Raw genomic sequence first — 112044 nt, forward strand, 5'->3', positions numbered from 1 at the left:
GAGGCCGCCGAGAAGGACCACGCGCGCATCCGGATGACGCTCACCGAGGACCAGCACAACGGCTTCGGCCTGGCCCACGGCGGCGCCGTCTTCGCGTTCGCGGACACGTGCTTCGCGCTGACGTGCAACGACCCCGCCTCGGACGGCTCCACCCTCACCGTGGCCTCCGGCGTGGACGTCAACTTCCTCGCGGCCACCCGCGCCGGCCAGACCCTCGTCGCGGAGGGCCGTCTGGTCGCCGCCGCGGGCCGCTCGGCCGTCTACGACATCACCGTCACCACCGACGACGGCACCCCGGTGGCCGCCTTCCGCGGCCGCTCCCGCACCATCCCCGCCCCCGGACGCTGACCGACGGGCGCACCCGCCGGTGCGCCGCCGTCGTCGACCGCCGCCCGACCCCGCATCCCCAGGAGGACGCCATGCTTGAGGCCTCGATCCCCAACCCGTACACGCCGGCACCCCTGCCCGCCCCCGCAGACCGCGGGGCCCCGGACCCCGAGGAGACGATGAGCCGGGACCAGATCGAGGCGCTCCAGTTCGAGCGTCTCCGCTGGACCCTGCACCACGCCTACGAGAACGTGCCCGCGTACCGGGAGCACTTCGACGCGCACGGCGTCCACCCCTCGGACTTCACGGAGCTCGGGGACCTCGCCAAGTTCCCGTACACGGACAAGGAGTTCCTGCGGAAGAGCTACCCGTTCGGCGCGTTCGCCGCCACGGGCCCCGAGCTGCGCCGCATCCACGCCTCCTCCGGCACCACCGGCCAGCCCACCGTGGTCGGCTACACCGACGACGACCTGGCCACGTGGGCCACCCTGGTCGCCCGCTGCTTCCGCGCCGGCGGCATCCGCCCCGGTGACCGTGTGCACAACGCGTACGGCTATGGCCTGTTCACCGGCGGCCTGGGCGCCCACTACGGCGCCGAGCGCATCGGGGCGGCCGTGATCCCGATGTCCGGCGGGCAGACGGAGAAGCAGGTGCAGCTGATCACCGACTTCCAGCCGCGCGCCATCCTCTCCACGCCCACCTACCTGCTGACCATCGCGGACGGCTTCAAGAAGCTCGGCCTGGACCCCCGCGAGTCCTCCCTCGAGGTCGCGATCCTCGGCGCCGAGCCGTGGACCGAGGAGATGCGCCGCGAGATCGAGCAGACCTTCGACCTCGACGCCCTGGACATCTACGGCCTCTCCGAGGTCATGGGCCCGGGCGTGGCCGGCGAGTCCGCGGCCACCAAGGACGGCTCCCACATCTGGGAGGACCACTTCCGCCCCGAGATCATCGACCCGCTCACGGACGAGGTCCTCGAGACCGGCCGCCACGGCGAGCTCGTCTTCACCTCGCTCACCAAGCAGGCGCTGCCGATCATCCGGTACCGCACCCACGACCTCACCCGCCTGCTGCCGGGCACCACGCACCCGGGTCACCGCCGCATGGGCCGCATCACCGGCCGCTCGGACGACATGATCATCCTGCGCGGCGTGAACCTGTTCCCGTCGCAGATTGAGGAGCTGGCCCTCAAGGAGTCGGCCCTGTCGCCGCACTTCACCCTCGAGATCACGCGGCCGGACCGCATGGACCAGATGGCCGTGAACATCGAGCGCCGCGATCATGCGTCCCTCGAGGAGGCCCAGGCCTGTGCCGCGCACCTGCGCATGGAGATCAAGACGAAGATCGGCTCCTCGTGCGTGATCAACGTGGTGGAGCCGGAGTCCCTGGCCCGCTCCTCCGGCAAGCTCAAGCGGATCTACGACCTGCGCGACCAGGCCTGATCCCGTCCCCGCGGCCGATGCCGACGCCGGCGTGCCCGGTAGAGTGGACCGGTGCGCCGTCGTCGTCGGCGTCCGCCCGCCTCCGAAGGAGCCCCGTGCCCCAGAGCAGCCCCACCCCGCGCCGCGGCCGGCCCGGCTATGACCGGCAGACGCTGCTGGCCGAGTGCGTCGAGCTCTTCAACCGGCACGGCTACGAGGCGACGTCCATGGGCATGCTCGCCACCCACCTGGGCATCTCCAAGTCCGCGATCTACCACCACGTGGAGTCCAAGGAGGCGATCCTCGACCACGCGGTGACGGAGGCGCTCGACGCCCTCGAGGCGTGCCTGGACGATGTGGTGGCCAGCGGGGCCGACGCCGGCGCGCAGGTCGAGGCGGCCATCCGCGGCACGCTCGGGGTGCTGGCGGAGAAGCAGCCCGAGGTGACCCTGCTGCTGCGCCTGCGCGGGAACTCGGCGGTCGAGCTGGCCGCCGTCGAGCGCCGCCGCGAGATCACCCGGCGCCTGGGCGACCTGCTCGAGGCCGCCCAGGCTGCGGGTGCGGTGCGCTCCGATGTGAGCCCGCGCAACCTCGCCCGCCTGGCGCTCGGCATGATCAACTCGATCGTCGACTGGTACCGGCCGGATCGCGGCGCCCCCGGCCAGCAGGGGCCGGGCCAGATGATCGACGCCGTCACGGGCGTGGTGCTCGGGGGTCTGCGGGGCTGAGGGCCCTCCGTCCTCAGCCCTCGCCGTCGAGCGCGGCGAGCACGTCGGCCACGATCGAGGCCGCCCGGTCCTCGGCGTCCGCGGGGACCCCGCCGTCCGCGTCGGCCTGGGCCACGGCCACGATGCGGGCACCGTCCTGCACGGCCGTGAGGTGCGAGTAGACGGACCCCCCGGGGGCCGGGAGCGCCGTGTAGGCGGTGCCGCCCTCGTGCTCGGTCCGCGTCACGCTCTCCACGCCGAGCCCGGCCAGGTCCACCCCGGTGCAGGCCTGCCCCGCCGCTCGGGCGTCCTCCAGGGCGGCGCGGGCGGCCTCCTCCGTGGGGTACACGGTGACGCGCACGCCGAGCGGAGTGACCTCGGCGTCGGGGGACGCCGTGAAGGAGGGCGGCGGCGTCGAGGTGGGCCCGCCGCCGGTGGTGGCGGCCGTCTCCGGCTGGGCCGTGAGCCCCAGGTCAGCGGCCCCGGCCTCGGCGTCCCGCTCCAGGTCGGAGCGGGTGGCGTCCAGGCAGGCCTGCTGGTCCGCGCTGCGGGTGGGCGCCGGGCTCGCGCCGGCGTCGACCGCCTGCTCCAGGCCGGCGGCCCGCTGACGCAGCTCCGTCTGCCGCTCCAGCGGCGAGGCGGCGCTCAGCCCCACCTCGGACCCCGGCCCCGCGGCCCGCTGCACGGCGGCCTGCACCGCCAGGGTCCGCTGCCCGTCCAGCGCGGGGGGCATCTCGAGGGACAGGCTGCCCGAGGCGGAGGCGGAGGCGGAGGCGCCGCCCGAGCTCGCCGTGGAGGCGCTGGCCGCGGGTGACGTGGGGGCCGTGGAGCTGCTGGCCGCGGGCGACGTGGACGCGGACGAGGCCGCCGTCGTCGTGGACGACGCCGACGAGGGGGCGGGGGAGGAGGGCTCTGTGCCGCCGCCCGCGCACCCGGCGAGGGCGAGCGCGCCCACGGCGAGGACGCCGAGCAGGGGGAGTCGGGAGGTCGTCATGGCTCGACTCTACGTGCGCTGTGACGGATGACACAAGGAAGCGGTGGGGGCATGCGTCGGGGCCGCCCGATGCGTGGTGCGCATCGGACGGCCCCTGATCCGTCAGCCGAGGAGGTCAGCCGAGCGGGGTGTCCTTGTCGCCCAGGTTCCAGTCCTCCACCGGGCCGAGGTTCTCCCCGTCCGGCCCGTAGCGGTAGAAGCCCTGGCCGTCGGCCACACCGCTGTGGCCCTCGGCGATGCTCTTCTCGAGCAGCTCGGCGAAGCCGCGCTGCCAGTCGACGCCCGTGTTGCGGGAGACGTTGGCGGCCACGTGGAAGCCCACGATGTCGTAGGTCTGGAACGGGCCGCGCTCGTTGCCGGTGGCCACGCGCCAGGTGCGGTCGATGTCCGCCGGGTTGCCCACTCCGTGCATGTACAGCTTGGAGCCGGCCTGCAGCCACGGGATGAGCAGGGAGTTGAGGAAGTAGCCCGGGATCTCCTTGCGCACGTGCACGGGGACCATGCCGGTCTCCTCGGCGAACTGCAGGGCTCCCGCGACGGCCTCCGGCGAGGTCGCGGCGGTGCCCATGACCTCGGCGGTGTTCTGCGCCCAGATGCGGTTGGCGTAGTGCAGGGCCAGGAAGCGCTCCGGATGGCCGCTGGCGTCGGCGAAGTCCGAGGGCAGCAGGGAGGAGGTGTTCGTGGCGAACAGGGTCGTGGCGGGGGCGAGCTCGCCCACCTGAGCCCACACCGTGCGCTTGAGCTCCAGGTTCTCCGGGACGGCCTCGACCACGATGTCCGCATCCGCCAGGGCCTCGCCGAGGTCCGAGGTCGGCGTGATGCGGGCGATGGCCTCGTCGAAGCGCTGCGGGTCGTAGCCCTCCCCGAGGTCTGCTTCGTAGCCCTGGCGGATCCACGCCCAGCGGCGCTCGATCCCCCCGAGGGCGGCGGGGACGGCGTCGTAGGCCATCACCCTCTTGCCGTGGTACGCCGCCTGCATGATGATCTGCGAACCCAGCACGCCGGTGCCCAGCACGGCGACCTGCTCGAAACGGGTGAACTCGGACATGTGTGTCGACCTTCTTCTCTCGCGGTCCGAATGGGACGTACAGGTGAACGCCCCGGGCACGCTCCTTGTTCCCGGGGACGACGATGGGCTGCCCGGCGCGCAGCGGGCGCACGGGACGGCCCGTCGGGGCGGGGAGGCTCAGCCCTGGGAGGCCTCGGACGGGGCCATCGGCCAGGTCTTGGCCACGAGCGTCAGCACGTCGTACTGGGCGCAGAGCTCGTCCTTCTGGTTGTGGATCCGGCAGTCCCAGGCCACCTCGCCGTACTCGTCGCTCACGCGCGGGGTGATGCGCTTGGCGGTCAGGGTCACGCGGATGGCGTCGTCGTAGGACACCGGCGTGATGAAGCGCAGGTTCTCCAGGCCGTAGTTGGCCAGCACCGGGCCCGGATCCGGGGCCACGAACAGCCCCGCGGCCCACGAGACCAGCAGGTAGCCGTGGGCCACCCGGCGCGGGAAGAACGGGTTGGCCATGGCGGCCTCCTCGTCCGTGTGGGCGTAGAACCTGTCCCCGGTCTCCTCCGCGAAGGCGGTGATGTCCTCCAGGGTGACGGTGCGCAGGCCGGAGGCGAACTGGTCGCCCACCGTCAGCTCGGCCAGGGACTTGTAGAACGGGTGGCGGTCACGGCCGGTCTCCACGTCCTCACGCGTCACCGTGTGGGCCGCGGCGCCCTGATGCCACACGCCGGTGATGGCCGTGAGCATGTCCGGGGAGCCCTGGATCGCCGTGCGCTGCATGTAGTGCTTCACGGCGCGGACCCCGCCGAGCTCCTCGCCGCCGCCGGCGCGGCCGGGGCCGCCGTGGACCAGCACCGGCACGGGGGCGCCGTGGCCCGTGGTGGTCGTGGCGGTCTGGCGGTTCAGGACGTGCAGGCGGCCGTGGTGGGCGCCGATCCCGGCGGCGAACGCGCGCGCGGTCTCACCGTCGTTCGTGGCGACCGTGGCCACGAGCGATCCCGAGCCCAGGGCGGCCAGGGCCATGGCGTCGGCCACGTCCGTGTAGCCGATCACCGAGGTGACCGGACCGAACGCCTCGACGCTGTGCACCTCGGGGGTGCGCGCGTCCTCGAAGGTGAGCACCGTGGGGGCGAAGAACGCGCCGGACTCGGCGTCGGCGTCGCCGGTCGAGCCCTCGGGGCCGCCGAGGCGGACCCGACCGCCGGCGTCGACCAGACGCTGCACCGCGCCGCGGACCTCGCCCTGCTGCTCCTTCGAGGCCAGGGCGCCCATGGTGGTGCCCTCGACGCGCGGGTCGCCCAGGACGACCTTCGCGGCCAGGCGCTCGGTGAGGGCGGCGGTCACGGCCTCGACCCGGTCCTGCGGGACGATCACCCGGCGGATGGCCGTGCACTTCTGGCCGGCCTTGACCGTCATCTCCTGGAAGACGACCTTCACGAACGCCTCGAACTCGGGGGACTCCGGGTCCGCGTCCGGGCCGAGGATGGCGGCGTTGAGGGAGTCGGTCTCCGCGGTGAAGCGGACCCCGCCCTCCTGCACGTTCGGGTGCTTCTTCAGCGTGGCCGCGGTGGCGGCGGAGCCGGTGAACGCGACGTGGTCGCGGTAGTCCAGGTGGTCCAGCAGGTCGCGGGCGGAGCCGGAGATCAGCTGGATCGAGCCCTCGGGCAGCACGCCGGACTCGAGCATCAGCTCGACGCACTTCTGCGTGACGTAGCCGGTAGGGGTGGCCGGCTTGACCACGGTGGGCACGCCGGCGACGAAGGCCGGGGCGAACTTCTCCAACATGCCCCACACGGGGAAGTTGAAGGCGTTGATCTGCACGGCCACGCCCGGGATGCGCTGGTAGATGTGCTCGCCGATGAAGGAGCCGTCGCGGGAGAGGGGCTCCACGTCGCCGTCGATGATCACGGTGGAGTTCGGCAGCTCGCGGCGGCCCTTGCCGGAGAACGTGAAGAGGGTGCCGATGCCGCCGTCGACGTCGAAGGCGTGGTCGCGCTGCGTGGCGCCGGTGGCGAAGGAGACGTCGTAGAGCTCCTGGACGCGGGAGTTCAGGTAGAGCGCGAGCTCCTTGAGCTTGAGGGCGCGCTCGTGGATGGTCAGCTCGCCCAGGGTCTGCTGGCCGACGGTGCGGGCGTGCTCGATGGCGGCGGCCGTGTCGAGGCCGTCGGTGGAGACGCCGGTCAGGCGCGCCCCGGTGTTCGCGTCCGTCACGTCGGTGACCGTGGACGGGTGCGACGGTGTCCACCAGCTGCCGGCGACGTAGCTGGGGAGGATCTCCGGGAGGGAGGGGGCGGTGACGGTCACGGGGGCTCCTGGTGTCGGGGACGCGGACGAGTCCCGACCGATCGGTCGGTTATTGGTCCTCACCCTAGCCGAGACGTGCATCACGCGGGAGGGGGAGCCGGGCGGGTGACGCCGTCGTCGTGGGGAGGGGTGGGGTGGGGTCTGGCGGCGACCCGTGGCGTCGAGGCCCGCAGACACGCCGCTATGGCCAGGACATAGCGGCGTGTCTGCGGGCCTCGGCGGGGCGTCGTCCACAGATCCCGGCGGACGACGACGGCGGCGCGGCCGGATCGGGCACGCTCGGCGCATGCCCCGCTCGCCCGCGCCCCTGCCTCCGATGCGCTGCGGACTGGACGGCCTCCTCCGCGCTCCGACCGTGTTCTCGACCCCGGCCGCGCGCGAGGCGGGCGTGAGCGCGGCCCGGCTGGGGCGCGGGGACGTGGTCTCCCTCGGCTGGGGGCTCTGGGGCCGTCGCGGCGTCGACCCGGACCCCATGGACCATGTGCGGGCACTGCAGGATCTGCACCCCGAGGGCGTGTTCAGCCACGTGACAGCCGCTCGGGTGCTCGGCCTGTGGCTGACCGGGCCGCTCGCCGCCGACCGGTCCGTGCACATCGCGACTCCGCGCGGCCACGGCACCGCGTCGAGCCGGGCCGGGATCTGTTCACACCGCCTCCGCGTCGACGCACCGGTGCGGATCGTGGACGGGGTGCGTGTGACCGCACCGGGGTGGATCTTCGTGGACCTCGCCGCGCAGGCCGGGCCGCTCGAGCATCTCGTCGCGCTCGGGGACAGCATGGTGCGGACCGCCCCGATGGAGGCCCGCCGCCGCCGGCTGCCTCCCGGGGTGACGAACGTGGCCGAGCTGCGCGCCGCCGTCGAGGAACGCGGGCGGGTGCGCGGGATCCGTGCGGCCCGGGAGGCGCTGGAGCTCGTGCGCCCCGGGGCCGACTCGCCGCAGGAGAGCCGGCTGCGCGCGCGGCTCGTCCTGGACGGCGTCCCCGAGCCCGCGGTGAACCCGTGCGTCCGCCTCGCCACGGGACAGCGGCTTCGCGTGGATCTGGTGTGGGCGGACGCCAAGGTGGCCGTCGAGTACGACGGCGATCAGCACCGCACGGATCGCCGGCAGTGGCGTGAGGACCGCGAGCGGGACGCGGCCCTGCGCGCGGAGGGGTGGGAGGTGATCCGGGTGACCGCCGACGTGTTCCGGCCGGGGCACTGGGAGCTCTTCGTACGGCAGCTGCGGGGCCTGGTGGCCGCGCGGACGCGGCCGGGCCGAGTGCCGCCGTCGTGGATCTGACCCCGCCCAGGCCCGCAGACGCGCCGCTACGTCCTGGCCGTAGCGGCGTGTCTGCGGGCTTCGGCGAGAGGGGCGGAGCCCTCGGGCCGGCGTCGACCCCCTGCCCCTCGTCTCCGGACCGGCGTAGAATCGAGCACCGGTCCCCTCGGACCCGCCCCACCCCCCCTCATCCGGAGAGTTCTGCCGCATGCTGCGCACCATGTTCCACGCCAAGATCCACCGGGCCACCGTGACCCAGGCGGACCTGCACTACGTGGGCTCCGTGACCGTGGACCAGGACCTGCTGGACGCCGCGGACATCCTCCCCGGCGAGCTCGTGTCCATCGTGGACGTCACCAACGGCGCGCGACTGGAGACCTACACCATCGCGGGCGAGCGGGGCTCCGGCGTGATCGGCATCAACGGCGCCGCCGCCCACCTGGTGCATCCGGGGGACATCGTCATCCTCATCGCCTACGGGCAGATGGGCGACGACGAGGCGCGCACCTTCCAGCCCAAGGTCGTCCACGTGGACGCGGACAACAGGATCGTGGAGCTCGGCGCGGACCCGGCGGAGGGGCTGCTCGACGGCGTCGCCCGCCCGCCGCTGTCCCGCGAGTGGAACGAGGCCCAGGCCGAGCTCTGAGCCGGCCGGGGCGCCGGGCCGTCATGGACGAGACGTTCGAGCGGGATCAGCGGTCGGCACGGCCTTCGCCCCGAGCGCCCGACGCGCGGAGCGCATCGCGGCCGCATGGCTGAGGCCCATCGCGGCGCGGGCGCCCGGCACGCGGGCCACGGCGCGCATCCACGGCGAGGTCAGCACCACCTCCTGCTCCCACGCCACGATGCAGCGCGGCGCGTGTCCGGCCGGGGCGCCGTCGTCGTGGACGGTGACCCGTACGGTGCCCGTCAGGTCTCCGCTCAGGTGGGCGAGCAGAAGGCCGCGGGCGCGGTCGTCGATGAGACGCTCCATCGTCAGGCGCACCGGCACGAACCCGCACAGCCGGACGGCGGCGCGGTCGGGGCCCAGGTGGCGGGCGCGCGGGACGGCCGACCACCAGTGTGGGTAGCCGGCCGGGTCGGCGAGCAGGGCCAGCACGGACCGGGCGTCCGCGGGGACGGCCCAGCGGTGGGTGAAGCGGAAGGGGCGGTCGGCCGACATCAGGCCCGGCCGAAGGTCTCGGGGTCCACGGGGCGCCGGGTGCGGGGGAGCTTCGCGACGACCAGCAGGTACGACTCCGTGACGAGGTCCCGGACGAGTTGCTCGTCGAGGTCCGGGTGCGCGGCCAGGCTGAGCCAGTGCCGCTTGTCCATGTGATAGCCGGGCGTGATCGCCGCGGGCAGGGCCGCGCGCAGCTGGGCGCCGTCCTCCGGGCGGGCCTTGACGTTCACGAGGCGGCGTCCGTCGTGGTCGATGAACACCACGAACAGCTTCCCCTGCACCTTCACGACCTCGGTGTCCGGGCCGAAGGGGTGCGACGCGGCGCTGCCCGGCAGCTCGAGGGCGCGGTCGCGGGCGATGCGCAGCAGCGTGGGCTCGTCCATGCCCACCACGCTAGCCGCGCCGGCCCCGCACTTTCGAACGTGATGTCGGGGGAATGGGCGCTTTCGAACGGGAGATAGGCCCTATCTCCCGTTCGAAAGCGCCTCCCCCAGGGGCTCAGCGGTAGTCGAAGAAGCCCTTGCCGGACTTCCGGCCGAGCTCGCCGCGGGCCACCATGTCCCGCATGAGCTGCGGCGGGGCGAAGCGCTCGCCCAGCTGGGACTCGAGGTACTCCGCGATGCCCAGGCGCACGTCCAGGCCCACGATGTCGGTCAGGGCCAGTGGGCCGACCGGGAACTTGTAGCCCAGCACCATGGCGGCGTCGATGTCCTCGGGGGAGGCCACGCCCTCCTCGACCATGCGGATGGCCTCGAGCGCGATCGCCACGCCCAGGCGGGACGAGGCGAAGCCCGGGGCGTCCTTGACGACGACGGGGGTCTTGCCGAGCCCGCGGACCCACTCGGTGGACAGGGCCTGGAGCTCCGCACCGGTCTGCTCGCCGATCACGACCTCCACGAGCTTCGAGGCGGGCACCGGATTGAAGTAGTGCAGGCCGCAGAAGCGCTCGGGGCGCTGCAGGTGCGTGGCGATCTCGTCGATGGACAGGGAGGAGGTGTTGCTGGCCAGCCAGGCGTCCTCGCGCAGGTGGGCCTCGACGTCGGTGAGCGCCTCGATCTTCACCTGCATGTCCTCGAACACGGCCTCGACCACGAGGTCGCAGCGGGCGAAGTCGGCGCGGTCCACGGAGACGGTCAGGCGCTGCGCCCACTCGTCCAGGTCGCCGTCGATCTTGCCGCGCTCGAGGGAGGCTGCGAGGTCGGCCTCGATGCGTTCCTTGGCCGCCTCGGCCGACTGCGGGTCGCGTTCGACCACGACCACCTCGGACGAGCCGGAGACGAGGAACGCGTGGGCGATGCCGCCACCCATCCGGCCGCCGCCGAGGACGCCGACGACGGCGGGCACGGAGGACGGAGCGGTATCAGGGGTGTGCTGCTGATCGGTCATGTCAGTCCTCACTTCTTCTTGCGGTCCAGGAACGCCTGCATGCGCTCGAACTTGGCCTCGGACTCGAACAGGATGGCCTGCGCGATCTCGTCCACGTGGGGGTGGGCCTCGCGAGGGAGGTGGAAGACGCGCTTGGATAGACGGACCGCCAGCGGGTCCTGCTGCGCGATGCGGTCGGCGAGGGCGTCGGCGGCGTCGAGCAGGGCGTCCGGCTCGTGCAGCTCGGTGACGAGCTTGAGCTCCAGGGCCTCCTGCGCGTCCAGGATCCGCCCGGCGAGCAGCAGCTCGAGGGCCACCGGCTCACCCACCAGCTCCTTGAGCCGCCACTGGGCGCCCGCAGCGGCGGTGATCCCCAGACTCGTCTCGGGCTGGCCCATCTTCAGCGCCGGGGTGGCGATGCGGAAGTCGGCCGCGTAGGCCAGTTCCGCGCCGCCGCCGAGGGCGAAGCCGTCGATCGCCGCGATCACGGGCATGGGCAGCCGGTGGATGCGGTCGAAGACCTGCGAGTTCACGCCGCGCAGGGCGTCGTCGCGACGGCGCTCGCGCAGCTGTCCGATGTCCGCGCCGGAGGCGAAGATGCCGGAGAACGTCCCCGGCTCGCGCTTGGACTCCACCTGCGTGCCCGAGATGATCAGGATCTTCGGCTCGCGTTCGAGATGGGCGCAGAGCTCGTGGAACTCGTCGACCATGGTCTGGTCGATCGCGTTGCGCACGCCCGGACGGTCCATGCGCGCGTGGACGCGGTCCTCACGCTCCTCGACGCGCAGTGCCGTGAAGTGGCTGAAGTCGGCCATCTGCTCAGACCCTCTCGACGAGCATCGCGGAGCCCTGGCCCACGCCCACGCACATCGTGGCCAGGCCCCTGTCCGCGCCCTCGCGCTCCATCCGACCGAGCAGCGTGACCACGAGACGCGACCCCGAGGAGCCCAGCGGATGGCCCAGGGCGATCGCGCCGCCGTCGGCGTTGACGGTCTCCGGGTCCAGGCCGAGGCGCCGCATCGAGGCCAGGGACTGGGTGGCGAAGGCCTCGTTGAGCTCGACGGCGCCCAGGTCCGCCACGGACCAGCCGGAGCGCTCGAGGGCCTTCTCGGTGGCCGGGACGGGGCCCAGACCCATGATCTCGGGGGCCAGGCCCGCCGAGGTGGACTCCACGACGCGGGCCCGCGGGGTCAGGCCGTACTTCTGCGCGGCCCGCTCGGAGACGACGAGGATCGCCGAGGCGCCGTCGTTGAGGGAGGAGGAGTTGCCGGCGGTGACCACGCCGTCCTTCTTGATGATCGGACGCAGGCCGGCGAGCACCTCGGGGGTGGAGCCGGGGCGGGGGCCCTCGTCCGTGTCCACGGTGGTCTCGGCGCCCTTGCGGCCCGTGACGACGACGGGCACGATCTCGTCCGCGAAGCGGCCGGCCTCGATGGCGGCCAGCGCACGCTCGTGCGAGCGGGCGGCGAAGGCGTCGGCGTCCTCGCGGGTGATGCCGTCCACCTCGCCGACCTCCTCGGCGGTCTCCGGCATGGAGAAGGTGAACTTCTCCCCGAACTCGCCGTCCGCGAAGCGCGGGTTCACGAAGCGCCAGCCGATCGCGGTGTCGAAGGCCGCGCCGGGCTTCGCGAACGCCGTCGTCGGCTTCTCCATCACCCAGGGGGCGCGGGACATCGACTCCACGCCGCCGGCCACGACGACGTCGGCCATCCCGGAGCGCACCATCGCGGTGGCGATGCCGATCGCGGACATGCCGGACGCGCAGAGGCGGTTCACGGTGATGCCCGGGACGGTGTCCGGGAAGCCGGCCAGCAGCCAGGCCATGCGGGCGACGTTGCGGTTCTCCTCGCCGGCGCCGTTGGCGTTGCCGAGGATGACGTCGTCCACGACCGACGGGTCGATGCCGGCGTCCTCGATCACGGCCTTGATGGTCAGGGCGGCGAGGTCGTCGGGGCGGACGGAGGAGAGGGCGCCACCGTACTTGCCGACGGGCGTGCGGCGACCGCCGACGAGCAGGGCCTGGGACTGTGCGGACATGAAGACTCCTTGAGTGACCGACGACGGGGCGGGCGCGGCGAATTACCGACCGTGCGTTCAGGTTCAGTATCCCGGGCCGGTGTGACGGGGGTCAACTGCGGGGGCGGGCGTGACGGGACAGGGGCGGGCGAGCCCGCGCCAAGGCCCGCAGACGCGCCGTTTCGTCTCTGAGGTAGCGGCGTGTCTGCGGGCTTCGGCGACGGTCCGGCCGCGCACGACGACGGCGCGCCCTTCCGGAGGAGGACGCGCCGTCGTCGCGGGGTGGGGGCGGGTGAAACCCGTCAGGCGTCCCGGATCAGGCCGGCACCACCGGGTTCGAGCGGGTGGCGACGACCTGCTCGTCGTGCAGCTCGCGGTCCTGGATGCCCTTGGGGACGAACAGGACGGCGATGAGCGAGATCGCGGAGATCACGATGATGTACCAGGCCACGTTCTCCCAGCCGGTCTTCACGAGCTGGTCGGCGAGCAGCGGGGCGAAGGCGCCGCCGATGATGGTGCCGAGCGCGTAGCCGATGGAGACGCCGGAGAAGCGGACGCGGGCCGGGAACATCTCGGCGTACATCGCCGACTGCGGGCCGTAGGACGGACCCAGGCCGAGGGTCAGGACGAACAGGCCCAGCGAGAACAGCGGCAGAGACGCGGTGTTCAGCAGGCCGAACAGCGGGAAGGCCCAGACGATCAGGAACCCGTAGCCGAGGACGAAGGTCAGCTTGCGGCCGATCTTGTCCGAGACCCAGCCGCCGAGCAGGGTGAAGATGAACCAGCCGACGCCGCCGACGAGGCTCGCGATGAGCACCTCGGAGGAGGTCATGCCCAGACCCTTCGGACCGCCGTACTTCGAGAACCACGCGATGAGCAGGTAGCCGACGCCGTTGTTCGCGGCGAAGATCACGGCGGCGAGGATGACCTCCTTGGTGTGGTGCCGGAAGAGCTCGCCCAGCGGGGCGGACTCGTCCACCTTGAGCTGCTGCATCTCCTTGAAGACCGGGGACTCCTCGACGGCCTTGCGGATCAGGTAGCCGACGACGATCAGCACCACGGAGATCAGGAACGGGATGCGCCAGCCCCAGGTGAGGAACTGCTCCTCGGACATGGTGGAGCGCACGATGAACAGCACGCCGGTGGCCAGGATCATGCCCAGCGGCACGCCGATCTGCGGGGCGGAGCCGAACAGGCCGCGCTTGCCGTGGGGGGCGTGCTCCACGGACAGCAGCGCCGCGCCGCCCCACTCGCCGCCCGCGGACAGGCCCTGCAGCAGGCGCAGTGCGACGAGCAGGATCGGGGCCCACACACCGATCTGGGCGTAGGTGGGCAGCAGGCCGATGAGGGTGGTGGCCAGGCCCATGCCGATCAGCGTGAGGGACAGGACGAACTTGCGGCCGAAGCGGTCACCGAGATGGCCGGCGACGATCGCGCCAAGCGGGCGGATGAGGAAGGAGATGCCGAGGGTGGCCCACGCGGCGATCTGGGAGCCGCTCTCGCCCATCGGCTGGAAGAAGAGGGCGGCGAAGACGAGCGCGGTGGCCTGGGCGAAGATGAAGAAGTCGTACCACTCGATGGTGGTGCCGACGACGGTGCCGGCGATGACCTTGCGCTCCTCGCGGCGGTCGCGCGCGGGGACGGGCGCCGCGGGGGATGCGACGGTGTGGCTCATGGGTGCTCCTGGGATGCGGGGAAGCGGCCGGCCGTGAGACGGCGGCGGGACGGTGTGGTTCCCGACCGATCGGTCGGGAAGTGACACCCGTCACCGTATACGATCCTCTGTGACTCACGCCACGATCCGGGCTGATGACGGGAATGTGACGCGGCCGGGCCGGGTAGGGACGACGACGGCGCCGCGCCCCTCGCGCGAAGGGTGCGGCGCCGCCGCCGGTGGCGGAGTGCGGCGGCTCAGCCGCGGCCGGTGAACTCCGGCTTCCGCTTCTCCTGGAAGGCCCGGAAGCCCTCGGCGTAGTCCGCGGTGCCGCAGAGCTCGCCCTGGGCGATGTTCTCCGCGTCGAGGGACTCCCACAGGCCCACGCGGTGGTCGCGGACCTGGGCCACGAGCTCCTTCGACGCGCGGAACGCGAGGGTCGCGCCGGAGGCCACCTGGGCGACCTTCGCGCGGGTGAACTCGAGCAGCTCGTCCGCGGGCAGGGCCCGGGAGAACAGCCCGGCCTGGACGGCCTCGGCGCCCGAGAGGAGCTCGGCCGTGTAGATCAGGTCCAGGGTGCGGTGCGCGCCCAGGCGCTCGGTGAACAGCCAGTGGCCGCCCGAGTCCAGGGTGGCCCCGAGGTTCGCGAACGGCGAGCCGATCTTCGCGTCCTCGGCCACGTACACCACGTCCGTGGCGATCGCGAGGCCCAGGCCCACGCCCAGGCAGGCGCCCTGCACCGCGGCGAAGGTGGGGACCGGGATCGCGGACATGGCCCGCAGTACCGGGGTGACCCTGTCCCGCAGGTAGGCGGTGGCGTCGTCCTCGGCCGGGTCCACGGCGGAGATGTCGCGGCCCGCGCAGAAGCCGCGGCCCTCGCCGCGCAGCAGCACGGCCCGGACCTCGCCGGACTCGACGCCGGCGGCGGCCCGCTCGTAGGCGGCCTGGAGTTCGGCCAGCGCGGCCTCGTCCAGGGCGTTCATCCTCTGGGGGGCGTCCAGCACGATCTCGGCGACGCCGTGCTCGACGGTGGTCTCGATCATCGGGGGCTCCTTCGGTCTCGTGGGCGGGCGCTCAGGCGTCGAAGTCCAGCGTGATCGAGTCGGAGGTCGGGCGGGTCTGGCAAGTGAGCACGTAGCCCTTCTCCACCTCGTCCTTCTCGAGCGCGTAGTTCTCGTCCATCTCGTAGGCGCCGTCGACGACCTTGGCGCGGCAGGTGCCGCACACGCCGCCGGCGCACGCGAAGGGCACGTCCGAGCGGACGCGCAGCGCGGCGTTGAGGACGGTCTCGTGGGCGGACTTGGGGGACTCGACCTTGGCGGTGAGGCCGTCGAGGTTGAACTCGATGGTCACGTTGTCGCCCTTCGGGTCCACCTCCACCACGCGACCGGAGTGGCCCTGCGGGTTCTCCGGGCGGCCGGTGGTGAACAGCTCGAAGCGCACGGCGTCCTCGGACACGCCGCGGGCGGCGAGCGTCTCACGGGTGAGCTGCACGAGCTCGAACGGGCCGCAGAGGAACCACTCGTCGGTGCCCTCCACGTCGATCACGCGGTCCAGGAGGGTGGTGAGCTTGTCCTCGTCGATGCGGCCGGAGAGCAGCGGGGACACGCGCTGCTCGCGGGAGAGCACGTGGTGGACCGTGAACCGGGCCGGGTACTTGTCCTTGAGGTCGCCGATCTCCTCGGCGAACATCACGTCCATGGCGGAGCGGTTCGCGTAGACCAGGTCGAAGCGCGAGGTCTCGGAGGCCGCGAGCACGGCCTTGGCGATCGCCATGATCGGGGTGATGCCCGAGCCGGCCGCGAACGCCACCAGGTGCGTGTCCTTCTTCTCCGCGACCTTCTCCGCCGCCACCTTCTGGGCGTCGTTGAGGGAGGTGACGTGCGTGCGGGACGTGAACGCGCCCTGCGGGTTCATCACGTCGATCTTCTCGCCGACCTCGAGGCTCTCGTTGGCCCATGTGGAGAACGTGCCGCCGATGTCCTTCTTCACGGCCACGCGGATCTCGCCGCGCTTCGGGACGGCGCAGATCGAGTAGGACCGGCGCACCTCGGCGCCGTCGAGCTCCTTGCGCAGGGCCACGTACTGGCCCGGCACGTAGTCGTAGTCGTCGGCGAGCTCCTCGGGCACCGCGAAGGTGACCTCCACGGAGTCCTCGGTCAGACGCCGCAGCTCGGACACCTCGAGGGTGTTGAACGTGGCGCGGCGCTTGCCGGTGGTGGGGGCGTCGGTGGTCTCGGTCATCAGTGCACCTTGAAGTAGTCGAAGGGCTCGAGGCACTCCCGGCAGGTGTAGAGGGCCTTGCAGGAGGTGGAGCCGAAGCGGGTGATCTCGCGGGTGTTCAGGGAGTGGCAGCGCGGGCACTTCACGGCCATGCCGATCATGACCGGGCCGTCCGTGGTGCGCGCGACGGGCGGGGCGATGCCGTACTCGTTGAGCTTGGCCTTGCCCTCGTCCGTCATCCAGTCCGTGGTCCACGCCGGCTGGAGCACCAGGCGCACCTCGGCGTCGGGGAATCCGGCGCGCTCGAGCGCGCGGGTGACGTCCGTGGTGATGGTGTCCATGGCGGGGCAGCCGGAATAGGTGGGCGTGATGACGACGACGGCCCTCTCGCCCTCGACCCGTGCCTCCCGGAGGATCCCCAGGTCCGCGATGGACAGCACGGGGATCTCCGGGTCGTGCACGGTGGAGGCCGCATCCCAGACCCGCGCATCGGCGGGGTCGGCGGGGCGCAGCTCGCTGGCGGTGGTCACCAGGTCGCTCCCGGGTGACGGCGCGCCAGGGACTGCATCTCCGCGAGGATGTACCCGCGGTACTCGCTCATGGCGCCGGAACGGTCGCCGCCGCGGGCGGTGCCCGTCGTCGGCACGGTCAGGCCGGCCTCCTCGATGGCCGCGCGGATGCGGGTCATCGTCGGCTCCTCGAGCGAGGACGGCAGCACGGCGACGCCCTGCTCGGCGAGGGCGCGGACGACGTCGTCGTCGTGGAAGAGCTCGGCCACGTAGGGCCACAGCTCGTCCAGGCCGCGCTGCATGCGGCGCTTCGACTCCTCGGTGCCCAGACCCAGGCGCTGCAGCCACAGGGCGGCGTGGTCCTGGTGGTACAGGACCTCCTTGAGGGCCTTGTCCGCGATGGCGGCGAGCGTGGGGTCCGTGGACTCACGCAGGCGGGTGTACAGCTCGTACGAGTAGAACGAGTAGTACAGCTGGCGGGCGATCGTCTTGGCGAAGTCGCCGTTCTCAGCCTCCACGAGGCGGACGGAGCGGAACTCCTCCTCGTCGCGGAAGTACGCGAGCTCGTCCTCGGTCCTGCCCCACGCCGTGCCGGCGTAGGAGAGCAGGAAGCGGGCGTGGCCCACGAGGTCCAGGGCGATGTTGCCCAGGGCGATGTCCTCCTCGATCTCCGGGGCGCGCGAGATCCACCAGGACAGGCGCTGGCCGAGCATCAGGGCGTCGTCACCGAGGGCGAGGGCGTAGCGGGCGACGTCGTCGCTCGCCTTCTGCTCGCCGGCCGCGATCTCCTCCGCGGTGATGGCCACGCCCGCGGAGTGCCTCGTGGCGGAGTCGTTGGTCGCGAAGCTCACAGGTGCGGCACCCCCTCGGACTGCTGGTAGTAGGTGGCGTGACGGTAGGACTTGCCCTGCGGGGACTCGAAGAAGCCGCCCTTGGAGTCCGGGTCGGAGGCCGCGATGGCCTCGGCCGGGACGACCCACACGGAGGTGCCCTCGTTGCGGCGGGTGTACAGATCGCGTGCGTTGCGCAGCGCCAGGGTGGCGTCCGGGGCGTGCAGCGAGCCGGCGTGCACGTGGGAGAGGCCGCGGTTGGCGCGGACGAAGACCTCCCACAGGGGCCAGGCGTGGGAGGCGGCGGTGGTCTCGCTCATGGGTCAGGCTCCGATCAGGTGGGTCTCGGCCGGCGCGTTCTGCTCGGCCTGGCGGCGGGCGTAGGCGGCGGCAGCCTCGCGAACCCAGGCGCCGTCCTCGTGGGCCTGGATGCGGCGGGCCATGCGCTGGGTGTTCATGGGGCCGTCGCCCTTGATCACGGACATGAACTCATCCCAGTCCAGCTCGCCGAAGTCGTAGTGGCCGCGCTCCTCGTTCCACTTCAGGTCCGGGTCCGGCAGGGTGAGGCCGAGGGCCTCGGCCTGCGGGACGATCATGTCCACGAAGCGCTGGCGCAGGTCGTCGTTGGAGAAGCGCTTGACCTTCCACGCCATGGACTGGCGGGAGTTGGGGGAGTCCTCGTCCGTCGGGCCGAACATCTGCAGGGCCGGGCCGTAGAAGCGGTTCACGGCGTCCTGGGCCATCTGCTTCTGCTCCGGGGTGCCGTGCGAGAGCTCGTAGAGGATCTCCCAGCCCTGGCGCTGGTGGAACGACTCCTCCTTGCAGATGCGCACCATCGCGCGGCCGTACGGGCCGTAGGAGGCGCGGCACAGCGGCACCTGGTTGCAGATCGCGGCGCCGTCGACGAGCCAGCCGATCGCGCCCATGTCCGCCCAGGTGCGGGCCGGGTAGTTGAAGATCGAGGAGTACTTCGCGCGACCGGAGAGCAGCTGCTCGTTCAGCTCGTCCCGCGGCGTGCCGAGGGTCTCGGCGGCGGAGTAGAGGTACAGGCCGTGGCCGGCCTCGTCCTGGACCTTGGCCATGAGGATCGCCTTGCGCTTCAGGGAGGGGGCGCGGGTGATCCAGTTGGCCTCCGGCTGCATGCCGATGATCTCGGAGTGCGCGTGCTGGGAGACCTGGCGGGTCAGGGACTTGCGGTACGCCTCGGGCATCCAGTCGCGGGGCTCGATGCGCGAGTCCTCCGCGATCAGACGGTCGAAGTTCTCCTGGCCGGCCGCATCCTCGGGGGACGGGACGGAGGCCAGGTGCTGGGGGGAGCTGGTCTGCGTCATGGGGATCACCTCACGCTGAGTGCGGGCTGGTTCCGTGGTCAGGGCGCACCGGGGCGCACCGAATTACTGACCGCTCGTTCAGGATAGGCCAGGGTGTGACCTCGGTCAACACGCCGGAGCCGGCGCGACCTGGGTGCGACGCGGCCGCGGGGACGGTGCGGGAGGGTTGGCTCCTGCACAGGCGTCCCGACGGCGTCCCCCATCCCCGGATCGTCCCGCGCCGCGGTCGCGGGACCCTGGCGCTCCCTACGGTGGCCGCATGCCACCCCTCATCGGACCTCAGCAGATCGCCACGGCCCTGCGGGCCGTCGGACTCGACGACGACGCCGCCCGCCTGGTCGCGTGGGCCGACCCCGCCCGGCGCGAGCGGGAGGCCGCCGAGCAGGCCCTCGCCGACCTCGCCGTGGCCCAGACGCAGCTGCGCGCGGCGCTGGGCGGGCTGGTCAGCGCCGCCACGGACGTGCGCTCCGCGATGCACACGGCATGGCGCGGGGAGGCCGCCGGTGCCTACGGGGAGGCCGTGCGACGGGCGGCGGCCCTGGCGGCGGAGCTCGAACGGGAGGCCGGCGAGTGGCTCGCCCTGCGGGCCACCGCCGAGCGGGACGCCGAGGACGCGCGCCGGAACGCGGAGGCCCGGCAGCGGGCGGCCGAGGAGACGGCGCTGGCCGTCCTGCGCTCGCTGGCGGTGGCGGCATGACCGGCGGGCGGGGTGCTGGCCCGGGGGCGGTGGCCTTCAGCACGCACGGCGGACCGGGCTCGATCTACGCGGAGGCCGAGGAGATGCGCGTCGTGGCCGGGCGGCACGAGCACGCCGCCGAAGAGGCGGCCGGAGCCTCGTGGCAGGTCGACGCGGCCGCCTTCGGGCTGGGCCGGTCGGCCACGTGGCTCGCCTCCGCCGCCCTGCTGCAGGACCGGCTGGCGGAGGCGGTCGGCCGGGTGCGGAGCCTGTCGGAGCAGTGCGCCGAGCTGCACCGCGACCTGCTCTCCGCGGCGGCCCGCTATGAGGAGGCCGAGCGCGCCGCGGCCGGCATCATGGCCGCCGAGGACGCCTCCCTGGAGGAGCTGCCCGGCCTGCTCTGGCGGGACGGCCATGACGGCCTCACCACCCGCGAGGCGGAGCGGCTCGTGCGGGACCTCGTCCAGGCGGTGCCCGAGGCCATCGTGTCCGCCGCGCTCGCGGCCACCGGGTTCCCCCTGCTCGCGGCCCTGGCGCGGATCGACGTGAAGATGCTGACGAGGGCGCAGAAGCGCGTGCTGAAGCGGCCCGTCTCCACCGCGGCGAAGAAGGGGACGGACGCCGCGTCGGACCTCACCGAGGCGCTGCGGGTCTCCCCGGACGAGGCGTGGACCGTGGCGGCGGACGCCCTGGCCCTCGCCGGCGCGGCGCCCCGGGGCGCGGTGACCCCGCACGGGGCGCCGCAGGACCGGCCGGCGGCGCCCGCCCGGCTGGACGGCTCGGCCGCGGGGCTGGCCTCTCTCATCCCGCGTGGGGAGGGGGACGGGGACCTCACGGTCACGGAGGTGGTGCAGGAGAACGGGAGCCGCGCCTGGGTGGTGGGCCTGCCGGGCACCCGCGGCGGCCTGATCCCGGATCCCGAGTCGACCGACCCGTGGGACGCCGGCGGACTGCTGGACGCCCTCGGCTCCGAGTCCGAGGTCACGGCCCCGGCGGTGCGGGCGGCGCTCGAGGCGGCCGGCGTCCCGCACGGCGCTCCGCTCGTCCTGGCCGGCTATTCGCAGGGCGGGGTGCACGCCGTGAACCTGGCCGGCCGGGAGGACTTCACGTCCGTGTACCCCGTGGCCGGCGTCATGACGATCGCGGCGCCGTCCGGCAACGCGGTGGAGACCGGGCGGACCGCGGTGCTGGAGTTCTCCGCGGACGGGGACCTGGCCGTCGCCGCGGACGGGGCGCCCACCCCCGTCTCGGCGCGCCGGGCCGAGGTGGTCTTCCACCCGGCCGGCCACGGGTGGGACGCGCCCGGGGGCGGCTTCCGGACCGGCTCTCCGCTGGCGGTGAAGGCCGACCTGGACGCCGCCCACGACTTCGAGGGCCAGGTGGACCTGATCCGGCAGTTCGAGGCCGCCGAGCCCGCGGCCCGGGCGGAGGTCGCCGGGCTCTCCGCCGCGTTGGCCGGGCTGACCGCGGGGACCGTGGCCTCGAGTCGGGCGGTGCGCCTGCGTCGCACGCCGCCGGAGGGGGGCCACCGGCCCCCGGGATCCCGGTGAGCGCCCCGGCGGCGGGGCGCCCGCCGCCGCCTGCTCAGTTCGCGTCGAGCAGCACGCCCGCGAAGAACGCGTTCAGGCGGTCGACCTCGTCCAGGCCGAAGACGCCGGAGACGTACTGGTCCGGGCGGACCACGACGACGGCACCGTCACGGCTGATGCCGCGGGCCTCGAAGATGTCCTCGCCGTGCTGGGGCCGGCACGTGGCGAAGATGTTGTTCAGGTCGTGCAGGCCGAGGGAGCCGGTGGTCGGCCGGAAGATCGACGGCACGTCCGGGTGGGCGAACTCGGTCTGCTTCTGCTGGTACACGACCTTGATGTCGAAGCGGGCGTCCTCCGGCCCGTCCGACGGGGTGTGGCGGTTGCGGAAGGACCGCGGGTCCTCCTCGATCGCCTTCGCCCACGCCGCGACCTTCGAATCCTCGGCGCGCGGGGAGGCGGCGTCGGCGAACACGTAGACGCGCCAGCGGCCGTCCGCGCGGTGCAGGTGGCCCAGGTGCTTGACGTTGGTGTCGCACGAGCGCTCCACCAGCGCCGACTTGAAGCGCTTGCCGATGGGGTAGCCCTGCGCCAGTGCCTGACCGGTGGCGTCCGTGGTGAGGAGGGAGGGCTGGTACTCCGTCATGAAGCCGGCCGGGAACTCGGCGGTCTTCGTGTAGAACTCGGCCACCTCGTTCGGGTCGCCCAGCTCGGAGGTGGGGGTGGCCATGAGCGTCGACCACTCCTTGTCGAAGTCGATCAGGTTCTTGGCGATCTCCTTGCGCTCCTCCGCGTAGGTCGGCACGAGCTCGACCGGGGCCAGCCCGGAGAGCACCTGGCCCAGCTTCCAGCCGAGGTTCCAGCCGTCCTGCATGGACACGTTCATGCCCTGGCCGGCCTTCGCGGAGTGGGTGTGGCAGGCGTCGCCGAGCAGGAACACGTTGGGGTGGGCCACGCGCTCGCGGTTGTCGAAGCCCGAGGTGAGGCGGTGGCCCACCTCGTACACCGAATGCCAGGCGACCTCCTTCACGTCCAGCGTGTAGGGGCGCAGGATCTGCTGGGCCCGGCGGATGATCTCCTCGAGCGGGGTCTGGCGCACCCTGTGGTCGTCGTCCGCTGGGACCTCGCCGAGGTCCACGTACATGCGGAACAGGTGGCCGCCCTCGCGGGGGATCAGGAGGATCGAGCCGCTGGACGAGTGGATCGCGCACTTGGTGCGGATGTCGGGGAAGTCCGTGTCGGCCAGCGCGTCCATGACGCCCCACGCGTGGTTCGCGGCGTCGCCGGTCAGGGTGTGGCCGATCGCCTTGCGGACGCGAGAGCCCGCGCCGTCCGCGCCCACCACGTACTTGGCGCGCACCTGGCGGGTCGGGCCCGAGGCGGGGTCCTCGAGGGCGTTGCCCTCGGCGTCCACGGTGCGGCGCAGGGTCACGAGCACGGGGTGCTCGCCGTCGTTCGTGTCCTCGAGGGTCTCGAACGCCCAGCCGTAGTCCGGCCGCGCGCGGGTGGGGGAGTTCTTCATGTACTCGGCGAACCAGTCCAGGATGCGGGCCTGGTTCACGATCAGGTGCGGGAACTCGGAGACGCCCTCCGGGTCGTCCTCGGCCAGCGAGGTGCGCACGATCGTGTCCGCGTCGTCCTCGGCCGGGTTCCAGAACGCCATGGAGGTCAGGTCGAAGGCCTCGTCGATGATCTCGCTCGCGAAGCCGAAGGCCTGGAAGGTCTCCACGGAGCGGGCCTGGATGCCGTCCGCCTGGCCGATCTCGAGGCGGTGGGGGCGGCGCTCGATGATGCGGGTGTGGACGTCCGGGAACATCGCGAGCTGGGCGGCGGCGATCATGCCGGCCGGGCCGGAGCCGACGATCAGCACGTCCATCTCGTCCGGCAGCTCGGCGGGGCGGTCCAGGCCGATGCCGGCCGCCACCTGGACGCGCGGGTTCGTGGAGACGTAGCCGTGGTGGTGGAAGAGCATGGGGGTCCTTTCGCTGCGGGGGATATCGCTGCGCGGCGCGCGTGCCACCCGACGGCGTGTTCTCTCAGAGAACACGGTGTTCCCCCTGGGAACACATGTGTGCCAGACTGTACGCGGACGTGACGGGGTTCACAACCGGTGCGCGGGCCGAGCGCGCCCCGGGCGCGTCACGTCCGGCACGCGAGGCGAGGAGCACGGATGGCAGAGCACGACGGCGGCCCGGTCCGGGAGGGCGCACCCTCCCAGACGCTCTCCCGCGCGCTCACCCTGCTCGAGACCGTCGTGGAGGCGGCCGAGCCGCCCACCATCGCCGACCTCGCCGACGGCCTGGGCGTCCATCGCTCGGTCGCCTACCGCATGCTGCGCACCTTCGAGGCCCACGGCCTGCTGCGCCGCGACGGCCTCGGCCGCGTCCACGCCGCCCCCGGCCTGGCCGTCCTCGCCCGCCGGGTGGAGCAGGATCTGCGCGCGGCGGCCATGCCGCACCTGACCGCCGTCTCCACGGACCTGGGCATGACCGCGTTCCTCGTGGTGTGGGACGGGGCCCACTGCCTGACCCTGGCCACGGCCGAGCCGCCCAGCGGCAACCTCGTCACGCAGCGGCCGGGGACCCGGCACCCCCTCGGGGTCGGTGCGCCGGGGATGGCGATCGCCGTCGCCCTGACCGGACAGGAGTGGGCGCGGCTGCCCGGCGAGGCCCCGCCCGAGCGGCCCGAGCTCGACGACGTGCGGGAGCGCGGCTGGGCCGTCAGCTCCGACGAGGTCATCACCGGCGTCTCCTCGGTGGCCGTGCCGCTGCGGGTCCCGGGCCAGCTGCCCGCCGCCCTCGCCGTGGTCTACGCGACGCGGCCGGAGGACCCGGTGCGCCTCGGAGACCGGCTCGGTGAGGCGGCCCGGGCCGTCGCCGTCGCCTTCGGCGCAGACTGAACCCCGGGGCGCCGCGTCCGGGGCCCGTGCGGCGGATCACAGCGTCCGCGGCCCGCACTACCCTGGTGGCCATGACTGATGACGCACAGCAGACGCCCGCCGTGGTCGCGCCCCACAAGAAGGTCGGCATGCTGCCGCCGTACGCCGCCGGCAAGCCGCCGGTCGCCGTCCCGGGCCTGCACCCCTACAAGCTCTCCTCGAACGAGAACCCCTACGCGCCCGTGCCCGGCGTGATCGACCGGGTGCGTCAGGTCGTGACCGGCCCCGAGGGCGCGCCCAGCACCCTCTGCCGCTACCCGGACACCCTCTCCACCGGCCTGCGCCAGGCCCTGGCCGCGCACCTGGACGTCCCGGCGGACGACGTCGTGACGGGTGCCGGCTCCCTCGGCGCCCTGGCCCAGGTCGTCACCGCCTTCGCCGGCCACGGCGAGGCCGGGGAGGGCGACGAGGTGATCTTCGCGTGGCGCTCCTTCGAGGCCTACCCGATCGTGGTCCGCACCGCCGGTGCCGTGGACGTGCAGGTGCCGCTCACCGCGGACCACCGCCACGACCTGCCGGCCATGCTGGAGGCGATCACGGAGCGGACCCGCGTGATCCTGCTCTGCACCCCCAACAACCCGACCGGCCCCGTGCTCACGACCGCCGAGGTCGAGGACTTCCTGGCGCGCGTGCCCGCGCACATCCTCGTGGTCATCGACGAGGCGTACGTGGAGTTCGTCCGCGACGAGGACGCGGTCAAGGGCCTGGAGATGTACCGCAAGCACGCGAACGTCGTCGTGCTGCGCACCTTCTCGAAGGCGCACGGCCTGGCCAACCTGCGCGTGGGCTACTCGGTCTCGCAGCCGGAGATCACGAAGGCCCTGCGCACCGTGGCCACCCCGTTCGCGGTGTCCACGGTGGCCGAGGAGGCCGCGATCGCCTCGCTCGAGCACCTGGACGAGGTCCTCGAGCGCGTGCAGATCGTCGTCGACGAGCGCGAGCGCGTCGCCGCCGCCCTGGCCGAGGCCGGCTGGGACCTGCCCTCCTCGCAGGCCAACTTCGTGTGGCTGCCGCTCGGCGAGCGCACCCAGGCGTTCGCCGAGGCCGCCCAGGCCCGCGCCCTGTCCGTCCGGGCGTTCGCGGGCGAGGGCGTGCGCGTGAGCATCGGCGAGAAGGAGGCCAACGACCGCTTCCTCGAGGTCGCGCGCGACTTCCTGGCGTGAGCGGCCCGGCGTGGGCTCACGCCGGCGGCCCGATCACCCGCCACATCAGGCGGCGGTACAGCAGCGCGCACGCGGTGAGGACCAGCGCCCCGGCGAGCACCGGGGTGACCAGGTAGTGCCAGTCCGCGTTGCTCAGCATGACCGTCAGCGCGGTGGCGCCCGCGGGGGCGTGGATCACGCGGAGCCCGGCCATGACGGCCATGGCCAGGCCCATGCCGGCCGCGAGCGAGTACCAGGCCAGGGGCAGCACGGAGACCACGGCGATTCCGCATGCGGCCGAGACCACGTGCCCCACGAGCACGTTGGCGGGGTGGGAGTGCGGGCCGTGCGGCACGAGGAACACGAGCACGCAGGAGGAGCCGAAGGCGCCCACCAGCAGCGGCGCGGAGGCCAGGTCCTCGCCGAGGCTGAGGGTGGCGATGGTCAGTGCCCCCGCGATCGAGGCCGCGAGGACCACGTGCCAGGGCAGACGAGGGGCCAGCGGGCGACGCCACGGGTCCAGGAACCGCGGGCGACGCAGACCGGGCAGGCGGGTCATGCGCTCGTCTCATCTCCTCGTGACTCGGTCGCGGCCCGGGGCGGGCTCCTCCAGGGTAGGCCGCGGGCGGGGCCCGGGGCCGTCTGGGGGCCGAGGGGGAGGGACTGTGACGGCCGCTCAGCGGCGCAGCGCCACGAGGGCGTCCTCGGCGTGCCACTCGTGCCTCGGAGGAACGCCGGTTGACTTGTCCCGGGTGCGGCGGCCTATGACCGGTGACAACTCAACCGACGACGTCGGCCCGCAGGCCGCCCCGCGCCGTGAACGACCAGCGGCACGGCACGGGCGAGGCCCTCGAGCGCGGTCGGAATGCGCCGAGGAATCTCCTTGACACCCCGTCGGGGGGAATGATGATTACCCTAATCACAGGGATGTGGGAGGAATCACAGAGGGTCAGGGGATCCTCTGGGTGCCACACAGCAAGGAGGCCATCGTGGCCCTGCTCAGGAAGACTGCGGCGTGGGGAGCCGCTGCGGTCGGTGCTGTGGCGCGGGTGCAGTACGGGGCCCTGTCCGAGCCCATCAGTGGGAACTGACCGTGACGGGCAGGGGGCTGCGGACGCTCGGGCTGCTCGTCACCCGTGCCGTGCTGCTCGTGGCACTGTGCGGGCTGGCGCTGAGCCTCGTGGGCTCCCTGTCCGTCCACCATCGGCAGTACTTCGGAGCCGCGCAGTGCGGGCCGGCCGTCTGGGACGTCGGCATCGGAGGCGGCAGCGAGGTCTGGACCATGGCAGAGGCTGCCACGACCGGGCGGAACCTCACCCTCATGGCGAGCGGGGCGGACCCCGGCGTGCGCCACCTGGCCGGCCCCGCGGCCCCGTGTCTTGCGGGCGTCGACGTGCCGACCTTGGAATCTCTGCGGGCAGCGCGAGGGTTTCTGCTGCGCGAGGGCAGCATTCTGGCCGACCGGGCCGCTCGGAGCGGGGAACTGGCCGGTCGGCCGGTGGCCCTCGCCTCCGCGGCAGACTGGCGAGGTCTCCCCGCAGACGGGGTGATCCAGCCGACCCCGGCGTTCGACAACTCCGCCTCCTACGTGGGCATCCTCGTGGGCGAGCCCGGTGATCTGGAGGGATTCCTCCAGACCCTGCGAGCGTCCGGGCTGGGAGCCGAGGCGACTCCAGCGCCCTCGGCACTGAACGCGGCCATCACGTCACCGGTGCTCGGCGTGACCGTGACGCTGACCGGCCTCACTCTGATCAGCGTCACGGCGTTCTGGGTCCTGACCATGCGTTCGACGGAGCGCGCCGCACTGCGAGTCCTACGCCTGCTGGGGGTGCCCCCGCTTCGGGCCGCGGCGTCGCGCGCCAGGGTGAGCCTGGTGCCGTTCCTCGGCGCTGCGGGGATCTCGGCCGCGCTGTGGCAGGGGATGGTGCTGACCGGTGCGGTCACGGAACCGTCCCCGCTTGTCGCAAGTGGCGTCATCCTGGTCGTGCTGCTGGGCGATGCCGTGCTCGTGGCGGCGACCCATGTGGTCTCCCTCTGGATGCGAGCGCCCCGGTGAGCCTCCGGAGTCTCGGCGTGGCCTGGAGCGACGGGCTGCGCGACACGCTGAGGTTCTGGCCGTTGGTGCTGGTCGCCTTCGTCCACGCGGTCGCCTCGTGCTCGCTCTTGGGACTGTCCTTCCAGCAGGCGAGCGAGGCGCGGGAGATCGATCGGCACCTGCAACGGTGGGAGCAGCTCGGTGCGGCCTCGTTGCGGGGCTACTACCTCGCGGGGCTAGGGGATCTGGAAGGACGCGGCAACGCCCCGGGTGAACCGCAGCAGGAGCCGCCCGAGCGCGACCTCTCTGCCGGCTCCAAGGCCGCCTCCACCGACGGCGGTCGACGCACCGCCGCGCTGTTCGCCCTCCTGGCGGACCCGCACCGGACGGCGTACACGATGGACCCCTACGGGGACCGATTCGGCGATGACCTCCCCGGCGCCCTGCTGGTGACCGAGGACTTCTTCGCCGGGTCCGGTCTCGACGAGACGATGTCTCCGACGGGTCAGTCCCCGCATCGCGAGGCCGACGGCACGGCCGCTCCCTACGCGGTGCTGGGCAGCGACTCCTCGGCGAAGGATCCGTACGCGCTCACGGTCGGGGGCGTCCTGCCACCGCCGACGCGTGTGCAGTTCCAGGACGCCATGATCCCGGTGACCGGACGGCTGGCGCCGGGCGCCACCGCTCTGGATCCGATGATGGGATCGGTTCCGCTGGACGAAGCCGCCCTGGTGGTCGTCCCGACCTCGATGCTGGCGAGCCTGTACCCGCCAGACGCGCTGGAGGGCCTCCTGCTGCGCACCATCGTCCTGGGCCAGGATGCCGTCCCGGCACTGGATGCGGCAGGACGAGCCCTCGAAACGGACGCTCTGGTGGTCACCGCCGAACCCCTGACTCCGCAGTCCTCCGCGCTGCTGCAGTCCCTGAGCGCCAGCTCCCGCACGCTGCTCGTCCTGTTCGGCGCGGCGGTGCTCGGCGCCGTCGTCTCCCTGTTCGGCGTTCTCGGCGTGCTCGCCCGGGCTCTCGCCCCCACCTGGCGGATCGCCGCGATGGTGGGCGCCGCCCGCTGGCAGGCCGCGGTGCGGATCACCGTTCCCGTGCTCTTCGCGTGGGTCCTGCCGGCCGCCGTCGGTCTCACCGCGGGTGCATCCGCCCTGCCGGGGCCGCCGTCCACCGGCCCGATGTCCGCCGCGCTCATCGCCGTCATGGCGATCGGCGCGGGCGCCACCCTGTCCTCCTGGCGCGCACTCGCGGCGACCTTCGGTCGCCGCCCCCGCCGCCACCGGCCGACCACGGAGACCACATGACCCTCCTCGAAGTCCACGACGTGGACAAGACGTTCGTCTCCGGCGGGGCGGCGGTGCCCGTCCTCCGGGAGGCCTCTCTGCTGGTCCCGGCCGGTCAGATGCACGCCGTCACCGGGCCTTCCGGGTCTGGGAAATCCACCCTGTTGCGGATCCTCGCGTGCCTGGATTCCCCGGACTCGGGTCGCGTCCTGCTGGGGGGAGAACCCCTCCCGAAGCCGTGGAGCCGGGGCGGGGACCGATATCGGAACCAGCGGTGCGGCATCGTTCTGCAGGACTTCGCCCTCATGGAGCACGCCACCGCACTGGAGAACGTGATGCTGCCCCTGCGCTACGGCCCGGACCGGGTCCCGCGTAGGGAGCAGCGACGCCGCGCGGGGGAGGCCCTCGAGCGGGTGGGGCTGGGAACGCGCGCGGGTCACCGTGCCCGCACGCTGTCCGGCGGGGAGAAGCAGCGGGTGGCCGTCGCCCGCGCTCTCATCAACGAGCCGCCGCTGGTCCTGGCGGACGAACCGACAGGGGCGCTGGATCAGGAGAGGACGCGGGACGTCGTCGACCTGCTGCGCGGAGCCGTGGGGCCTGAGCGGGCCGTGGTGGTCGTGACCCATGACCCGAGGGTGGCGGCCGCCTGCGATCGGCGCTGGCACCTCGTGGACGGGGAGCTGGCCCCACAGGACTGAGGCGGCGCGCACCCTCGTCGACTTCTCGTGGCGAGCAACGTCGGTTGACTTATCCCGGGTGCGGCGGCCTGCGACCGGTGACAACTCAACCGACGACGTCGGCCCGCACCTTCACGCGCAGGTGCGGGCCGGCGTCGTCCCGGCGGGGTGCTCAGGCGGTGCGCAGCACCATGCCCGGGTGGAGCATGGTCGAGACCGTCATGCCGTTGAGGCGCTGCAGGCGCCCCATGGAGACGCCCGTGCGCTGGGCGATGAGCCACCAGCCGTCGTTCGCCTGGACCACGTACGTGGCGGGCGAGGGCGCCGGGGCGGAGGCGGTCTGGCCGGTCCGCAGCACCATCCCCGGGTGCAGCACGGTGGTCGCGGTCATGCCGTTGAGGCGCTGGAGGGTCTCCATCGTCACGCCGGTGCGGTAGGCGATGATCCACCAGCCGTCGCCCTCGCGGACCGTGTACGTGCCCGGGGCGGGGGCCGGGGTCGGGGCAGGCGCGGGCGGGGAGGCCGGCGCCGTGGCGGCCGTGATGAGCACCATCCCCGGGTGCAGGACGGTCGACGCCGTCATGCCGTTGAGCCTCTGGAGCTCCGCGGCGGACACGCCGGTTCGTCGGGCGATGATCCACCAGCCGTCGTTCGGCTGCACCGTGTAGGTGCCGGTGGTGATCGGGGTGGGCTCCGGGGCGGTCGGGTCGGCGACGGTGCGCAGCACCATGCCCGGGTGGAGCACGGTCGACTCGGTCATGCCGTTGAGCTCCTGGAGGGTGGCCGCGGGCACGCCGGTGCGGCGGGCGATGGTCCACCAGCCGTCGTTCGGCTGCACCGTGTACGTGCCGGCGGTCGACGGCTCGGTCGTCGGGGCCGGCGTCGGAGCCGGGGTGGCCGGTGCCGGCGGCTGGCCGGCCGCCGTCGCGATGGCCTCGGCGCGGTCCCGCAGGTCGTCGAAGCGGGCCATCAGGTGCTGCCCCGGGCACGCGGTCGCGGACGTGGCCCGGTGCGGGAAGATCGTGTCCACGGTGACGGGGGTGCCCGCGGCGTACTTCGTGCTGCCGCCCGAGGTCAGGGTGACCCGGCCCCGCACGTCGATGCCGTCGCGGTACAGGTAGTAGGCGGTGGCGCGGGCCATCGCGTCCACGACCTCCTCGGACGGGGCGACCACGTCGTAGTTGCCCATCGTGGAGACGCCCATCGTGCCCCGGTTGAACCCGCCCGCGTGCGTGCCCAGCGGGTTCGAGTCCAGGGCGCCGCGGCGGCCCTCGTAGATGTTGCCGAAGCGGTCCGTGATCAGGTGGTAGGGGAAGTCGCCCCAGTCGAGGGTCTTCGTGTAGTACGCGTAGATGCCGCGCATCTGCTCCACGGCCTGGGCGCGCGTGTAGTCGTTCGTGCCGGCCGTGTGGTGGATGGTCAGCGCGCGCACCTGGCCGAACTGCGGGGAGGACTCGGCCCAGGACTCGTCCGCGCCCCACTGTGCGCGGGTGATCACGTCCGGGAGGATCTTCGCGCGCGCGTCGGAGGCCGTGGCCACGGTGCGGGCCTCGGCGGGCTCCTCGCCCCCGACGACGGCGCTCGACTTCACGCCCCGGGGCAGGCCGGCCGTCTCCGCGGCCTGCTCGGCGGTCACCGCCGGGTGCGCGCTCGCGACGGTCTCGTCCGTGGCGGCCGTGCCCGGGTCGATGAGGGACAGCTCGAGGCCGGCCGGGGCCGCGCCGTCGGCGGTGGTCACGCGCAGCTGGGCGCCGTCCGCGCCGAACGCGACGAACGGGTCCGTGCCGGTGCGCGCGGGGGCGGCGTCCTCGGGCAGGACGGGCCGATCCAGGACCTGCCACGGGCCCCAGGCCCCGTCCTGACGCACGCGGATCTCCACGCGCTCGACGGCGTCGTCCGCCGCGGTGTCCCATACGGCGGCTGCCACCGTGAACGGGCGGTCCACCACGGGCTCGCCGAGCACGACGCCGGCCGGAGCCTCCTCGGCCGGGACGAGGTTCTCGCCCTCCTGCGGGACGGTCGCGACGCCGGCGCCCTCGACGGGAGCGGCCGACGCGGGGGTCGTGGCCGTGCCGGCGGTCGTGGCACGGGCGGCGTCGTCGAGTGGGCGCGCGTCGGGGGCGCCCTCCGTGGTCGCGGACGGCGGCTGCGGGAGCAGGCCGCCGACGAGGACGGAGAGCGCGGCGACCGCGACGGCGGGCGCGAGCGGGCGGGGGGACGCGGCGGAACACGGCGGGAGAATCTTCATGCGGATGCCTTCGGAAGGTGGAGTGCCCGAGGAACGACAGGCGCGGGCCGTGTCGCCTCCCCGGGTCGGTGACGTGGTGCGGGTGGGATGAGGGCCGGAGAGCCGTCGTGATCGTAGCGTGATCGGCCATTCCCGGAGCATTTTTCGGAGGCTTGTCGGGTCATTTCACGCCCCGGTGATGTCCGGTTCATCCATTCACAGGAGGAGGCGATTCCATACCGGGGCGGAGCACAGCGGAGGGGTGTCGGGTCCGCGCCGGGGGATACGGTGACGGGAGACCACCACGGGCCGCCCGGCCCGGGAACCAGAGGAGGCAGACCATGGCGGAGCCGATCCACATCGGCGCGGCGGCGGACGTCCCGGAGGGCGAGGCGATCGTCGTCCCGGCGGCGACGGCGGGGACGAGGGACGACGTCGCGGTGTTCCACACGGACGCGGGCGAGTTCCACGCGATCGACGACACGTGCACCCACGAGGACGCCTCGCTGGCCGAGGGCTGGCTCGAGGACGACCGCGTGGAGTGCCCGCTGCACGCCGCGCAGTTCTGCCTGCGCACCGGCGAGGCGCTTTGCCTGCCCGCCACCAAGGGCGTCGGCGTGCACCGCGTCGAGGAGCGCGAGGGCCAGCTCTACCTCGTCCCCGGCGCATGAACCACGACGTCGACGCCCCGGCGGGCGTGCCCGGCTCGGTCGTGGTGGTGGTGGGCGGCGGCGTCGCGGGCTTCGCCGTGGTCCGCGAGCTGCGGCGCCGCGGCTTCGCGGGCGGGATCGCCCTCGTGGACCCGCAGGGCGTGCCCTATGACCGGCCGCCCCTGAGTAAGGAGTTCCTGACCGGCGACGCGGACGCGCACCGCCTGCTGCTCGCCCCGCCGGCATGGTTCACCGAGCACGGGGTGGAGCTGGTGGAGGACGAGGCGGTCCGGGTGGTGCCGGGCGGCGTCCACCCCGACGGCGGCCCCGCACCCCACCGGGTGGAGACGGCCTCCGGGCGGGTCCTGGACGCGGACGCGGTCGTGCTCGCCACGGGCGGGCGACCGCGGGCCCTCGACGTCGCCGGCGCCGACCACCCGGACCTGATCACCCTGCGCACCCGCGCCGACGCCGAGACCCTGCGCGACCGCCTGACGTTCGGGACCGAGGTGGCGGTCGTGGGCGGCGGCTTCACGGGGGCGGAGGTCGCGGCCGCGGCGCGCCGCTCGCTCGCCGCGGTGACGCTCGTGACCGGGACGGACGCCCCGGCTCGCGCGGCGGTCGGGCCGGCGCTGGCCGCCCGCCTGCACCGGATGCACGCCGAGCACGGGGTCGCGGTCGAGGTCGGCCGGGCGGCCTGGATCGAGCACCGGGACGCCGACGGCGGCGCCGCGCTGCCGGCCGCCCACCGGCTCCACCTCCACGACGGGCGGACCGTGGACGCCGACGTCGTGGTGCTGGCCGGGGGCACCGTGCCGGACACCGCCCTCGCCGAGGACGCCGGTCTGGAGGTGGCCGACGGAGTGCTCACGGACGCGATGGGCCGCACGACCGTGCCCGGGATCCTGGCCGCGGGTGACGCCGCGCGCGCCCGGGAGTCCGCGTGGGCGCCGTCCCGGCACTGGGAGCCGGCCCTCCGTTCCGGTACGGCCGCCGCGGCGGCGATCCTGGGGGAGCAGGCGGACGCCCCGGGCGCTCCGTGGTTCTGGTCCGACCGGTACGACGCCCACGTGGAGGCCGTGGGGGACATGACGGTGCCGGCCGGCGGGCGGATCGTGGACCGCGAGGTGCGCGGCGTCGTGGTGGCGAGCTTCGCCCTGGCCGCAGATGGGACCCTGCGCGGGGCCGCCTCGATCGACGACCCCATGACCGTCAAGGCCGCCCGGCGCATCATCGACCGGGGGATCGTGGTGGACGGCGCCGCGCTCGCGGACCCTGCCGTGCCGGTGAAGTCGCTGGCGCGGGGGTGAGGGCGCCCGTTTCGTCGACGAAAGTGGCCTGGAAAGCGCCCGTTTCGTCAACGAAAGCGGTCAGGTGCCGCAGTAGGTGACGAACGGGGCCCCGTCCGCCGGACCCGGCTGCGCGTACCGCTCGAACCCGGGGCGCGGGGTGAAGGGATCCGTGACGGCCTCGAGCAGCCGGTGGACCGCGGTGAGGTCCCCGCCCTCCGCGGCCGTCAGGGCCTCGTCGAGCAGGTGGTTCCGCGGGATGTAGACGGGGTTCACCGCGCGCATCCGGGCCGGATCGGGACCCATCGCCCGCCAGTCCGCGAGCCAGACGGCGAGCCCCGCGGGGTCCGAGGCGCCGGGGACGAGTCGTGCCGCTTCGGTGCGCGCCGCGTCGTCGTCCACGGGCGCCGCCGTGTGCTCGGCCAGCCGCACCCAGAACGAGGTCCAGTCGGCCCGCGCCGCGGCCAGCCACGGGAACAGGCGGTCGGTGAGCGCGGCGACGTCGTCCTCCGCCACCGACGCCGGGAGGCCGAGCCTGTCCCGCAGTCCGCCCCGCCACGCCGCGAGATGGGCGCCGTGGAACCTGCCCAGCGCCTCCTGGGCGAGCGCGACGGCGCGGTCGGGGTCGTCGTCGAGCACGGGCACGAGGGCCTCGCCGAGCCGGGCGAGGTTCCACGCTGCGACGGGCCCCTGATTCCCGTACGCGTACCGGCCCTGGGCGTCGATGGAGGAGAAGCTCGCGGCCGGGTCGAAGGCGTCGATGAAGGCGCAGGGGCCGTAGTCGATGGTCTCGCCGGACAGGGTCATGTTGTCCGTGTTCATCACACCGTGCACGAAGCCGACGAGCATCCAGCGGGAGACGAGCTCGGCCTGCGCGGCGATCACCGCCTCGTAGAGCGCGAGCGCGGGGTGCCCGGCGTCGGCGGCGTGCGGGTGGTGGCGGGCGATGGCCTCGTCGACGATCCGGCGCAGCACGTCCGTGGGGGCCGCCCGCTCGGGGAGGGCCGCGGCGTACTGGGCCGTGCCGACGCGCAGGTGCGATGCGGCCGTCCGGGCCAGCACCGCGCCCGGCAGCACGGTTTCGCGGCGGACCGGGTGGCCCGTGGCGACGACAGCCAGCGCCCGCGTGGTCGGCACGCCGAGGGCGTGCATCGCCTCGGAGACCACGTACTCGCGGAGCATGGGGCCGAGCACGGCCTGCCCGTCGGCGTTGCCGCGCGCGAAGGGCGTGCGACCGGAGCCCTTGAGATGCAGGTCGTGGAGCCGACCGTCCGGAGCCGTGAGCTCGCCGAGGAGGAGGGCGCGCCCGTCGCCCAGGCGGGGGGAGTAGTGGCCGAACTGGTGGCCCGCGTACGCCTGCGCGACCGGCCGCGCGTCCGGGCCGGGCTGCTCGCCGGTGAGGAAGCGGACGCCGTCGTCACTGGCGAGCCATTCGGCGTCGAGGCCGAGCTCCGCCGCGAGGCCGGCGTTGAGCAGGACGAGCTGCGGCCCGTCCGTGGCCTGGGCCTGCCAGGGCAGGGCGAGCTCCGGGAAGGTGTCGGCGAAGTGCGAGCTCAGGGTGGGGGCGGACGCGGTCATGGGGCCACGCTACGTGGGGGAGGGCGGGTGTTCACGGGCCGATCAGCCGGGCGTCACCCGTCTGTGGCATGGGCGGGCCAGGCTTCGGGCGGGCGCTGTCCGGCGCTCGTCCCTGACACAGGAAGGTCGTCTCCCGTGACGCGCATGCCCCACCCGTCGTCCCCCGCTCGCCGCTCCGCCGCCCTGCTGGCCGGCGCCGCCGTCCTCGCGGGGACCGCGGTCACCGGCCCGTTCGCCACCGCCGCCCCGGTGGAGCGACCCGCCCACGCGGCAGCGGGCTGGGGCACGGCGCACGCCAGCCAGGACGACCGCCCCGTGATCATCGGCCACCGCGGCGCGGCCGGCACCGCACCGGAGAACAGCGTCACGGCGTTCCGCGAGGCCGTGCGCGCCGGGTCCGACTACTTCGAGATCGACGTCCAGCTCTCGGCCGACGGCGTCCCCTTCCTGTTCCACGACTCCACCGGCGCCCGCACCACGAACGTGGCCGAGGTCTTCCCGGGTCGCGAGGACGACCCGATCACCAGCTTCACCTGGGCCGAGCTGCAGCAGCTCGAGATCGGCTCGGCGCACTCGGACCGGTACGCGGGCGCGCGCATCCCGCGCCTCGGGGACGCCGCGCGCGTCGCCACCCGCAACACCGGCGTCTACATCGAGATCAAGTCCCCGGCCGCGTCTCCGGGCGTCGAGCAGGTGGTCGCCGACGCGCTGCGCGAGGACCCCCGCTGGGCCCGCCTGGTTGCGGCCGGCAAGGTCGAGGTCCTCGGCTTCGACGCCGACTCCAACCGCCGCTTCGCCGAGCTGGCCCCGGAGATTCCGCTGCAGCAGCTGATGGGCACCGTGCCGGAGGCCACCGGCCTGGCCGACGTCGCCGGGTACGCCGACAGCGTCGGCACCAACTACCGCACCCTGGACGCGGCCGGCGTGGCCCGCGTGCACGACGCCGGCCTGGAGCTGGGCGTCTACACCGTGAACGACGTCGAGGCCTACGACGCGATGGTGGCCCTCGGCGTCGACCGGGTCACGGGCGACTTCCCCGTGCAGATGGTCCGTCACGCCGCCGGCCGGGACGCGTTTCCGCAGAACAACGGCGTGCGCATCCTGGACTCCGTGAACGACGTCCCGGGCGTGGACCTGCAGCCGGAGACCGGGGAGCACGTGGTGCTCGTCAACGAGGGCACGCACCCGGTGGACGTCTCCGGCTACGTCCTGCGCGACGCCGCGTACAACGTCCTCACCGTGGGGGAGGGCTATGTCCTCGAGCCGGGCGAGACGCTGCGCGTGTACACCGGCCCGGGCACCGACGCCGCGGACGCCTACTACAACAACGGCACCGCCAACGTGCTCAACAACGGCGGGGAGTCGCTCGGCCTGTTCACCGCGAACGGGCGGCTGCTCGACACCTTCGGGAACTGACCCGTCCGCGGCGGGCGCGCCTCAGCCCGAGGCGGGCCCGCTCGCGTCGCGGACCTCAGTACGACGCGCGGGGCGCGCCCTCCCCGTCGCCCGCGGCGTCGCTCGGGGCGGGGCACCAGCGGTCGGCGAGGGCTTCGGCGGCGCGGGCCAGCAGGGCGACGTCGGCGCCCACGTTGACGTAGTCTGCACCGGCGGCGGCATAGGCGTCGGCCTGCGCGGGCACGAACGCGTTGACGCCCACGATCTTCCCGGCGGCCTTGACCTTCGCGATGACCTCCTCGACCGCGGCCACCACCTCCGGGTGCGACTGCTGGCCGAGCAGGCCCAGGGACGCGGAGAGGTCCGAGGGGCCGATGAAGACGCCGTCGATCCCGTCCACCGCCGCGATCTCGTCCGCGTTGCGCACGCCCGCGGCCGTCTCGATCTGCACGATCACGGAGACGTGGTCCGCCGCGCCGGGCAGGTAGCCGGGGATCCGGTTCCAGCGGCCCGATCGTGCCAGAGCGGAGCCCACGCCGCGCACCCCGCCCTCGGCAGAGCCGTCCGGGTAGTGGGCGGCGGCCACGGCGCTGCGGGCCATCGCGGCGTCGTCGACCATGGGCACCAGCAGCGTCTGGGCGCCCAGGTCCAGGAACTGCTTGATGGCCACGGTGTCCAGCGCCGGCACACGCACCAGGGTGGGCACACGGTAGCCGGCGATCGTGCGCAGCTGGGCGAGGACGTCCTGCAGGGTCAGCGGGGCATGCTCGGCGTCGATGAGCAGGTAGTCGAGGCCCGCGCCGGCGCAGATCTCCGCCGTCGTCGGGTCGCCGGAGGAGAGGAACATGCCGGCGGCGGGGCGGCCCCCACGGGCGGTGACGGCCTCGGGCGTGAAGAGGTCGCGGAACAGCGGCTGCGGGTTGTGGCGGACGGGCATGGGACGTTCCTCCGGGGTTCTCCGCGCCCTCCACCCGACGCGGGTTGAGTTGTCGCGGGTGGAGCGGGGTCGTACTGGTGATAGGTCAACCCGCGTTGCGGGCGGCGGGCGAGCGGGGCGGGGCGACGACGACGGGCGGGCGGCTCAGGCGAAGCGGCAGGTGATGGTTCCCAGCGGGCCGTAGTCGGCGTAGACGGTGTCGCCCTCGTAGACCCACATCGGGCGGGTGAAGGAGCCGGCGAGCACGATCTCACCGGCCTCGAGCGCGTCCCCGTGCTCGGCGATGCGGTTGGCCAGCCAGTGCACGCCGTTGGCCGGGTGGTTCAGCACGCCCGCGGCCACCCCGGTCTCGATGATCTCCTCGTTGCGGGAGAGGATGCCGGCGACCCACCGCAGGTCGACGTCGTGTACGCCCACGGGGCGGCCACCGATCACCAGGGAGCCCAGCGCGGCGTTGTCCGAGATGGTGTCCGTGATGGTGCGGCCGGCCATCTCGATGCGCGAGTCCAGCACCTCCAGCGCGGGCACCACGTACTCGGTGGCGCGCAGCACGTCCATCAGGTTCAGGCCGGGCCCGCGCAGCTCGTCCTTGAGCACGAACGCCAGCTCCATCTCGATGCGCGGGTGGGTGTACTTCTTCCACTCGTACACGTGGCCGGACTCGAACACCTGGTCGTCGAAGATCACGCCGTAGTCCGGCTCGTCGATCCCGGTCGCGTCCTGCATGGCCTTGGAGGTCAGGCCGATCTTGTGGCCCACCTTGCGGCGGCCCGCCTCGACCTGGCGCTCGGCCCAGATGCGCTGGACGGCGTACGAGTCCTCGATCTCCATCTGCGGGTAGCGCGCGGTCAGCCGTGGCACGGGCACGCGGTCGATGCCCGCGCGGTGCAGCTCGTCGGCGATCTTGACGTGGGTCTCGTGGTCCAGCACAGCGGTCTCCTTCACGACGACGGGCAGGGGCCTGGCCTTGATCGTATACGATTGCGCGGCTCGGCCCCCGGCCTCATCGCCATCCTGTCACCGCCGGGACACCCCTGCTCCCCACGCTTCGAGGCGGGAAATCGAGCTCAAACTGGCCCTCCCGGCTCGAATGAGGTGGATTTTCCGCCTCGAACGGCGTGGGGCGGGGGGACGCGGAGGGTGGCAGGGGGTGCGGCCGACGACGGCGGGCACCTGCGTGGGGTGCCCGCCGTCGGCGGGGTGTCCCGGAGCGGCGCCCGGCAGTGCCGGTCAGAGCTGGTTGCCGAGCTTGTACTCGCCCTGCTTCCACTCCGGCATGGACTCCTCGCCCTGCTCCTCGCGGGTATAGGAGAAGCCGTCGGCGCCGATGGTCACGGCCATCTCCGAGTCGTCGGTGCGGGAGACCAGCGGCTGCAGGTTGCCGTCGAGGTCCAGCACGCGGGAGGCGTCGGTGTACCAGGACGGCACGACCGGGGTGCCCCACCAGTCGCGGCGCTGGTTGTCGTGCACGTCCCAGGTGACCACGGGGTTGTCCGGGTCACCGGTGTAGTAGTCCTGGGTGTAGACCTCCACGCGGTGGCCGTCCGGGTCGCGCAGGTAGAGGTAGAACGCGTTGGAGACGCCGTGGCGACCCGGGCCGCGCTCGATGTGGTCGGACATGCGCAGGGCGCCGAGCTTGTCGCAGATCGCCAGGATGTTGTGCTTCTCGTGCGTGGCGAAGCACACGTGGTGCATTCGGGGGCCGTCGCCGCCGGTCATGGCGGTGTCGTGCACGGTGGGCTTGCGGCGCATCCACGCGGCGTAGACGGTGCCGTTCTCGTCCTGGATGTCCTCGGTGACGCGGAAGCCCAGGTCCTGCATGTAGCGGGCGGCGCGTGGCACATCCGGGGTCACCTGGTTGAAGTGGTCCAGGCGGACCAGGGCGCCCGGGGTGTAGAGGTCGTAGCGCCAGGCCAGGCGCTCCACGTGCTCGACGTCGTGGAAGAACTCGTAGGGGAAGCCCAGCGGGTCCTCGACGCGCACGGAGTCGCCGACGCCCTTGACGAAGCCGTCCTTCCGGCGCTCGACGCGGCAGCCCAGCTCCTCGTAGAAGGCGACCGCCTTGTCCAGGTCCTCGGGGGTGCGCACGCGGTAGGAGAACGCGGCCACGGCGGCGGTCTCGCCCTGGCGCAGCACCAGGTTGTGGTGGATGAACTCCTCCATGGAGCGCAGGTAGACGGTCTCCTCGTCCTCCTCGGTGACCACGAGGCCGAGCACGTCCACGTAGAACTCGCGGGAGGCGGCGAGGTCCGTGACCACGAGCTCCATCGAGGCGCAGCGCAGGATGTCCGGCGCCTCGGACGTCGGGGTGGGGAGGGGGTTCTCCGGGGTGATGGGCGCTTCCTTGGTGACGAAGAAGCCGGAGGAGGTCTTCTGGCGGCTCTCGAGGTTGGTCATCGGTGCTCCTTGGTGAGGGGGCGGTGCGCTGTGGCCTGGGACACGGTCACGGGCTCGATCGTATACGATCCGGACGGCTGGCGGGAAGGCCGCCGAGGAACGCGGGTTGAGTTGTCGCGGGTCCGGGGCGCCCGCACCCGCGACAACTCAACCCGCGTCGGGGCCCGCGTCGGGGGGGCCGGGGGGGCCGGGGGAGGGAGCCGGCCCGGCCCCAGCACGACGACGGCGCCCGCACCGTCGCGCAGAGGGTGCGGGCGCCGTCGTCGTCGCCGGTGGGCGCAGGGTCAGCCGTCGATCTTCGCCGCGGCCTGCTCCTGCTTGCCGAACACCGGGTTGTGGACCTCGCCGAGGTTGATGTGCACGGCCTGCTGGTCGGTGTAGAAGTCGATCGAGCGGTAGCCGCCCTCGTGGCCCAGGCCGGAGGCCTTCACCCCGCCGAACGGGGTGCGCAGGTCCCGCACGTTGTTGGAGTTCAGCCACACCATGCCGGCCTCCACGTTCTGCGCGACGTTGTGGGCGCGCTTGAGGTCGTTGGTCCAGATGTAGGCGGCCAGGCCGTACTTGGTGTTGTTGGCCAGCTGCAGGGCCTCCTCCTCCGTGTCGAACGGGGTGATGGCCACCACCGGGCCGAAGATCTCCTCCTGGAAGATCCGGGCGTCCGGGGCCACGTCCGCGAACACGGTGGGCTGCACGAAGTTGCCCTCGGGGAAGCCCTCCGGGCGGTCACCGCCGGCCACCAGGCGGGCCTCGGTCTTGCCGATCTCCACGTAGGACATGACCTTCTCGAAGTGCTCCGGGTGCACGATGGCGCCGACCTCGGTGGTCTCGTCGTCCGGCAGGCCGACCTTCACGCGGGAGGCCTGGGCGGCGTAGCGCTCCACGAACTCGTCGTAGACGGAACGCTGGACCAGGATGCGGGAGCCGGCGGTGCAGCGCTCGCCGTTCAGGGAGAACACGCCGAAGATGGTCGCGTCGATCGCCGCGTCCAGGTCCGCGTCCTCGAACACCACGGCCGGGGACTTGCCGCCGAGCTCCATGGACAGGCCCTTCAGGTGCGGGGCGGCGTTGGCGAAGATGATCTGGCCGGTGCGGGACTCGCCGGTGAAGGAGATCAGCGGCACGTCCGGGTGCTTCACGAGCGGGTCGCCCGCGTAGCCCTCCTCGCCGAAGCCGTGCACCATGTTGAACACGCCCTTCGGCAGGCCGGCCTCCTCGAAGATGTCGCCCCACAGGGAGGCCGAGAGCGGGGTGAACTCCGCCGGCTTCAGGACCACCGAGTTGCCGGTGGCGATGGCCGGGGCCAGCTTCCAGGACTCCAGCATGAACGGGGTGTTCCACGGGGTGATCAGGCCGGCGACGCCGATCGGCTTGCGGTTCACGTAGTTGATCTGGCGGCCCGGCACCTTGAAGGTGTCGTCATGCTGGGCCACGATCAGGTCCGCGAAGAAGCGGAAGTTCTCGGCGGCGCGGGCGGCCTGGCCCCTCGCTTGCTTGATCGGCAGGCCGGTGTCGAAGCACTCCATCTCGGCCAGCTGGTCGCCGCGGGTCTCCATGATGTCGGCGATCGCGTGCAGCACGCGGGAGCGTTGGCGCGGCAGGGCCTGGGACCATTCGCCGGACTCGAAGGCCCGCTTGGCGGCGGCGACGGCGCGGTCGATGTCCGCGGCCTTGCCGGAGGCGGCCGTCAGGTACGGCTCGTTGGTCACCGGGTCGAGCACCTCGAAGGTGTCGCCGTCGATCGAGTCGACGAACTCGCCGTCGATGTAGTGGCGCAGGACGTCGGGCAGGCCCTCGGGCGTGCGGGCCTCGATGCTGGTCTTCTCCGTCATGGTGTCTCTTTCGCTGAGTGCTTCGGGTGGGTCTGATGATCGGGGCCTGGAGCAGCCGGCGTCGGCGCCGGTCCGGCCGGCGGTCACGCGGACGGCTCGGCGCCGTGATCCAGGTAGGCGTGCAGGGTGTTCAGGCGGTGGGCGCGGGCGGCGGCCTCGATCTCCTCGAAGCGCGCCCCGTCCTCGATCAGGCGCAGCAGGTGCTCGTGCTCGTCCACGGAGGCCACCGCCCGACCGGGCACGTACGCGAACGTGGAGGAGCGCAGCGCGGCCAGGCGGTTCCAGCCGCGGTGCACCAGGTCGTGCACGTGCTCGTTCTGGTGATGCTCGAACAGGATCGAGTGGAAGCGGCGGTTGAGCTCGGTGAACGCCACCGGGTCCCAGGCCGTCTCCGACTCCGTCATCGCGCGCATGGTCGCGTTCACCTCGCGGGCCGCCGCGAGGTCCTCGGCGGTCACGTGCGGGGCGCACTGGGCGGTGGAGAACCCCTCCACCAGCGCCAGCGTCTCCATGGTGTGGCGGTACTCGACCGGATCGATGCCGACCACGGTCGCGCCCACGTTGCGCTCGTAGGCCACCAGCTTCTCGGACTGCAGGCGGCGGATCGCCTCCCGCACGGGCACCACGGACATGCCCAGCTCCGCGGCGATCTGGGACAGCACCAGCCGGTCGCCCGGCTCGTGGCGCTGGTCCCGGATCCCCTCGAGGATCGCCTGGTAGGCGCGGTCCGCCTTGGAGACGGGGGCGCCTGCGAGGCCGACCGTTCCGATGTCCGTGCGGCGCATGCTCAGGCGTCGCCCTCCGGGGCCGGGGCGTCCGGCAGGGTCTTGCGGTACTCGTCGAACGTGGCCTTCCACTCGGCGTTCGGCGGGAACATCCCGTCCACCGGGTAGCCGGCCTTGACCTGCTCGTACGCCCAGGCGTCCTGGAGCTCCTGCTCGTAGGCGTCGTCCACGACCTCCTGGAGCAGGGACGGCGGGATGACCACCACGCCGTCGTCGTCGCCGACGATGATGTCGCCGGGCTGCACGGTGGTGCCGCCGCAGGCGATGGTGCCGCCGACCTCCCACGGGATGTGACGGCGGCCCAGCACCGCCGGGTGCGTGGCGCCGGCGTACACCTGGAGGCCGACCTCGGCGACGGCGGCGGAGTCGCGGATGCCGCCGTCCGTGATCACGGCGTTCGCGCCGTTCACCTGGGCGCGCAGGGCCAGGACGTCCCCGAGGGTGCCGGTGCCGTGCTCGCCACGGGCCTCCATGACCACGACGTCGTCCGGCTGCACCGAGTCGATGGCCCGCTTCTGGGCGTTGAAGCCGCCGCCGAACTCCTTGAACAGGTCCTCGCGCTTGGGGATGTAGCGCAGGGTCTTGGCGTAGCCGAGGACGCGCCGACCCCGGTGGATCGGGCGCGGACCGTCGATGGTCGCGTTCTGGATGCCGCGCTTCTGCAGCTGGGCGGTGAGGGTGGCCACCGCGATGGCGTCGATCTTGGCGCGCAGCTGAGGGGTCAGCAGGGAGCGGTCCGGCTGCGGGGCACTCGCGACCCAGTGGCCGTTCTCGTCCACCGCGGACGATGACGGCGCCGCGGCCTGCGGGGCCAGGCCGGCGGCCTGGCGGGAGCCCCAGGCCTCCTCGCGCTGCACGTCGTCCACCTGCGGCTGCGCGCCGAACGGGGCCAGGGCGTGCTCCGAGTCGACGACCGTCGTCACCAGGCGGCCGGTGGTCGGGGCGCCGGGGGCGCTGGGGGCGTCCACCTCCACCTCGACGACGTCGCCCGGCTGGGCCACGGAGGATCCGGCGGGGGTGCCGGTGAGGATGACGTCGCCCTCCTCGAGCGTCATGAGCTGCGAGAGGTCGGCCACGAGCTGGCCGAACGGGAAGACGAGGCCCTCGGTGGTGTCGTCCTGGACGATCTCGCCGTTGACCCAGGTGCGCACGCGCAGGGCGGCCGGGTCCAGGCCCGCGGCGGAGATCACCGCGGGGCCGAGCGGGGTGTAGCCGTCGCCGGACTTGTTCTTGACGTTGGAGCCCTTGTCCGCGTGGCGGAGGTCGTAGAGGCCCCAGTCGTTGGCGGCGGTGATGCCGGAGACGTGGCTCCAGCCCTCCTCCGGGCTGACGCGCCGGGCGGTGCGGCCGATGATCAGCGCGATCTCGCCCTCGTAGGCGAGCAGCTCGGTGCCGGCGGGGCGCTCGATGGTGTCGCCGCTGCGGGCGATGGAGGTGCCGGCCTTGAGGAAGTAGCCGGGGGCCTGCGGGGACCGGCCCCGCTGGGCGATGCGGGACGGGTAGTTCAGGTGCAGGGCGAGCACCTTGCCCGGCCGGCTCTCCCGGACGGTGAAGTCGTGCTCGGTGACGGTGGGCGTGGGGTCCGGTGTGCTCTGCGTCATGGTCGAGATCGTATACGATCCCGTGGGCCGGGGGAAGAGGTCGCACGCCCGGCGGACGCGCCGGGCCGACGTCGTCGCGGACGCCCGCCGCGGCTCAGCGGGCCCGGGCGATCGACTCGTTCACCGCGGGGGCCAGGCGCCGCACGCCCTCCACGAGCTTCTCGGCGTCCACGAACGAGTACGCCAGGCGCAGGGTGGAGTGCGTGCCCTCGACGGGGGTGAAGGCCGCCCCCGGCACGAACACCGCGCCCGCCTCGATGCCGCGGTGCATCACCTCGAGGGTGTCCACCCCGGCCGGCAGGGTGGCCCACAGGAAGAAGCCACCCTGCGGGGTGATGAACTCGACCCCCGGGTCCCAGTGCTCCCGCACCGCGTCCACGAGCGCCCCGGCCCGCTCGCGGTACAGCCCGGTCACGTGGCGGACGTGGCCCTGCCAGTCCAGCTGCGTGACGAAGGCGGTGGAGAGCATCTGCGCGTACGTGGACGCGTGGATGTAGGCGGACTCCGCGCACAGGTAGAACTCGCGCTGGAGCGCGGCCGGCACGAGCGCCCAGCCGATGCGCACGCCCGGGGAGAAGATCTTGGACATCGTGCCGAGGTGGACCACGTTGTCCCGGTGGTCGGCGGCGATCGGGGCGACGGGCTCGCCGTCGAACGCGATCTGCCCGTACGGGTTGTCCTCCACGATGAGCACGCCGTGCTTCTCGCAGATCGCGCCCACCTCGGCGCGGCGGCCCGGGGGCAGCAGGGCGCCCGACGGGTTCGCGAACGAGGGGATCGTGTAGAGGAAGGCCACGCGGCGGCCCTCGGCGGCCAGGCGGGTCAGGGTCTCGTCGAGGGCCGCGGGCACCAGGCCGTGGTCGTCGGTGCCCGTGGCCACGGCCTCGAGCTGCCACGTGTTGAAGGTGGTCAACGCGCCCACGAACGTGGGGTCCTCCACCACGACGACGTCGCCCGGGTTCCCGAACGCCCGGCAGGCGGTGTCGATCGCGGCCTGCGAGCCGGGGGTGATGACCACGAGGTCGGGGTCCGCGTCCGGGATGCCGTCGGCGGCCATGACGGCGGTCGCGGCGGCACGCATCTCCTCGGTGCCCTGGCCGGGGCCGTACTGCAGGGACTCCGTGCCGAACCGGGTCATCAGGTCGGAGGCGATCCGGCCCAGCTCGTCGAGGGGCAGGTCGGCGAGCCACGGGTTCCCGCCCGCGAGCGAGACGAGGTTCGGGTCCATCGCGATGTCGAAGACGTCGCGGACCGCGGACTGCTTCACGCCGACGGCGCGCTGGGACAGGTGATCTCGGAGGTTCCGCACGCTCGGCACCCTATAGCACGGCGCGGCCGTGCCTGAACGTCCGATGACGGGCGACGACGGCGGGTCGCCCGGTCAGGGGGCGCTCGGCTCCTGACCGGGGGACCATGTGCCCTGGGTCGGCTCGGCGGGACCCCACGACGACTCCTCGGCCGGCGCCCAGGTGTCGTCCGAGGGCTCGGCCGGAGCCCAGGTCGAGGGCTCGGCCGGCGCCCACGTGTCCTCGGACGGCTCGCCCTCCGGCGCCCACGTCTGCTCGCCGGCTCCGTCGCTCGGCTCCCCACTCGGTGTGGGGTCCCCCTGTGGGACGTCCACGGACTCGCCGAGGCGGAGCGGCTCGAGCCCCAGCACGTCGTCGAGGTCCCGGCCGTCCACCTCGAGCCGGACCTGTCCCGCGGACGTGTAGGCGGCGGCGGTCGCCTGCAGCTGGGCGCGGATCCGCTCGGCCGTGCAGTCGTCCTCCGGCGTCACGGTGCCGGTGAAGGTGAAGATCTCCACGTCGCCCTCGCGGCGGTGCCCGGTCGGGATGAGGCTCTCGCGCACGTCGAACACGGCGTTCCACAACGACGGGTCGCCGTGCCAGCCGCGCTCGTCCGCGAACAGGAAGTCCAGGGCGGCGTCCGCCTCGTCCTCGGTGTCCGTCGGCACGGTCTGCACGGGCACCAGCAGGTCGCCGCAGCCGAAGGGCCGGCCGCTCGTCCCCGGGACCGCCTCCGCCTCGGCGACGGCGAGGTGGACCGTCAGCGGCTGGTACCCCTCCGTCGCCGGCAGGGGCACGCCGTCGTCGGACGCCGAGTCCTCGGCCGGGCCGGGGTCGACCGCGCAGCCGGCCAGCAGGCACGCGGCCGCCACGGCGCCCGTGAGCCGCAGGGCGCGGGAAGGGGAGGACGGGCGCATCGGGTACTCCTGGCGGTCGGGGCACGGCGGCGTCGGACGGGCCGACGGCCCCTCCATGCTACGGCCGTCCGCCTCGCCCGCCGCGAGCGGGTGTGAGGCCCCCACGGGTGGGAAGGGGCCCGCGGGCGGACGGCCACGGCGGGATAGGCTGGAGGCCATGCCCGTGAGGAACCGTCGCGCCGCCGCCCTGCCCGCCAAGCTCAGCCGCTCCTGGCTGCTGGTCAACGCAGCCAGGCCCGACGCGTTCGCCCCCGCCCTGGCCTCCGAGGCCGACTCCGTCATCTTCGACCTCGAGGCCGCCGTGCCGGAGGAGCACAAGGACGCGGCCCGCCAGCACGTCGTGGACGCCCTCTCCGGCGGCATGACGGCGTGGGTGCGCATCTCCGCGACCTCCACGGACCACTGGCAGCGGGACCTCGAGGCGCTCGCGGGCCTCGACGGCGTGCGCGGCGTCGTGCTGGCCGAGACCGAGGAGCCGGAGCAGGTCACGTTCACCGCCATGCGGCTGCGCGCCGGCACCCCGGTGATCGCCCTGCTGGAGTCCGCCCTGGGCATCGAGAACGCCACGGCCGTGGCCAAGGCGCCGGGCACGTTCCGTCTCGCCTTCGGCGTGAACGACTTCCGCAAGGACGTCGGCGTCGGCGAGGACCCGCTGGCCATGGCCTACGCCCGCTCCCGCATGGTGATCGCCTCCCGCGTGGGCGGTCTGCCCGGGGCGATCGACGGGCCGCCCGGCAACACGGACGGTGAGGACGCGGTCATCGGATCCAGCGCCGTCACCGCCTCGATGGGCATGACCGGCCGCCTCGTCCTGAACCGGGATCAGGTGGACTGGGTCAACCGGGCGATGTCCCCGTCCGAGGACGAGCTCGCATGGGCCCGCGACCTGCTCGAGAAGCACGCGCAGGGCGCCGCCGTCGGCGACGGCTCGTACCTGCCCCGCGTGCTGCGCGCCCAGAAGATCGCGGACCTCGCGGACTCGTACGGGCTCTGGAACGCGTGAGCACGGCCGGGGCGAGCGCATGAATCCCCGCACCGACGGGTGGCTCCGCCCATGATGGCGTGGATCGACGGGCTGCCGCTGCTGTGGTCCATCGGGTTCTTCTGGATGCTGGCGATCCTGCGCACCCTGATCGTGTTCTCGCTCGGGCGGGGGCTGGCCTCCGGTGTCGAGCGGACCCGCTGGTTCGCCCGCGTGATGGAGGGGCCCGTCTATGTCCGGGCCCAGCACTTCATCCAGCGCCACGGGGTGTGGGCCATCCCGTTCTGCTACCTCACGGTGGGCATCCAGACGGCGGTGATCGGCTCCGCCGGCGTCGCCCGCATGCCCTGGCGCCGGTTCCTGCCGGCGGCCGCGCTCGGCACGTTCCTGTGGGGCGTGGTGTACGGGACCGTCGGGATGGCCGTGGTGTGGGCCGTCATCGGCGCGGCGCTCGGAGAGGGCCGGGGCGTCCTCGCCCTCGTGCTGATCCTCGCGGCCGTGGCCGCGTTCGTCGTGTGGCGCCGACGCCGCACGCTGCGCCGGCACGGGGCCGGGTGACGTCGTCGTCCGTGACGCGGCCCGGGGTTCGCCGCCGGGGGACTAGAGTTGACCGAGACTCCGCCCCGCCCCGCGGCCGGGACGCCACCCCCTTCGGAAGGACCACCATGAGCGACGAGCGTGCCCTCAGCTTCTCCGCCTCCACCGCCTCCGCCGCCGACGACGGCGCCCGCGGCACCGGCACGACCCGCGTCAAGCGCGGCCTGGCGGACATGATGAAGGGCGGCGTGATCATGGACGTCGTCAACGCGGAGCAGGCGCGCATCGCCGAGGACGCCGGCGCCGTGGCCGTCATGGCGCTCGAGCGGGTCCCGGCCGACATCCGCGCCCAGGGCGGCGTGGCCCGCATGTCCGACCCCGACCTGATCGACGGGATCGTCGAGGCCGTGTCCATCCCCGTGATGGCCAAGGCGCGCATCGGCCACTTCGTGGAGGCCCAGGTGCTGCAGGCGCTCAAGGTGGACTTCATCGACGAGTCCGAGGTGCTCTCCCCGGCGGACTACGTGAACCACATCGACAAATGGGACTTCGACGTGCCCTTCGTGTGCGGCGCCACCAACCTCGGCGAGGCCCTGCGCCGCATCACCGAGGGCGCGGCCATGATCCGGTCCAAGGGCGAGGCCGGCACCGGCGACGTCTCCGAGGCCGTGAAGCACATCCGCACCATCCGCAAGGAGATCGCCCAGCTCCAGGGCCTGGCCCAGGATGAGCTGTACGTGGCCGCGAAGGAGCTGCGGGCGCCGTACGAGCTGGTGCGCGAGGTCGCCGAGACCGGCGCCCTGCCCGTCGTGATGTTCACCGCCGGCGGCGTGGCCACCCCGGCCGACGCGGCCCTGATGATGCAGATGGGCGCCGACGGCGTGTTCGTGGGCTCCGGCATCTTCAAGTCCGGCAACCCGGCCGAGCGCGCCCGTGCCATCGTCAAGGCCACCGCCCAGTTCGACGACCCGATGGCGGTCGCCGAGGCTTCCCGCGGCCTGGGCGAGGCCATGGTGGGCATCAACGTGGGCGACCTGCCCGCCCCGCACCGCCTGGCCGAGCGCGGCTGGTGAGCCGCGAAGTCCCGGGCGCCCGGAGGCCCTAGGGTCGGGGCCATGGTGAGTCCACAGAAGACCGTCGGCGTGTTCGCGCTCCAGGGCGACGTGCGGGAGCACGCCCACGTGCTCGAGTCGCTCGGCGCGCGCACGCGCCCGGTGCGCCGCCCTGCGGACCTCGAGGGTCTGGACGGCATCGTGCTGCCCGGCGGCGAGTCCTCCGTGATGGACCGCCTCGCCCGGATCATGGGGCTGAAGGACCCGCTCATCGCCGCCCTCCGCGACGGCCTGCCCGCCTACGGCACGTGCGCGGGGCTGATCATGCTGGCCCGCGAGATCCGCAACCCGGCGCCGGATCAGGGCGGGCTCGGCGTGCTGGACGTGGCCGTGCGGCGCAACGCCTTCGGCGCGCAGGTGGACTCGTTCGAGGAGGACCTGGACGTCCCCGCGGTCGCGGCGGAGCCGGTGCACGCCGTGTTCATCCGCGCCCCCGCCGTCGTCCAGGCGGGGGAGAGCGTCGAGGTCCTGGCGAGTGTGCCGGCGTCGCGTCTGTCCGTGCCCGCGGCGGAACCGGGGCTCGACGGCGACGCGCGGCTGCCCGTGGCCGTGCGGCAGGGCCACCTGCTCGCCACGGCCTTCCACCCTGAGGTGACCGGCGACTGGTCGTTCCACCGGGCGTTCCTCGCGGGGCTCTGAGCGGCCGGCCGGCCCCGCGCGCGACGGGCGCGGGGCTCAGGCCTCCGCGAGCACCTCGGAGGTGACGCGGACGTCCTTCTGGGGGTCCAGGCCGAGCTCGTCGGCCACGGCCGTGGCGACGGAGGGCAGGGTGAGCGCGCCGTCGTGGGCGTTGAGGCCGCCGGCGAAGCCCTCGTCCGCGGCCAGCGCCGCACGCCATCCGAGGTCGGCGATGCGCTTGATGTAGGGCAGCGTCGCGTTGGTCAGGGCCGAGGTGGAGGTCTGGGGCACGGCGCCGGGCATGTTGGAGACGCAGTAGTAGATCTTGTCCCCCACGAGGTACGTCGGGTCCTGGTGGGTGGTGGCCCGCGAGTTCTCGAAGCAGCCGCCCTGGTCGATCGCGATGTCCACCAGCACCGAGCCGGGCCGCATGGACTCCACCATCTCGGCGGTCACCAGCTTCGGGGCCGCGGCGCCGGGGATCAGCACGGAGCCGATCACGAGGTCCGCGTCCGCCACGGTCTCACCGATGTTCAGGTGGGACGAGGCCAGCGTGCGGATCCGGCCCTGGTGGACGGCGTCCAGCTGCGCGAGCCGCTCGAGGGAGATGTCCAGGACGGTCACGTCCGCGCCCATGCCCGCGGCGATCACGGCCGCCGCCTCGCCGGCCACCCCTCCGCCGATCACGGCCACCCGGGCGCGGCGGGTGCCGGGCACGCCGCCCATCAGCACGCCCGAGCCGCCCTGCGGCTGGAGGAGGTGGTAGGCGCCCGCGGCGGGGGCCAGGCGGCCGGCCACCTGGCTCATGGGGGCCAGCAGCGGCAGGGAGCGGCCGCGGGTGACCGTCTCGTAGGCGATCGCCGTCGTGCCGGCGTCCAGGATCGCCCGCGTGCACGCGGGGGAGGCGGCCAGGTGCAGATATGTGAAGAGGACCTGGCCGCGGCGCAGGCGACCGTACTCCTCCGGCTGCGGCTCCTTGACCTTGAGGACCAGCTCGGCGCGCTCCCAGAGCTCGTCGACGTCGTCGACCAGCTCGGCGCCGGCGTCGCGGTAGTCCTGGTCCGAGGCGCCGGAGCCGACGCCGGCCCCCGACTGCACGAGGACCTGGTGGCCCGCGCGCACCAGCTCCTGGACCCCGCCCTGCGTCAGGGCCACACGGAACTCGTTGTTCTTCACTTCGGTGGGCACGGCGACCAACATGCGGCGAATCTAGCCCATCCGGCACGTTCCAGCGAGGGCGCGGGGGCCGCTGCGCGATCGCCCATGCATACGTCACCGCGGTGCCCGTCCCGTCATACTGGTGCGGTGACTCCCGCGCTGATCTCCCTCGTGGCCGTGCTCCTGCTCCTGGTGGGGCTGGTGGGCACCGTGTACCCCGTCCTGCCCGGCTCGCTGCTCAACCTCGTGACGGCTCTCGGCTGGGCCGCGCTGCTGGGCTCCCCCGCGTCCTGGACGTTCGGCGTCATCGCGGCCGGTCTCGCCGTGGCGGGGCTGAGCGCGTCCGCGGTGCTGACCGGCCGACGGCTGCGACGTGAACGCGTCACCCGCGGCCCGATCCTGTGGGGGGTGGCCGGCGCCGCCGTCGGGTTCTTCGTGATCCCGGTGGTGGGTCTGTTCCTCGGCTTCGCCGTCGGCCTGTTCGCCTCCCAGTGGGCCCGCACCCGGGACGCCCGGGCCGCCCTGAGCAGCTCGATCGGCGCGCTCACGGCCATGGGCATGGGCATGCTCGTGGAGTTCTGCTGCGCGCTGGGCTCGCTGACCGCCGTGGGCGTGGGCGCCCTGGTGCACGGCCTCACCGCCTGAACCGCCGGAGCCGTCCGTCCGGCGGGACCCCGCGCGCGCCGGACCCTTCGCCGGCTCAGCCGCCGGCGGGCACCCTGCCGGCCTGGGCGAGGGCGGCGAAGCCGAGGACGTGCTCCCGCAGCTCCTGCGCGGCCGCCCGGCCGTCCCCGGCGGCGGAGGCGGCGAGGATCCGCCGATGGTCGGCCTGCAGGCCGGCGCGCACGGCGGGCCAGTCGGACAGCCCGGCCACGGTCTCGGTCACGTAGCCGATGGTCGCCTGGCGCAGGGAGTCCAGCATCATCGCCGTCACGACGTTCCCGCCCAGGGTGGCCAGCCGCACATGGAACTCGGTGTCGAGCAGGTGGAAGTCCTCTTCCGGCAGCGCGGGGTCGTCCATCCGGTCCAGCAGGGTTTCCACCTCGGCCAGGACGGCGACGCTCTCGGGGTCGCCGGAGGTGGCGGCGGCCGCCTGCGCCGCATCGGTCTCGAGGAGCACGCGCGCGGCGACGACGTCGGCCATCGGCAGGGACCGGGTGGCGATGTGCAGGCGCAGCGCCCAGCCCAGCGCCGCGGACGGCTCGGAGACGACGACGGCCCCCGAGTTCGGCCCGGAGCCGGCGCTGGCGCGGATCAGGCCCATGGCCTCGAGCATCCGGGTGGCCTCCCGCACGGACGCCCGGGAGATCCCGAAGCGTTCGGCCAGGGTGCGTTCGCCGGGCAGCTTGTCCCCCACGACCACGGCGCCGGAGCGCAGCTCGGCCTCGAGCCAGTCGAGCACGATGGTGTAGGCGGGGGCAGCGGTCATGGACGAACCTTCCGAGGGGGCGGGGCGGCGACCCGAGGGGGCGGGGCGGCGACCGTCCATCCTACCGACGGACGCCGCCCCGCTCGGGTGGTGCAGGCGGTCAGCCCGCCGCCGGCAGCATCCACGCCAGCACGTTGGACTGCAGGTACACGAGCGTGCACACCGCCAGCAGGAGCACGAGCGACCACACCACCACGCGGCGCAGGATCTCGGACTCCCGGCCCTCCATGCCGACCGCCGTCGCGGCGATCGCCAGGGACTGCGGGGAGATCATCTTGCCCACGACGCCGCCGGAGGTGTTGGCGGCCACCAGCAGGGCCGGATCGGCGCCGATGTTCGTGGCTGCGGTCTGCTGCAGGGTGGAGAACAGCGCGTTCGCGGAGGTGTCCGAGCCGGTCACGGCGGTGCCCAGCCAGCCGAGCACCGGAGACAGGAACACGAAGGCCGCGCCCAGGCCGGCCACCCACGTGCCCATGGCGACCGTCTGACCCGAGAAGTTCATGACGTAGGCCAGGGAGAGCACGATCACGATCGTCAGGGCGGACCAGCGCATGCGGGCGAAGCAGCGGCCGATCTCGGCGAGCGCGTTCCCCACCGAGAGCGGGAACCGGCCGTCGTGGTCGAACCGAGAGTAGACCACGGCCATGATCAGGCCGGCGATCAGCAGCAGCGTGCCGGGGGAGGCCAGCCACTCGAACTTGTACACGGTGCTCGCCAGCGGTGCGCCGGAGGCGTCGACGAGGTGCCCGTCGAGCCCGGGCCACGGGATCTTCGCGGTGACGGAGTTCAGGGCCGCGGTGATCGGGGGGACCAGCTTGGCCAGGGCGAACACGGCCACGACCACGATGTAGGGCAGCACGGCCATGAAGATCCGGCCGGGGGTGAGGTCCTGCGCCGCCGCGCGGGTGGGGGCGTCGAGGCGCTGGCGGGCCTCCTCGGCGCCGCGCGGCCGCCAGAAGCGCAGCAGCAGGACGGCGGCGGCGAGGGAGACCAGGGAGGCCACGACGTCGGTGAGCTCGTAGGAGAAGTGGGTCGAGGCCAGCCAGATGGCGACGGCGAAGCTCAAGCCGATCACGATCAGTGCCGGCCACGTCTGCCGCACGCCGCGCAGCCCGTCGATGATGAACACGAGCAGGAACGGCACGAACACGGCCACGAACGGGGCCTGGTGGCCGACGATCGCGCCGATGTGCGTGGCGGGGATGCCGGTGAGGGTGCCGGCGGTGGTGATGGGGGTGCCCACGGCGCCGAAGGCCACGGGCGCGGTGTTCGCCAGCAGCACGGCGGTGGCCGCCCGCAGCGGGGGCACGCCCAGGCCGAGCACCATGGTGGCCGTGATGGCCACGGGGGCGCCGAAGCCGGCGAGGGCCTCGAGCAGGCCGCCGAAGCAGAACGCGATGAGCACGGCCTGGATGCGGATGTCTCCGCCGCCGAGCGAGTCGAAGATCGCGCGCATGTCGTCGAATCGCCCGGAGAGCACGGTGACCTGGTAGAACCACAGCGCCATCACGACGATCCAGACGATCGGGAACAGGCCGAAGGCCGCTCCCTGGGCGGCGGACAGCGCCGCCAGGTCGGCCGGCATGTGGAAGCCCAGCACGGCCACGAGCAGAGCCACCACGAGCGCGGCGAGCCCCGACTGCCAGGCCTTGAGGCGCAGACCGAGGAGGGTGGCGAAGAACGTCAGCAGGGGCAGGACGCCGAGCGCGGCGGAGAGCGCGACGCTGCCGGCGGCATCGGGGGTGGCGGTGAAGGTGTGCACGGGGGTCTCCCGGTGGGCGAGGGGACGGGGCGGGATCCGGTCGGGCCGGTGATGGTCGGACCACTGTGGTCAGACCAAGGAGCGTACTGTGAGGGCGGTCACCTTGCAAGGGGCTGGCATGATATGGTCTGACCACTACGGCACCCGTGTGCTGCCGCACCGCACGGCGCCCCAGGCGCCCCGTCCGGAACGGAGACCGGCATGAGAATCGCCCTGTTCGCCACATGCATCGTGGACGCGATGTATCCCAAGGTGGCCCTCGCCACCGTCCGCATCCTGGAGCGGCTTGGCCATGAGGTGGTCTTCCCGCCCGGCCAGGTCTGCTGCTCGCAGATGCACGTCAACAGCGGGTACGTGGCGGACGCCCTGCCCGTGGTGCGCAACCACGTCCGCACCTTCATGAAGGCCGACTACGACCTCGCCGTCGCCCCCTCCGCCTCCTGCGTGGCCTCGCTCGGCCACCAGCAGCCGGACGTCGCCCGCTCCGGCGGGGACGAGGGGCTGGCCCGCGACGCCGAGGTCGTCGCCTCCCGCACCCTCGAGCTGTCCCAGCTGCTCACGGACGTCCTCGGGGTGACGGACGCCGGGGCCCAGCTCGGCTCCTGGTTCCCGCACACCGTGACCTACCACCCCTCCTGCCACGGCATGCGCCTGCTGCGCCTGGGATCGCGCCAGGAGGACCTGCTGCGCACCGTCGCGGACATCGATCTGCGCCCGCTGCCGGACGCCGAGGAGTGCTGCGGCTTCGGCGGCACCTTCTCCCTGAAGAACCCGGACGTCTCCGCCGCCATCGCGGAGGAGAAGATCGAGAAGGTCACCGCGTCCGGCGCCTCCCTCTGCACGGGCGGCGACGCCTCCTGTCTGCTCCACCTGGACGGGGCCATGCACCGTCGAGAGGCGCGCGGTCAGGACGGCCGCCCGCTGCGCACCGTCCACCTCGCCGAGATCCTCGCGGCCACCCGGGAGAACCCGCTCGACGTCGACGGCCCCGTCGAACTGTCCATCCCCGCGTCCGCCGGCGCCCGCCGCGGACCATCCGCCCGTGTCGAGGAGGCTCGCCGATGAGCACCGCACCCACCCGCGTGCGCCTGGGAATGCCCACCGTCCGCCCCGTCCACGGCGAGGGCGAGATCCTGCTGAAGACCCCGTTCCCCGAGTCTGCCCGCGAGCAGCTGGGGAACGACCAGATGCGCGCCAACATCCGCCGGGCCACGCACACCATCCGTGCCAAGCGTGCCGGCGTCGTCGAGGAGCTGCCGGACTGGCAGGAGCTGCGCGCCGCCGGCTCCGCGCTGAAGCAGTCCGTCATGGCGGACCTGCCCGCGCTCCTGGAGCGGCTCGAGTCCGAGGTCACCGCGCGCGGCGGCGTCGTGCACTGGGCCCGGGACGCGGCCGAGGCCAACCGCATCATCACGGAGCTCGTCACCGCCAAGGGCGTGGACGAGGTGATCAAGGTCAAGTCCATGGCCACCCAGGAGATCGGCCTGGACGCCGCGCTCGAGCATGCCGGTGTGGCCGCCGTCGAGACGGACCTGGCCGAGCTCATCGTCCAGCTCGGCCACGATCGGCCCAGCCACATCCTCGTTCCGGCGATCCACCGCAACCGCCGGGAGATCCGGGACATCTTCCTCCGGGAGATGCCGGAGACGGACGAGAGCCTCACCTCCGAGCCGGCCGACCTGGCCGAGGCCGCACGCCGGCACCTGCGCGAGAAGTTCCTGAGCACGAAGGTGGCGATCTCCGGGGCGAACTTCGGCGTCGCCGAGACGGGCACGCTCTCCGTCGTCGAGTCGGAGGGCAACGGCCGCATGTGCCTGACCCTGCCGGAGACGCTGATCACCGTGATGGGCATCGAGAAGCTCGTGCCCACCTTCGAGGACCTCGAGGTGTTCCTGCAGCTGCTGCCGCGCTCGTCCACGGGCGAGCGGATGAACCCGTACACCTCCATGTGGACGGGCGTCACCGAGGGCGACGGCCCCCAGGAGTTCCACCTGGTCCTGCTGGACAACGGCCGCTCCGCGGTGCTGTCCGACCCGAAGGGCCGTTCCGCGCTGCACTGCATCCGCTGCTCGGCGTGCATGAACGTGTGCCCCGTGTACGAGCAGACCGGCGGCCACGCCTACGGCTCGGTCTACCCGGGCCCGATCGGCGCGATCCTCTCCCCTCAGCTCACCGGTGTGGACGCGGGGGAGAACGGCACCCTGCCCTACGCCTCCACGCTGTGCGGCGCGTGCTACGACGTGTGCCCCGTGGCCATCGACATCCCCTCGATCCTCATCCACCTCCGGGACGAGGACGTGCAGGCCACCCACGCCGCCCGGAAGGCCCGGCGCACGGAGGAGGACGCCGCTGCCGGCCCCCTGGCCCGTGCCAAGGCGACGGTGGAGTCCGTCACGCCCTCGCAGATGGACGTGGCGATGAAGGGCGCCTCCGTGGTGATGTCCTCGGGTCGGCGCATGTCGCTGGCCGAGCGGGGCCTGGGGTTGGGCCGGGTCGCGGCCGGGCCGGACCGGGTGCTCGGCTGGCTGCCGGGCATCGCCGGCGGGTGGACCGACGAGCGTGATGTGCCGGCGCCCCCGCGGGAGTCCTTCCGCAACTGGTGGGCCCGCCACAAGGATGAGACCGAGCACCGGACCGCCCTGGACGGCGTCGCCGGGTCGGACCGCCAGGAGGACGAGCACGTCGAGGAGGACGGACGATGAGCGAGGCGAAGGCCGAGATCCTGCGGCGCATCCGCGAGGCGACGGCGGACGGCCCGGTCGCGGACCCGGTGCAGCGCACCTACCGGCGGACCTCCTCCCGGGACCGGGCCGAGGTGGTGGAGATGCTGCGCGATCGGCTGATCGACTACCGGGCCTCCGTGCGGGACGAGACCGAGGAGACGGTGGCCGCGGCCATCGCCGAGCTGCTCGGCCCGGACGCCCGGTACGTGGTGCCGGCCGGTCTGGAGTCCGACTGGCTCCCCGCGGACTCCCGCGGGGCCGGCCGGGAGCGCATCACGGAGCCCGCGGTGGGCCATACGGGGGAGCGGGCCGCGGTCCGCGGCGCCCACGACGGCGAGCGCGAGCCCCTCAGCGTGGACGCGCTGAACGAGGTGGACGCGGTGGTGACGTCCTCGACGGTCTCCTGCGCGGAGACCGGGACGATCTTCCTCAGCGGCCGCCCGGACGAGGGCCGCCGGGCGATCACCCTGGTCCCGGACCACCATGTGTGCATCGTGCCGCTGGACTCCGTGGTGGAGCTCTTCCCGGAGGCGCTGGCCCGCGTGGAGGCGACGGCGCCGATCACCATGATCTCCGGGCCCTCGGCCACGAGCGACATCGAGCTCGAGCGCGTCGAAGGCGTGCACGGGCCGCGCCGCCTGGACGTGATCCTGCTCGACCGCGCTCGCTGACGCGGGCGCGGCCGAGCAGGGGTCGGGCGGCTCAGGCCCCCCCGACGACGGCGCCGCCGACGCGGCCCGTCTCGAGGCGGGCCTGTCGCTCGCGCACACCGCTGTACAGGGCGACGAACAGCAGCGCGAGACCGGCGGTCACGAGCATGTGGCCGAGTCCGGCGATGCCCGGGATGGCGGCCGAGGTCTCGGCGGGGGTCAGGCCGTCCACGGTGAGGACGCCGCGCACGGCCATCATCACGGACGTGACCAGGACGCCCAGGTGGAAGAGCCAGAAGAACCAGGTGAACGGGCCGCGGCCGGTCAGGCCGAAGACCGCGTCGAGGGCGAGGACCACCAGGGTCACGGTCAGCCCCAGGCCCAGCAGATGCGTGTGCACGGTACCGAGCTCGGTGGTGCCGGTGAACTCGTGGGCCTTGGTGTACTCGCGGTAGAACAGGCCCGAGGCGAGGCCGAGGACGGTGTACATCAGGGCGGCGTAGTAGTGGCGCATCATGCCCTCCACGCTAGGGAGCGGCCCCTGCCCGGGGCATCGCCCGAACGGTTGATCCGGGCCGCTCCCGTGGCCGGGCCGCCCCCGGCGCACACCTCAGATGATCGAGCGGCCCTCGCGGCGGGCCGTGGCCCAGTCGGCGAAGAAGCCGCGGGCGATCGAGACGAGGACGGCCAGCACGAGGACGGGCCACATCAGGACGTACAGGGTCAGACCGACGGTCATGCGGATGCTCCTTGCGAGTCGGGGGACGGGGGATCAGGACGCGGGGGCCGAGGCGCGCTCGACCTGCGGCAGGTCTTCGGTCGCGGGGTCGAAGTCGCCGGTCACGCGCGCGATCCGGTCGAAGTCGAAGTCCTGGCCGGAGCGGACGGACAGCCCCCAGCAGACGAGGAAGGACACGGCGTAGGCCACGAGCGAGCCCGTGAGGGTGGCGTAGTCCCGCAGGAAGCCGTAGCCGAGGAACAGCATCACGACCGAGGCGATCGCGCCGACCACGACCGCCGGACGCAGGCCGAAGAAGCCGAAGCACATGATGCCCAGCACGACGCCCACGCCGAGGATCGCGAGGGTCTCCACCACGAACGCCCAGGCTCCCTCGATCGGGATCCACTCGAAGCGCACGGGCAGGAACACGGCCAGCGCGGCGAGCACGGACGCCGTGAACGCGACGTTGGTGATCTTGCCCCAGTAGAAGGACGCGATCACGGGGAACACGAGGCAGCCCCACAGGGCGCCCACGAAGACCAGCAGGTCGAGGATGTCGAACTTGGCGGTGGCGAAGTACAGGGCCGCCGCCGTCGCCACGATCATGGTGATGCGGCCGATCAGCAGCATGGTCTTCGGGTCGGCGTTCTGGCGGCCGACCGACTGGCCGTAGACGTCCGTCATCACGATCGACGAGAGGGCGGACAGGTCCGAGTCGGCGGTGGAGGACAGCGAGCCGATGATCATCAGGAACGCCAGGGCCACGAGCGCCAGCGGCAGGTGGTCGGCGACCATCTGCGGCAGGAGGTTGTTGACGTCGCCGTCGAGCGGCTCGACGCCCAGGTAGAGCGCCATGACGCCGAGCATGCCGACGCCGATCACGGTGCCGCCGTAGCCGAGGGTGGCCGTGACGAAGGTGGGCTTGATGAGGTCCTCCCGCACGGCGAAGAGGCGCTGGGCGATGGTCTGGTTGCCGATCGCGTAGGCCAGCACGGCGGCGATGTACGGCGCGCCCTGGTTCATGAACGCCTCGGAGGAGAAGAAGCTCTGCTGCTGGGCCGTGACGTGGCCCGCCTCGACGCCGGCCTGGAACATGCCCGGGCCGCCCGCGGCGAAGAACACGGCGGGGATGATGATGACGGTCGCGCCGAGCATGGCCATCACCTGGGCGAAGTCGGTGAGCACGGAGGCGCGGAAGCCGGACCACAGGGTGTACAGCAGCACGCCCGCGGCCACGATCAGGATGCCCGCGCCGAAGGACAGCGGGGACAGCAGGGAGATCAGGGCGCCGCCGGCGATGAAGTTCGAGGTCAGGGAGATGACGGAGCCGAGCACGTTGGAGCCGGCCAGCATGAGCTGCGACGAGCGGCCGTGCCGGGCGTACATGACCTCGGCGAGGGTGTGGGCGCGCGGCGCGACCGCGCGGATGCGGCGGCCGAACGGGTAGATGAACAGGATCATCAGGGCGCCCCAGAGGCCGTAGTGGAGGGGGCCGGAGACGCCGTACGTGTAGCCGGCGGTCACGGAGGCGTACATGGAGGCGGCCCAGATCCAGGTGGCCGTCATGGAGGCGGCGGACACGCCGAAGCCGATCTGATTGCCGGCCGTCATGTAGGCGTCGGCGTTCTCCTTCTTCTTGGAGATGACCACGGACATGATCATGGTCCCGCCGTAGAACAGCACGACGAGCAGGATCACCCCGATCACGCCGAGCTGGGTCAGGGATGCTGCGTCCTGGGAGGGCGGCATCGAACTTCCTTTCGCACGAGTGACTACGGACGTCCCGATCCCCCGGCGCGGTCCGGTCAGGGCACGGCTCCGCAGGGCGGAGGGTGGCGTACCGATCACGTCGCGGCCAGGGGGGCCGGGGAGGTGGAGGGCATCCCGCCGGGTCCCGAGCCCACGAACGGCGAGCTCTCTGCTCAAGCCATCGCGGTCCCTCGGCCCTGGGCGGCGCTGTCAACACCGGCATCCTGGCGGAACGAGCCCACCCGGATGGCGCGATCATCACATGGTCGGCGCAGAAATGGCAAAAACATAGATCCTTTTCAGCAGGGCGGGGACCGTGAGTGCCCGGCACGGAAGCCGGACAGAATGGGCGGATGACCGTTCCCTCCGGCCCCCCGGCCGCCCCCTCCGCCCCCGCTTCCCGACGACGGCGCCGCGCCCTGACGGCGGCGCTGGCCGTCGCCGTCGTGGTGCAGCTGGTGGTGCTGTACCTGCCGGGCGAGCAGGTGCCGGAGGCCGGGTTCGCCGTGCCGGGGCTGGACAAGGCGATCCACGTGGCCGTGTTCGCGCTGCCCGCGTTCCTCGCCGTGTGGCGGGGGCGGAGCGCATGGTGGGCGCTGCCGTTCGCGGTGCACGCGCCGGTGAGCGAGCTCGTGCAGCACGCGTGGGTGCCGCTGCGGACGGGGGACCCGGTGGATGTCGTCGCGGATCTGGCGGGGGTGGTGCTCGGCGTGGTCGCCGCGTGGCGCCGCCGGATTGGAGGATCGGGGGCGTCGGGCGTATGATGGTCCGGTGCGCTCCCGCGGGAGGGCATGACCTGGGGCTATAGCTCAGTTGGTAGAGCGTTTCGTTCGCAATGAAAAGGTCAGGGGTTCAATTCCCCTTAGCTCCACGGACCGTCCCGGTCCGCGATCCTCGAGGTCGCGGGCCGGGACTTTCTCGTGACGGGGGCGTGTGCGCCTGCCCTGCACTCACCCCCGGGAGGGGGGGCCGGCGCTTCCGGGGGGACCCCCCGGGTGTCTACAGTGCCGGGGTACGTCAGCGCCGACGTGATGCGGTCGTCTCACCGCAGGTCAGTCGCGCTTCTGCCGCCCCGCACGGGGCCGTTCGGCCCGGCCCGGGCCGGGAAGGGGACGCCGATGCGCATCAGCGTGCTCACCCACATGCTCCACCCCATCCGTTCGCCCTACGAGGGCGGGCTGGAGATGCACACGGCCATGACCGTGGAGCACCTCGTGCGCCGGGGCCACGACGTCACCGTCTACGCGCGGGAGGGCACCCGGCTGCCGGGCGACGTCGTCGCCGTGCTGCCCGCCGAGGGCGCCGGCCCGGGCCGCGCGGGCGCCCGCGTGCGCGAGGCGGCCGCCCGCCGGGCCTGCGCGCTGATCCTCGACGACGACTCCGACGCCGTCCTGAACAACTCCCTCTCCCCGGCGCCGCTCGAGCTGCTGCGCGCCCGCCCCATGGTCACCGTCCTGCACACGCCGGCCACGCTGGCGGAGGTGCTGGCCGTCGTCGACGCCCCGGACTGGACGGCCCCCCACCACCACCGGTGGGCCTCGGTGTCCGCGTCGAACGCGCTGGCCTGGCAGCACCGGCTGCCGCGCGTGGACGTGGTGCCCAACGGGATCGAGCTGCACCACTGGGTCTCCGACGCCGTCCCCGTGCGCGGCCGCGCCGTGTGGTCCGGCCGGATCACGGCGGAGAAGGGCCTGCACGTGGCGATCGACGCCGCCCGGATAGCGGGCATGGAGCTGCACTTCGCCGGGCCGATCTCGGACGAGGAGTACCACGCCCGGGAGGTCGTGCCGCGGCTCGGCCCGGACACCGTCTACCACGGCCACCTCGACCACCAGACGCTGCCGCACATGCTCGCCACGGGCGAGGTCTTCCTGGCCACGCCCCTGTGGGCCGAGCCGTTCGGGCTCGCCGTGGTCGAGGCCATGGCGCTCGGCGTGCCGGTGGCCGCGCTGCTCAGCGGCGCGATGGGGGAGATCGTCGCCCCGCAGGCCGGCGCGCTGGCCGTGCACCACACGGCGCAGGAGCTCGCGGTCTCGATCCGCCACGCCCGCCGCAAGGACCGGGGACGCGTGCGTGCGTGGGCCTGCCGGTTCAGCGCGGAGACCATGGTGGAGGGCTACGTGGACCTGCTCGAGCAGGCCGCCGAGGACGCCCGCGACCTCGCCGCCGCCGAGGACGCGTACGGGTTCGACCCGCAGGAGGTCCCGCGCCCGTCCGCCGACGCGGCGGGCCTGGAGTCCCTCTGATGGCCCCGGCCCGCAGGCGGGTCCTCTACTACGCCCACCAGCACGGGGCGGGGCACCTGCGGCACGCCGCCGGCCTGGCGTCGACCGGGGCGTTCGACGTGACGGTCGTGACCGCCCACCCCCGGGCGGCCGAACTGCTGCCCGCGGACGTCCCCGTCATCCCGCTGCCCTCGGACCTCGTGCCCGGCCACGAGCAGCCGGCGCGCTCGCCCCTGCACTGGTCCCCGGTGGGGCCCGAGATCCGGGCGCGCTTCGACGCCCTCCACGCGGCGGCGCGGCGGGTGGACCCGGACGTGTGCGTGGTGGACGTGTCCGTGGAGGCGGCCCTGTTCCTGCGCCTGGCGGGCTGGCCCGTGCTGCACCGCCGCATGCACGGCGAGCGCACCGACCCCGCGCACGCCCTCGTCTACGCCGAGGCCGACGGCCTCTTCGCCCACTACGCCGCCGAGCTCGAGGTCCCCGCCTGGCGCGCCGCCCACGCGGACCGGGTCACCTACCTCGGGGTCGCGGACGTCACCGGCCGGCTCGGCACCCGCGCCACGACGACGTCGCCCGCCGGCGCCGCCCCGCGCGTCGCCGTGATCGCCGGGACGGGCGGCGGCGGGGTGCGGGCCGCGGACCTGGCCCGGGCGGCATCCGCCGTGCCGGAGGCGACGTGGGAGGTGTACGGCCCGATCGCCGGGGTGGGCGAGCCGGAGGCGCCGGGCGGGCTCGCGGCAGAGGCGATGCCCGCCACCGTGACGCTGCACGGCTGGGTCCAGGCGCCGGCCCGCCGGGCCGCGGACGCCGACGTCGTGGTGGTCTCGGCCGGGCACAACGCCGTGGTGGACGCCGCCCGCTCCGGCCGCCCCGTGGTGCTCGCCCCCGAGCCGCGGCCGTTCGACGAGCAGCGCGTGTTCGTGCGCGAGATCCACCGGGCCGCGGGCGTGCCGTGGTGCGCGTGGGAGGACCCGGACGCCGACTGGGCCGGCGCGGTGCGCGGCGCCCTCGCCGACCCGGCCGCCGCCGACCGGCTCGCGGGCCTGCTGCTCGTGGCGCCGGACGAGTACCGGCGGCGCTGGGAGGCGGCGATCGAGGGCGCCCTGGGCTGAGTCCGGCACGCCCCCGGCCGTCACGGCGCTCAGTACGCGGCGTCGTCGCGGCGGGCGGCCGTCAGCTCCGCCTCCGTGGGGTGACGCAGCAGCTCGAGCCGTTCGCCCTCGGGGTCCCACGCGATCAGCCCCGCGTCCGCGAACGCGCGCAGCCACCCCTCCATGGCCCATCGGCCGTGCACCTGCCGGAAGCGGCGGGCGTTGACCAGGATGTCCTCGAGGTGGTGCAGCGGCGGGGTCATCACCCCGTGGTGCTGGTGGAACGCCTCGGCGGGGCTGAACCGCAGCGTCAGGCCGGCGTCGCGGGCGCGGAAGGCCAGGTCCGTGTCCTCGGCGCCGTAGCCGGTGAAGCCCGCGTCGAAACCGCCGATGCGGGCCAGGTCCGCACGGCGCAGCGCCAGGATCAGCGTCCACACGAGGTGCCACTCGTCCGAGGGGCCGGCGGTCAGGTGCGCGCGCGCCCGGTGGGGCACGGAGAGGCGGCGCAGCAGGGCGTCGGCGCGATGCGAGGTCAGGTCGGCCTCCTCGACGGCGCAGGTCCAGCCCGGCCGCAGGTAGCGGGGCCGGCCCATCACCACGGACCCGGGGTGGGCCGCGACCTCGGTGGCCAGCACGCCGACGGTCTCGGCCGCGGGGATGCAGTCCACGTCGAGGAAGACGAGGATCTCGCCGGTGGCGAGCTCGGCCGCGCGGTTGCGGGCCTGCGCCAGCGGCAGCCCCGCCTCGGCGGCCACGTGTCCCACCGTGACGGGCAGGTCCGTGGCCGGGACGCGCCCGTCCGGCTGGCCCATGAAGACCACGACCACCTGGTCCGGGCGGCGGTGGGAGCGTTCCAGCCCGGCGATCACGCGGGCCAGGTGCTCGTCCCGGTGCCCCGTGATGACCAGCACGGACATGCTCGGCAGTGCCCCGCGCGCCCGGGCGAGGGCCTCGCGGTAGACGGCCACGTGGGCGGCGGCCACGCGACGGCGCTGCCGGGCCCGGGCGGCCGGGTCGGCGGGGGCCGTGCGCGCGCGGGCGCGCACCAGCGTCTCGAGCGCGTCGGCGAGGGAGTCGGGGTCCTCCGGGTCGAACGCGGCGAGCGAGTCGGGGGTCAACCAGGCGCCGGACTGGTCCGCGATGTGCCCGATGTCCGCGACGGCCACCGGCACCCCCAGGTCCCGGCACATCTCCACCCAGCCCGAGTGGGTGCCGATGCGGTACGGCAGCACGGACACGTCCACGTCGCGCAGCAGCGCGTGCAGGGCGGGGTCGTCGAGCCGGTCGTGCTGCCACAGCTCGAAGCCGTGGTGGGCGCAGCCTGCGCGCAGCGCGGCCAGGGCGTCCTCGTCCTGCACGGTGTCCTGGACCTCCACGGTCACCCGCGCGTCGACACCGCGGTCGGCCAGAGTCCCGACGGCGGCGGCGAGCACCGGCAGCAGCGCCACCGGGGCCACCTGGGCCCGCAGGTCCTTGGCGTGCACCAGCAGGCGGGCGGGGGCGGCCGCGCCGTCGCCCTCGTCGGACGCGTCGGGGGGCAGCAGGCCGGGGGCGTCGTCGTCGCCCTGCGCCACGAGGTCCTCGAGCGGGACGATGTGCGGATGGGGGACCACGAGGGCGCGCACGCCGTAGTCGCGGGCGAGGGTCGCCGCGGCGCCGGGGGTGAGCGTGAGCACGGCGTCCGCGCGGCCCAGCAGCACGGCCAGGCGGTCCCGGTGGGGGCCCTGGTCCGTCAGGTGCGGGTTCTCGAGGTCGTGCACGGTCACGACGACGGCGCCCCCGTGCGCGTGCTGCGCGTCCAGGGCGGCGGCCAGCTGGGCGGGGCTGAAGTGCTCGAAGCCGAAGTGCACGTGCAGCACGTCCGGGCGGTGCTCGGCCAGCCACTCCGCGCGCAGGGCCCGGGGCGGCCACCACCGGTGTGCGGGCGCGCCCGGCACCGGCGGGTCCGCCAGGAACTCCACGTCCGGCGCGGCGCCCGGGTCGAGGGGGCGGATCGCGCGGGTGTACGGGTGCTGCGCGGGCACGTGCTGGACGGTGATGCTCACGGGGGAGGGCCTCCTGACCTGGGGGATGCGATGCCGCGCGGGCGGCGTGTCCCCGTCCCGGGTCGGGGGTCGCGAAATCTAGTCTGTCAGGGCAGGATCGGAGAATCGGAGCAGCGGCATCCTGTCCGTTCCGGCGCGCCGCCGCGTCGAGGAGCGCCGCCGCAGGTGAAGGGGATCGTGGACGTGGACTCGCAGCCGCAGGGACGTGTGCTGTACGTGACCGTGGGCGCGCCGGAGCACGGCGTGGTGCGCCACGGTCGGCAGACGGCCGCCGCCCTCCGTCGGGTGGGCGCCGAGGTGGAGCTGCTGACGGCGGAGGACGTCGCGGCGTTCCGGGGCCTCGTGCCCCTGCTGGAGGAGGCGCGCGCGCTGGGTGCCGCCGTGCACCTGGACGTCACGGACGCGCTGTTCGGCCCCACCGCGACCGCCGCCGCGGACCTGCTCGTCGACGTGCTGCCCGAGGGCACCACGCTCACCCTGCACGACATCCCGCAGCCCGCCGAGGGCGACGGCCGCTACCGCCGCCGCGGCGAGGCGTACGCGCGGCTCGCCCAGGCGGCGGCCGGCGTCGTGGTCTCCTCGCAGCACGAGCGGGCGCTGCTGGCGGACCTGGTGGACGTGGCCGCGGACGTGGTCCCGCTGCCCGTGGAGGACCGCCGGGCCGCGGCCGCCCGCGCCGAGCCGGTGGTGCCGGAGAGCATGGCCGGCCTCGACCAGGACGTCGTGCTCTTCGGCTTCGTCTACCCGGGCAAGGGGCACGCCCTCGCCCTGGAGGCCCTCACCGAGCTGCACCGCCAGTGGGGCCCGGACTCCGGGGCGCCGCGCCGGCTGACGGCGCTCGGACCGGTCAGCGCCGGCCACGACGACCTCGTGGCGGAGCTGACCCGCGACGCCGAGGCGCGCGGCCTGGAGTTCCGCGTCACCGGGTTCGTGCCGGACGAGTTCGCGGACGCGGCCCTGCTCTCGGCGGGCATCCCGTTCGCGGCGCACCGCAACGTGTCCGCGTCCGGGTCCCTGGCGGCGTGGACCTCGGTGGGGCGGCGGGCCATCGCCTCCGCCGGCCGCTACACCGAGGAGATGGAGCGCCTGCGCCCGGGCACCCTGCGGCTCGTGCACCCGAACGGGTCGTCGGCCTTCGCGATGGCCGAGGCGATCGCCGAGGCGGTCGAGGACCCCGAGCGCACGTGGCTGGACCCCGCCGTGGACCTCTCGCCCGGGGCCGAGGACTGCGCGCGGATGCTCTTCGACGTGCTCCGCCGCGTGCACAGGTGGACGTGAGCGCCGCCGTCTCCGTGGTGGTGCCCTACTACCGGGCCCAGGCGGACCTCGACCGGCTCACGGCCGCGCTCGCGGCCCAGCGCGGTGTGACCGGCGGGCTGCAGCTCGTGGTGGCCGACGACGGCTCGCCCGTCCCGCCCCGGGTGGGCCCGGACCTGCCGTTCGACGTGGTGACCGTGCGCCAGCAGGACCGCGGGTTCCGCGCCTCGGCGGCCCGGGCGCTCGGGGCGGAGGCGGCCGACGGCGACGTGCTCGCCTTCCTCGACGGGGACATGCTCCCCGAGCCCGGGTACCTCGCCGCGGCCGTGGCGGCGGTGGCCGAGGCGCCCCGGGACGCCGCGGTGGTGGGCCGGCGGCGACACCTGGCGGAGGCCTGGCTGGAGCGGGCCTGGGCGGACGGCTGGCGACCCGGGGGCGAGGTGCCCGCGGACGCCCGCCTGGCCGAGCCGGCCTGGTTGCGCGAGGGGTACCGGGCCACGGACGACCTGCGCCGCGCCGACTCCACCGGCTACCGGTACGTCATCTCGGCCGTGCTCACGGTGGCGCGCGAGGTCTACGAGGAGGCCGGCGGCTTCGATCCCGCGTTCATCGGCTACGGCGGGGAGGACTGGGAGCTGGCGCACCGGCTGTGGCGCGTGGGTGCGGCGCTGCGCCACGCGCCGGACGCCGTGGCGTGGCAGGCCGGCGCCGACTTCGGCGGACGCGGCGACGCCGCCGAGGCCGCCCGGGTGAAGACCCGCGAGGCGCTCGTGCTGGCCTCTCGCATCCCCGCGCCGACGGCCCGCGGCCACGGCCTGTCCCTGGCCGGCCCGCTGCGGGTCGAGGCGCGCGTGCGGGTGCCGGAGGGCACGGACGGCGCGGCGGCGGCCGTGGTGGCGGTGGACGCCGTGCTGCGCGCGGCGCCGGGGGCGCGGGTCGGCGTCGTGGGCGGCCTCGACGAGGCGGCGGCGCGGGCGCTCGGCGACCCCCGCGTGCGGCTGCTGGGCGAGCCCGACGGCGGCGCGGCGGCGTCCCAGGACCTGCCGCCGACGCCGGCGCGCGGCGACCTCGACGCCGTGCGGTCGGCGCCCGACTGGTCCGTGGACGTGCGCGTGCCGCTGCGGCCCGCCGCGGCCGGAGCCCGGCCTGACGCGGACGCCGTCGCCGCGTGGCTGCTGTGCCTGGAACGGGCCGGCGTCGAGCGCGTGGAGGTGCTGGGCGAGCCGGACGAGCGGGCCGAGCGGGGCGTGCTCGCCGTGCTGACGTGCGCACGGGCGCGGTGGCGGCGCCGGCGGGGCGGGACGGCGCGGGGGTGGCGGGTGCCCGCCTCCCGGCTGGGCTGGGCCCCCGTGGCCGCCGTGCCGGACCTCGAGGCGTGGTGGGGCGGCTGGGGCTGAGCGGGCCGGTGCCCGCGGGGCGGGGCTGGCACAATCGCGGACAGGACGGAACACGGGAGGACCGATGAGCGAGCTGGACGAACTGGACTTCGTGGCCGTGGAGATCCACACCGCGGGGGCCGACCCGGCGTCCGTGTGCGCCGTGGACATGGCCCTCGTGCGCGGCGGCGACATCGTCGCCGCCGAACGGTGGCCCGTGCGCCCGCCGACCGGGCCGACGTCGTTCTCCCGCCTGCACACGCAGCTGCACGGGGTGGACGAGGCCGCCGTCGCCGACGCGCCGGACTGGCCCGAGGTGGCCGCCCAGCTCGACCTGCTGGGGGAACACCTGCCGTTCGTGGCGTCCGGGGCGGACCGGGACCGGGGCGCGTACGAGGCGGCCACCCGCGCGACCGGCGGGACGCCGCAGGAGCACGAGTGGCGGGACGCCCTGGCCCTGGTGGGCCGTCTCCGCCCGGACGTCGACCCGCCCCGGATCGCGACCGCGGCCCGGGCCCTCGGCATCCCCGACGGCGCCCGCCCGGCCGGCGCCGGGTCCGAGGCCGTGCGGACCGCCGAGGTGGTGCTGGCGCTCGCGCGTCAGAGCGGGCGGGGCACCGTGCGCCGGCTCTGGAGCGAGGCGGTGCCGCCCGCCCCGGACGGGCCGATCATCCCGGAGTCCCTGCGCCAGCGCCACGGCACGGAGCCGTCCGTGCCGCCCGCGGGCGCGCACCGGTGGGCGCCGCCGTCACCGGCGTCCGTCCCGGCGCCCGCGGCACCGGCCGCGCGCAGGGGCGGCGTGGGCTGGAAGCTCGCGGGCACGGCCATGGTGGGGATCGCGCTGGGCGCCGCACTGTTCTTCGTGGCGAGCGTCTCGGTGATCATGGAGTACCTGGGGGACGGGCGCGGCTCGGACGCCACCGTGGGCATGGGCATCGCGGCGCTCTCCGCGTTCCTGGCCTGGTGGTTCGGGAAGACGGGCGTCGACTGGATCCGGCGCGAGGACGGCTGAGGAGAGAGGACGCAGGCGTGCACGAGGACGAGGGACGACGCCGGCACTACGGCCACTTCTACGGGCTCGAGGACCTGCCCGAGGGTGACCTGCTGCTGGTGTGGGGCAACTGCCAGGGCGAGTCGTATCGGCGGCTGCTCGGCGGGGAGCCCGGCACACCGCTGCACGGGGCGGACCTGGTGAGCGTGCGCGTGCCGCCCGCCTTCGAGGCCCAGCCGGACGAGGTCGCGCACCTGGAGCGGCTGCTGCCGCGCGTGAAGGCGCTCGTCACCCAGCCGATCCCGCACGACTACCGGGGCATGCCCATCGGCACGGACCAGCTCGTGGCCCGGCTGCCCGAGGACGCCGCCGTGGTGCGGATCCCCGTGGTGTACGACGTCTCGCGCTTCCCCTGGCAGGTCACCCTCCGCAACTGGAAGTTCGCGCCCGGGGCGGCCGAGCGGCCGGGGGAGGACCCGCCCGTCGTGCCGTACCACGATCTGCGCGTGCTGGCCGAGGCGGCGACGGGCCGTCGTCGGGAGGTGGCGCCGGCGGCGATCCGTGAGGCCGCCGCCGCGTCCGTGCAGGCGCTGCGGGCGCGGGAGGAGGCGAAGGGGACGCTGTCCATGGCGGATCTGGTGGCGGCGGAGCGGGGCGTCGGCTTCTACACCGTGAACCACCCGACCAACACACTGCTGACCCGCGTGGCCGAGCGCGTGGCCGAGCGCCTGCCGGGCGACGTCGCCGTCCAGCCCGTGCCCGCCTCCCGCGTGCTCCTCGGCGGGGTGCGCGCGCCCCTCGAGGCGGTCGTGGTGGAGGCCCTCGACCTCGACGCCGAGCCGACCGAGGACTGGACCGTGGCCGGTCAGACCGTCCCGGCCGAGCAGCTGCGACAGACCCACCTGGACTGGTACGCGCAGAACCCGCAGGCCGTGGAGGTCGGGATGCGCAAGTACGCCGACCAGCTGCGGCTGCTGGGCCTTACGGGCTAGCGCCGGCCCCGGCCACCAGTGGAGGATGGGCGGCACGTCCCGTCTGCCGCGGAGCACGTCTGCGGGGGCGGTCGTACCGTTTCCTTGACCCCGTCACCCCACGGAGGACCACGTGACCGAGCAGTACGACATCCTGATCGTCGGCGGCGGCAACGCTGGCGTGTCCTTGGCCGCCGCACTGCGGCGGAAGCGGCAGGGTCGGGTCGCCATCGCCGACGGCCAACAGCTGCACCGCTACCGGCCGATGCTGAACTACGCGGCGGGCGGGCAGGCGGACATGGCCCGGTTCGAACGGCCGATGCGGGCCGTCATCCCGGACGGGGTCGAATGGATCCCGGACCACGTCGTGGCCGTGGACGCCGAGGAACGGACCGCGGTGACGAGCACCGGGCTGACCGTGGGCTTCCGCCACCTCGTGCTCTGCCCGGGGCTGACCCCGTGGTGGGGTGCGATCGACGGGCTGCGTGAGGCCTACGCCGCCGGATGGGCGGCGAGTGCGCACGTGCCCGAGCACGTGGACGCCGCCCGGGCGCTGCTGTCGCGTGTGGCCGCGGGGGACCGTGTGGTGGCGAATGTGCCGGCTGAGCCCTCCTCGTGCGGCGGCACCGTGCTCAAGGCGCTGTTCCTGGCCTGCGCGGCGTGGGAGCGCACGGGGATCCTGCCGGACGTGGACGTCCACCTGGTGACCCCCTACGGCCGGATCCTGGACCGGCAGACCATCGACCCCGCTCTGGCCGAGGCCGTGGCGAGGTACGGCATCCATGTGCACGCCGGCGCAGAGGTGAACGCCGTGGACCACGAGGCCCGCGAGGTGGTGCTCAACACCGGTGAGCGGATCACCGACGTCGCGGCCGCGTACATCACGCCCGTGGTGCGGGCCCCGGAGTTCATCGCCGAGGCAGGCCTGGCGGACGACGGCGAGGCCGGCCTGGCGGCCGCGGATCCCGCGACCCTGCGGCATCCCGTGCACCCGCACGTGTGGGCGCTGGGCGACGCCGCCGCCCTGGGCACACGGCCCTCCGGCGGTGCCCTGCGCCGGCAGGTCAAGATCCTGGCCCAGAACATCCAGGCCGCGGACGCGGGGAAGCCGCTCCAGAAGTACGACGGCTACACCGTGATCCCCGTCATGGTCAGCCGGGACGAGCTGGTCCTCGACGAGCACGTCCGCGACGGCTCCGAGGACCGGTCGATCCCCGGCGTGGACCTGACGAAGCCGCGGAAGAGCACGGCGGCCTTCGACCGCTTCGGCCAGCCCCGGATCTACTGGCACCGACTGCTCAAGGGGAAGGTCTGAGCCCAGCGTTCTCGCTGACGCGACACGTGCGGCGGACGTGCTGTCCCTCACGGGGCGCCCCCGCCCGATCCGGATGACGGCGCCGGCCCGCCGAGCGTTTTCGTTCGGGAAACGGCGGCGTGTCGCACCGCTTTCGTTCGGGAAACGGCGCCCTGCTGACGCCGTCGGCCTCAGTCGTCGCGGCCCCGCACCGGGCGCTCCTCGAGCGTGGTCTGCACGACGCGCCCGCGCTCCCAGCTGTTCGCGCCCGGCACCACGTCCGGGACCGGGATGTCCGCGCGGTTGCGTCGCTTGGCCGCGGTGTCCACGCCCACGCGCTCGTCGCGGGCGCGCAGGAGGGCCTCGTCCACCTGGCCGTCGTCGGTGAGGCCCATCATCAGCTGGGGGATGCCGTACGGGAAGTCGTCCCGGTCGTACTGCCAGGTGTGGAACGTCTTGCCGTAGGTGTGGATGAGGTCTTCGAAGTAGCTGTGCTCGGCCAGCTCGGGCACCCCGGGGGCCGTGAGCACACCGGAGCGCACCTCGTGGTGGTGGCTGTGCCACAGGCGCCGCTCCTCCTCGGGGAGGCTGCGGAACCGCTCCTCGCTGATGATGTACTCGATGCCGATCAGCCGTGCGTCCGGCGCGTTGCGGTCGAAGATCACGCACTGGTGCAGGTCGTGGCGCAGGTGGATGCAGAAGTGGCTGGCTTCGACCTGTCGGCCGAGGTCGTCGGCGTAGAAGTGCAGTCCGTTGAGATAGGTGCTCATCGCGCCCATGGGGTACTTCGGCTGGACCAGGCCGGATGCCGCGTCCAGGAGGCGGTGCTTGAGCGGGTGGCCCTTCCCGACGGCGCCCATGAGGGCGATCTTGCGGGCTGCGGTGACAGCGGCCGCGGTGCCCAGTCCGGCGGCGAACCCGAGGGCGGTGGAGGACAGGCGATGGGTGCTCATGGCCTCACGCTAGGAGCGCGGGGCGGACTCGGCCAGGGTGGTGGGGCTGCCGGGGCTGCTCAGGAGGGGGCCCGACGACGGCCCCTCGCCTCAGGCGATCCGGTGGAGCCGATGCTCGCCGTCGCCGACGCCGAAGACCGCGCGCGTGCGCACCGACGAGCCCAGCTCGCTCACGTAGTCGACCACGCGGAAGCGGGCCTCGAGCAGCTGGGCGGAGAGGTCCACGCGGAGGTAGCCGCGCAGGTCGTTGTTGAACTTGATGTGCGGGTTCCACGCGAGCGCCTCCGCGGCGGCGTCCGAGCCGTCGCCGCCCGAGGTGATCGACGTGGTGATGAGCTCGACGCCCACGGACTCCGAGGAGAGGTCGTTGAAGTCCTGCTTGATGTCCGAGGCGAAGGCCTCGTGGATGTCGCCGGTGAGCACCACCGGGTTGCGGACGCCCGCCGCGGTCCACGCGCTGACCACGCGGTCGCGCGAGGCGACGTAGCCGTCCCACGTGTCCATGTCGCCCCACAGGAGCGGACCGGAGGTGCGGTCGTACTGCACGAACGGCACCTGCTGCGTGATGAGATCCCAGCGGGCGACCGAGGTCTCGAAGCCCTCGCGCAGCCACGCCTCCTGCGCCGCGCCCGTGATGGTGCGCCGCGAGTCCCGTGCGTCGGCGTCGACGACCTTCACCAGGTCCAGGTTGGCCTGGTCCGAGCGGTACTGGCGCGTGTCCAGGAGGTGGAACGTGGCGAGGTCGCCCCAGTGGATGCGGCGGTAGAGCTGCATGTCGACGCCGCGGGGCACGGACGACGCACGGAGCGGCATGTTCTCGTAGTACGCCTGGAACGCGGCGGCGCGGCGCGCGAGGAAGTTCGGGTCCCAGACCTCGGGCGTCTCGTCCGCCCAGTTGTTCTCGACCTCGTGGTCGTCGAAGATCACGAGCCACGGGGCGGCGGCGTGCGCGTCCTGCAGGTGCGGGTCCGTCTTGTACTGCGCCATGCGGGCCCGGTACTGGGCGAGGGTGCGGGACTCCCCGTTCCTGTGGGCGCGCGGGACGCCCGAGGAGACCGGGTACCCGTACGGCATGATCTCGTAGTAGTAGTCGCCCAGGTGGACCATGAGGTCGGGACGCTCGGCGGCCATGTGGCCGTAGGCGGTGAAGTAGCCGTGCTCCCAGTTGGCGCACGAGGCGACCGTCATGGTGAGGCGGCCCGGGTTCGAGCCGCGGGCGGGCGCGGTGACCGTGCGGCCGACGCGCGAGAGGTGGCCCAGGGCGCGGAACCGGTAGAAGTACTCGGAACCGGGACGCAGACCGGTGAGCGCCACGTGCACCGCGTAGCCCTGCGTGCGGTCCGTGGTGACGGCGCCCGACCGGACGACCTTGCGGAAGCCCTCGTCCGTGGCCACCTGGTACTCCACCCGGAACGACTTATCCGGCATGCCGCCGAGGCCGTCGAGCGCGAGGGGGTCCACGGCCAGGCGGGTCCACACGACCACGCCGTCGGGCCACGGGTCGCCCGAGGCGACGCCGAGCGTGAACGGCGTGGGGCCGGTGGCCGCGTGGGCGGTGCCCGCCGGCGTGGACAGCAGCGCCGCGGAGGCGACGACGAAGCCCGCCCCGCCGAGGAGGGTGCGGCGGGAGACGGGGTGGGCGGTCGGCTGCGCGGGATCAGTGTGCGAGGTCACCCGTGCAGGGTGGCAGAGACGGGTGACGCGGACGTGACCGGGCGGTGACGGCGAGGTGGGGCGGCCGGCGGGCACGACGTCGGTCCATACGGCACGCGACAATGCGCAAAATTGATTTGCGCTAATCAACTATGGACTAAGGCTCACCCCTCTTGTGCAATTCGCGGGCCGGAGTAATCTCGATTCCAGCAGCACCGTCCCAGCCCGGGGCGGGCCCGAACCGGGAGGATCACGCCATGACCACCGCCGTCCGCACCTGCGCCGCCAGCGCCTGTGCCTTCAATGCCCAGTCGTCCTGCAACGCCCTGGCCATCACCGTCGCCGGCTCCGACCGCACGCCCGGCTGCGGCACCTTCGTCCAGCTGGACGTCCGCCGCCCGGTGACCGAGGGCGCCTCGACCGTCGGTGCGTGCCACCGCCTCGAGTGCACCTACAACGCCGACCTCGCCTGCACCGCCGAGGGCATCGAGGTCACGGACGTGGCCACCTGCGCCACCTACGCGATCGACTGACGCCGCCCCTCAGGGGTGGGTGACGCGCGCCGGGATCGCGTCCAGCAGTCGCCGCCACGCGTGCCGGGGGCTGTGGTCGAGCCGGCCCGCGCCGGGCAGGGCCACATGCACCGCGGTGCTCTCGCCGTCGCGGACGCGGAGCAGGGTCACCCCGGCTTCGTCCGCGTCGAGGGCGTGGGCGGGGGACTCGGCCAGGGGTTCGGTGTCGACCTGCAACGGGGTGCTCTCGCCCGGCAGCAGGCCCAGGGCGACGGCGTCGGCCAGGTCCGCGAGCACCTCGGGGGCGGTGCCCAGCACGTCGTCCGCCAGGTCTGCGAGCTCGGTCTGGTCGATGAGCCCGCGCGACGTGAGCGGCAGGGTGTGGCGGCAGAACACGGCGACGCCGTCGACGTCGTGCAGCAGGATCCGCTGGGTCTCGACGACGCCCACGCGCACCCGCGGGCCGACGTCGGCCACGAGGTCCGCGACGCGACCGCGCAGCCCCAGCTCCGCGACCTCGGCCGAGTCCCGGCACCAGCGCAGGGTGCCGAGCAGATGCACGGACGCCAGGCGGGTGGGGAGCGTGAGGTCCAGGGCGTCGCGCAGGACGTCCACGCGCACGTCCAGAGGCGCGGGCGTGTGGAACGCGCCGAGCGAACCGAGGAGGTTGGGGACGTGGGCGATCACGAGGCGGCCGTCCGCGCTCACGCCGTGGACGGCCGTCGTGAGCGTCTCGCCGGCGCGGAAGGCCGTGACCTCGACGGAGCCCTCGCCGCGGAGCAGCCGCTGGGCCAGCAGCAGGCGACGGGGCGCCACGGGCGGCAGCGGATGGGCGGGGTGCGTGGAGGCGTGGGCCATGGGGGTCCTTCCGGCGGGGGTCCGAAAACCAGTAAGGCACACCTCAGTGAGATACGCAAGGCGAGTGTTGTGTATTTGGCGCGTGTAGAGCGGTGGGGGCGTGTGTCAGGGATCGTGTGCGGATCTGACCCTTCTCGGCGGCCGTGGCCGGGTCAGAAGGGTCAGGTGTGCAGACGATTCCCGAGGCTGGGGGCTGTCACTCCCGGGGCGCCGCCGTCGTCGCGTGCTGCCGAGAGCAGGGCGAGATGGAGGTCGAGCGACCGCGGGGGCGTGTGCCAGTCGGGCCCAAGGACGGCGCCGAGTTGCTCCAGTCGTTGAAGGACCGTGTTGCGGTGGAGGAAGAGCCGACGGGACGTCTCGGCCACGTTCATTCCGGCGTCCAGGTAGGCCAGTGCGGTCTCGCGGAGTGCCGAGGCACGCTGGGGCGGCAGGTCGCGCAACGGCGCCAGCGGGCGGGTCGTCACGTCCTTGCTCGCCTCGCCGGCCCCGGCGAGGACCATGCCCACGGCGCCCACGGTCGACGCGTCCACGGCGTGGAGCCCTCCGGCCACCCGGCTGACGGCGAGGGCGTTCTCCAGCGTGTGGAACGCTCCCGGCAGATCGCGGAAGTGCTCGCCCGGCCCAAGGAAGGCCATCTGCCAGACGGCCTCCGTCGCATGCCGAACTGCCGCCTCCACGCGGGCGGGCACATCCGGGCGGTCACCGACCACGCACCATGTGCCTCCCCGCGGAGCGCTGAGGCGCACTCCTGCGACGGGTGAGAGCACTCGCTCGGCGAACTGGGGTTCGGGTACGGCGGCGAGATCGATGACGACCAAGCTGACCTGTGAGTCCTCGCGCAGGCCGAGCTCGGCGAGCGCCCGACGCCGTCGCACGCTTCCACCGGCGGAATCGTCGACGAGTTCGGCCAGCAGACCGGCGCCCGCCTCGAGCTCGGTGGCGCGCCGCGCGCTGCGGAGCCGTCGTGCGAGCAGGAGGTGCTGCGCGGTCCTGAGCAGGGCCCTCTCCTCGGCAGGGTCGAGGGCGCGACGGACGGCGAGCCAGTCGCTCGCGTCCCGATCTGCGGGAACGAGCGTCCAGGTGCAGCCGTCCGGCGCCACGACCTCGTGGGCCACGCCCGCGGTGTGACGCGAGGGGAGGGCGGGGGCGGGCCGCAGCGGCGACGTCGGACGTTCGGGGGAGAGGAGTTCCACCTCCACCCCCAGGTGCTCGGCGGCCCGATTGAGCACGGCCGTCTCATTGGGCTCTTCCAGAAGGGACTGGCATTGGCGCGAGGAGAGCTCATCCAGGCGAGTGAGCTCACGCAGGGACTGGCGTTCGTGATCCCGGTCTGCGTCCGCGCGCCCCACGGCGTTGAGTGCCTCCGTGTAGCGATGTGCGTTCTGGATCGCGATGGCGGCATGTTTGGCGAGTGACTCGACGATGGTCACCTCGGAGTGGGTGAACCTCCGGGCGCGACGTTCGGCGACCATCAGGGCGCCGAGCGGTCGGCCGTCGACGACGAGGGGTGAGCCCATGATCGCGTGGACGCCCTCGGCCTGCACCGCGTGGTCCACCTGGGGGATGTGGGTGATCGTCGGGTCGTTGGAGTAGTCGAGGCTCTGGAAGGGTGCCAGACCCTCCGCCACCTTCCCGAGCACTCCCGTGCCGATGGGCATGCGGATCGTCCGGTACGCGTGGGTCACGACGCCCTCAGCCCGGCGGATGTACGTCTCACCTGCTGCGTGGTCATTGAGGCTGAGATAGGCCATGTCTGTTCCGACGAGGGCCCGAGTGCGCCGAACGATGGACGCCAGGACGGATTCGGTGTCGGCCAGTTCCGCGAGGTCGGCAGCCGTGTCGAGCAGGGCTCGGAGGAGGCGGTGGTCGAGGGTGTCAGTGGTCACTCTGCCCACTTTATTCGGTGAGAGATGGACTGGATGTCTGTAGCGCTGAACAAGGAGCGCTGGTGGGATGGGACGAGGCCCTGAGGCCTACATCACACATCCCCGTCGTGGAAGGCGCTCACATGCAGATCCGTGGAGCTGTTCTCGAGGAGATCGGCCGGCAGAGGCCGTACGCCTCGTCCCGTCCCCTCACCATCTCGGACCTGGAGCTCCATCCCCCGGGCGCAGGCGAGATCCTCGTCCGCATGGAGGCCTCGGGCGTGTGCCATTCGGATCTGTCCGTGGTGAACGGTCATCGCGTGCGGCCCGTCCCCATGCTGCTCGGCCACGAGGCCGCCGGGATCGTCGAGGAGCTCGGTGAGGGTGTCGACGACGTGGAGGTCGGCCAGCGGGTCGTCATGACGTTCCTGCCTCGATGCGGCGAATGCGATGCGTGCAAGACCGACGGTCGCCTGCCCTGCATCCCCGGCACGGAGGCGAACAACGCCGGCGTCCTCCTGGGCGGCGGGATCCGACTCCACCGCGACGGCGACGAGGTGTTCCACCACCTGGGCGTCTCCGGATTCGCGACCCACGCGGTCGTGAATCGGAAGTCCGTGGTGCCCGTCGGCTCTGACGTGCCGGCCGCCGTCGCTGCGGTCCTGGGATGTGCCGTGCTGACCGGCGGCGGCGCCCTGCTCAACGCCGCGGCCCCGGAGGAGGGGGACTCCATCGCGATCGTCGGCCTCGGCGGCGTGGGGGTCGCCTGCCTTCTGACGGCGGTGGCGAGCGGTGTGCAGGAGATCATCGCGGTGGACATGTCCGAGGAGAAGCGGGAGCTCGCCCTCAGCTATGGCGCGCATGCCGCCTACTCACCCGAAGAGATGGCGGAGCGCGGCATCAAGACCACCCACGCCGTCGAGTGCGCCGGCCATCCGGCGGCCTTCACAACGGCGTTCAACGCGACGGCGCCGGGCGGCCGGACCGTCACGGCAGGGCTTCCCTCGCCGGAGCAGACGGCGGAGATCTCACCGCTCACCATCACGGGTGAGGCCCGCACGATCATCGGCTCGTACCTGGGCACCTCTGTGCCCGCTCGCGACATCCCGCGATACGAGCAGATGTGGCGTGAAGGTCGGCTGCCCGTGGAGAAGCTCGTCTCCGCGACCATGCGGCTCGACGACATCAACGAAGCGATGGACCAGCTGGCCGATGGCCGTGCGGTCCGTCAGATCATCGAATACTGAAGGCCACGGACATGACGACTACTGCGCATCACTCGCTGGACGATGAGGGCATCGGGGAAGTCCCCCCGCACTGGAAGGCAGGGCCCTTCCAGATCCGCCTGCCGTTCGTGCACTACCGCTTCGAGTGGCCGGACTACGTCCAGGGCCTCCTGATGTGCGCCGTGGACCTCGCGGCCATCCCTCTGATGGTCGAACTGCTCGGTATGCCGTTCGAGGTGGCCCTCGCCGTCGTGGTGTTCAACGGCCTCCTGTACCTCACCCATCACCTCCTCGGTGACCCGGTGGTTCCCGGGTGGATCACCCCGGCGATCCCGCTGGTCATGGCCTACTGCTCAGCGTTCCCTGAGGGGGAGGAGCGCGTGCATGCACTCATCGCGTTCCAGTTCATGCTGGGCGTCTTCTCCATCACGTTGGGTGCGACGGGACTCGCCTCCAAGGTGGTCTCGCTGATCCCCTCCGCCATCAAGGCGGGCGTCCTGGTGGGTGCGGGAATCGCCGCCGTCCAGTCCCTCTTCGTCGCCGGAGGGCGTTTCGAGACCTTCCCGGTCACCATCACGATCGCGGTGGGGATCGCCTTCCTCCTGCTCTTCTCCAGCCGGTTCGCCGCGATGCGGACCAAGAACCCGATGTGGCGCACGATCGGCAACCTGGGCATCCTCCCGGTGATCCTCCTGGCCGTGGTCATCGCACCCCTGGCCGGTGAAGCGCCGTGGCCGACCATCGAGTGGGGGTTCAACACCCCGGACTTCGCGGGCCTCTTCGCCGGGTACACGATCTTCGGCATCGGCCTCCCGCCGGCCTCGATGTTCCTCACCGCGCTGCCCACCGTCCTCGCGACCTACATCGTCGTGTTCGGCGACGTCCTCCAGGCCCGGGCGATCCTCAAGGAGGCCGACCAGATCCGCACGGATGAGGCGGTCGTGTACAACCCGGACCGTGCACACCTGATCTTCGGCGGCCGCAACACCATCATGTCCATGATCGGTCCGGACGTGGCCATGTGCGGTCCGCTCTGGTCTGCCATGCACGTCGTGATCGTGGAGCGCTACAAGGAAGGCCGCAAGGCCATGAAGTCGATCTTCGGCGGGGCAGGGTCGTTCCGGTGGGGGACGAACACCGGGCTCCTGCTGCTGCCGATCGTGACGCTGGTGCAGCCGGTGCTCGGGGTGGCTCTGGCCCTGACCCTGCTCATCCAGGGATTCGTGTCCGTGAGGGTCGGCATCATGGAGGCCCGCAGCGTCAAGGATCTCGGAATCGCGGGAGTCACCGCTGCGGTGCTGGCGTCCAACGGTGCCGCATGGGGCCTGGCGACGGGCGTCATCCTCTGCCTCGTGGTCTACGGCCGGGACTTCTTCCGCGGTGAGCCGGATGCCACCTTCGGGGCCATGCTCCGCGTGCAGGAGGGCCAGGCCGCCGAGAGCTGATCTCTCACGGGCCGCAACCGTCGACCGGGGCCTCGGGATGCATCGTTCAGTGCGATGCAGACCGGGGCCTCGGTGCGTGAGTCTGGCCGCCGGAGGGCCCGCGCAGCGAACTGCGACGGAGTGGGGATCGACCGTGCCGGGCGTGAGCCGAGGCCTGGGTTGTCGCCGTGCCAGAATGAGGCCGACTACCACACCGCCGTGCTCCGAAAGGCTCTGCCACCATGCCCTCTCCCCAGAACCTCTCGAACTTCGTGTGGGGGATCGCGGACCAGCTCCGGGGCGTGTTCAAGCCGAACCAGTACGGCACGCTCGTCCTTCCGCTCACCATCCTGCGCCGCATGGAGGCGGTCATGGCCCCGCACCGGGAGTTCTTCGCGGAGCTGGCGGCCAAGGGGCAGCCGGACTTCGTCCTGGACAACCTGGTCGAGTCCCGCACGGGCCTGACGTTCTACAACCTCAGCCCCTTCACCCTGGACCGCACCCTGCAGGAGCCGGACCTGCTCCGCACGAACCTGCTGGCCTACGTGGACGGGTTCTCCCAGAACGTGGCGGACCTGTTCACCTATTACGAGTTCGACAAGACGGTCGCCAAGCTGGACGAGCACGACCGCCTCTTCCTGGTCCTGCAGCAGTTCGCCTCCATCGACCTCTCCCCGGACACCGTCTCCAACGCGGAGATGGGCACCCTCTTCGAGGACCTGATCCGCCGCTTCGCTGCCGCCTCCAACGAGACGGCGGGCGAGCACTTCACCCCGCGCGACGCGGTGAAGCTCCTCGTGGACCTGCTCACGGCCAACGACGACGACGTCCTCACCGGGTACCCGGTCCGCACCGTCTATGACCCCACGGCCGGCACCGGCGGCATGCTCTCCCTGTTGGACGAGCGCCTGCGCCGCATGAACCCGAACGCGGAGGTCCGCCTGTTCGGGCAGGAGCTCAACGATCAGTCCTATGCGATCTGCAAGTCCGAGCTGCTCGGCAAGGGCCAGGACGCGGACGGCATCGCCCGCGGGGACACCCTGAAGAACGACGCCCACCTGACCGAGCGCTTCGACTACGTCCTCTCCAACCCGCCCTACGGCGGCGACTGGAAGGCCTCCCGCACCGCGGTGGAGAAGGAGATCGCCGCCGGCGGCGCCACAAACCGCTTCCCGGGCGGCACCCCCGCCATCAGCGACGGGCAGATGCTGTTCCTCCAGCTCGTGGCCTCGAAGCTCCGCCCGGTCTCGGAGGGTGGAGGCCGGGCCGGCATCGTCCTCAACGGCTCCCCGCTGTTCACGGGCGGGGCCGGCTCGGGCCCGTCCGAGATCCGCCGCTGGCTGCTGGAGTCTGACCTGGTGGACGTGATCGTCGCGCTGCCCACGGACATGTTCTACAACACTGGCATCGCCACCTATGTGTGGGTGCTGGACAACAACAAGCCGGCAGACCGCCGCGGCAGGGTCCAGCTGATCGACGCCCGCACGTTCTTCACCAAGCTGCCTCGCAACGTGGGCTCGAAGAACAAGAAGTTGTCCAAGGAGGACCGCCAGCGTGTACTGGACATCTACCGGGACTTCGATGCCCAGTCCGAGGCCTACGCCGAGTTCTCCAAGATCCTCACCGCGCAGGACTTCGGCTACCGGGAGATCACTGTGGAGCGCCCGCTGCAGCTGCGCTTCGAGGTGGAGGATGCCACCATCGCGGCGGCGCTCGCCACCAAGCCGGTGGACAAGCTTCCCGACGACGGCCGCTCGGCTCTCGAGGCCGCCCTCGCCTCCCTGCGTGGCCGGGCCTGGGACCACCAGCCCACCTTCGTGCTAGACCTGAAGAGGGCGTTGAAGGAGCACGGCGTGACCGCCGGCGCTCCACTGGTGAAGGCCTTGACCGGGGCGATTGGCGTGCACGATCCCGAGGCTGAGGTGGTGACGAACAAGAAGGGCGAGCCGGAGCCGGACACCTCGCTGCGGGACACCGAGCTGGTGCCCTTCGGCCGGGACATTCACGAGTACTTCGAGGCTGAGGTGGCCCCGCACGTGCCTGGCGCCTGGATCGACGAGTCCAAGACGAAGATCGGCTACGAGATCCCCTTCACCCGACTCTTCTACACGTACGTGCCACCACGCCCGCTCGAGGAGATCGACGCCGAGCTCAAGCAGCTCACCGCCGAGATCATCGAGTTGCTGAGCGAGGTGGAGCGGTGAGCATGCAGCTACGCCGCGTCGCTCAAGTTAATCCACCTGTTCCCGAGTTGCGCGGCTTGGGGGACGATGAGGTCACCTTCCTGCCCCTCGAAGCGGTCTGGCCGGACGGTCGGCGCCGGTACGAGTTCACCAAACCGGCCAACACGGCCGGATACACCGTCTTGCGTCGTGGCGACGTGGTGATGCCCAAGATCACTCCGACGTTCGAGGCTGGCCGCGTGTTCGTGGCTGATGACCTGCCGACAGTGGCAGGACTCGCCACGACTGAGGTGCATGTGCTCCGGCCTCGTGGAATCGAACCCAGGTATCTTGCCTACTTCCTTCGAACGCAGCCGGTCCTCAGTGAGGGAGAGACCGTCCTGCAGGGAGTGGGGAATCTGCGCCGAGTAACTGCTGAGTGGGTGTCTACTCTGTCGATCCCCGTGGACAACGAATCAGACCAGGCACGGATCGCGGATTACCTCGACCGCGAGACCGCCACGATCGACGCCCTCATCGCGAAGCAGGTCGAGCTAATGAACCGGTTGCGCGAACGGCGTCAGGCAGTCATCGACCGAGCATTCGTCTCCATCTCGGAGATAGTCATTCTTCGGCGGCACCTGGTTCTCAATGACTCGGGCGCGTGGGGTGAAGATCCGACGGGTGCGGACGATGTGGCAGTACTCCGTTCGACGGAACAGACGGTAGATGGGTACTGGGCTATTGGCGATCCTGCATTGCGTAACTTGTCCCAGACCGAGCGGCAGAATACCCGGCTCCGGGAGGGAGACCTCATCGTGACGAAGACGAGCGGGTCGTTCAAGCATGTTGGAAAGACGACCCTGGTGGACAATGAAGTTGCCGAGGGTGGCTACGGGTTCGGGAACTTCATGCAGAGACTACGTCTGCGGCCCACGATGATTCCGAAGTTCTTGTGGTGGTTCATGCGGACAGATCAAGCCCGTAGCTGGATTAATCTGGTCGCGACCACATCTACTGGTCTCATGAACCTCAATGGCTCGGTCCTTGGCCGGATGGAGGTTCCGCTGCCTAGCTTGGTTGAGCAGCGCGTGATCGTCGACCACCTCGACCACGAGACCGCAAAGATCGACGCGCTCATCGCCAAGGCCGAACGCTTCATCGAGCTCGCCCAGGAGCGCCGGGCCGCGCTGATCACTGCCGCCGTCACCGGCCAGATCGAGATCCCCACGGAGGACTGACCGCCATGGCCATCCACAACGAGAGCGAGCTCGAGACCTGCATCTGCGAGTACCTGGAGCAGCACGGCTGGCTCTACTCGCCCAACGATGCCGGCTACGACCGCAAGAACGCGATCTTCCCCGAGGACGTCCACGCCTGGCTGGCCGAGAACCAGCCGGAGGACTACGGGCGCATCGTGAAGGCCGATGCCCCGGCCTCCGCCCAGCAGGCACAGCGGGACCAGATCACCACCCGCCTGATCGACGTGCTGAACAAGCCGCAGGACACCGGCGTCGGCGGCACCCTCAACGTGCTCCGCAAGGGCTTCAAGGTCGGCACCTCCGCCACCCTGCGCATGGCCGAGCCGCGGCCGGCCACGAACCTGAACCCGGCCGCTGTCGCCTCCTACGAGCGCATGCGGCTGCGCGTGATGCGTCAGGTGCACTTCAACCCGGCCACCAACCAGTCCGTAGACCTGGTGCTGTTCGTCAACGGCCTGCCCGTGGCCACGATCGAGCTGAAGACCGACTCCACCCAGTCCATCGGCCACGCGAAGAAGCAATACCGCGAGCGCAACCCCAAGGCCACGCCGCTGTTCGGGTTCGGCACCCGCGCCGTGGTCCACTTCGCCGTCTCCAACCGCGAGGTCTGGATGACCACCAAGCTGGCTGGGAAGGGAACTTTCTTCCTGCCGTTCAACCAAGGCGACGACGGCCACGCCGGCAACCCGCTCAATCCGGACGGCGGTTCCTCGACCGCCTATCTGTGGGAACGGATCCTCCAGCGGGACACCTGGCTCGAGATCCTCCAGAAGTTCGTCTTCCTCAAGAAGGAGACCGTGGAGGACGAGCACGGCCGCTCGCGCCGGAAGTCCACGCTGATCTTCCCGCGCTTCCACCAGTGGGAGGCCGTCACCACGATGCTCGCCGCCGTCCGTGAGGAGGGCGCCGGCAAGTCCTACCTGATCGAGCACTCCGCGGGCTCCGGCAAGACCAACACCATCGCCTGGACCGCCCACCGCCTGCTCTCCACCTACGGGGCGGACGAGCAGCGGGTGTTCGACTCGGTCATCGTGGTCACCGACCGCACCGTGCTGGACGACCAGCTGCAGGAGGCCGTCCGGCAGATCGAGCGGACCTCCGGCACCGTGGTGGCCGTGGACCGCAAGAACCTCGGGGGAGAGGCCACCAGCAAGTCCGCCCTGGTGAAGCAGACCCTGCTGCAGGGCAATCGGATCATCGTGGTGACGCTGCAGACCTTCCCCGCCGTGCTCGAGCTCCTCAAAGGTGACTCGACGCTCGCCGGCCGCACCTACGCGGTGATCGCGGACGAGGCGCACTCCTCCCAGACCGGCTCCGCCGCAGCCAAACTCAAGCGTGTGCTCACCCCGGAAGAGCAGGCCGACCTCGAAGACGGCGGAGAGGCGGACACCGAGTCCATCCTCGCCGCCGAGGTCGCCGCCACCGGACGCCCGGAGAACATCAGCTTCTTCGCCTTCACCGCCACCCCGAAGGACAAGACCCTGCAGATGTTCGGCCGGCCCTCCGGCGAGTACGACGAGAAGGGCCAGGAGATCCCGGCCTCCTTCCACCGGTACACCATGCAGCAGGCCATCGAGGAGGAGTTCATCCTCGACGTGCTGAAGAACTTCACCAACTACGACACCGCCTTCAAGCTGGCCCTGGCCGGACAGAAGGGCGAGTTCCGTCCCGAAGGCGACCGGGCCGCCGTCGGGAAGCCGACCACCGAAGTGGACCAGACCGAGGCGAGCAAGAAGCTCATGCGGTGGGTCAAGCTGCACCCGACGAACATCGCGCAGAAGGTCAAGATCATCGTGGAGCACTTCCGCGCCAACGTGGCCGGACTGCTCGACGGGCAAGCCAAGGCCATGGTGGTCACCGACTCCCGCGCCGCCGCCGTCCGGTACAAGCGCCAGATGGACCAGTGCATCCAGGACATGGGGTACACGGACGTGGGCACCCTGGTGGCCTTCTCCGGCGAGATCACCGACGACGACTTCGAGCTCGAGAAGGTCACCGAACGGTCCATGAACCCGTCCGTGACCGGCGACCTGGCGAAGGCGTTCGACGGGGACGGCTACCAGGTGATGATCGTGGCCAACAAGTACCAGACCGGCTTCGACCAGCCGAAGCTCTGCGCCCTGTACGTGGACAAGAAGCTCTCCGGCGTGCTGGCCGTGCAGACGCTGTCGCGCCTGAACCGTGCGGCGCCCGGCAAGGACACCACCTACGTGCTGGACTTCGTGAACTCCGAAGACGACATCCAGGCCGCCTTCGAGCCGTACTACGCGGGCGCGAAGCTGGAGACGGTGACGGACCCGAACCTGATCCATGACCTGGGGACGAAGCTCGACGCCGCGGGCGTGTACGACTGGGACGAGGTCGACGCGTTCGCCGAGGTGTGGGTCGCGTGGAAGCCGGGGAGCGGGCAGGAGGGCCTGCAGGCCGCGCTGGAGCCCGTGGCATACCGGTTCCGCAAGGAGCTGGCGCATGCGCGGATGAACCAGGACGAGACGCGCGTGAACGAGCTCGTGCTGGTGCGCAAGGACATGCGGTCCTTCGTCAGCCTCTACGACTTCCTCTCCCAGATCTACGAGTTCGGGGACACCGAGCACTACAAGCGGGCGCTGTTCCTGCGGCATCTGGTGCAGCTCGTGGGCGATCAGCCCGGCGGTGAGGAGCTGATCGACCTGAGCGATGTGCAGCTGGTGAGCATCCGGCAGAAGAAGACGTCCTCGGGGGACATCGGGCTGACCGGTGGGGCGGCGCTGAAGGGGACGACCGCTGTGGGAGGCGGGCAGGTGCGTGAGAAGCAGCGCGGGCCGTTGGAGGAAGTGATCGAGAAGATCAACGAGATCTTCGCCGGTGAAGGCGTGGATGCCTCCCCGTCCCAGCAGGAGGCGTGGGTGAGTGCCCTCGTGGCGCCGCTGATGGAGGACGAGAAGCTGCTGGGCCAGGCCGGAGCGAACTCGCTGGAGCAGTTCCTGGCGAGTCCGAACCTGGAACGGTCGGCGATGGGCGCCGTGTACGCGAACGAGGACGCCTTCGCGAAGATGACGGACATCGTGGGCAGGGGCGGGGACCCGTCCAAGATGATCGTCGCTGCCATCGGGGAGTACCTGTACTGGAAGGTGCGAGGCGAGGGGACTGGGCCGGTGGACGTTGCTCATGGACAGTCCGCCGTTTTCGCTGACGAAACGGCCCCTTCGCAGGGCACTTCGGTCGATGAGAGGGCGAGCGCGACACCGTCGCGCGTCCGGAAGGGGAACTGAGATGGCACATCCCAAGACACTGCAGGTCTTCCTGATGGACGGTGCACCCACCGGTCGACTGAAGTGCACCCTCGACAACTGGACGGGCCTCGTCTATGTGGTGCCACGCACCAGCCTCAACGCGGACGGACACCCCGAGGCGTTCGAAGGCACCGGTGTGTACCTGCTGCTGGGGCAGGACGCCGATTCCGGCGACGACGTCGTCTACGTCGGCCAGGCTGTCGGGCGGGCCAACGGCAACGGCATGGTAGGCAGGATCCGGGAGCACGTCCGGAAAGAGGCGCACGACTTCTGGAACCGGGCCATTCTCCTCTCCACCCTCGGGGACACCTTCGGCCCCACGGAGGTGACCTACCTGGAGCACTACTTCCACCAGGCTGCATCCACGGCCGGGCGCTTCACCGTGGACAACGCGGTGGCGCCCTCCCAGGGCAACGTCACGGAGGAGAAGAAGGCGGAGCTGGAGGAGTACGCCGACAAGGCCAAGATCCTGATCAGCGCCCTGGGGCATCGCGTCTTCGAGAGCGCTGACGGCTCACATGCCGTGGTCGCGGCGGGCCGGGCCACCCAGGCGCCCGGGTCGGTGCCGGAGCGCACCCTGTTCACCATGACGGTCAACGGCGTGAGTGCGCAGGGGCACCCGACGCCGGACGGGTTCGTTGTCCTGCGGGGCAGCGGCCTCATGGAGGGGCTGCGGCCCAGCGCGCCCGCGGGTGTCCGGGCGAGCCGCGAGCGCTTTGCCGGCCACATCGGCGCTGATGGGGTCCTGATCGAGGACGTCTCCTTCACCAGCTCCTCGGCCGCGGCCGGATTCGTGGCCGGCGGGAGCATGAGCGGGCCGTCCTCATGGCGGGCGCCGGATGGGCACACCCTCGGCGAGGTCGAGGCCGCCTCGGCTAAGACGGGACCCATGGAAGACGACGCCTGATGGAGATGCACTCGACCGCCGCGGATGCCGCCGTCGACCATCTGCGGGGTGCCCAGAGCGACGCCCAAGGACCGGGGACGGGGCACTCCGGGTCGTTGACCGCGAACGTCATGACCGTCGCGGATGCACTGCGGGACCCTCGTCTCCGTATCCCCGTGTACCAGCGGCCCTATACGTGGTCCACGAAGAACGCTGTGCAGCTGATCGACGACATCCGTCGATTCCGCAGCGCGGCGTCCTACCGGATCGGCACCATGATCGTGCACGCCGAGGACGGCTGGCTGGACATCGTCGACGGCCAGCAGCGGTACATGACCTTCGCGCTGATCGCGCTCGCACTGCAGGAGGTCCTGGGCGACACCGCCGAGCGCGCCGAGCGCCAGCGTGCGGCCCTGGACAGTGCGGCGACCATCGAGCTGCCGCCGGGCCGCCGGGACGTGTCGGAGCGCCACGTGGTCGAGAACCACCGCCTCATCCTGCAGACATTCCGGTCCTGGGACAGCACCGAGGTCGAGGACTTCGCGGACTACTTCCTGGACCGTTGCACGCTGGTGCGCCTGATCGTCAGCGACCTCGACGCGGCCTTCCAGATGTTCGACTCGCAGAACACCCGCGGCCGGGCACTCCTGCCCACCGACCTACTGAAGGCCTACCACCTCCGCGCCTATGGTGAAGCCACATCGGACCGGGCGGCGATCCTCGCGGCCGTGCGGGAGTGGGAAGCCACCCCGCCGGTCGAGATCCACCATCTCTTCTCACGTCTGCTCTATCCGATCCTCCGCTGGAGCGCCGGTGAGTCCCTGCCGCGCGACGGCTTCACCGCGTCCCGGATCGGAGCGTTCAAGGGGATCTCCGCTGGGCCGACGGGCCTCGGCCGACTGCCCTGGGCGCGCGGGCTTCTCATGGCCAAGGCCCACGTGGACGACTACAACGGGCGAAACGCCGCGCTGATCGCGCACGGTGCCCTTCCTCCGCTGGAGTTCCCGTTCCAGCTGACCCAGCCTGTCACCGACGGCGAGATGTTCTTCCGCCTGGTGTATCACTACACCCGGCTCGCGAGGGCCCTCGGCGTCTCCGCGACGGACGCGGAGCAGACCGCCGGGGACGACGCCCGTCGTGGGAGGGAGAACAGGCGATTCCAGACGATCACCCGGCTCGTCCGGGCCGCCGGCACCGGCGCTGGCTACCGCTACACACAGGAGCTCTACGGAGCGCTGCTGCTGGCCTACGCAGACCGGTTCGGCGACCACGACATCGAGCGCGCCGCTCTCGTGCTCGCACGGCATGCCTTCGCATTGAGAACGCGGTTGACGCGGGTCTACCCGCGCTCCGTGGAACTTCACGCGCTGGGCCAGCACGGGGCGCCGGACCTGGAGGACCGGGTCAACCTGTTCCGCCTGATGAGGAGCAGCCTGGACCCCGCCGCCGTCACCGGGCGCGTGGCGGCCCTCCCCGGGCCGTACGTGGACGAGGCCTCCCCGGTGGAGCGTCTCTACTCGGACACGCCCTGGGACACGGAGGAAGCCCACGATGCAGACTGAGAAGCACGCGCCTGAGGCGCTGACGATCGAGGAGGTCTTCACCGCCGCCCGGCACTACCGGGTGCCGGTCTACCAACGGGCCTACGCCTGGACGCAGGTCGAGATCGCGACACTCCTCGCGGACGTGCGCCGCGCTCGCCTCCGCTCGGAGAAGCCGGATACGCAGGGAGCCTCGTCCGACTACTACCTCGGCTCGCTGGTGGTGAACCGAGCCACGACTCCTGAGGGCGTGCCGATCGACGAGGTGGTCGACGGGCAGCAGCGCCTGACCACGCTGACGGTGCTGGCGGCCGTCGCGGAGCGTGTCATCCGTGCCGGTGTCCTCGACCCCCGGACGTTGGCCGTCCTGGATTACGAAGGGCGCCCCGAGGCCGGGGAGGACCTCGCGACCCTCCGCCGTCGGGGCGCCCCCGCCGGGACGTCATTCCAGGTGGACGCCATCGGGGTGGCCGTCGAGACGATCGCTGCGGCCTGCCGGCGGGCCATGGACCGGCAAACCCCGGCAGACGATCAGGAGGTGATGTTCGACGGCGACGACCTCGCGTACCTCTGGAAGCATGTCCGGTTGCTGCGCACCGAACTTCCGAAGGGCACGGACCTCAACCACTATTTCGAGGTGATGAACACCCGCGGTGAGCAGCTCGCCAAGCACGAGATCCTGAAGGCCACATTGATGCGGCCTCTCGAGGACGCCACGGACCGGAAGGTGTTCGCGCACGTCTGGGACGCCTGCGCCGTTCTGGACCGCCACATCCAGCTCCAGTTCTCGACGGAACGGCCGAAGGGTGGCGGTGAGGCGGCAAGAGACGCCGTCTTCGGCGGGTCCTGGTCGGCCCTCCTCACCCGGGATTTCGCGTCGCTGCGGGCAGCTCTCGCGCCGAGCCAGACCGCGACGGCGTCGGGCGCCCGCACCATCATTGAGGCTCTGCTGGCCGCCGGGCAGACCGCCGTGGAGTCCGGGCCCCCGTCCGACCAACGCCAGGACGACGCCGATACCGGCGCCTACGGGACCATCGTCGACTTCCCGAACTTGCTGCTGCATGTGCTGCGCGTGATGCAGGAGAAGGGTGAGGGGGCCGAGCCCGGCCTGCCGCGGTGGGGCCAGGACTCAACGGGGGCCGTGCGGCTCGAGGACGGCTCCCTGCTGGAGCAGTTCGCCCAGCACGGCCATGGCGACGCGGCCTGGTCTCAGCGTTTCCTCGTGACGCTGCTCCGCATGCGCCTTCTGCTGGATACCTATGTGATCAGGACTCTGGCGACGACGGGAACACAGGCGGACGAGGAGAACTGGGTGCTCAGCCGAGCTCAGAAGCTCGAGACTGAGGCCGGCGAGCGCTCTCCGCGCCGACGGCTGGGTGTGAAGAACACCTTCCGGGATCAGCAGGTCCAGGACGCCGTCCGGAACCTTCAGGCCATGTTCCAGGTCACCGACACGCGCCGCACATCCAAGTACTTCCTGTACCGCATCCTGCGATGGCTGGATGCGCAGCCGGTGGACGGTGTGGACGGCGTGGCGTTTCAGCTCATGCTGGAAGATCTGGCGCGAGAGCGCCTCCGTGCCTATGAGGCGGACAAGACCTGGGATGCCGGCGTCAACGTCCCCAACTTCGTCTTCAACGCCCTGGACTACATCCTCTGGGACGCCGGCCGGACATCGCCCATGGAACGGGAACATCTGCGGGAGCCCCTCAGCGATGTCGAACAGGAGGTGCTCCGCCGGCGCGCCGACGCCTTCCGGTTCCGGTACCGAACCTCGGTGGAGCACTTCTACCCCGTGGTTCCGGGTGAGGAGCAGGAGGCCTTGACCGCGGAGGACGTCAACCGTTTCGGGAACCTGTGCATCATGGGCCGACGCGAGAACTCCCAGCGGAACAACCTGATGCCCGTCTCGAAGGTGAAGCAGTACTCCTCGGACGAGCAGAGCCTCAAGTTCCAGCTCATGGCCGGCATCCTTCACGCCGAGGGCGACTGGGACGTCCCCCAGATCAAGGAGCACGGGAACAGCATGCGGCGGGTGATCCAAGAGTGGCAGGGCAAGCGGCCCTGACACCTCGGGACGATCTGGCCTCAGGGCCCCCGTTACGCTCGCCCCATGAAGATCGGTCTCCGCAAGCCCAGCCTGAAGAAGTCCATCAAGGCCCGCACCACGGGCCGCGCCAAGCGTGCGATCAAGCGCAAGGTCATCCCCGGCTACGGCCGCAAGGGGATGGGCTGGCTGCGCGATCCGAAGCGCGCCGCCTACAACGCCGTCTACCGGCGCACCACGGTCGGCCTGGGCGACGTCCTGAAGATGTTCAAGTGACCTCCACGCCCTCGCGGACCTGACCGGGGTCGGCCCGGTGGAGGAGCGCCGCCGGCCCGGCCCGCCGGCCTGCGCCGCCGGCCCGGGCCGCCGCCCACCCCTCACCGGCCCGCGAACGCCTCCACCCGCCGCACGGCCTCCAGGTGCTCGGACGCCGCCGCGATCGACGCCGCCTCCTGCCGCACGTGTGCACGCAGCGCCTCGACGTCGGCCCCGCGCGCCAGCGCCTTCGTCGGCCCATAGGTGTGCGCCGGACCGGCCACCAGCTCGTCCTCGAGCTCCGCCAGACGCGCCGCGAACGCGTCGCCGGCCACCGCCTCGGTCGCCAGGCCCCACTCCACGGCCTCGGTCCCGGTCAGGCGCCGACCGCCGAGCAACAGCTGCGTCGCGCGCACCTGCCCCAGCACCCGCGGCAGCCAGTAGGACACGCCCGTGTCCGGTGTCATCCCGAGCGCGGAGAACGCCGTCACCAGCTGCGCGTCCTCGCGCACCAGCACGACGTCGCCGCCCAGCAGGAGCCCGAGCCCCGCCCCGGCGGCCGTCCCATTGACGCCGGCCAGCACCAGCAGGCGAGAGCCTGTGAGCGCCACCGCGACCTCGCCCGCCGCCTCGCCGAGCTCCTGGATCATCGCGCGCCGCTCCGGCCCGGCAGGCGCGGCAGCCATGGCCTGGACGTCCCCGCCGCCGCAGAAGATCCGCCCGGCGCCGGTCAGCGTGAGCACGTGCACGGACTCGTCCGCCTCGGCCGCGGCGATCGCCGCGAGCACCTCGCGCGCCATCGTCAGTCCGAGCGCGTTGCCCTTCGCGGGCCGGTTCAGCGTCAGCCGCACGACGCCGGGCCGCGTCTCGACGAGGACGGCGGGGGCGTCGTCGGAGGAAGAAGGGGTGGGTGCGGTGCTCATGTCAGCTCCTGGGGTTGGCGGGTGCGGTGCACGGGTGCCGGCCGCGAGGACGGCCGGCCGGGCATGGGGTGGGTGCGCGATCCGAAGCGCGCCGCCTACAACGCGGTCTACAAGCGCACCACGTTCAGCGTCTGGGACCTGTTCCGCTGAGTCTGTTCCTCACGCGGGCTGGTCCGCCTCGTCCTCGTCATGCTCCTCCACGCTGCGGATCAGGGCCCGCAGGAACGCGGCCGCGCCGGCGAGCTCGGCCGGGGTGAGGCCCTCCACCGCGGCGAGCATACTGCGGTGCATGGCGCCCAGGGTGGCGCGGACCTCGTGGTCCGTCTTGGCCGTCGGTTCCACCACCACGGATCGGCGGTCCTGTGGGTGGGGCGCCCGTCGGGCGTAGCCGTCTCGGACCAGTCGGTCCACCAGGGCGCTGGCGGAGGCCGGGGTGATCTCCAGGGCGCTGGCCAGATCCCGCTGACGGACCTTGTGGCCGCGTCGGTCGGCCCGCAGCAGGTAACGCAGGGCTGACAGGTGGGTCTCTCCCATCCCCATGCTGTCCCGGGTGCGGGCGCGCATGCGCCGTTCGGCCTCCCGGTAGCGTCGCAGCAGGTTGAGCACGTCCACGGGTTCGATCTCGCGGGCGCCGCGGGTGTACCAGTAGCCCGACGTCGGTTCGCCATCCGTGCTGGTCAGCGTGGTGTGCTCCTCACCCATGCGCTCTTGAACCTCCCTGTTCACGTCACCCCGAAAATTTGGTTAGTCTTCCTAACGCATAGTTAGACTAACATTTTCCAGGTCACGGCGATCTCTGTGAGGGGGCGCCCGGGCCGCGGCGAGAGGAATGTCATGACAGCAACGCTGGAGGCCCCCCAGGCCATGGGGCGGACCCTGTCCGCCGTCCCGCCCGTCCTCGAGTCCCCGGCGCCGCAGCCCGCCGCCTTCCGTCAGCGCTGCGCCCTCCTGGCCATGAGTGCCGCGCGGGCCGTCACCGTGTTCCCCGAGGTCGCTGAGGCCAGGTTCGCCATCACCGGCACCCCCTCCGCCCCCGCGCTGGAGGTGGACTGCATCCTGCGGGACGGAGAGGACACCGCGGCGGTCATCGAGACCATCACGGTGCACCTCGTCGAGGACCTCGAGGAGCTGCTCGGCGCACGGTTCCACGAACGTCGGCTGGAGCTGGTCGTGGACCGCAGCCTGCCCCGGGTGGGCGTGGGAGTCGTCTCCGCGCCCTGAGGGAGGCGCTCACGCGAACGCGCTCATCCCGGTCAGGTCCCGGCCGAGGATCAACGCCTGCACGGACTCGGTGCCCTCGTAGGTGTGCAGCGCCTCGACGTCGGCGAAGTGCCGCATCACCCGGTGCTCGAGGAGGATGCCGTTGCCGCCGAGCATGTCCCGGGCGATCTGCGCCACCCGCCGCGCACCCCGGGTGCAGGCGTACTTCAGCAGGGAGGCCTGCTCGTCACGCAGCCGCCCGGCCGCCTGCAGGCGGGCCACGGCCACGCAGCGGGTCTGCATGGCGGTCACCTCGTCCAGCATCTGCGCGAGCCGTTCCTGCACCATCTGGTGCGCCCCCAGCGGCTTGCCGAACTGCTCCCGCTGCCGGGCGTACGCCAGCGCGGCCTCGAACATGGCGGTCGCGTGGCCCAGCGCGGACCACCCCACGTTCACGCGGGTGGCCACCAGCACGCGCGCGGCGTCCTTGAACGTCGACACGCCCGGCAGCCGCGCGTCGTCGCCCACCCGCACGTCGGTCAGCGTGATCTCGGCCTGGTGGATCGCCCGCAGCGCGCCCTTGCCCGTGATCACCTCGGCCTCGTAGCCGGGTGTGGACTGCTCCACCACGAAGCCCTTGACCTGGCCGTCCTCGGTATCGCGCGCCCACACGATCGTGATGCCCCCGGCGGCGCCGTTGCCGATCCACTTCTTGGCGCCGTTCAGCACCCAGCCGCCGGCGCCGTCGGGCCGCGCGGACGTCTCGAGGGACACCGAGTCCGAGCCGTGCAGCGGCTCCGTGAGTGCGAACCCGCCCGGCAGCGTGCCGCGCGCCACCGGTTCGAGGTACCGCTCCTTCTGCTCCGGGCTCGCGCAGTGCACCAGGGCGCGCAGCACGAGCCCGCCCTGCACGGCCGCAGCCGCTGCCATCGATCCGTCCGCCCGGGAGATCTCCATCGCCACCAGGCCCGCCGCCAACGGCGACATCACCGCGTGCCCCGGCACCTCCAGCCCATCGGTGAGCAGGTCCAGCTCACCCGCCCGCGCCACCAGGTCCAACGGGTACTCCGCCCGGTCCCAGTGCCCGTCGATCCGTTCGAGCACCTCCCGGCCGTAGGCGCGGGCGCGGTCCCAGTGCGCGCGGTCCTCCTCCGTCGCCTCCCCGAACGCGTCCAGGTAGTCCACGTCCAGGGGCGTGACGACGTCGTAGGTCGGCTTCTGCCTGCGCATCACCGGGCCTCCTGCGTCCGCTCGGCGCGCAGCGCGCGCTTGAGCAGCTTGCCCGACTGGTTCCGCGGCAGCTCCGCCACGAAGTCCACGCGCTTGGGCACCTTGAAGCCCGCCAGCCGCTCCTTCACGTGGGCGCGCACGGTCTCCGCGGTCAGCTCGGCGCCCTCCTTGAGCACGACGACGGCGGTCACCGCCTCGATCCAGCGCTCGTCCGGCAGGCCGATGACGGCGACCTCGGCCACCTCGTCGAGCTCGTAGATCGCGTCCTCGACCTCGCGCGGCGCGACCAGCACGCCGCCCGTGTTGATGACGTCCTTGATGCGGTCCACCACCTGGATGTAGCCGGCGGCGTCCTGGGTGACCTGGTCGCCGGAGCGGAACCAGCCGTCGTCGGTGAAGGCGTCCGCGGTGGCGTCCGGGCGGTTCCAGTAGCCGGAGAGCAGCTGCGGCGAGCGGTACTGGATCTCGCCGGGCTCGCCGGGCGCGGCGGGGGCGCCGTCGGCCGTCATCACCCGCGCCTCCACGTGGAACACGGGGCGGCCGCATGAGGCCGGCCGCGCGTCGTGCTCCTCGGGGCGCAGCACGGTGCACAGCGGGCCCAGCTCGGACTGGCCGAAGCAGTTGTAGAAGCCGATGCCCGGCTGACTCTGACGGAGGCGCTGCAGCACGGTCACCGGCATGATCGAGGCGCCGTACTGGGCCTTGCGCAGCGAGGAGAGGTCGCGTGTGGCGAGGTCCGGGTGGTTCGCCAGCGGCACCCAGACGGTGGGCGCCAGGAACAGGGAGCCGATGTGCTCGGTCTCCACCAGCTCGAGCATCCGGGGGATGTCCGGGGCGGCCAGCAGGCGCACCGTGGCGCCGAGGCTCAGGTAGGGGAGCAGGAACACGTGCATCGCGGCCGAGTGGTACAGCGGCATGGCCACGAGGGGGCGGTCCTCGGCCGTGAAGTCCAGCGCGATGATCGAGGAGAGGTACTCCGCCACGAGCGCCCGGTGGGACATCATGGCGCCCTTGGGAGTGGAGGTGGTGCCGGAGGTGTAGAGCAGCTGGGCCAGGTCGGTGGCCGACACCTCCGCCTCCGGGGCGGCGGCGTCCAACGTCTCGTCCCGGGCGGTCTGAAGCACGGAGGGCTCGGCGTGGCCGGCGGGGAGCATGGTCCACACGTGCCGCAGAGCCGACGCGCGGCCCTCGGCCCGGACCTGGTCGACCCGCTCGAGCATGCCGGCGTCGGCCACGAGCAGCTCCGCGCCGGAGTCCTCGAGGGCGTGCGCGAGCTCGCCGCCCTTGAGCGCGAAGTTCACGGGCACGTGCACGTAGCCGGCCGTGACGCAGGCAAGGAAGAGCAGCGCGTAGGCGTCCGAGTTGGTGGCGTAGGCGGCCACCCGGGTGCCGGCCGGCAGGCCGGTGTCCTGGAGGCGGCGGGCCACGCGGTGCGCTCCGTCCCGGAGCTGGGCGTAGGTCCAGTCGCGGTCCTCGAAGCGCAGGGCGACGGCTTGCGGGGAGCGGGCGACCGCGCGTGCGAACACGCGGCCGATCGTGTCCTCCGGGGCGGGGGAGGGGTGGGCGGCGGTGTCGGTGGGGTGGGTGATCTGGCCTCGCATGGGAACCTCCGGGGGACGGGTCAGAGACGTTCGATCACGGTGACGTTGGCCTGGCCGCCGCCCTCGCACATGGTCTGCAGGCCGTAGCGGCCGCCGCTGCGCTCGAGCTCGTGCAGCAGCGAGGTCATCAGGCGGGCGCCGGTGGCGCCGATGGGGTGGCCCAGGGCGATCGCCCCGCCGTTGACGTTGACCTTCGCCGGGTCCGCGCCGGTCTCGGTCAGCCAGGCCAGCACGACGGCGGCGAACGCCTCGTTGATCTCCACGAGGTCCATGTCGTCGATGGTCAGGCCCATGCGGTCGAGCGCGTACGCCGTCGCCGGGATCGGGGCGGAGAGCATCATGACGGGGTCGGCGCCGCGGGCGGAGAGGTGGTGGATGCGGGCTCGCGGGGTGAGGCCGTGGCGGCGCACGGCCTCCTCGGAGGCGAGCAGGAGGGCGGCCGCGCCGTCGGACATCTGGGACGCGGTGGCCGCGGTGTGCAGCCCGCCGGGGACGATCGGGTCGAGCGAGGCGATCTTCGCGGCGTCCGGGGTGCGGGGGCCCTCGTCCGCGGTGAGGCCGGCGAGGGGCAGGATCTCGCGGTCGAAGCGACCGTCGGCCTGGGCGGCGAGCGCGCGCTCGTGGGAGCGCACCGCGAATTCCTCCAGGGTGTCCCGGTCCAGGTTCCAGTGCCGGGCCATCATCTCGGCCCCGCGGAATTGGGAGATCTCCTCGTCCCCGTAGCGGGCGGCCCAGGACTCGGAGCCGGTGAACGGGTCGGGGAAGCCGAGCTCGCGGGCGGCCGTGTTGGACCGGGAGAGCGGGATCGCGGACATGGACTGGACGCCACCGGCGACGACGAGGTCCGCCGTCCCGCTCATGACGGCCTGCGCGGCGTAGTGGACCGCCTGCTGGCCGGAGCCGCACTGGCGTTCGACCGTGGTGCCGGGGACGTCCTCGGAGAGCCCGGCCGCGAGCCAGGCGTTGCGCGCCACGTCCATGGCCTGGGGGCCGAGCTGGTCGATGCAGCCGAGGATGACCTCGTCGTATTCGGCCGAGTCGATGTCCTGGCGGGCGACGATCTCGCGCAGCGGCGCGGCCGCCAGATCGAGGGGATGCACGTCGGCGAGCCCCTTCCCTCGGCGACCCACGGGGGTGCGGACGGCGTCGATGATGTAGGCCTCGGGCATGGGGGCTCCTCCGGACGGTGGGGACGTGACGCCGATCACGCTATTGCTTGGACGTCCAACGATCAAGAGTGTGACGGGATCCGTCGGGCGGCGTGGAGGAGCGCCGTTTCGTCAACGAAAGCGGCTCGGGGCGCGCCGTTTCGGCCACGAAAGCGCTGGGGCGGGCGTCGCCATACCCTGGTCAGGACCCCCTGCCCCGGGCCTACCATGAGGGCCAGCGGCGCGCACCCGTGCCGCCGAGACGAGAGGAGCCGGCCATGGCCACCCCGCACACCCCCGACCCCCAGGACGCCCGGCGCGCACGCGAGGCGACGGACGAGACCTCCGGCGTCGCGTTCGACGGCGACACGCCCCCAGCCGAGGGCGCGGGCGTCGGCCCGGACAACCCGGGCATGGACGTGGAGCAGACCGGCGAGCGCTCGGCGGGCAAGATCGTGCTCGGGCTGATCATCGCCCTCGTGGTCATCGGCGTCCTGGTGTTCATCCTGGGCCGCGTCGCCGGCCTCGGCTGAGCCGGGACGCAGACGCCTGGGGCACGCCACCGGCCCGACACGACCACGGGGCGGGCACCGATCCGTCGGTGCCCGCCCCGTGGTCGTGTCCGCTCCGCGGTGATGCTGTTCAGCGGCGACTCCGCACCGCCGCAGCGGTCAGAAGCCGCCGCCCACGGTCCGGCGGCCACCCGCCGTGCGTCGGCCGACGGCACCGGGCCGGCCGCGGGAGGCGAGGGCCCCGCCGAGCAGCCCGCCCAGCAGGCCGGTGCCGAGGCCGCCCGTGGACCGGGCGGAGGGCCCGAAGCCGCCGCGGTACGCACCGGAGCTGCGCCCGCGCGTCGTGCCCCCGGCGCCGCGGCGCGAGAGCTCACGCAGCGCCAGACCGCCGAGCGTGCCCAGGAGGGCACCGCCCAGGCCGCTGGACCGGCGTCGCTGAGCGCGGGCCTGCCGGCCGAAGCCGGGGGACCGGCCGATGTGCGCACCGATGGTGGGTCGGCTGGAGCGGCGGCCACCGCCGCCGAGAGTGCGGGTGAGGCTGGAGAGGATGCCCATGGTGTCCTCCTCGGACGTCGTGCCGGCCGCTCGTGCGTGGCCGGTCGGGTGCGCCTCAACCTAGGCGCCGACCCCCGCACGGTGTCCAGACCGGGCCTCCTCATGCATCGAGGCGGGATATCCACCCCACGGCCGCCCGCGGCAGCCGGATGGGGTCGATATCCCGCCTCGAAACGCGCGGGAGGGCGGGGGCGTCAGTCCTGGAGCGGGGAGGTCTTCGGCTCGTCCCGCCAGAGGGCCACGTTCCGCGCCTCGGGCAGGTCGGAGAGGTGGAAGCCCGGATCCACGCCCGCCTTGAGCTTGCGCTCGTAGTCCCGGAGCAGCTTCACGGCCAGCCCGCCCAGCGGGATGATCGCCACGAGGTTGATGGTCGCCATGAGGGCCGCGAACGTGTCCGCGAGGTTCCACACCAGCGCCACGGAGCCGAGCGCGCCGCCGACCACGCACACCAGCACGAGCACGCGGAACACGGTGATGGCCGGGCCCGCGTGGCGGCCGGCCAGGTACCGGATGTTGGCCTCGCCGTAGTAGGTGTTGCCCAGCACGGAGGACCAGGCCAGGAAGAAGATGATGACGGTCAGCGCCGGGCCGGCCCACGCGCCCACGGCCTGCTGGAGCGCACCCTGGGTCACCTGCATGCCGAGCGCCTCCCCGCGTCCGTAGGCCGGGTTGGAGAGCAGGATGATGAATGCGGTGGCCGAGCACACGATCAGGGTGTCGAAGTAGACGCCCAGGGACTGCACGAAGCCCTGCTTGGCCGGGTGGGAGACGGCCGCGGTGGCGGCGGCGTTCGGGGCGGAGCCCATGCCGGCCTCGTTGGAGAACATGCCGCGGCGCACGCCCTGCATCACCATCGTCATGCCGACGGCGGCGCCCGCGACCTCGCGCAGGCCGAAGGCGTGGCCCACGATCAGCGCGATCATGCCCGGGATCTCGGTGATGTTGACGACCATCACGATCAGGGCCAGGAAGATGTAGAACGTGGCCATCGCGGGGACCAGCACGTTGGTCACGGCCGAGAGCCGGCGCACGCCGCCGAAGATCACGAGGCCGGTGAGGACGGCCAGGCCCAGGCCCACGATCCACGCGGTGGTGGAGGACGCGCCCCAGTTGGCCTGCACGGACTCGGAGATCGAGTTGGACTGCACGGCGTTGAACACGAAGCCGTAGGTCACGGTGATGGCGACGGCGAACACGGCCGCCAGCCACTTCGCGCCCAGACCGTCGCGGATGTAGTACGCGGGCCCGCCGAAGTAGCCGTCCGCGCCCTTCTGCTTGTACAGCTGGGCCAGCGTGGACTCGACGAACGCGGTGGCGCCGCCGATGATCGCCAGCAGCCACATCCAGAACACGGCGCCCGGGCCGCCGATCACGATCGCGATCGCCACGCCGGCCACGTTGCCGGTGCCCACGCGCGAGGCCGCCGAGATGGTGAAGGCGCGGAACGGGCTCACGCCGTCGTTCTCGAATCCGGTCTGGGACTTGGCCGTCACCGACCGGAGCATCTCCGGGAGCATGCGCACCTGCACGCCCACGGTCCGGATGGTGAACCACACCCCCGCCACGAAGAGCAGCGCCATCACGACGTACCAGTACTTGTCGTTGAAGGCGGTGACGGCCGCTGTGATCTGTTCCACTGTCGCTTCCACAACCCCACCCTAGAGGCTGGGGCGGAGGACGGGGAATCGGGGGCCGGGGTCAGCCGGCGGCGTCGTCCTCGACGCGGAGCTTGATCAGCTGCCCCATCCGCTCGGGCAGGTCCCCCTCGGGGGTGCCGACGCTGGCATGGCGGGCGGCGGCCCGGGCGAGGTCGTCGGCGAGTTCGTTGCCGTGCACCCCCACGTGGCCCTTGACCCACGTGGTGTCCACCTGGACGTCCGCGGCCTGCGCCAGGTCGACGGCGGCCAGCAGGCGCCGCAGGGTGCGGCGGATGCGCTCGCCCCGGGCGCCGCCGAGGGTGAGCCGCTCGCGGCGGGCGGCGTTGAGCAGGGCCAGCGCGGCGCGCGAGTCCGAGTGGATGGTGACCCGGCCGCCGGGGGTGCCCGCCCACGCGCAGATCACGTGCCCCAGCACGAGGGCCTCGAGTTCCACCTCGAGCGGCATCGTGGCCCCGGCCACGGCCTGCACGGCCCACATGCTCGGCCCGGCGACGGCGGCCGCCCCGCCGATGCGGGAGCCGCGCAGCACGGAGCCGTCCACGTACACGTCCGTCACGTCCGCCTCGTCCGCGAACGTGAGGCTGTGGGTCACCCCGGGCAGGTTGCGGCGCAGGAAGCGGTCCGTGCGGCGGCGGGAGAGGAAGACGCCGGAGGAGCGGCGCAGCGCGTCCTCCTCCTCCTGGGCGGCCTCGACGGCCTCGAGCGGGATCCGGGCCGCACCCGTCTGGGCGACCGTCTCCGGGTCCACGTCCGGCAACAGGTAGCTGGAGCGCTGCGTGCCCACGGGGGACTCGTCGAGCCGGTAGGAGACCACGCGCGTGTCCACGGGGGCGAGGACCTCGAGCAGGGCGAGCAGCTCGGCGTCCCGGTCCGAGCGCAGCCGCACGATCACCGGGCTCTCCGGCGGCAGCTCGACCGTGACGGTGGCCCAGAAGGCGCTCAGGTGCGCCGTGCCGATCATGCCGGTGTAGACGTGGCCGCGGACGTCGTCGCCGAGCTCGCGCAGCTCGAGCTCGCGGGCCACGTAGACGATGCCCCCCGTCGTCGGGTGCAGGTCCAGGCGGAGGGCGGGGCCGTGGTCCACGCCGGGCAGCATGGCCAGCGGGCTGGCCACCACGCGGACGCCGTCCCGGCGGATCCGGGTGCGCGGCGGGGCGGGGCGGGGGACGACGGGGCCGGTACGCGTGAGGTCGACGCCGTTGCGGTCCCGCGGGGTGCCCCGAGGCCGGCGGGCACGGACCACGCGCAGCGGGCGGTGCTGCTCCTCCGCCTTGGCGCCCGGACCACGGAAGTCCCAGCCCACGTCGACGAGCGCCGCGGGGTGTGCGGCCTCGACGTCGTGATGCAGCGTCCGGTCCACGACCGTCCGCGGGTGGTTGATCCGTGCTCCCATGGCTTCGCCGGCTGGGTCGAAGGGGACCGCGCCGGAACTGTGAGCCGGGTCCGGCGGGCCATGCTGGTCCTGCGGCGGTCGGGCGGGATCGCCGTGGACGTAGGGGACGACCCGTCCCGACCTGTCCGCCCGACCTTACCGAGCGCACCTGTGAGGAGGCAGGTCTCCTCTCCTCGGCCTCCCGTGCGGCGGCGTCGGACGGGGGCTCAGAGCGGGTCCGTGCGGTGCCGCTGCACGTCCGGGCCGGTCGGCACGCCGAGCGCCTGCGCCTGCGCGCGCTGCTGCCGCAGGGACACGGTGCCCAGCAGCAGCGCCAGGGCCCGCTCCCCGTCCTCCGGGGTGTCCGCCGCCTCGGTGAGCAGACGGTGCAGGCCGAGGCCGCCCAGCCCGAGCGCGAGGGCGGAGAGCACCACGTCCGCCCCGTCCCGGTGCCGCAGCAGGGCGGTCTCCGCGGCCTCGGCGCGGCCCGCCAGGTCCGTGACGCGGCGGGCGCGCACGGTCTCCTCCGCCTCGGCGACGATCCGGTCCGCCACCCGCGCCAGCAGCGACTGCTTGTCCGGCACGTGCCAGTACAGTGCGGAGGCCTGCACGCCCAGCACCGCGGCCACGCGCCGCATGGACAGGTCGCCCATGCCGAAGTCCTGCAGGATCCCGACGGCGGCGTCCACCACGTCCTGGGCGGTCAGCCGGGGGCGGGGTGCGGGCGGGGTCATGCCTGAGAGGCTACCGCCGGGCCGTCCTCCTCCGCCGCGATGCGTCCCCCCGCGCCCAGGCGCACCGTGCGGTCGGCCATCACCGCGGCCTCCGCGAGGTCGTGGGTGACGACGACGCCGGTCGTCCCCGCCGCCCGCAGCACCGTCCGGATGTCCTCGGCCAGGCGCCGGCGCAGGTCCGCGTCGAGCGCGGACAGCGGCTCGTCCAGCAGGAGCACCCGCGGGGCCGGGGCCAGCGACCGGGCCAGCGCCACGCGCTGGGCCTGCCCGCCGGAGAGCCGCTGCACGGGCCGGTCCGTGAGCTCGGTCAGGCCCACCAGGTCCAACAGCTCGGCCACGCGTGCCCGCCGCCGGGCCCGGTCCCAGCCGGCGGACTCGAGGCCGTACGCCACGTTCCGGCCCACGGTCCGGTGCGGGAACAGCTGCCCGTCCTGGAACACCATCCCCACGCCCCGGCGGTGCGTCGGCACCGCGGCCACGTCCCGCCCGTCGAGCTCCACCGTGCCCGCCACGACGTCCTCGAGCCCGGCGATCCCGCGCAGGATCGTGGACTTGCCCGAGCCGGAGGCGCCCACGAGCGCCACGATCTCCCCGGCGGCCACGTCCAGGTCCGTCCCCCGCACAGGGGTGGAGCCGTCCGGGTAGCGGATCGCCACGTCCCGCAGCCGGAGGGAGGCCCCCGTCGTCGTCGGCGTCATCAGAGACCTCCCGCCCCGGCCGGGCCCCGGGGGCGCAGCCGCTCGCACACCAGCATGATCCCGGCACTCAGCACGGCCAGCACCGTGGCCGCCGCGAGCGCCATCCCGTAGTTGTCCGCGCCCGGCCGGCCCAGCAGCCGGGCGATCAGCACCGGCAGGGTGGGCGCGGACGGGCTCGCCAGGAAGCTCGTGGCCCCAAACTCGCCCAGGGACACCGCGAACGCGAAGCCCGCGGCCACGCCCACGCCGCGCGCGAGGAACGGGCCGTCCACCGTGGCCAGCACCCGCCACGGGCCCGCCCCGAGGGTGCGCGCGGCCTCCCGCAGCCGGGGGTCCACCGCCGCGAGCACGGGCACGAGCGCCCGCACCGCGAGCGGCAGCGCCACCACCGCCTGGGCCAGCGGCACGAGCACGCCCGAGGCCGCCAGCTCCGGGAACGCGGCCCGCAGGGACACGACGAAGCCGAAGCCCACGGTCACCGCGGACACCCCGAGCGGCAGGAGCAGGGCGCCGTCGAGGGCCCGCTGGGCCGCCCGTGCCGCGCGTGAGCGGAAGGGCCGGGTCAGCAGCAGGGCCAGCGGCACGGCCACCACGAGCGTCACGAGCGTGGCGTCCACGGCCACCCGCAGGGACTGTTCGAGCGCCTGGGCCGGCGTCGACCCGCCCACGAACCCGCTGCCCGCGCTCGTGGACAGCAGCCGATAGTTGCCCAGCCCCCAGCCGTGGCGGGTGTGGAAGGAGCGCACCACGAGCGTCAGGATCGGGGCCACCACGAGCGCCACCACCGCGAGCATCACGGCCATCGGGACCGCGTCCGCCCGCGTGAGCCGGGCCGGCGGCGTCTCCCGCAGCCGCAGCGCCCGCTGGGTGCGCGCCGCCGTCACGCCGGAGACCACGACGGCGGCCAGCACCACCGCGAACTGCAGCACGGAGAACACCGCCGCGGTCCGCAGGTCCAGGTAGACGGAGGTCTGCACCCAGATCTCCGACTCGAGCGTGCCGTAGCCGGGCCGGCCGAGCGTCTGGACGATGCCGAACGCGGACGCGCAGAACAGGAACACCAGCGCCGCGCTCGCGGCGATCGCGGGGGCGAGCTGGGGCAGCGTCACGGTGCGGAACGCCCGCCACGGCGAGGCGCCCAGGGTGCGGGCGGCCTCGGTCTGGCGCGGATCCAGCGCGTTCCACAGCGCGCCCACCTGGCGCACCACCACGGACACGTTGAAGAAGACCATGGCCAGCACGACGGCGGTGGTCGTCTGGTCCAGCCCGGTGAAGCCGAGCGGTCCGCCGGGGGCGAGCAGGGCGCGGAACGCGACGCCGACCACCACCGTGGGCAGCACGAACGGCACGAGCACGAGGGCGCGGAGCACGGCCCGCCCCGGGACGCGACGCCGGTGCAGCACGAACGCGGTCGGCAGGCCGAGCGCCACCGAGACCACCGTGCCGGCGGCGGCCATGCCGAGCGTCTGGCCGAGGATGCGCCACGTGCGCTCGCGGGCGAGGGTCTCCCCGAAGGCGGCGAGGTCCACGGCGCCGGTGAACGCGTCGGCGTCGCCGCCGATCCCGCGCCAGAGCATGGCCGCCACGGGCCACGCGAAGAAGACGAGCAGGAAGGCGACCGGCAGGACGGCGGCCACCAGCCACCACGGGCCGAGCCCGTCCCCCCGGCCGCGGGCCCGCCGGCGCGGCAGGTCCGTGCCGGGGGCCGAGACCTCGGTGAGCGCGGACATCAGCGCCGGGAGGCCTCGAACAGGGCGGTCCACTCCTTCAGCAGGTCCTCGCGGCGCTCGTCGATGCGGGCGGGGTCCGGGGTGATGGCGTCCTCGACGAGCGGCGCGTTCTGCGCCCACTCCTCGGGCAGCTGCACCGACTCGTCGATCGGGTACATGTACATCGACTCGGGCAGGGCGGACTGGACCTCCTCGGTGAGCAGGAAGTCCACGAACGCCTGCGCGCCCTCGGGGTTCTTCGCGCCCTCGAGCACGCCGGCGTACTCGACCTGCGGGGTGCAGGAGTCCTCGATCACCTCGGTCTCGGGGGCGAACGCGGGGGAGGAGGAGTAGGAGAGCACCACCGGGAACTGACCCTTGCCCTCGCCGCCGGAGAAGTCCGAGTTGTAGGCGTCGGACCAGCTGTCGGCGACCTTGCCGCCGTTCTCCATCAGGCCCTGCCACCAGTCCTGCCAGCCGTCGTCGCCGTACTTCTCGGTGGTGGCCGCGAGCAGCGCCAGGCCGGGGGAGGAGGCCACGGGGGAGGTGGCGACCGTCAGCTTCGCGTACTCGGGGTCGTCGAGCTGGTCGATCGAGGTGGGGGCCTCGACGTCGTGGGCGGTGAACCACGCCGGATCCGTGTTGAAGCACACCTGGCCCTGGTCCACCGGGGTCATGCGGTCCTCGACCATCCGGTCCTGCGCGGAGGCGGGCAGGTCCTTCGGGGTGTAGGCGGCGACGACGCCCTCGCGGACGAGGCGGTGCGCCGAGTGGTCCTCCACGCCGTAGACGCCGTCCACGGTGGGCTCGTCCTTGGCCAGCATGAGCTGGTTCACCACGCTGCCGGCGTCGCCGGGGGCCGTGGTCTTCAGGGTGTAGCCGGACTCCTGCTCGAACTTCTGGACGAGCTCCTGGGGCAGGTTGAACGAGTCGTGCGTCATGATCGTCACCGTCGTCGGCTCGCCGCCGCCGGCCCCGGAGGCGGACGACGACGCCCCGTCGCCGGACGAGCCGGACACCGAACAGCCGGTGAGGGCGAGGGCGGCCACCGAGAGGGCGGCGAGGGCGCGGTGCGGGGTGCGGGACATGGCGGTTCTCCTCTGGGACGGCAGAGGGGCCGGGACGAGGCCGCCACCGAAATCCCGGGACGACGTCGACCGGGAGACTCGACTTCCTTCGCCGGTGCGGACCGGAGCAGGTTCGAGGGTCTGCGGCGGACCGCACTCTCAGCGCCGCGCGGCGCTCCCCTGTCGATGTGGACTGGTCCCGACCCTACCCCGTCCGGCCCGCGCATAGACTGCCCGCGTGAGCGCCGCACAGCCCGCGGGGGTGACCCCGCCCTCCGCCTCGTCGAGTCCCGCCTCCGACTGGGACATCCGCCGCCCCCACCGCATGTGGCCGCGCATGCTGGTGATCGTCCTGACGCTCGCGGGTCTGGTGCTGGTGGTGCAGTTCTTCCAGGGGATCGCCTCCATCGCGGCCCCCGTCTTCCTGGGGCTGAACCTCGTGATCGTGGCCTACCCGCTGCAGGCCTGGCTCATCCGCCGGGGCCTGCACCCCGTGCTCGGGGCCGCCACCACCGTCCTGCTGGTCGTCGCGGTGATGGCCGTGTTCGGGGGCATGATGGTGTGGTCCGGCCTCGAGCTGGTGGCGGAGCTGCCCAAGTACGCGGACCGCTTCCAGCAGATCGTCCTGGACGTCTCGCACTGGCTCAACGAGCGCGGCGTGACCCCGGACATGGTGTCCCAGCAGCTGGCCTCGATCGACATGAGCGCCGTCACCGGGACGGCCGTCAGCGCCATCACGAAGATCGCCACGAACGTCTACGCGGTCTTCGGCCTGCTCGTCACCGTGATCATGGGCATGTTCTTCTTGGCCATGGACTCGATGGACGTCGAACGCCGCGTCCGCCTGCTCAGCACCGCCCGCCACGAGTTCGGCCACGCCCTGGTCGAGTTCGCCCAGGGCGTGCGCCGCTACTGGGTGGTCACCACGGTGTTCGGCCTGATCGTGGCGGTGCTGGACGTGATTGCCCTCATGCTGATCGGCGTGCCGCTCGCGCTCGTGTGGGGCGTGCTCAGCTTCCTCACCAACTACATCCCGAACATCGGCTTCATCATCGGCCTGCTGCCGCCGGCCGTCCTGGGCCTGGCGGCGGGCGGCTGGTCCGACTTCCTGTGGGTGGTGGTCAGCTACTCGGTGCTGAACTTCGTGCTGCAGTCCGTGATCCAGCCCAAGGTGGCCGGCGACGCGATCGGCGTGATCCCCACCGTCAGCTTCCTCTCCCTGCTCTTCTGGGCCTGGGTCCTCGGCCCGCTCGGCGCCATCCTCGCGCTGCCCTGCACGCTGCTGGCCAAGGCCGTGCTGATCGACGCCGACCCGAACGCCCGCTGGATCAACGCGCTCATCGCCTCGGACCTGAAGGGGATGGAGCGCCGTCAGTCCTCGCTCCTGGAACGGCTGCGCCCGGCGGCCTGGCGCTCGGACGCGCACGGGAAGGACGAGGACCGCGCCCCGACGGACGGCGGGGACGACGACGGCCCCGCGACCGACGAGGTCACGGGCGGGGCTGGAGCAGCACCAGGTCGTTGAGCGCGCCGGCCAGCCGCAGCAGCGGCGGGGCGGGGAACGACAGCTGGGGCAGCCCCGGGTGCAGTGCCGCGCACGCGGCGGCCGCGGCCTCCTCGCCCGCGGCGTCCTCGAACGCCGGCCGCAGCACCGCAGCGCCCAGCGGCAGCGTGTCCAGGAGGGAGCGGGGGCCCCGCTCGGCCGGGTCGTACTCGGCGGGCTGCGCCGCCCCGGTCACCGTGCGCACGCGCAGGGGCCGGCCGGCGGCGTCGTCGGCGCCCTGCAGGAAGCGCAGCGCCGCCGCGGCGTACGGGTGCTCGGGGTGGAACCGGTCGCCGCGCCAGTGCACGGCGGCCTCGCCGTCGCCCTGCAGGCGCACCCACGAGGCCAGGTGACCGGGCCCGCCCCACGGCCCGGTGTCCGGCCGCGGTGCCGGCGGCACCCACAGCACCCGGGTGATCCCCAGCAGGGCGGCGAACTCGGCGGCCACCTGGCCGGGGGTCCACGCGCCGTTGATCCGCCCGTCCAGCACGGGGTCCGCGGCCACCACGGCCGTCCCCTCGCCGTCGGTCACCCAGGCCCCGCGCGGGGCGCACAGCAGGGGCGTGAGCAGCGGCAGTCCCGCCGCCTCCGCCACGGCCGTCGCGGCCGCGCCGTCGAGCGGTCCGGTCCCGGTCAGTCCCGCGGCGCTGCGCCAGGCGACGGCGGCCAGGCCCTCGGGGCGGCGGATGAAGCTCGGCCCGGTGCGGCCCAGCAGCGGTGAGCCCACGGGCGCGCGCAGCAGGTCCACCTCCGGGGGCACCAGCCGCGCCGCCCCGGCGTCGCGCGGGTGGGCGAGCACGGTGACCGGCAGCACGGCGGCGAGCGTCTCGGCCAGGCCCACGACGGCGTCCCGCGTCTCGTCTAGCAGCGTCGGCACCGGGTGGCGGTGGGGCAGGACGAGCCAGGCCCGCTCGGGCGGATCCTCGGGTCCGGGCACGGGCACGACGACGTCCCGGCGCTCCCGCGCGTCGGTGGGGACGGGGTCGGCGGCGGCCATGGCGGACGGGCTCCTGGGAAGACGGCGGCGACGCGCGGGCGCGCGGCGAGGGGATGTCCATCGAGCATAGGCGTCTGACAGGAAGCCGCGGCGGTTTGACCTGTGACCCGGCACACGTGCAGAGTGCGGCCATGACCGCGATGTTCTCCGCCCAGGACCACGACGATCTCGACCGGGTCCTCGGCGCGACCGGCGGGATCCCCGACCCCGCCGACCTGCACGCCCTCGCCGACGATGCCGTCGCGCAGGTGCGGCGCTGGCTCGCCGAGTCCCGGGACCATCAGGCCGACTTCGCGGCCCGCCAGCTGGCGGGCGCCCTGAAGGAGCCGGGCGGCCTCGACTTCATCGTGCGCTTCGTGGACCACGTGGTCCGCCCCGAGGACCCCGCGATCGCCGCCCGGGCGCTGCGGGAGCTCGCCGGCCGCGCCCCCGGCTTCCTGCCTCCGGCCCTGCGCGCCGTCCTCGGCGTCGGCGGCCGCGCGGCCCCGCTCGTGCCGCGCATCGCCGTCCCCACGGCCCGCCGCGTGCTGCGGCACATGGTCTCCCACCTGATCGTCGACGCGCGGGACCGACAGCTCGGCAAGGCCATCGCGGCCCTGCGCGACGAGCACACCCGGCTGAACATCAACCTGCTGGGCGAGGCGATCCTCGGCCAGGGCGAGGCGGACCGCCGGCTCGAGGGCATCGCCGCGCTGATCCGCCGCGACGACGTCGACTACGTGTCCGTGAAGGTCTCCGCCGCCACCGCGCCGCACGCGCCCTACGCGTTCGACGAGGCCGTCGCGGACATCACCGAGCGGCTCACCCCGCTGTTCGAGCTCGCCCGGGATCGGGACACCTTCATCAACCTGGACATGGAGGAGTACCGCGACCTCGACCTCACGCTCCACGTGTTCACCGCCCTGCTCGAGCAGCCGGGCCTGCGCGACTACGAGGCCGGCATCGTGCTGCAGGCCTACCTGCCGGACGCGCTCGCGGCCATGGTGCGCCTGCAGGAGTGGGCCGCGCGCCGCGTCGCCGCCGGCGGCGCCCCGGTCAAGGTGCGCGTGGTCAAGGGCGCCAACCTGCCCATGGAGCGGATGCAGGCCTCCCTGACGGGCTGGCCGCTGGCCACGGTGGGCTCGAAGCAGGAGGCGGACACCAACTACAAGCGCGTGCTCAACTACGCGCTCACCCCGGAGCATCTGGCCCACGTGCGCATCGGCGTGGCCGGGCACAACCTCTTCGACGTGGCCCTGGCCCACCGGCTGATCGAGCGCCGCGGCCTCGACCCGGCCGCCGTGGAGTTCGAGATGCTGCTCGGCATGGCCACCGGCCAGGCCGCCGCCGTCCGGGCGGACGTCGGCGCCCTGCTGCTCTACACGCCCGTGGTGCGGCCCGAGGAGTTCGACGTGGCGATCTCCTACCTCGTGCGCCGCCTCGAGGAGGGCGCCTCCCCGGAGAACTTCATGTCCGCCGTGTTCGACCTGGACGCGGACGCGGACCTGTTCGCCCGCGAGGAGGAGCGCTTCCGCGCCTCGCTGCGCCACCTGGACGCGGCCGTGCCCCGTCCGAACCGCCTCCAGGACCGGTCCCGCGGGGAGGACGGGCCGACCCCCGCCCCCGTGGACGGCTTCGCCAACACCCCGGACACGGACCCCGCGCTGCCCGGCAACCGGGAGTGGGCCCGCCGGATCCTCGCGGCCGTCCCGGACTCCGCGCTCGGTGAGGGCACCGTCCGCGCCCACCGCGCCACCACGGTCGACGCCGCCCGCGCCGCCATCGCCGCCACCGCCGACCCCGGCGCCCGCTGGGGCGCGCTCACCGGCCACGAGCGCGCCGACGCGCTGGACGCCGTCGGACGGGCCCTGCACGCCGGCCGGGCCCGCCTGCTGGAGGTGGCCGCCGCCGAGACCGGCAAGACCCTGGACCAGGGCGACCCCGAGGTCTCCGAGGCCGTGGACTTCGCGCACTACTACGCCCGCCTGGCCCGCGGCCTGGACGCGGTGGAGGGCGCTCGCGCCGTGCCCGTCCGCCTGACCCTGGTGATCCCGCCGTGGAACTTCCCCGTGGCCATCCCGGTCGGGGGCGTCCTCGCCGCGCTCGGCGCCGGCTCGCCCGTGGTGTTCAAGCCGGCCCCGCAGTCCGAGCGGACGGGCGCGGTCGCGTGGGAGCTGATCGTGGCCGGGCTGCGGGACTCGGGCCTGTTCGACGACGGCGGCCCGCTCGCCGGGCACGACCCCGCGGACCTCGTGCGCCTGGTGACGCTGGCGGAGGAGGACGAGGCGGAGGTCGGCGCGGCGCTCGTGACCGACCCGGCCGTCGAGCGGCTCATCCTCACCGGCGGCTGGGACACCGCACGGCTGTTCAAGGGGATGCGCCCCGACCTGCACCTGCTCGCCGAGACCTCCGGCAAGAACGCCGTGATCGTGACCCCGTCCGCGGATCTGGACCTGGCCACGAAGGACGTGGTCCAGTCCGCGTTCGGCCACGCCGGCCAGAAGTGCTCGGCGTCCTCCCTCGTGGTGCTCGTCGGCTCCGTGGGCACCTCCGAGCGCTTCCACCGGCAGCTGCTGGACGCCGCCTCCTCCCTGCACGTGGCGCACCCCGCGGACCCGCGCGCCGAGATGGGCCCCGTGATCGAGGCCCCCGGCGAGAAGCTGCGCCGCGGGCTCACCGAGCTCGGCCCGGGGGAGCGGTGGGCCCTGCGCCCGCGGCAGCTGGACGAGACGGGTCGCCTGTGGAGCCCGGGCATCCGCTCCGGCGTGCGCCCGGGCGCCGACGCCCACCTCACCGAGTACTTCGGCCCCGTGCTGTCCGTGATGACGGCCGAGACGCTTCAGGAGGCCATCGGGATCGTGAACGCCGTGGACTACGGCCTCACCTCCGGGCTGCACTCGCTGGACCGGGAGGAGATCGACGTGTGGCTGCGCGGCGTGCGCGCCGGCAACCTCTACGTGAACCGCGGCATCACCGGGGCCATCGTGCGCCGCCAGCCCTTCGGCGGCTGGAAGCGTTCCGTCGTCGGCCCCACCACGAAGGCCGGCGGGCCGCACTACCTGCACGGCCTCGTGGACTGGGAGGACGCGCCCACGTGGGCCGGGGGAGAGGGGCGGCCCGGGTCCGAGGCCGACGGTCCGGGCGCGTCCTGGCTCGAGACCGCCCGCGCCCTCGACACCCACGCGTGGACCACCGTGTTCGGGGTGGCCACGGACGTCTCCGCGCTCGAGGCCGAGCGGAACGTGCTGCGTCACGTGCCCACCCCGGTCCTCGTGCGCCGGCACTCAGGGCCCGCCGACCACCTGCTGCGCATCGTCTCCGCCGGCCTGCGCGCCGGGGCGCCCATGACCGTGAGCCTGGGGCGGACCCCCACCGCGGAGGGGCCCGACGCGGACGGACTCTCGGCCGAGGCCATGCGCGGCCGGGTGGAGGAGCTGGTCCGGTCCGTCCGCACGGAGGGTGCCGGCACGGCCGCGCCGGTGGACGTCGTCGTCGAGGACGACGCCGCGTTCCACGACCGCGCCCGGCGGCTGGCCCTCATCCCGCCCGCAGCGGAGGGCGGCGGCGACGCACGGATCCGGCTCGTCGCCGACTGGACCGGCGACCGGGAGGCGGCCGAGGCGGCGCGGAGCGCGCTCCACGCGGCGCTCGGCGACACCCCCGACGTGGCGGTCTACGCTGGCCCCGTGGTGAGCGCCGGCGAGGTGGAGCTGCTGCCGTTCCTGCACGAACAGGCCGTGTCCGTGACCGCCCACCGGTTCGGCACGCCGGACCATCTGACCGAGGGGGTCCTGTGACCCCGAGGAGGAACATCCGATGCATCTGATCCCCCGCACGATCTGGGTCGTCGCCCGCGCCCGCCGCCGCCCGCGCGCCGGACTCTGGGAGCCGACGACGCTGCCGATGCGCGCCCTGCCCACGGACGTGGACATGGCCCTGCACGTCAACAACGGCCAGTACTTCGGGCTGTTCGACCTCGGCCGCTTCGACGCGATGGTCCGCACCGGCCTGTGGGACGAGATCCGCCGTCGCGGCTGGACGCCCGTGGTGCAGGCCGAGCAGATCGCGTTCCGCCGCTCGGTGACCCTGGGGCAGCGGTTCGACGTGGAGACGCGGATGATCGGCCTGGATGAGCGCGCGGTGTGGTTCGAGCAGCGCGTGGTGGTCGACGGCGACGTCGCGGTGCGCGCGTACATCTGCACGCGCCTGCGCAAGAAGGACGGCCGCCCCGTGGAG

General features: G+C 73.0%; 98 protein-coding genes, 1 tRNA gene and 1 riboswitch (2 of these 100 only partly in view). Of the genes, 48 read left to right on the forward strand and 51 right to left on the reverse strand.

The genetic code is table 11. The features are described from left to right. From AC0VX4_RS01085 to AC0VX4_RS01095, 3 genes are all read left to right on the forward strand, one after another. Nucleotides 1-348 carry the 3' portion of a PaaI family thioesterase gene (locus AC0VX4_RS01085; protein ID WP_145032636.1) on the forward strand. 69 nt of this gene lie to the left of the window's left edge, so the window shows 348 of its 417 coding nt (coding positions 70-417); its start codon lies off the left edge, out of view; it ends in the stop codon at nt 346-348. Nucleotides 349-419: 71 nt separating this feature from the next. Further along, a complete protein-coding gene (locus AC0VX4_RS01090) occupies nt 420-1769 on the forward strand; it encodes a phenylacetate--CoA ligase family protein (protein ID WP_002854255.1) in 1350 nt (449 codons plus the stop codon). Nucleotides 1770-1864: 95 nt separating this feature from the next. Continuing rightward, nucleotides 1865-2476 carry a TetR/AcrR family transcriptional regulator gene (locus AC0VX4_RS01095; RefSeq protein WP_002854256.1) on the forward strand — a complete coding sequence of 204 codons (612 nt, stop codon included), beginning with the start codon at nt 1865-1867 and terminating at the stop codon, nt 2474-2476. A gap of 13 nt (nt 2477-2489) precedes the next feature. On the opposite strand, the gene AC0VX4_RS01100 is transcribed toward AC0VX4_RS01095, so the two are convergent. From AC0VX4_RS01100 to paaZ, 3 genes are all read right to left on the reverse strand, one after another. Continuing rightward, nucleotides 2490-3449, reverse strand: coding sequence for a hypothetical protein (locus AC0VX4_RS01100; RefSeq protein WP_002854257.1), 960 nt, complete (start codon nt 3447-3449; stop codon nt 2490-2492). A gap of 115 nt (nt 3450-3564) precedes the next feature. Then, complete coding sequence (locus AC0VX4_RS01105) at nt 3565-4497, reverse strand: 3-hydroxyacyl-CoA dehydrogenase (protein ID WP_475464460.1); 933 nt, start codon at nt 4495-4497, stop codon at nt 3565-3567. A gap of 138 nt (nt 4498-4635) precedes the next feature. After that, complete coding sequence (paaZ, locus tag AC0VX4_RS01110) at nt 4636-6756, reverse strand: phenylacetic acid degradation bifunctional protein PaaZ (RefSeq protein ID WP_475464461.1); 2121 nt, start codon at nt 6754-6756, stop codon at nt 4636-4638. Between the two features lie 286 nt (nt 6757-7042). Here paaZ and AC0VX4_RS01115 point away from each other — a divergent pair, with 286 nt between their 5' ends. After that, the gene (locus AC0VX4_RS01115) at nt 7043-8035 is read left to right on the forward strand and encodes a DUF559 domain-containing protein (RefSeq protein WP_036334208.1); all 993 of its coding nucleotides are present in this window, start codon (nt 7043-7045) and stop codon (nt 8033-8035) included. A 187-nt stretch (nt 8036-8222) separates the two neighbouring features. Then, nucleotides 8223-8660: an aspartate 1-decarboxylase gene (gene panD / locus AC0VX4_RS01120; protein ID WP_475464462.1), complete on the forward strand. Its 438-nt coding sequence runs from the start codon at nt 8223-8225 to the stop codon at nt 8658-8660. A 21-nt stretch (nt 8661-8681) separates the two neighbouring features. On the opposite strand, the gene AC0VX4_RS01125 is transcribed toward panD, so the two are convergent. From AC0VX4_RS01125 to paaA, 12 genes are all read right to left on the reverse strand, one after another. Further along, nucleotides 8682-9176: an SRPBCC family protein gene (locus tag AC0VX4_RS01125; RefSeq protein WP_227448816.1), complete on the reverse strand. Its 495-nt coding sequence runs from the start codon at nt 9174-9176 to the stop codon at nt 8682-8684. After that, a complete protein-coding gene (locus AC0VX4_RS01130; RefSeq protein WP_144818946.1) occupies nt 9176-9559 on the reverse strand; it encodes an MmcQ/YjbR family DNA-binding protein in 384 nt (127 codons plus the stop codon). The genes AC0VX4_RS01125 and AC0VX4_RS01130 overlap by 1 nt, the downstream gene beginning before the upstream one ends. Nucleotides 9560-9674: 115 nt before the next feature. Beyond that, a complete protein-coding gene (locus tag AC0VX4_RS01135) occupies nt 9675-10562 on the reverse strand; it encodes a 3-hydroxyacyl-CoA dehydrogenase family protein (RefSeq protein WP_049159384.1) in 888 nt (295 codons plus the stop codon). 8 nt (nt 10563-10570) lie between these two features. Then, the gene (locus AC0VX4_RS01140) at nt 10571-11356 is read right to left on the reverse strand and encodes an enoyl-CoA hydratase/isomerase family protein (protein ID WP_475464463.1); all 786 of its coding nucleotides are present in this window, start codon (nt 11354-11356) and stop codon (nt 10571-10573) included. A 4-nt stretch (nt 11357-11360) separates the two neighbouring features. Next, the gene (locus AC0VX4_RS01145; protein ID WP_406921884.1) at nt 11361-12578 is read right to left on the reverse strand and encodes a thiolase family protein; all 1218 of its coding nucleotides are present in this window, start codon (nt 12576-12578) and stop codon (nt 11361-11363) included. A gap of 295 nt (nt 12579-12873) precedes the next feature. After that, nucleotides 12874-14232, reverse strand: a complete 1359-nt coding sequence (locus tag AC0VX4_RS01150) for an MFS transporter (protein ID WP_475464464.1) — start codon at nt 14230-14232, stop codon at nt 12874-12876. Between the two features lie 236 nt (nt 14233-14468). Further along, nucleotides 14469-15254, reverse strand: a complete 786-nt coding sequence (locus tag AC0VX4_RS01155; protein WP_475464465.1) for an enoyl-CoA hydratase/isomerase family protein — start codon at nt 15252-15254, stop codon at nt 14469-14471. A 31-nt stretch (nt 15255-15285) separates the two neighbouring features. Next, complete coding sequence (gene paaE / locus AC0VX4_RS01160) at nt 15286-16455, reverse strand: 1,2-phenylacetyl-CoA epoxidase subunit PaaE (RefSeq protein ID WP_002857860.1); 1170 nt, start codon at nt 16453-16455, stop codon at nt 15286-15288. Continuing rightward, the gene (paaD, locus tag AC0VX4_RS01165; protein ID WP_454181100.1) at nt 16455-16964 is read right to left on the reverse strand and encodes a 1,2-phenylacetyl-CoA epoxidase subunit PaaD; all 510 of its coding nucleotides are present in this window, start codon (nt 16962-16964) and stop codon (nt 16455-16457) included. Before paaD ends, paaE begins: the two co-directional genes overlap by 1 nt. After that, nucleotides 16961-17794: a 1,2-phenylacetyl-CoA epoxidase subunit PaaC gene (paaC, locus tag AC0VX4_RS01170; RefSeq protein WP_475464466.1), complete on the reverse strand. Its 834-nt coding sequence runs from the start codon at nt 17792-17794 to the stop codon at nt 16961-16963. The genes paaD and paaC overlap by 4 nt, the downstream gene beginning before the upstream one ends. Next, nucleotides 17791-18093 carry a 1,2-phenylacetyl-CoA epoxidase subunit PaaB gene (gene paaB, locus AC0VX4_RS01175; protein WP_002857863.1) on the reverse strand — a complete coding sequence of 101 codons (303 nt, stop codon included), beginning with the start codon at nt 18091-18093 and terminating at the stop codon, nt 17791-17793. Before paaB ends, paaC begins: the two co-directional genes overlap by 4 nt. A 3-nt stretch (nt 18094-18096) precedes the next feature. Then, entirely contained in the window at nt 18097-19104 is a 1008-nt protein-coding gene (gene paaA / locus AC0VX4_RS01180; RefSeq protein WP_078026206.1) for a 1,2-phenylacetyl-CoA epoxidase subunit PaaA, read from the reverse strand. A gap of 259 nt (nt 19105-19363) precedes the next feature. Between paaA and AC0VX4_RS01185 the strand changes: the two genes are divergently transcribed. Beyond that, nucleotides 19364-19801, forward strand: coding sequence for a hypothetical protein (locus tag AC0VX4_RS01185; RefSeq protein WP_363738763.1), 438 nt, complete (start codon nt 19364-19366; stop codon nt 19799-19801). Nucleotides 19802-19830: 29 nt separating this feature from the next. After that, nucleotides 19831-21330, forward strand: coding sequence for a hypothetical protein (locus tag AC0VX4_RS01190; protein WP_475464467.1), 1500 nt, complete (start codon nt 19831-19833; stop codon nt 21328-21330). A 34-nt stretch (nt 21331-21364) separates the two neighbouring features. Here AC0VX4_RS01190 and AC0VX4_RS01195 read toward each other — a convergent pair whose 3' ends face one another. Then, entirely contained in the window at nt 21365-23278 is a 1914-nt protein-coding gene (locus AC0VX4_RS01195; protein WP_475464468.1) for an FAD-binding monooxygenase, read from the reverse strand. Between the two features lie 198 nt (nt 23279-23476). Between AC0VX4_RS01195 and AC0VX4_RS01200 the strand changes: the two genes are divergently transcribed. Together AC0VX4_RS01200 and AC0VX4_RS01205 are read left to right on the forward strand one after the other, a co-directional pair. Beyond that, nucleotides 23477-24205 (forward strand): IclR family transcriptional regulator, encoded by a 729-nt coding sequence (locus AC0VX4_RS01200; RefSeq protein WP_002857870.1) that lies wholly within the window; start codon nt 23477-23479, stop codon nt 24203-24205. Nucleotides 24206-24276: 71 nt separating this feature from the next. Then, on the forward strand, nt 24277-25407 hold the full coding sequence (locus tag AC0VX4_RS01205) for a histidinol-phosphate transaminase (RefSeq protein WP_186309412.1): 1131 nt from the start codon (nt 24277-24279) through the stop codon (nt 25405-25407). Nucleotides 25408-25423: 16 nt separating this feature from the next. Here AC0VX4_RS01205 and AC0VX4_RS01210 read toward each other — a convergent pair whose 3' ends face one another. Beyond that, entirely contained in the window at nt 25424-25945 is a 522-nt protein-coding gene (locus tag AC0VX4_RS01210; protein ID WP_002857872.1) for an HPP family protein, read from the reverse strand. 534 nt (nt 25946-26479) lie between these two features. Between AC0VX4_RS01210 and AC0VX4_RS01215 the strand changes: the two genes are divergently transcribed. The 3 genes from AC0VX4_RS01215 to AC0VX4_RS01225 are packed head-to-tail and all read left to right on the forward strand — an operon-like array spanning nt 26480 to nt 29405. Next, on the forward strand, nt 26480-27442 hold the full coding sequence (locus AC0VX4_RS01215) for a hypothetical protein (RefSeq protein WP_126860485.1): 963 nt from the start codon (nt 26480-26482) through the stop codon (nt 27440-27442). Further along, nucleotides 27439-28728, forward strand: a complete 1290-nt coding sequence (locus AC0VX4_RS01220; protein WP_144824962.1) for a hypothetical protein — start codon at nt 27439-27441, stop codon at nt 28726-28728. The genes AC0VX4_RS01215 and AC0VX4_RS01220 overlap by 4 nt, the downstream gene beginning before the upstream one ends. After that, nucleotides 28725-29405, forward strand: coding sequence for an ABC transporter ATP-binding protein (locus AC0VX4_RS01225; RefSeq protein ID WP_060775452.1), 681 nt, complete (start codon nt 28725-28727; stop codon nt 29403-29405). The genes AC0VX4_RS01220 and AC0VX4_RS01225 overlap by 4 nt, the downstream gene beginning before the upstream one ends. Nucleotides 29406-29556: 151 nt before the next feature. Here AC0VX4_RS01225 and AC0VX4_RS01230 read toward each other — a convergent pair whose 3' ends face one another. Beyond that, the gene (locus AC0VX4_RS01230; RefSeq protein ID WP_475464469.1) at nt 29557-31632 is read right to left on the reverse strand and encodes a LysM peptidoglycan-binding domain-containing protein; all 2076 of its coding nucleotides are present in this window, start codon (nt 31630-31632) and stop codon (nt 29557-29559) included. Nucleotides 31633-31952: 320 nt separating this feature from the next. On the opposite strand from AC0VX4_RS01230, the gene AC0VX4_RS01235 reads away from it, so the two are divergent. Beyond that, nucleotides 31953-32282, forward strand: a complete 330-nt coding sequence (locus AC0VX4_RS01235; RefSeq protein WP_002857882.1) for a bifunctional 3-phenylpropionate/cinnamic acid dioxygenase ferredoxin subunit — start codon at nt 31953-31955, stop codon at nt 32280-32282. Further along, nucleotides 32279-33571 carry an NAD(P)/FAD-dependent oxidoreductase gene (locus AC0VX4_RS01240; protein ID WP_475464470.1) on the forward strand — a complete coding sequence of 431 codons (1293 nt, stop codon included), beginning with the start codon at nt 32279-32281 and terminating at the stop codon, nt 33569-33571. Before AC0VX4_RS01235 ends, AC0VX4_RS01240 begins: the two co-directional genes overlap by 4 nt. 60 nt (nt 33572-33631) lie before the next feature. Here AC0VX4_RS01240 and AC0VX4_RS01245 read toward each other — a convergent pair whose 3' ends face one another. Further along, the gene (locus AC0VX4_RS01245) at nt 33632-35128 is read right to left on the reverse strand and encodes a protein adenylyltransferase SelO (protein ID WP_475464471.1); all 1497 of its coding nucleotides are present in this window, start codon (nt 35126-35128) and stop codon (nt 33632-33634) included. A gap of 144 nt (nt 35129-35272) precedes the next feature. Here AC0VX4_RS01245 and AC0VX4_RS01250 point away from each other — a divergent pair, with 144 nt between their 5' ends. Further along, nucleotides 35273-36544 carry a glycerophosphodiester phosphodiesterase family protein gene (locus tag AC0VX4_RS01250; RefSeq protein WP_475464680.1) on the forward strand — a complete coding sequence of 424 codons (1272 nt, stop codon included), beginning with the start codon at nt 35273-35275 and terminating at the stop codon, nt 36542-36544. A 55-nt stretch (nt 36545-36599) separates the two neighbouring features. Here AC0VX4_RS01250 and AC0VX4_RS01255 read toward each other — a convergent pair whose 3' ends face one another. The 8 genes from AC0VX4_RS01255 to AC0VX4_RS01290 all read right to left on the reverse strand — a co-directional run bounded on the left by AC0VX4_RS01255 (nt 36600) and on the right by AC0VX4_RS01290 (nt 46275). Beyond that, nucleotides 36600-37460: an HpcH/HpaI aldolase family protein gene (locus tag AC0VX4_RS01255; protein WP_475464472.1), complete on the reverse strand. Its 861-nt coding sequence runs from the start codon at nt 37458-37460 to the stop codon at nt 36600-36602. 144 nt (nt 37461-37604) lie between these two features. Next, entirely contained in the window at nt 37605-38390 is a 786-nt protein-coding gene (locus tag AC0VX4_RS01260) for a 2-keto-4-pentenoate hydratase (RefSeq protein ID WP_002857895.1), read from the reverse strand. A gap of 300 nt (nt 38391-38690) precedes the next feature. Then, entirely contained in the window at nt 38691-39857 is a 1167-nt protein-coding gene (hpaD, locus tag AC0VX4_RS01265) for a 3,4-dihydroxyphenylacetate 2,3-dioxygenase (protein ID WP_155934223.1), read from the reverse strand. A 284-nt stretch (nt 39858-40141) separates the two neighbouring features. Beyond that, nucleotides 40142-41686 carry a 5-carboxymethyl-2-hydroxymuconate semialdehyde dehydrogenase gene (gene hpaE, locus AC0VX4_RS01270; RefSeq protein ID WP_400268816.1) on the reverse strand — a complete coding sequence of 515 codons (1545 nt, stop codon included), beginning with the start codon at nt 41684-41686 and terminating at the stop codon, nt 40142-40144. Between the two features lie 83 nt (nt 41687-41769). After that, nucleotides 41770-42471, reverse strand: a complete 702-nt coding sequence (locus tag AC0VX4_RS01275; RefSeq protein WP_475464473.1) for a GntR family transcriptional regulator — start codon at nt 42469-42471, stop codon at nt 41770-41772. Nucleotides 42472-42473: 2 nt separating this feature from the next. Then, nucleotides 42474-44072 (reverse strand): fumarylacetoacetate hydrolase family protein, encoded by a 1599-nt coding sequence (locus AC0VX4_RS01280; protein WP_475464474.1) that lies wholly within the window; start codon nt 44070-44072, stop codon nt 42474-42476. A 94-nt stretch (nt 44073-44166) separates the two neighbouring features. Beyond that, nucleotides 44167-45381 (reverse strand): aminotransferase-like domain-containing protein, encoded by a 1215-nt coding sequence (locus AC0VX4_RS01285; protein ID WP_475464475.1) that lies wholly within the window; start codon nt 45379-45381, stop codon nt 44167-44169. Between the two features lie 72 nt (nt 45382-45453). Then, nucleotides 45454-46275 (reverse strand): hypothetical protein, encoded by an 822-nt coding sequence (locus AC0VX4_RS01290; protein ID WP_475464476.1) that lies wholly within the window; start codon nt 46273-46275, stop codon nt 45454-45456. Between the two features lie 157 nt (nt 46276-46432). Between AC0VX4_RS01290 and AC0VX4_RS01295 the strand changes: the two genes are divergently transcribed. The 4 genes from AC0VX4_RS01295 to pdxT all read left to right on the forward strand — a co-directional run bounded on the left by AC0VX4_RS01295 (nt 46433) and on the right by pdxT (nt 49545). Then, nucleotides 46433-47278 (forward strand): HpcH/HpaI aldolase/citrate lyase family protein, encoded by an 846-nt coding sequence (locus tag AC0VX4_RS01295; RefSeq protein WP_475464477.1) that lies wholly within the window; start codon nt 46433-46435, stop codon nt 47276-47278. A gap of 51 nt (nt 47279-47329) precedes the next feature. Next, nucleotides 47330-47815 carry a DedA family protein gene (locus AC0VX4_RS01300; protein ID WP_475464478.1) on the forward strand — a complete coding sequence of 162 codons (486 nt, stop codon included), beginning with the start codon at nt 47330-47332 and terminating at the stop codon, nt 47813-47815. Between the two features lie 107 nt (nt 47816-47922). Then, nucleotides 47923-48867, forward strand: a complete 945-nt coding sequence (pdxS, locus tag AC0VX4_RS01305) for a pyridoxal 5'-phosphate synthase lyase subunit PdxS (RefSeq protein WP_098470839.1) — start codon at nt 47923-47925, stop codon at nt 48865-48867. Between the two features lie 42 nt (nt 48868-48909). Next, the gene (gene pdxT / locus AC0VX4_RS01310) at nt 48910-49545 is read left to right on the forward strand and encodes a pyridoxal 5'-phosphate synthase glutaminase subunit PdxT (protein WP_475464479.1); all 636 of its coding nucleotides are present in this window, start codon (nt 48910-48912) and stop codon (nt 49543-49545) included. A 36-nt stretch (nt 49546-49581) separates the two neighbouring features. Here pdxT and ald read toward each other — a convergent pair whose 3' ends face one another. Continuing rightward, nucleotides 49582-50724 (reverse strand): alanine dehydrogenase, encoded by a 1143-nt coding sequence (gene ald / locus AC0VX4_RS01315; protein ID WP_122054692.1) that lies wholly within the window; start codon nt 50722-50724, stop codon nt 49582-49584. Between the two features lie 105 nt (nt 50725-50829). Between ald and AC0VX4_RS01320 the strand changes: the two genes are divergently transcribed. Beyond that, nucleotides 50830-51327, forward strand: a complete 498-nt coding sequence (locus AC0VX4_RS01320; RefSeq protein ID WP_044658794.1) for a DUF456 domain-containing protein — start codon at nt 50830-50832, stop codon at nt 51325-51327. A 55-nt stretch (nt 51328-51382) separates the two neighbouring features. Here the strand turns inward: AC0VX4_RS01320 and AC0VX4_RS01325 are convergent, their stop codons facing one another. Both AC0VX4_RS01325 and AC0VX4_RS01330 read right to left on the reverse strand, forming a co-directional pair. Next, nucleotides 51383-52111 (reverse strand): FadR/GntR family transcriptional regulator, encoded by a 729-nt coding sequence (locus AC0VX4_RS01325; protein ID WP_002857917.1) that lies wholly within the window; start codon nt 52109-52111, stop codon nt 51383-51385. A gap of 100 nt (nt 52112-52211) precedes the next feature. After that, a complete protein-coding gene (locus AC0VX4_RS01330) occupies nt 52212-53873 on the reverse strand; it encodes an L-lactate permease (RefSeq protein WP_098470835.1) in 1662 nt (553 codons plus the stop codon). Between the two features lie 201 nt (nt 53874-54074). Between AC0VX4_RS01330 and AC0VX4_RS01335 the strand changes: the two genes are divergently transcribed. From AC0VX4_RS01335 to AC0VX4_RS01345, 3 genes are read left to right on the forward strand one after another with little or no spacing between them, the layout of a single operon-like run. Further along, the gene (locus tag AC0VX4_RS01335; protein ID WP_002857919.1) at nt 54075-54938 is read left to right on the forward strand and encodes a (Fe-S)-binding protein; all 864 of its coding nucleotides are present in this window, start codon (nt 54075-54077) and stop codon (nt 54936-54938) included. After that, the gene (locus tag AC0VX4_RS01340; RefSeq protein WP_060775469.1) at nt 54935-56575 is read left to right on the forward strand and encodes a LutB/LldF family L-lactate oxidation iron-sulfur protein; all 1641 of its coding nucleotides are present in this window, start codon (nt 54935-54937) and stop codon (nt 56573-56575) included. The genes AC0VX4_RS01335 and AC0VX4_RS01340 overlap by 4 nt, the downstream gene beginning before the upstream one ends. After that, entirely contained in the window at nt 56572-57267 is a 696-nt protein-coding gene (locus AC0VX4_RS01345; RefSeq protein ID WP_060775470.1) for a LutC/YkgG family protein, read from the forward strand. Before AC0VX4_RS01340 ends, AC0VX4_RS01345 begins: the two co-directional genes overlap by 4 nt. Nucleotides 57268-57298: 31 nt before the next feature. Here AC0VX4_RS01345 and AC0VX4_RS01350 read toward each other — a convergent pair whose 3' ends face one another. From AC0VX4_RS01350 to AC0VX4_RS01360, 3 genes are all read right to left on the reverse strand, one after another. Then, nucleotides 57299-57763, reverse strand: coding sequence for a DUF2871 domain-containing protein (locus tag AC0VX4_RS01350; protein WP_060775471.1), 465 nt, complete (start codon nt 57761-57763; stop codon nt 57299-57301). 93 nt (nt 57764-57856) lie between these two features. Beyond that, on the reverse strand, nt 57857-57985 hold the full coding sequence (locus tag AC0VX4_RS01355) for a putative transporter small subunit (RefSeq protein WP_002857926.1): 129 nt from the start codon (nt 57983-57985) through the stop codon (nt 57857-57859). Between the two features lie 33 nt (nt 57986-58018). Continuing rightward, nucleotides 58019-59716 carry a sodium:solute symporter family protein gene (locus tag AC0VX4_RS01360; RefSeq protein WP_060775472.1) on the reverse strand — a complete coding sequence of 566 codons (1698 nt, stop codon included), beginning with the start codon at nt 59714-59716 and terminating at the stop codon, nt 58019-58021. Between the two features lie 353 nt (nt 59717-60069). Here AC0VX4_RS01360 and AC0VX4_RS01365 point away from each other — a divergent pair, with 353 nt between their 5' ends. The 4 genes from AC0VX4_RS01365 (at nt 60070) to AC0VX4_RS01380 (ending at nt 63053) form a co-directional block, all read left to right on the forward strand. Then, the gene (locus AC0VX4_RS01365; RefSeq protein WP_060775473.1) at nt 60070-60480 is read left to right on the forward strand and encodes a VanZ family protein; all 411 of its coding nucleotides are present in this window, start codon (nt 60070-60072) and stop codon (nt 60478-60480) included. 34 nt (nt 60481-60514) lie between these two features. Beyond that, nucleotides 60515-60587: transfer RNA gene (locus tag AC0VX4_RS01370), tRNA-Ala, on the forward strand. 247 nt (nt 60588-60834) lie between these two features. Continuing rightward, nucleotides 60835-61962: a glycosyltransferase gene (locus AC0VX4_RS01375; protein WP_060775474.1), complete on the forward strand. Its 1128-nt coding sequence runs from the start codon at nt 60835-60837 to the stop codon at nt 61960-61962. Continuing rightward, nucleotides 61962-63053 (forward strand): glycosyl transferase, encoded by a 1092-nt coding sequence (locus AC0VX4_RS01380; RefSeq protein WP_311795837.1) that lies wholly within the window; start codon nt 61962-61964, stop codon nt 63051-63053. The genes AC0VX4_RS01375 and AC0VX4_RS01380 overlap by 1 nt, the downstream gene beginning before the upstream one ends. A 29-nt stretch (nt 63054-63082) precedes the next feature. Here the strand turns inward: AC0VX4_RS01380 and AC0VX4_RS01385 are convergent, their stop codons facing one another. Then, nucleotides 63083-65077: a glycosyltransferase gene (locus AC0VX4_RS01385; RefSeq protein WP_060775694.1), complete on the reverse strand. Its 1995-nt coding sequence runs from the start codon at nt 65075-65077 to the stop codon at nt 63083-63085. 165 nt (nt 65078-65242) lie between these two features. On the opposite strand from AC0VX4_RS01385, the gene AC0VX4_RS01390 reads away from it, so the two are divergent. From AC0VX4_RS01390 to AC0VX4_RS01410, 5 genes are all read left to right on the forward strand, one after another. Then, the gene (locus tag AC0VX4_RS01390) at nt 65243-66355 is read left to right on the forward strand and encodes a glycosyltransferase family protein (RefSeq protein ID WP_060775695.1); all 1113 of its coding nucleotides are present in this window, start codon (nt 65243-65245) and stop codon (nt 66353-66355) included. Then, on the forward strand, nt 66352-67731 hold the full coding sequence (locus AC0VX4_RS01395; RefSeq protein WP_475464480.1) for a glycosyltransferase: 1380 nt from the start codon (nt 66352-66354) through the stop codon (nt 67729-67731). The genes AC0VX4_RS01390 and AC0VX4_RS01395 overlap by 4 nt, the downstream gene beginning before the upstream one ends. Nucleotides 67732-67795: 64 nt before the next feature. Continuing rightward, complete coding sequence (locus tag AC0VX4_RS01400; RefSeq protein ID WP_060775125.1) at nt 67796-68722, forward strand: 3'-5' exonuclease family protein; 927 nt, start codon at nt 67796-67798, stop codon at nt 68720-68722. Between the two features lie 17 nt (nt 68723-68739). Next, nucleotides 68740-69693 carry a WcbI family polysaccharide biosynthesis putative acetyltransferase gene (locus AC0VX4_RS01405; RefSeq protein ID WP_060775124.1) on the forward strand — a complete coding sequence of 318 codons (954 nt, stop codon included), beginning with the start codon at nt 68740-68742 and terminating at the stop codon, nt 69691-69693. Between the two features lie 112 nt (nt 69694-69805). Beyond that, the gene (locus tag AC0VX4_RS01410; protein WP_060775123.1) at nt 69806-70987 is read left to right on the forward strand and encodes an NAD(P)/FAD-dependent oxidoreductase; all 1182 of its coding nucleotides are present in this window, start codon (nt 69806-69808) and stop codon (nt 70985-70987) included. Between the two features lie 170 nt (nt 70988-71157). Here AC0VX4_RS01410 and AC0VX4_RS01415 read toward each other — a convergent pair whose 3' ends face one another. Continuing rightward, a complete protein-coding gene (locus AC0VX4_RS01415) occupies nt 71158-71919 on the reverse strand; it encodes an OBAP family protein (RefSeq protein WP_060775122.1) in 762 nt (253 codons plus the stop codon). A gap of 90 nt (nt 71920-72009) precedes the next feature. Beyond that, nucleotides 72010-73593 carry an alkaline phosphatase D family protein gene (locus AC0VX4_RS01420; protein WP_060775126.1) on the reverse strand — a complete coding sequence of 528 codons (1584 nt, stop codon included), beginning with the start codon at nt 73591-73593 and terminating at the stop codon, nt 72010-72012. Between the two features lie 236 nt (nt 73594-73829). Between AC0VX4_RS01420 and AC0VX4_RS01425 the strand changes: the two genes are divergently transcribed. Beyond that, nucleotides 73830-74105: a DUF1540 domain-containing protein gene (locus AC0VX4_RS01425; protein ID WP_060775121.1), complete on the forward strand. Its 276-nt coding sequence runs from the start codon at nt 73830-73832 to the stop codon at nt 74103-74105. Between the two features lie 9 nt (nt 74106-74114). On the opposite strand, the gene AC0VX4_RS01430 is transcribed toward AC0VX4_RS01425, so the two are convergent. Then, the gene (locus AC0VX4_RS01430) at nt 74115-74942 is read right to left on the reverse strand and encodes a hypothetical protein (RefSeq protein WP_060775120.1); all 828 of its coding nucleotides are present in this window, start codon (nt 74940-74942) and stop codon (nt 74115-74117) included. 161 nt (nt 74943-75103) lie between these two features. After that, complete coding sequence (locus AC0VX4_RS01435) at nt 75104-76828, reverse strand: helix-turn-helix domain-containing protein (protein ID WP_060775119.1); 1725 nt, start codon at nt 76826-76828, stop codon at nt 75104-75106. Nucleotides 76829-76950: 122 nt separating this feature from the next. Between AC0VX4_RS01435 and AC0VX4_RS01440 the strand changes: the two genes are divergently transcribed. The 9 genes from AC0VX4_RS01440 (at nt 76951) to AC0VX4_RS01480 (ending at nt 90903) form a co-directional block, all read left to right on the forward strand. Then, nucleotides 76951-78054 (forward strand): alcohol dehydrogenase catalytic domain-containing protein, encoded by a 1104-nt coding sequence (locus AC0VX4_RS01440; RefSeq protein ID WP_060775118.1) that lies wholly within the window; start codon nt 76951-76953, stop codon nt 78052-78054. Nucleotides 78055-78065: 11 nt separating this feature from the next. Further along, nucleotides 78066-79478 carry a hypothetical protein gene (locus AC0VX4_RS01445; protein ID WP_060775117.1) on the forward strand — a complete coding sequence of 471 codons (1413 nt, stop codon included), beginning with the start codon at nt 78066-78068 and terminating at the stop codon, nt 79476-79478. Nucleotides 79479-79699: 221 nt separating this feature from the next. After that, the gene (locus AC0VX4_RS01450) at nt 79700-81661 is read left to right on the forward strand and encodes a type I restriction-modification system subunit M (RefSeq protein WP_060775116.1); all 1962 of its coding nucleotides are present in this window, start codon (nt 79700-79702) and stop codon (nt 81659-81661) included. Between the two features lie 2 nt (nt 81662-81663). Then, complete coding sequence (locus AC0VX4_RS01455) at nt 81664-82860, forward strand: restriction endonuclease subunit S (RefSeq protein ID WP_060775115.1); 1197 nt, start codon at nt 81664-81666, stop codon at nt 82858-82860. Between the two features lie 5 nt (nt 82861-82865). Continuing rightward, on the forward strand, nt 82866-86132 hold the full coding sequence (locus tag AC0VX4_RS01460) for a type I restriction endonuclease subunit R (RefSeq protein WP_060775114.1): 3267 nt from the start codon (nt 82866-82868) through the stop codon (nt 86130-86132). A 1-nt stretch (nt 86133) separates the two neighbouring features. Continuing rightward, nucleotides 86134-87060, forward strand: a complete 927-nt coding sequence (locus tag AC0VX4_RS01465) for a GIY-YIG nuclease family protein (protein WP_060775113.1) — start codon at nt 86134-86136, stop codon at nt 87058-87060. Beyond that, the gene (locus AC0VX4_RS01470; protein WP_060775112.1) at nt 87060-88601 is read left to right on the forward strand and encodes a DUF262 domain-containing protein; all 1542 of its coding nucleotides are present in this window, start codon (nt 87060-87062) and stop codon (nt 88599-88601) included. Before AC0VX4_RS01465 ends, AC0VX4_RS01470 begins: the two co-directional genes overlap by 1 nt. Continuing rightward, on the forward strand, nt 88591-90648 hold the full coding sequence (locus AC0VX4_RS01475) for a GmrSD restriction endonuclease domain-containing protein (protein ID WP_060775111.1): 2058 nt from the start codon (nt 88591-88593) through the stop codon (nt 90646-90648). Before AC0VX4_RS01470 ends, AC0VX4_RS01475 begins: the two co-directional genes overlap by 11 nt. Before the next feature lie 45 nt (nt 90649-90693). After that, on the forward strand, nt 90694-90903 hold the full coding sequence (locus AC0VX4_RS01480; protein ID WP_002857973.1) for a hypothetical protein: 210 nt from the start codon (nt 90694-90696) through the stop codon (nt 90901-90903). A gap of 101 nt (nt 90904-91004) precedes the next feature. Here AC0VX4_RS01480 and AC0VX4_RS01485 read toward each other — a convergent pair whose 3' ends face one another. After that, complete coding sequence (locus AC0VX4_RS01485) at nt 91005-91805, reverse strand: enoyl-CoA hydratase/isomerase family protein (RefSeq protein WP_060775110.1); 801 nt, start codon at nt 91803-91805, stop codon at nt 91005-91007. A 21-nt stretch (nt 91806-91826) separates the two neighbouring features. On the opposite strand from AC0VX4_RS01485, the gene AC0VX4_RS01490 reads away from it, so the two are divergent. Further along, entirely contained in the window at nt 91827-91955 is a 129-nt protein-coding gene (locus tag AC0VX4_RS01490; protein WP_255351296.1) for a hypothetical protein, read from the forward strand. A gap of 9 nt (nt 91956-91964) precedes the next feature. Here the strand turns inward: AC0VX4_RS01490 and AC0VX4_RS01495 are convergent, their stop codons facing one another. Beyond that, nucleotides 91965-92507: a MarR family winged helix-turn-helix transcriptional regulator gene (locus tag AC0VX4_RS01495; RefSeq protein ID WP_002857975.1), complete on the reverse strand. Its 543-nt coding sequence runs from the start codon at nt 92505-92507 to the stop codon at nt 91965-91967. A 132-nt stretch (nt 92508-92639) separates the two neighbouring features. On the opposite strand from AC0VX4_RS01495, the gene AC0VX4_RS01500 reads away from it, so the two are divergent. Further along, complete coding sequence (locus tag AC0VX4_RS01500; RefSeq protein ID WP_044658809.1) at nt 92640-93026, forward strand: hypothetical protein; 387 nt, start codon at nt 92640-92642, stop codon at nt 93024-93026. Between the two features lie 9 nt (nt 93027-93035). Here the strand turns inward: AC0VX4_RS01500 and AC0VX4_RS01505 are convergent, their stop codons facing one another. The 3 genes from AC0VX4_RS01505 to AC0VX4_RS01515 are packed head-to-tail and all read right to left on the reverse strand — an operon-like array spanning nt 93036 to nt 97005. After that, the gene (locus tag AC0VX4_RS01505; RefSeq protein ID WP_060775109.1) at nt 93036-94235 is read right to left on the reverse strand and encodes an acyl-CoA dehydrogenase family protein; all 1200 of its coding nucleotides are present in this window, start codon (nt 94233-94235) and stop codon (nt 93036-93038) included. Beyond that, a complete protein-coding gene (locus AC0VX4_RS01510; RefSeq protein ID WP_060775108.1) occupies nt 94235-95836 on the reverse strand; it encodes a fatty acyl-CoA synthetase in 1602 nt (533 codons plus the stop codon). Before AC0VX4_RS01510 ends, AC0VX4_RS01505 begins: the two co-directional genes overlap by 1 nt. A 20-nt stretch (nt 95837-95856) precedes the next feature. Further along, a complete protein-coding gene (locus AC0VX4_RS01515) occupies nt 95857-97005 on the reverse strand; it encodes an acetyl-CoA C-acetyltransferase (protein WP_060775107.1) in 1149 nt (382 codons plus the stop codon). Nucleotides 97006-97262: 257 nt separating this feature from the next. Between AC0VX4_RS01515 and AC0VX4_RS01520 the strand changes: the two genes are divergently transcribed. Next, the gene (locus tag AC0VX4_RS01520; protein ID WP_060775106.1) at nt 97263-97517 is read left to right on the forward strand and encodes a DUF6480 family protein; all 255 of its coding nucleotides are present in this window, start codon (nt 97263-97265) and stop codon (nt 97515-97517) included. A gap of 138 nt (nt 97518-97655) precedes the next feature. Here AC0VX4_RS01520 and AC0VX4_RS01525 read toward each other — a convergent pair whose 3' ends face one another. From AC0VX4_RS01525 to AC0VX4_RS01555, 7 genes are all read right to left on the reverse strand, one after another. Next, a complete protein-coding gene (locus AC0VX4_RS01525; RefSeq protein ID WP_060775105.1) occupies nt 97656-98051 on the reverse strand; it encodes a hypothetical protein in 396 nt (131 codons plus the stop codon). A gap of 194 nt (nt 98052-98245) precedes the next feature. Continuing rightward, a complete protein-coding gene (locus tag AC0VX4_RS01530) occupies nt 98246-99688 on the reverse strand; it encodes an alanine/glycine:cation symporter family protein (protein ID WP_475464481.1) in 1443 nt (480 codons plus the stop codon). 61 nt (nt 99689-99749) lie between these two features. Next, nucleotides 99750-101102: an RNase H family protein gene (locus AC0VX4_RS01535; protein WP_475464482.1), complete on the reverse strand. Its 1353-nt coding sequence runs from the start codon at nt 101100-101102 to the stop codon at nt 99750-99752. A gap of 206 nt (nt 101103-101308) precedes the next feature. Next, complete coding sequence (locus AC0VX4_RS01540) at nt 101309-101815, reverse strand: TetR family transcriptional regulator (protein ID WP_350746561.1); 507 nt, start codon at nt 101813-101815, stop codon at nt 101309-101311. Next, on the reverse strand, nt 101812-102513 hold the full coding sequence (locus AC0VX4_RS01545) for an ABC transporter ATP-binding protein (protein WP_002857999.1): 702 nt from the start codon (nt 102511-102513) through the stop codon (nt 101812-101814). Before AC0VX4_RS01545 ends, AC0VX4_RS01540 begins: the two co-directional genes overlap by 4 nt. Further along, nucleotides 102513-104243 carry an ABC transporter permease gene (locus AC0VX4_RS01550; protein ID WP_002858000.1) on the reverse strand — a complete coding sequence of 577 codons (1731 nt, stop codon included), beginning with the start codon at nt 104241-104243 and terminating at the stop codon, nt 102513-102515. Before AC0VX4_RS01550 ends, AC0VX4_RS01545 begins: the two co-directional genes overlap by 1 nt. Continuing rightward, the gene (locus AC0VX4_RS01555; RefSeq protein WP_002858002.1) at nt 104243-105310 is read right to left on the reverse strand and encodes a thiamine ABC transporter substrate-binding protein; all 1068 of its coding nucleotides are present in this window, start codon (nt 105308-105310) and stop codon (nt 104243-104245) included. Before AC0VX4_RS01555 ends, AC0VX4_RS01550 begins: the two co-directional genes overlap by 1 nt. Nucleotides 105311-105376: 66 nt before the next feature. Beyond that, a riboswitch (TPP riboswitch) is annotated at nt 105377-105481 on the reverse strand. A gap of 46 nt (nt 105482-105527) precedes the next feature. On the opposite strand from AC0VX4_RS01555, the gene AC0VX4_RS01560 reads away from it, so the two are divergent. After that, on the forward strand, nt 105528-106814 hold the full coding sequence (locus AC0VX4_RS01560; RefSeq protein ID WP_475464483.1) for an AI-2E family transporter: 1287 nt from the start codon (nt 105528-105530) through the stop codon (nt 106812-106814). On the opposite strand, the gene AC0VX4_RS01565 is transcribed toward AC0VX4_RS01560, so the two are convergent. Further along, nucleotides 106780-107829 carry an agmatine deiminase family protein gene (locus AC0VX4_RS01565; RefSeq protein WP_044658823.1) on the reverse strand — a complete coding sequence of 350 codons (1050 nt, stop codon included), beginning with the start codon at nt 107827-107829 and terminating at the stop codon, nt 106780-106782. The genes AC0VX4_RS01560 and AC0VX4_RS01565 overlap by 35 nt on opposite strands. A 131-nt stretch (nt 107830-107960) precedes the next feature. On the opposite strand from AC0VX4_RS01565, the gene AC0VX4_RS01570 reads away from it, so the two are divergent. Together AC0VX4_RS01570 and AC0VX4_RS01575 are read left to right on the forward strand one after the other, a co-directional pair. Continuing rightward, entirely contained in the window at nt 107961-111605 is a 3645-nt protein-coding gene (locus AC0VX4_RS01570) for a bifunctional proline dehydrogenase/L-glutamate gamma-semialdehyde dehydrogenase (protein ID WP_475464484.1), read from the forward strand. Between the two features lie 19 nt (nt 111606-111624). After that, a protein-coding gene (locus tag AC0VX4_RS01575) for an acyl-CoA thioesterase (protein WP_475464485.1) crosses the window boundary here: on the forward strand, nt 111625-112044 show its 5' portion. The gene runs 162 nt beyond the window's last position; 420 of the gene's 582 nt are visible here — the first part of the coding sequence; it begins with the start codon at nt 111625-111627; the stop codon falls past the right edge of the window.

This window comes from Micrococcus sp. 63XJN7_8_ISO-PGPR-S23-253 (assembly GCF_056173425.1).

What these genes read in the sequence shown, in the direction of transcription:
- AC0VX4_RS01505 (WP_060775109.1), bottom strand. Translation starts at nt 94,235, where the DNA reads ATGCGCAGGCAGAAGCCGACCTACGACGTCGTCACGCCCCTGGACGTG.
- paaE (WP_002857860.1), bottom strand. Translation starts at nt 16,455, where the DNA reads ATGACCGAGACCACCGACGCCCCCACCACCGGCAAGCGCCGCGCCACG.
- AC0VX4_RS01360 (WP_060775472.1), bottom strand. Translation starts at nt 59,716, where the DNA reads ATGCCGCCCTCCCAGGACGCAGCATCCCTGACCCAGCTCGGCGTGATC.
- AC0VX4_RS01460 (WP_060775114.1), top strand. Translation starts at nt 82,866, where the DNA reads ATGGCCATCCACAACGAGAGCGAGCTCGAGACCTGCATCTGCGAGTAC.
- AC0VX4_RS01510 (WP_060775108.1), bottom strand. Translation starts at nt 95,836, where the DNA reads ATGCGAGGCCAGATCACCCACCCCACCGACACCGCCGCCCACCCCTCC.
- AC0VX4_RS01100 (WP_002854257.1), bottom strand. Translation starts at nt 3,449, where the DNA reads ATGACGACCTCCCGACTCCCCCTGCTCGGCGTCCTCGCCGTGGGCGCG.
- AC0VX4_RS01525 (WP_060775105.1), bottom strand. Translation starts at nt 98,051, where the DNA reads ATGGGCATCCTCTCCAGCCTCACCCGCACTCTCGGCGGCGGTGGCCGC.
- AC0VX4_RS01295 (WP_475464477.1), top strand. Translation starts at nt 46,433, where the DNA reads ATGCCCGTGAGGAACCGTCGCGCCGCCGCCCTGCCCGCCAAGCTCAGC.
- AC0VX4_RS01130 (WP_144818946.1), bottom strand. Translation starts at nt 9,559, where the DNA reads ATGGACGAGCCCACGCTGCTGCGCATCGCCCGCGACCGCGCCCTCGAG.
- AC0VX4_RS01545 (WP_002857999.1), bottom strand. Translation starts at nt 102,513, where the DNA reads ATGACGCCGACGACGACGGGGGCCTCCCTCCGGCTGCGGGACGTGGCG.
- AC0VX4_RS01225 (WP_060775452.1), top strand. Translation starts at nt 28,725, where the DNA reads ATGACCCTCCTCGAAGTCCACGACGTGGACAAGACGTTCGTCTCCGGC.
- AC0VX4_RS01465 (WP_060775113.1), top strand. Translation starts at nt 86,134, where the DNA reads ATGGCACATCCCAAGACACTGCAGGTCTTCCTGATGGACGGTGCACCC.
- AC0VX4_RS01325 (WP_002857917.1), bottom strand. Translation starts at nt 52,111, where the DNA reads ATGACCGCTGCCCCCGCCTACACCATCGTGCTCGACTGGCTCGAGGCC.
- AC0VX4_RS01450 (WP_060775116.1), top strand. Translation starts at nt 79,700, where the DNA reads ATGCCCTCTCCCCAGAACCTCTCGAACTTCGTGTGGGGGATCGCGGAC.
- AC0VX4_RS01480 (WP_002857973.1), top strand. Translation starts at nt 90,694, where the DNA reads ATGAAGATCGGTCTCCGCAAGCCCAGCCTGAAGAAGTCCATCAAGGCC.
- AC0VX4_RS01125 (WP_227448816.1), bottom strand. Translation starts at nt 9,176, where the DNA reads ATGTCGGCCGACCGCCCCTTCCGCTTCACCCACCGCTGGGCCGTCCCC.
- AC0VX4_RS01425 (WP_060775121.1), top strand. Translation starts at nt 73,830, where the DNA reads ATGACCACCGCCGTCCGCACCTGCGCCGCCAGCGCCTGTGCCTTCAAT.
- pdxS (WP_098470839.1), top strand. Translation starts at nt 47,923, where the DNA reads ATGAGCGACGAGCGTGCCCTCAGCTTCTCCGCCTCCACCGCCTCCGCC.
- AC0VX4_RS01380 (WP_311795837.1), top strand. Translation starts at nt 61,962, where the DNA reads ATGGCCCCGGCCCGCAGGCGGGTCCTCTACTACGCCCACCAGCACGGG.
- AC0VX4_RS01500 (WP_044658809.1), top strand. Translation starts at nt 92,640, where the DNA reads ATGACAGCAACGCTGGAGGCCCCCCAGGCCATGGGGCGGACCCTGTCC.
- AC0VX4_RS01515 (WP_060775107.1), bottom strand. Translation starts at nt 97,005, where the DNA reads ATGCCCGAGGCCTACATCATCGACGCCGTCCGCACCCCCGTGGGTCGC.
- AC0VX4_RS01475 (WP_060775111.1), top strand. Translation starts at nt 88,591, where the DNA reads ATGCAGACTGAGAAGCACGCGCCTGAGGCGCTGACGATCGAGGAGGTC.
- AC0VX4_RS01535 (WP_475464482.1), bottom strand. Translation starts at nt 101,102, where the DNA reads ATGGGAGCACGGATCAACCACCCGCGGACGGTCGTGGACCGGACGCTG.
- AC0VX4_RS01135 (WP_049159384.1), bottom strand. Translation starts at nt 10,562, where the DNA reads ATGACCGATCAGCAGCACACCCCTGATACCGCTCCGTCCTCCGTGCCC.
- AC0VX4_RS01350 (WP_060775471.1), bottom strand. Translation starts at nt 57,763, where the DNA reads ATGATGCGCCACTACTACGCCGCCCTGATGTACACCGTCCTCGGCCTC.
- AC0VX4_RS01245 (WP_475464471.1), bottom strand. Translation starts at nt 35,128, where the DNA reads ATGACCGCGTCCGCCCCCACCCTGAGCTCGCACTTCGCCGACACCTTC.
- AC0VX4_RS01550 (WP_002858000.1), bottom strand. Translation starts at nt 104,243, where the DNA reads ATGTCCGCGCTCACCGAGGTCTCGGCCCCCGGCACGGACCTGCCGCGC.
- AC0VX4_RS01365 (WP_060775473.1), top strand. Translation starts at nt 60,070, where the DNA reads ATGACCGTTCCCTCCGGCCCCCCGGCCGCCCCCTCCGCCCCCGCTTCC.
- AC0VX4_RS01255 (WP_475464472.1), bottom strand. Translation starts at nt 37,460, where the DNA reads ATGCCCGTCCGCCACAACCCGCAGCCGCTGTTCCGCGACCTCTTCACG.
- pdxT (WP_475464479.1), top strand. Translation starts at nt 48,910, where the DNA reads ATGGTGAGTCCACAGAAGACCGTCGGCGTGTTCGCGCTCCAGGGCGAC.
- AC0VX4_RS01340 (WP_060775469.1), top strand. Translation starts at nt 54,935, where the DNA reads ATGAGCACCGCACCCACCCGCGTGCGCCTGGGAATGCCCACCGTCCGC.
- AC0VX4_RS01105 (WP_475464460.1), bottom strand. Translation starts at nt 4,497, where the DNA reads ATGTCCGAGTTCACCCGTTTCGAGCAGGTCGCCGTGCTGGGCACCGGC.
- AC0VX4_RS01520 (WP_060775106.1), top strand. Translation starts at nt 97,263, where the DNA reads ATGGCCACCCCGCACACCCCCGACCCCCAGGACGCCCGGCGCGCACGC.
- AC0VX4_RS01355 (WP_002857926.1), bottom strand. Translation starts at nt 57,985, where the DNA reads ATGACCGTCGGTCTGACCCTGTACGTCCTGATGTGGCCCGTCCTCGTG.
- hpaD (WP_155934223.1), bottom strand. Translation starts at nt 39,857, where the DNA reads ATGACCAACCTCGAGAGCCGCCAGAAGACCTCCTCCGGCTTCTTCGTC.
- AC0VX4_RS01300 (WP_475464478.1), top strand. Translation starts at nt 47,330, where the DNA reads ATGATGGCGTGGATCGACGGGCTGCCGCTGCTGTGGTCCATCGGGTTC.
- AC0VX4_RS01570 (WP_475464484.1), top strand. Translation starts at nt 107,961, where the DNA reads ATGACCGCGATGTTCTCCGCCCAGGACCACGACGATCTCGACCGGGTC.
- AC0VX4_RS01485 (WP_060775110.1), bottom strand. Translation starts at nt 91,805, where the DNA reads ATGAGCACCGCACCCACCCCTTCTTCCTCCGACGACGCCCCCGCCGTC.
- AC0VX4_RS01240 (WP_475464470.1), top strand. Translation starts at nt 32,279, where the DNA reads ATGAACCACGACGTCGACGCCCCGGCGGGCGTGCCCGGCTCGGTCGTG.
- AC0VX4_RS01335 (WP_002857919.1), top strand. Translation starts at nt 54,075, where the DNA reads ATGAGAATCGCCCTGTTCGCCACATGCATCGTGGACGCGATGTATCCC.
- paaA (WP_078026206.1), bottom strand. Translation starts at nt 19,104, where the DNA reads ATGACGCAGACCAGCTCCCCCCAGCACCTGGCCTCCGTCCCGTCCCCC.
- ald (WP_122054692.1), bottom strand. Translation starts at nt 50,724, where the DNA reads ATGTTGGTCGCCGTGCCCACCGAAGTGAAGAACAACGAGTTCCGTGTG.
- AC0VX4_RS01400 (WP_060775125.1), top strand. Translation starts at nt 67,796, where the DNA reads ATGAGCGAGCTGGACGAACTGGACTTCGTGGCCGTGGAGATCCACACC.
- AC0VX4_RS01445 (WP_060775117.1), top strand. Translation starts at nt 78,066, where the DNA reads ATGACGACTACTGCGCATCACTCGCTGGACGATGAGGGCATCGGGGAA.
- AC0VX4_RS01090 (WP_002854255.1), top strand. Translation starts at nt 420, where the DNA reads ATGCTTGAGGCCTCGATCCCCAACCCGTACACGCCGGCACCCCTGCCC.
- AC0VX4_RS01375 (WP_060775474.1), top strand. Translation starts at nt 60,835, where the DNA reads ATGCGCATCAGCGTGCTCACCCACATGCTCCACCCCATCCGTTCGCCC.
- AC0VX4_RS01150 (WP_475464464.1), bottom strand. Translation starts at nt 14,232, where the DNA reads ATGAGCCACACCGTCGCATCCCCCGCGGCGCCCGTCCCCGCGCGCGAC.
- AC0VX4_RS01200 (WP_002857870.1), top strand. Translation starts at nt 23,477, where the DNA reads ATGGCAGAGCACGACGGCGGCCCGGTCCGGGAGGGCGCACCCTCCCAG.
- AC0VX4_RS01235 (WP_002857882.1), top strand. Translation starts at nt 31,953, where the DNA reads ATGGCGGAGCCGATCCACATCGGCGCGGCGGCGGACGTCCCGGAGGGC.
- AC0VX4_RS01230 (WP_475464469.1), bottom strand. Translation starts at nt 31,632, where the DNA reads ATGAAGATTCTCCCGCCGTGTTCCGCCGCGTCCCCCCGCCCGCTCGCG.
- paaB (WP_002857863.1), bottom strand. Translation starts at nt 18,093, where the DNA reads ATGAGCGAGACCACCGCCGCCTCCCACGCCTGGCCCCTGTGGGAGGTC.
- hpaE (WP_400268816.1), bottom strand. Translation starts at nt 41,686, where the DNA reads ATGACGGAGAAGACCAGCATCGAGGCCCGCACGCCCGAGGGCCTGCCC.
- AC0VX4_RS01455 (WP_060775115.1), top strand. Translation starts at nt 81,664, where the DNA reads ATGCAGCTACGCCGCGTCGCTCAAGTTAATCCACCTGTTCCCGAGTTG.
- AC0VX4_RS01140 (WP_475464463.1), bottom strand. Translation starts at nt 11,356, where the DNA reads ATGGCCGACTTCAGCCACTTCACGGCACTGCGCGTCGAGGAGCGTGAG.
- AC0VX4_RS01430 (WP_060775120.1), bottom strand. Translation starts at nt 74,942, where the DNA reads ATGGCCCACGCCTCCACGCACCCCGCCCATCCGCTGCCGCCCGTGGCG.
- panD (WP_475464462.1), top strand. Translation starts at nt 8,223, where the DNA reads ATGCTGCGCACCATGTTCCACGCCAAGATCCACCGGGCCACCGTGACC.
- AC0VX4_RS01280 (WP_475464474.1), bottom strand. Translation starts at nt 44,072, where the DNA reads ATGACGCAGAGCACACCGGACCCCACGCCCACCGTCACCGAGCACGAC.
- AC0VX4_RS01470 (WP_060775112.1), top strand. Translation starts at nt 87,060, where the DNA reads ATGGAGATGCACTCGACCGCCGCGGATGCCGCCGTCGACCATCTGCGG.
- AC0VX4_RS01290 (WP_475464476.1), bottom strand. Translation starts at nt 46,275, where the DNA reads ATGCGCCCGTCCTCCCCTTCCCGCGCCCTGCGGCTCACGGGCGCCGTG.
- AC0VX4_RS01145 (WP_406921884.1), bottom strand. Translation starts at nt 12,578, where the DNA reads ATGTCCGCACAGTCCCAGGCCCTGCTCGTCGGCGGTCGCCGCACGCCC.
- AC0VX4_RS01210 (WP_002857872.1), bottom strand. Translation starts at nt 25,945, where the DNA reads ATGACCCGCCTGCCCGGTCTGCGTCGCCCGCGGTTCCTGGACCCGTGG.
- AC0VX4_RS01555 (WP_002858002.1), bottom strand. Translation starts at nt 105,310, where the DNA reads ATGTCCCGCACCCCGCACCGCGCCCTCGCCGCCCTCTCGGTGGCCGCC.
- AC0VX4_RS01185 (WP_363738763.1), top strand. Translation starts at nt 19,364, where the DNA reads ATGCCACCCCTCATCGGACCTCAGCAGATCGCCACGGCCCTGCGGGCC.
- AC0VX4_RS01195 (WP_475464468.1), bottom strand. Translation starts at nt 23,278, where the DNA reads ATGCTCTTCCACCACCACGGCTACGTCTCCACGAACCCGCGCGTCCAG.
- AC0VX4_RS01155 (WP_475464465.1), bottom strand. Translation starts at nt 15,254, where the DNA reads ATGATCGAGACCACCGTCGAGCACGGCGTCGCCGAGATCGTGCTGGAC.
- AC0VX4_RS01565 (WP_044658823.1), bottom strand. Translation starts at nt 107,829, where the DNA reads ATGGCCGCCGCCGACCCCGTCCCCACCGACGCGCGGGAGCGCCGGGAC.
- AC0VX4_RS01495 (WP_002857975.1), bottom strand. Translation starts at nt 92,507, where the DNA reads ATGGGTGAGGAGCACACCACGCTGACCAGCACGGATGGCGAACCGACG.
- AC0VX4_RS01440 (WP_060775118.1), top strand. Translation starts at nt 76,951, where the DNA reads ATGCAGATCCGTGGAGCTGTTCTCGAGGAGATCGGCCGGCAGAGGCCG.
- AC0VX4_RS01275 (WP_475464473.1), bottom strand. Translation starts at nt 42,471, where the DNA reads ATGCGCCGCACGGACATCGGAACGGTCGGCCTCGCAGGCGCCCCCGTC.
- AC0VX4_RS01415 (WP_060775122.1), bottom strand. Translation starts at nt 71,919, where the DNA reads ATGAGCACCCATCGCCTGTCCTCCACCGCCCTCGGGTTCGCCGCCGGA.
- AC0VX4_RS01250 (WP_475464680.1), top strand. Translation starts at nt 35,273, where the DNA reads ATGCCCCACCCGTCGTCCCCCGCTCGCCGCTCCGCCGCCCTGCTGGCC.
- AC0VX4_RS01345 (WP_060775470.1), top strand. Translation starts at nt 56,572, where the DNA reads ATGAGCGAGGCGAAGGCCGAGATCCTGCGGCGCATCCGCGAGGCGACG.
- AC0VX4_RS01115 (WP_036334208.1), top strand. Translation starts at nt 7,043, where the DNA reads ATGCCCCGCTCGCCCGCGCCCCTGCCTCCGATGCGCTGCGGACTGGAC.
- AC0VX4_RS01205 (WP_186309412.1), top strand. Translation starts at nt 24,277, where the DNA reads ATGACTGATGACGCACAGCAGACGCCCGCCGTGGTCGCGCCCCACAAG.
- AC0VX4_RS01540 (WP_350746561.1), bottom strand. Translation starts at nt 101,815, where the DNA reads ATGACCCCGCCCGCACCCCGCCCCCGGCTGACCGCCCAGGACGTGGTG.